Source organism: Serratia sp. S4 (assembly GCF_000347995.1).
Lineage (GTDB): Bacteria > Pseudomonadota > Gammaproteobacteria > Enterobacterales > Enterobacteriaceae > Serratia > Serratia quinivorans.
In genome coordinates this window covers 4081096-4195365 of sequence record NZ_KB661120.1, presented here as the reverse complement: position 1 = coordinate 4195365, position 114270 = coordinate 4081096, and the positions used below count along the sequence as shown (strand labels likewise).

106 protein-coding genes, 5 tRNA genes and 3 rRNA genes (2 of these 114 cut by a window edge) are annotated in these 114270 nt (G+C 55.1%); 61 read left to right on the top strand and 53 right to left on the bottom strand.

Annotated features, from left to right (window positions below; translation table 11 throughout):
* Nucleotides 1-605: the 5' end (the start) of an amino-acid N-acetyltransferase gene (gene argA / locus SERS4_RS0120280; RefSeq protein WP_012146515.1), read on the bottom strand. Its footprint begins 721 nt before the window's first position; the window shows 605 of its 1326 coding nt (coding positions 1-605); it begins with the start codon at nt 603-605; the stop codon falls past the left edge of the window.
* 239 nt (nt 606-844) lie between these two features.
* Between argA and amiC the strand changes: the two genes are divergently transcribed.
* Nucleotides 845-2098: an N-acetylmuramoyl-L-alanine amidase AmiC gene (gene amiC / locus SERS4_RS0120275; RefSeq protein ID WP_012146514.1), complete on the top strand. Its 1254-nt coding sequence runs from the start codon at nt 845-847 to the stop codon at nt 2096-2098.
* A 100-nt stretch (nt 2099-2198) separates the two neighbouring features.
* Here amiC and SERS4_RS0120270 read toward each other — a convergent pair.
* The 3 genes from SERS4_RS0120270 to SERS4_RS0120260 all read right to left on the bottom strand — a co-directional run bounded on the left by SERS4_RS0120270 (nt 2199) and on the right by SERS4_RS0120260 (nt 2560).
* A tRNA-Met gene (locus SERS4_RS0120270) sits at nt 2199-2275 on the bottom strand.
* Nucleotides 2276-2339: 64 nt separating this feature from the next.
* Nucleotides 2340-2416: transfer RNA gene (locus SERS4_RS0120265), tRNA-Met, on the bottom strand.
* 67 nt (nt 2417-2483) lie between these two features.
* Nucleotides 2484-2560, bottom strand: a tRNA-Met gene (locus SERS4_RS0120260).
* 213 nt (nt 2561-2773) lie between these two features.
* On the opposite strand from SERS4_RS0120260, the gene mltA reads away from it, so the two are divergent.
* Complete coding sequence (gene mltA, locus SERS4_RS0120255) at nt 2774-3916, top strand: murein transglycosylase A (protein ID WP_017893804.1); 1143 nt, start codon at nt 2774-2776, stop codon at nt 3914-3916.
* Nucleotides 3917-3988: 72 nt separating this feature from the next.
* The gene (gene tcdA, locus SERS4_RS0120250) at nt 3989-4795 is read left to right on the top strand and encodes a tRNA cyclic N6-threonylcarbamoyladenosine(37) synthase TcdA (protein ID WP_017893803.1); all 807 of its coding nucleotides are present in this window, start codon (nt 3989-3991) and stop codon (nt 4793-4795) included.
* Here tcdA and csdE read toward each other — a convergent pair.
* Together csdE and csdA are read right to left on the bottom strand one after the other, a co-directional pair.
* Nucleotides 4786-5220: a cysteine desulfurase sulfur acceptor subunit CsdE gene (gene csdE, locus SERS4_RS0120245; protein ID WP_012146511.1), complete on the bottom strand. Its 435-nt coding sequence runs from the start codon at nt 5218-5220 to the stop codon at nt 4786-4788. The two genes, tcdA and csdE, sit on opposite strands and share 10 nt — an antisense overlap.
* Before the next feature lie 18 nt (nt 5221-5238).
* Nucleotides 5239-6444, bottom strand: a complete 1206-nt coding sequence (gene csdA, locus SERS4_RS0120240) for a cysteine desulfurase CsdA (RefSeq protein WP_026142510.1) — start codon at nt 6442-6444, stop codon at nt 5239-5241.
* Nucleotides 6445-6638: 194 nt separating this feature from the next.
* On the opposite strand from csdA, the gene SERS4_RS0120235 reads away from it, so the two are divergent.
* From SERS4_RS0120235 to rlmM, 5 genes are read left to right on the top strand one after another with little or no spacing between them, the layout of a single operon-like run.
* Nucleotides 6639-6863: a YgdI/YgdR family lipoprotein gene (locus SERS4_RS0120235; protein WP_012146509.1), complete on the top strand. Its 225-nt coding sequence runs from the start codon at nt 6639-6641 to the stop codon at nt 6861-6863.
* Nucleotides 6847-7194: a hypothetical protein gene (locus SERS4_RS27185; protein WP_172641819.1), complete on the top strand. Its 348-nt coding sequence runs from the start codon at nt 6847-6849 to the stop codon at nt 7192-7194. Before SERS4_RS0120235 ends, SERS4_RS27185 begins: the two co-directional genes overlap by 17 nt.
* A 50-nt stretch (nt 7195-7244) precedes the next feature.
* A complete protein-coding gene (locus tag SERS4_RS0120230) occupies nt 7245-8162 on the top strand; it encodes a transcriptional regulator GcvA (RefSeq protein ID WP_012146508.1) in 918 nt (305 codons plus the stop codon).
* A 52-nt stretch (nt 8163-8214) separates the two neighbouring features.
* Nucleotides 8215-8610, top strand: coding sequence for a DUF423 domain-containing protein (locus SERS4_RS0120225; RefSeq protein WP_012146507.1), 396 nt, complete (start codon nt 8215-8217; stop codon nt 8608-8610).
* On the top strand, nt 8603-9706 hold the full coding sequence (rlmM, locus tag SERS4_RS0120220) for a 23S rRNA (cytidine(2498)-2'-O)-methyltransferase RlmM (RefSeq protein ID WP_012146506.1): 1104 nt from the start codon (nt 8603-8605) through the stop codon (nt 9704-9706). Before SERS4_RS0120225 ends, rlmM begins: the two co-directional genes overlap by 8 nt.
* A 30-nt stretch (nt 9707-9736) precedes the next feature.
* Here rlmM and xni read toward each other — a convergent pair whose 3' ends face one another.
* The 3 genes from xni to queF all read right to left on the bottom strand — a co-directional run bounded on the left by xni (nt 9737) and on the right by queF (nt 12958).
* Nucleotides 9737-10492 carry a flap endonuclease Xni gene (xni, locus tag SERS4_RS0120215; protein WP_026142509.1) on the bottom strand — a complete coding sequence of 252 codons (756 nt, stop codon included), beginning with the start codon at nt 10490-10492 and terminating at the stop codon, nt 9737-9739.
* Between the two features lie 56 nt (nt 10493-10548).
* The gene (ppnN, locus tag SERS4_RS0120210; RefSeq protein ID WP_012146504.1) at nt 10549-11913 is read right to left on the bottom strand and encodes a nucleotide 5'-monophosphate nucleosidase PpnN; all 1365 of its coding nucleotides are present in this window, start codon (nt 11911-11913) and stop codon (nt 10549-10551) included.
* Nucleotides 11914-12112: 199 nt separating this feature from the next.
* Nucleotides 12113-12958: an NADPH-dependent 7-cyano-7-deazaguanine reductase QueF gene (queF, locus tag SERS4_RS0120205; RefSeq protein ID WP_017893800.1), complete on the bottom strand. Its 846-nt coding sequence runs from the start codon at nt 12956-12958 to the stop codon at nt 12113-12115.
* A gap of 63 nt (nt 12959-13021) precedes the next feature.
* Between queF and syd the strand changes: the two genes are divergently transcribed.
* A complete protein-coding gene (gene syd / locus SERS4_RS0120200) occupies nt 13022-13573 on the top strand; it encodes a SecY-interacting protein (protein ID WP_017893799.1) in 552 nt (183 codons plus the stop codon).
* 620 nt (nt 13574-14193) lie between these two features.
* Here syd and SERS4_RS0120195 read toward each other — a convergent pair.
* Nucleotides 14194-15432: an MFS transporter gene (locus SERS4_RS0120195; protein ID WP_017893797.1), complete on the bottom strand. Its 1239-nt coding sequence runs from the start codon at nt 15430-15432 to the stop codon at nt 14194-14196.
* Between the two features lie 183 nt (nt 15433-15615).
* On the opposite strand from SERS4_RS0120195, the gene SERS4_RS0120190 reads away from it, so the two are divergent.
* The 3 genes from SERS4_RS0120190 to SERS4_RS0120180 are packed head-to-tail and all read left to right on the top strand — an operon-like array spanning nt 15616 to nt 17198.
* Nucleotides 15616-15945 carry a YqcC family protein gene (locus SERS4_RS0120190; protein WP_012146500.1) on the top strand — a complete coding sequence of 110 codons (330 nt, stop codon included), beginning with the start codon at nt 15616-15618 and terminating at the stop codon, nt 15943-15945.
* Nucleotides 15945-16715 (top strand): tRNA pseudouridine(65) synthase TruC, encoded by a 771-nt coding sequence (gene truC, locus SERS4_RS0120185; protein WP_012146499.1) that lies wholly within the window; start codon nt 15945-15947, stop codon nt 16713-16715. Before SERS4_RS0120190 ends, truC begins: the two co-directional genes overlap by 1 nt.
* Before the next feature lie 33 nt (nt 16716-16748).
* On the top strand, nt 16749-17198 hold the full coding sequence (locus tag SERS4_RS0120180) for a flavodoxin (RefSeq protein WP_017893795.1): 450 nt from the start codon (nt 16749-16751) through the stop codon (nt 17196-17198).
* 98 nt (nt 17199-17296) lie between these two features.
* Here the strand turns inward: SERS4_RS0120180 and SERS4_RS0120175 are convergent, their stop codons facing one another.
* From SERS4_RS0120175 to map, 4 genes are all read right to left on the bottom strand, one after another.
* Nucleotides 17297-17686, bottom strand: coding sequence for a DUF3461 family protein (locus SERS4_RS0120175; RefSeq protein WP_006318690.1), 390 nt, complete (start codon nt 17684-17686; stop codon nt 17297-17299).
* Nucleotides 17687-17815: 129 nt separating this feature from the next.
* Nucleotides 17816-18640: a 2,3,4,5-tetrahydropyridine-2,6-dicarboxylate N-succinyltransferase gene (dapD, locus tag SERS4_RS0120170; RefSeq protein WP_012146497.1), complete on the bottom strand. Its 825-nt coding sequence runs from the start codon at nt 18638-18640 to the stop codon at nt 17816-17818.
* Nucleotides 18641-18683: 43 nt separating this feature from the next.
* Nucleotides 18684-21362 (bottom strand): bifunctional uridylyltransferase/uridylyl-removing protein GlnD, encoded by a 2679-nt coding sequence (gene glnD / locus SERS4_RS0120165; protein WP_017893794.1) that lies wholly within the window; start codon nt 21360-21362, stop codon nt 18684-18686.
* A gap of 74 nt (nt 21363-21436) precedes the next feature.
* Nucleotides 21437-22231 (bottom strand): type I methionyl aminopeptidase, encoded by a 795-nt coding sequence (gene map / locus SERS4_RS0120160; protein ID WP_012146495.1) that lies wholly within the window; start codon nt 22229-22231, stop codon nt 21437-21439.
* A 356-nt stretch (nt 22232-22587) separates the two neighbouring features.
* On the opposite strand from map, the gene rpsB reads away from it, so the two are divergent.
* The 18 genes from rpsB (at nt 22588) to SERS4_RS0120065 (ending at nt 44570) form a co-directional block, all read left to right on the top strand.
* Entirely contained in the window at nt 22588-23313 is a 726-nt protein-coding gene (rpsB, locus tag SERS4_RS0120150) for a 30S ribosomal protein S2 (protein ID WP_012146494.1), read from the top strand.
* Nucleotides 23314-23441: 128 nt separating this feature from the next.
* The gene (gene tsf, locus SERS4_RS0120145; RefSeq protein ID WP_012146493.1) at nt 23442-24293 is read left to right on the top strand and encodes a translation elongation factor Ts; all 852 of its coding nucleotides are present in this window, start codon (nt 23442-23444) and stop codon (nt 24291-24293) included.
* Nucleotides 24294-24441: 148 nt separating this feature from the next.
* Nucleotides 24442-25167, top strand: coding sequence for a UMP kinase (gene pyrH, locus SERS4_RS0120140; RefSeq protein WP_004952223.1), 726 nt, complete (start codon nt 24442-24444; stop codon nt 25165-25167).
* A gap of 123 nt (nt 25168-25290) precedes the next feature.
* On the top strand, nt 25291-25848 hold the full coding sequence (gene frr, locus SERS4_RS0120135; RefSeq protein ID WP_012146492.1) for a ribosome recycling factor: 558 nt from the start codon (nt 25291-25293) through the stop codon (nt 25846-25848).
* Between the two features lie 157 nt (nt 25849-26005).
* Nucleotides 26006-27202, top strand: coding sequence for a 1-deoxy-D-xylulose-5-phosphate reductoisomerase (ispC, locus tag SERS4_RS0120130; protein ID WP_017893792.1), 1197 nt, complete (start codon nt 26006-26008; stop codon nt 27200-27202).
* 278 nt (nt 27203-27480) lie between these two features.
* The gene (gene ispU / locus SERS4_RS0120125; protein ID WP_012146490.1) at nt 27481-28239 is read left to right on the top strand and encodes a (2E,6E)-farnesyl-diphosphate-specific ditrans,polycis-undecaprenyl-diphosphate synthase; all 759 of its coding nucleotides are present in this window, start codon (nt 27481-27483) and stop codon (nt 28237-28239) included.
* A 9-nt stretch (nt 28240-28248) separates the two neighbouring features.
* Nucleotides 28249-29097 (top strand): phosphatidate cytidylyltransferase, encoded by an 849-nt coding sequence (gene cdsA, locus SERS4_RS0120120; protein ID WP_012146489.1) that lies wholly within the window; start codon nt 28249-28251, stop codon nt 29095-29097.
* Between the two features lie 28 nt (nt 29098-29125).
* The gene (rseP, locus tag SERS4_RS0120115) at nt 29126-30481 is read left to right on the top strand and encodes a sigma E protease regulator RseP (protein ID WP_012146488.1); all 1356 of its coding nucleotides are present in this window, start codon (nt 29126-29128) and stop codon (nt 30479-30481) included.
* Nucleotides 30482-30516: 35 nt separating this feature from the next.
* Nucleotides 30517-32922, top strand: a complete 2406-nt coding sequence (gene bamA / locus SERS4_RS0120110; protein WP_012146487.1) for an outer membrane protein assembly factor BamA — start codon at nt 30517-30519, stop codon at nt 32920-32922.
* A gap of 159 nt (nt 32923-33081) precedes the next feature.
* Complete coding sequence (skp, locus tag SERS4_RS0120105; protein ID WP_017893791.1) at nt 33082-33579, top strand: molecular chaperone Skp; 498 nt, start codon at nt 33082-33084, stop codon at nt 33577-33579.
* Nucleotides 33580-33583: 4 nt separating this feature from the next.
* Nucleotides 33584-34606 (top strand): UDP-3-O-(3-hydroxymyristoyl)glucosamine N-acyltransferase, encoded by a 1023-nt coding sequence (gene lpxD, locus SERS4_RS0120100; protein WP_017893790.1) that lies wholly within the window; start codon nt 33584-33586, stop codon nt 34604-34606.
* 161 nt (nt 34607-34767) lie between these two features.
* On the top strand, nt 34768-35223 hold the full coding sequence (gene fabZ / locus SERS4_RS0120095) for a 3-hydroxyacyl-ACP dehydratase FabZ (RefSeq protein WP_017893789.1): 456 nt from the start codon (nt 34768-34770) through the stop codon (nt 35221-35223).
* 3 nt (nt 35224-35226) lie between these two features.
* On the top strand, nt 35227-36015 hold the full coding sequence (gene lpxA, locus SERS4_RS0120090) for an acyl-ACP--UDP-N-acetylglucosamine O-acyltransferase (protein ID WP_012146483.1): 789 nt from the start codon (nt 35227-35229) through the stop codon (nt 36013-36015).
* 3 nt (nt 36016-36018) lie between these two features.
* Nucleotides 36019-37167, top strand: a complete 1149-nt coding sequence (lpxB, locus tag SERS4_RS0120085) for a lipid-A-disaccharide synthase (RefSeq protein WP_017893788.1) — start codon at nt 36019-36021, stop codon at nt 37165-37167.
* On the top strand, nt 37164-37757 hold the full coding sequence (rnhB, locus tag SERS4_RS0120080; RefSeq protein WP_012146481.1) for a ribonuclease HII: 594 nt from the start codon (nt 37164-37166) through the stop codon (nt 37755-37757). The genes lpxB and rnhB overlap by 4 nt, the downstream gene beginning before the upstream one ends.
* Before the next feature lie 69 nt (nt 37758-37826).
* Entirely contained in the window at nt 37827-41315 is a 3489-nt protein-coding gene (gene dnaE / locus SERS4_RS0120075) for a DNA polymerase III subunit alpha (RefSeq protein WP_017893787.1), read from the top strand.
* A gap of 12 nt (nt 41316-41327) precedes the next feature.
* Complete coding sequence (accA, locus tag SERS4_RS0120070; protein WP_012146479.1) at nt 41328-42287, top strand: acetyl-CoA carboxylase carboxyl transferase subunit alpha; 960 nt, start codon at nt 41328-41330, stop codon at nt 42285-42287.
* Nucleotides 42288-42425: 138 nt separating this feature from the next.
* A complete protein-coding gene (locus tag SERS4_RS0120065; protein ID WP_012146478.1) occupies nt 42426-44570 on the top strand; it encodes a lysine decarboxylase LdcC in 2145 nt (714 codons plus the stop codon).
* Here SERS4_RS0120065 and SERS4_RS0120060 read toward each other — a convergent pair.
* Complete coding sequence (locus SERS4_RS0120060) at nt 44567-45112, bottom strand: MarR family winged helix-turn-helix transcriptional regulator (RefSeq protein WP_017893786.1); 546 nt, start codon at nt 45110-45112, stop codon at nt 44567-44569. The two genes, SERS4_RS0120065 and SERS4_RS0120060, sit on opposite strands and share 4 nt — an antisense overlap.
* Nucleotides 45113-45262: 150 nt before the next feature.
* Here SERS4_RS0120060 and SERS4_RS0120055 point away from each other — a divergent pair, with 150 nt between their 5' ends.
* The 8 genes from SERS4_RS0120055 (at nt 45263) to SERS4_RS0120020 (ending at nt 54810) form a co-directional block, all read left to right on the top strand.
* Complete coding sequence (locus tag SERS4_RS0120055; RefSeq protein WP_012146476.1) at nt 45263-45496, top strand: thioredoxin family protein; 234 nt, start codon at nt 45263-45265, stop codon at nt 45494-45496.
* A gap of 120 nt (nt 45497-45616) precedes the next feature.
* Nucleotides 45617-46006 (top strand): VOC family protein, encoded by a 390-nt coding sequence (locus SERS4_RS0120050; RefSeq protein ID WP_017893785.1) that lies wholly within the window; start codon nt 45617-45619, stop codon nt 46004-46006.
* 88 nt (nt 46007-46094) lie between these two features.
* Complete coding sequence (gene cadC / locus SERS4_RS0120045) at nt 46095-47651, top strand: lysine decarboxylation/transport transcriptional activator CadC (protein ID WP_017893784.1); 1557 nt, start codon at nt 46095-46097, stop codon at nt 47649-47651.
* A gap of 358 nt (nt 47652-48009) precedes the next feature.
* Nucleotides 48010-49359: a cadaverine/lysine antiporter gene (gene cadB, locus SERS4_RS0120040; RefSeq protein ID WP_012146473.1), complete on the top strand. Its 1350-nt coding sequence runs from the start codon at nt 48010-48012 to the stop codon at nt 49357-49359.
* A gap of 91 nt (nt 49360-49450) precedes the next feature.
* Complete coding sequence (gene cadA / locus SERS4_RS0120035; RefSeq protein WP_012146472.1) at nt 49451-51592, top strand: lysine decarboxylase CadA; 2142 nt, start codon at nt 49451-49453, stop codon at nt 51590-51592.
* Nucleotides 51593-51658: 66 nt separating this feature from the next.
* Entirely contained in the window at nt 51659-53107 is a 1449-nt protein-coding gene (gene dtpD, locus SERS4_RS0120030; protein ID WP_017893783.1) for a dipeptide permease DtpD, read from the top strand.
* 56 nt (nt 53108-53163) lie between these two features.
* Nucleotides 53164-54474: a tRNA lysidine(34) synthetase TilS gene (tilS, locus tag SERS4_RS0120025; RefSeq protein WP_017893782.1), complete on the top strand. Its 1311-nt coding sequence runs from the start codon at nt 53164-53166 to the stop codon at nt 54472-54474.
* Nucleotides 54475-54492: 18 nt separating this feature from the next.
* Entirely contained in the window at nt 54493-54810 is a 318-nt protein-coding gene (locus tag SERS4_RS0120020; RefSeq protein ID WP_026142508.1) for a cytochrome c, read from the top strand.
* Between the two features lie 68 nt (nt 54811-54878).
* On the opposite strand, the gene rof is transcribed toward SERS4_RS0120020, so the two are convergent.
* Both rof and SERS4_RS0120010 read right to left on the bottom strand, forming a co-directional pair.
* Nucleotides 54879-55136: a Rho-binding antiterminator gene (gene rof, locus SERS4_RS0120015; protein WP_368040125.1), complete on the bottom strand. Its 258-nt coding sequence runs from the start codon at nt 55134-55136 to the stop codon at nt 54879-54881.
* Nucleotides 55129-55329, bottom strand: coding sequence for a YaeP family protein (locus SERS4_RS0120010; protein ID WP_012146467.1), 201 nt, complete (start codon nt 55327-55329; stop codon nt 55129-55131). Before SERS4_RS0120010 ends, rof begins: the two co-directional genes overlap by 8 nt.
* Nucleotides 55330-55542: 213 nt before the next feature.
* Here SERS4_RS0120010 and SERS4_RS0120005 point away from each other — a divergent pair, with 213 nt between their 5' ends.
* From SERS4_RS0120005 to nlpE, 3 genes are read left to right on the top strand one after another with little or no spacing between them, the layout of a single operon-like run.
* Complete coding sequence (locus SERS4_RS0120005) at nt 55543-56091, top strand: YaeQ family protein (protein ID WP_012146466.1); 549 nt, start codon at nt 55543-55545, stop codon at nt 56089-56091.
* A 3-nt stretch (nt 56092-56094) separates the two neighbouring features.
* Nucleotides 56095-56508, top strand: coding sequence for an alternative ribosome rescue aminoacyl-tRNA hydrolase ArfB (gene arfB / locus SERS4_RS0120000; RefSeq protein ID WP_012146465.1), 414 nt, complete (start codon nt 56095-56097; stop codon nt 56506-56508).
* 29 nt (nt 56509-56537) lie between these two features.
* The gene (gene nlpE, locus SERS4_RS0119995; protein WP_017893779.1) at nt 56538-57221 is read left to right on the top strand and encodes an envelope stress response activation lipoprotein NlpE; all 684 of its coding nucleotides are present in this window, start codon (nt 56538-56540) and stop codon (nt 57219-57221) included.
* 51 nt (nt 57222-57272) lie between these two features.
* On the opposite strand, the gene proS is transcribed toward nlpE, so the two are convergent.
* From proS to metN, 6 genes are all read right to left on the bottom strand, one after another.
* Nucleotides 57273-58991 carry a proline--tRNA ligase gene (proS, locus tag SERS4_RS0119990; protein WP_012146463.1) on the bottom strand — a complete coding sequence of 573 codons (1719 nt, stop codon included), beginning with the start codon at nt 58989-58991 and terminating at the stop codon, nt 57273-57275.
* A gap of 123 nt (nt 58992-59114) precedes the next feature.
* A complete protein-coding gene (gene tsaA, locus SERS4_RS0119985) occupies nt 59115-59822 on the bottom strand; it encodes a tRNA (N6-threonylcarbamoyladenosine(37)-N6)-methyltransferase TrmO (RefSeq protein WP_012146462.1) in 708 nt (235 codons plus the stop codon).
* Complete coding sequence (gene rcsF / locus SERS4_RS0119980; protein ID WP_012146461.1) at nt 59819-60223, bottom strand: Rcs stress response system protein RcsF; 405 nt, start codon at nt 60221-60223, stop codon at nt 59819-59821. The genes tsaA and rcsF overlap by 4 nt, the downstream gene beginning before the upstream one ends.
* Before the next feature lie 267 nt (nt 60224-60490).
* A complete protein-coding gene (locus SERS4_RS0119975; RefSeq protein WP_004952177.1) occupies nt 60491-61306 on the bottom strand; it encodes a MetQ/NlpA family lipoprotein in 816 nt (271 codons plus the stop codon).
* A 60-nt stretch (nt 61307-61366) separates the two neighbouring features.
* On the bottom strand, nt 61367-62020 hold the full coding sequence (locus SERS4_RS0119970; protein WP_012146460.1) for a methionine ABC transporter permease MetI: 654 nt from the start codon (nt 62018-62020) through the stop codon (nt 61367-61369).
* Nucleotides 62013-63044, bottom strand: coding sequence for a methionine ABC transporter ATP-binding protein MetN (metN, locus tag SERS4_RS0119965; protein ID WP_012146459.1), 1032 nt, complete (start codon nt 63042-63044; stop codon nt 62013-62015). The genes SERS4_RS0119970 and metN overlap by 8 nt, the downstream gene beginning before the upstream one ends.
* A gap of 187 nt (nt 63045-63231) precedes the next feature.
* On the opposite strand from metN, the gene gmhB reads away from it, so the two are divergent.
* From gmhB to SERS4_RS0119930, 7 genes are all read left to right on the top strand, one after another.
* Complete coding sequence (gene gmhB / locus SERS4_RS0119960; protein ID WP_017893778.1) at nt 63232-63795, top strand: D-glycero-beta-D-manno-heptose 1,7-bisphosphate 7-phosphatase; 564 nt, start codon at nt 63232-63234, stop codon at nt 63793-63795.
* A gap of 438 nt (nt 63796-64233) precedes the next feature.
* Nucleotides 64234-65776 (top strand): 16S ribosomal RNA (locus SERS4_RS0119955).
* A gap of 73 nt (nt 65777-65849) precedes the next feature.
* Nucleotides 65850-65926, top strand: a tRNA-Ile gene (locus SERS4_RS0119950).
* A gap of 37 nt (nt 65927-65963) precedes the next feature.
* Nucleotides 65964-66039: transfer RNA gene (locus tag SERS4_RS0119945), tRNA-Ala, on the top strand.
* Between the two features lie 205 nt (nt 66040-66244).
* Nucleotides 66245-69153, top strand: a 23S ribosomal RNA gene (locus SERS4_RS0119940).
* 97 nt (nt 69154-69250) lie between these two features.
* Nucleotides 69251-69366: ribosomal RNA gene (rrf, locus tag SERS4_RS0119935) — 5S ribosomal RNA — on the top strand.
* The 16S, 23S and 5S rRNA genes sit together here with 2 tRNA genes alongside, the layout of an rRNA operon.
* 231 nt (nt 69367-69597) lie before the next feature.
* Nucleotides 69598-70908: an MFS transporter gene (locus tag SERS4_RS0119930; protein ID WP_017893777.1), complete on the top strand. Its 1311-nt coding sequence runs from the start codon at nt 69598-69600 to the stop codon at nt 70906-70908.
* Between the two features lies 1 nt (nt 70909).
* Here the strand turns inward: SERS4_RS0119930 and SERS4_RS0119925 are convergent, their stop codons facing one another.
* From SERS4_RS0119925 to trxC, 5 genes are all read right to left on the bottom strand, one after another.
* Nucleotides 70910-71242, bottom strand: a complete 333-nt coding sequence (locus tag SERS4_RS0119925) for a YfiM family lipoprotein (RefSeq protein WP_012146456.1) — start codon at nt 71240-71242, stop codon at nt 70910-70912.
* A gap of 79 nt (nt 71243-71321) precedes the next feature.
* Nucleotides 71322-72677, bottom strand: a complete 1356-nt coding sequence (pssA, locus tag SERS4_RS0119920; RefSeq protein WP_017893776.1) for a CDP-diacylglycerol--serine O-phosphatidyltransferase — start codon at nt 72675-72677, stop codon at nt 71322-71324.
* Nucleotides 72678-72830: 153 nt separating this feature from the next.
* Complete coding sequence (locus tag SERS4_RS0119915) at nt 72831-75479, bottom strand: bifunctional acetate--CoA ligase family protein/GNAT family N-acetyltransferase (protein ID WP_017893775.1); 2649 nt, start codon at nt 75477-75479, stop codon at nt 72831-72833.
* Between the two features lie 33 nt (nt 75480-75512).
* Entirely contained in the window at nt 75513-76217 is a 705-nt protein-coding gene (locus tag SERS4_RS0119910) for a tRNA-uridine aminocarboxypropyltransferase (protein ID WP_017893774.1), read from the bottom strand.
* A gap of 137 nt (nt 76218-76354) precedes the next feature.
* Nucleotides 76355-76774 carry a thioredoxin TrxC gene (gene trxC, locus SERS4_RS0119905; RefSeq protein WP_012146452.1) on the bottom strand — a complete coding sequence of 140 codons (420 nt, stop codon included), beginning with the start codon at nt 76772-76774 and terminating at the stop codon, nt 76355-76357.
* A gap of 208 nt (nt 76775-76982) precedes the next feature.
* Between trxC and SERS4_RS0119900 the strand changes: the two genes are divergently transcribed.
* A complete protein-coding gene (locus SERS4_RS0119900) occupies nt 76983-78083 on the top strand; it encodes a tRNA/rRNA methyltransferase (protein WP_012146451.1) in 1101 nt (366 codons plus the stop codon).
* Between the two features lie 255 nt (nt 78084-78338).
* Here SERS4_RS0119900 and emrB read toward each other — a convergent pair whose 3' ends face one another.
* The 7 genes from emrB to SERS4_RS0119865 all read right to left on the bottom strand — a co-directional run bounded on the left by emrB (nt 78339) and on the right by SERS4_RS0119865 (nt 85653).
* Nucleotides 78339-79874 (bottom strand): multidrug efflux MFS transporter permease subunit EmrB, encoded by a 1536-nt coding sequence (gene emrB / locus SERS4_RS0119895; RefSeq protein WP_012146450.1) that lies wholly within the window; start codon nt 79872-79874, stop codon nt 78339-78341.
* A gap of 17 nt (nt 79875-79891) precedes the next feature.
* Nucleotides 79892-81064 carry a multidrug efflux MFS transporter periplasmic adaptor subunit EmrA gene (gene emrA, locus SERS4_RS0119890; RefSeq protein ID WP_012146449.1) on the bottom strand — a complete coding sequence of 391 codons (1173 nt, stop codon included), beginning with the start codon at nt 81062-81064 and terminating at the stop codon, nt 79892-79894.
* Between the two features lie 25 nt (nt 81065-81089).
* Nucleotides 81090-82541 (bottom strand): efflux transporter outer membrane subunit, encoded by a 1452-nt coding sequence (locus SERS4_RS0119885; protein ID WP_012146448.1) that lies wholly within the window; start codon nt 82539-82541, stop codon nt 81090-81092.
* Between the two features lie 21 nt (nt 82542-82562).
* Nucleotides 82563-83084, bottom strand: a complete 522-nt coding sequence (gene mprA / locus SERS4_RS0119880) for a transcriptional repressor MprA (RefSeq protein WP_012146447.1) — start codon at nt 83082-83084, stop codon at nt 82563-82565.
* 159 nt (nt 83085-83243) lie between these two features.
* Complete coding sequence (gene ygaH / locus SERS4_RS0119875; RefSeq protein ID WP_012146446.1) at nt 83244-83597, bottom strand: L-valine transporter subunit YgaH; 354 nt, start codon at nt 83595-83597, stop codon at nt 83244-83246.
* On the bottom strand, nt 83587-84333 hold the full coding sequence (locus tag SERS4_RS0119870; protein WP_017893772.1) for an AzlC family ABC transporter permease: 747 nt from the start codon (nt 84331-84333) through the stop codon (nt 83587-83589). The genes ygaH and SERS4_RS0119870 overlap by 11 nt, the downstream gene beginning before the upstream one ends.
* A gap of 120 nt (nt 84334-84453) precedes the next feature.
* Nucleotides 84454-85653 (bottom strand): MFS transporter, encoded by a 1200-nt coding sequence (locus SERS4_RS0119865; protein WP_017893771.1) that lies wholly within the window; start codon nt 85651-85653, stop codon nt 84454-84456.
* 104 nt (nt 85654-85757) lie between these two features.
* Between SERS4_RS0119865 and SERS4_RS0119860 the strand changes: the two genes are divergently transcribed.
* Complete coding sequence (locus SERS4_RS0119860) at nt 85758-86636, top strand: LysR family transcriptional regulator (protein ID WP_012146443.1); 879 nt, start codon at nt 85758-85760, stop codon at nt 86634-86636.
* Between the two features lie 39 nt (nt 86637-86675).
* Here the strand turns inward: SERS4_RS0119860 and proX (SERS4_RS0119855) are convergent, their stop codons facing one another.
* The 6 genes from proX (SERS4_RS0119855) to SERS4_RS0119830 all read right to left on the bottom strand — a co-directional run bounded on the left by proX (SERS4_RS0119855) (nt 86676) and on the right by SERS4_RS0119830 (nt 93810).
* The gene (proX, locus tag SERS4_RS0119855; protein ID WP_012146442.1) at nt 86676-87677 is read right to left on the bottom strand and encodes a glycine betaine/L-proline ABC transporter substrate-binding protein ProX; all 1002 of its coding nucleotides are present in this window, start codon (nt 87675-87677) and stop codon (nt 86676-86678) included.
* A 51-nt stretch (nt 87678-87728) separates the two neighbouring features.
* Nucleotides 87729-88724 carry a glycine betaine/L-proline ABC transporter substrate-binding protein ProX gene (gene proX, locus SERS4_RS0119850; RefSeq protein WP_026142507.1) on the bottom strand — a complete coding sequence of 332 codons (996 nt, stop codon included), beginning with the start codon at nt 88722-88724 and terminating at the stop codon, nt 87729-87731.
* Between the two features lie 53 nt (nt 88725-88777).
* Entirely contained in the window at nt 88778-89902 is a 1125-nt protein-coding gene (gene proW, locus SERS4_RS0119845) for a glycine betaine/L-proline ABC transporter permease ProW (protein ID WP_012146440.1), read from the bottom strand.
* Nucleotides 89895-91097, bottom strand: a complete 1203-nt coding sequence (proV, locus tag SERS4_RS0119840; protein ID WP_012146439.1) for a glycine betaine/L-proline ABC transporter ATP-binding protein ProV — start codon at nt 91095-91097, stop codon at nt 89895-89897. Before proV ends, proW begins: the two co-directional genes overlap by 8 nt.
* A gap of 406 nt (nt 91098-91503) precedes the next feature.
* Complete coding sequence (locus SERS4_RS0119835) at nt 91504-92190, bottom strand: response regulator (protein WP_017893769.1); 687 nt, start codon at nt 92188-92190, stop codon at nt 91504-91506.
* Nucleotides 92191-92211: 21 nt separating this feature from the next.
* Nucleotides 92212-93810: a sensor histidine kinase gene (locus SERS4_RS0119830; protein ID WP_017893768.1), complete on the bottom strand. Its 1599-nt coding sequence runs from the start codon at nt 93808-93810 to the stop codon at nt 92212-92214.
* A gap of 326 nt (nt 93811-94136) precedes the next feature.
* Here SERS4_RS0119830 and SERS4_RS0119825 point away from each other — a divergent pair, with 326 nt between their 5' ends.
* Together SERS4_RS0119825 and SERS4_RS0119820 are read left to right on the top strand one after the other, a co-directional pair.
* Complete coding sequence (locus SERS4_RS0119825; RefSeq protein WP_017893767.1) at nt 94137-95492, top strand: 2-hydroxycarboxylate transporter family protein; 1356 nt, start codon at nt 94137-94139, stop codon at nt 95490-95492.
* Between the two features lie 134 nt (nt 95493-95626).
* Complete coding sequence (locus tag SERS4_RS0119820; protein WP_017893766.1) at nt 95627-96571, top strand: MBL fold metallo-hydrolase; 945 nt, start codon at nt 95627-95629, stop codon at nt 96569-96571.
* A 140-nt stretch (nt 96572-96711) separates the two neighbouring features.
* Here the strand turns inward: SERS4_RS0119820 and SERS4_RS0119815 are convergent, their stop codons facing one another.
* On the bottom strand, nt 96712-97605 hold the full coding sequence (locus SERS4_RS0119815) for a LysR family transcriptional regulator (RefSeq protein WP_026142506.1): 894 nt from the start codon (nt 97603-97605) through the stop codon (nt 96712-96714).
* 123 nt (nt 97606-97728) lie between these two features.
* On the opposite strand from SERS4_RS0119815, the gene SERS4_RS0119810 reads away from it, so the two are divergent.
* Nucleotides 97729-98469 (top strand): SDR family oxidoreductase, encoded by a 741-nt coding sequence (locus SERS4_RS0119810; protein WP_017893764.1) that lies wholly within the window; start codon nt 97729-97731, stop codon nt 98467-98469.
* 72 nt (nt 98470-98541) lie between these two features.
* A complete protein-coding gene (locus SERS4_RS26560; RefSeq protein ID WP_071593041.1) occupies nt 98542-98754 on the top strand; it encodes a DUF1289 domain-containing protein in 213 nt (70 codons plus the stop codon).
* Between the two features lie 77 nt (nt 98755-98831).
* On the opposite strand, the gene nrdF is transcribed toward SERS4_RS26560, so the two are convergent.
* From nrdF to SERS4_RS0119780, 5 genes are all read right to left on the bottom strand, one after another.
* Complete coding sequence (nrdF, locus tag SERS4_RS0119800; RefSeq protein WP_012146430.1) at nt 98832-99803, bottom strand: class 1b ribonucleoside-diphosphate reductase subunit beta; 972 nt, start codon at nt 99801-99803, stop codon at nt 98832-98834.
* An 8-nt stretch (nt 99804-99811) separates the two neighbouring features.
* Nucleotides 99812-101956 carry a class 1b ribonucleoside-diphosphate reductase subunit alpha gene (nrdE, locus tag SERS4_RS0119795; protein ID WP_017893762.1) on the bottom strand — a complete coding sequence of 715 codons (2145 nt, stop codon included), beginning with the start codon at nt 101954-101956 and terminating at the stop codon, nt 99812-99814.
* Nucleotides 101938-102342, bottom strand: coding sequence for a class Ib ribonucleoside-diphosphate reductase assembly flavoprotein NrdI (nrdI, locus tag SERS4_RS0119790; RefSeq protein ID WP_017893761.1), 405 nt, complete (start codon nt 102340-102342; stop codon nt 101938-101940). Before nrdI ends, nrdE begins: the two co-directional genes overlap by 19 nt.
* 8 nt (nt 102343-102350) lie before the next feature.
* Entirely contained in the window at nt 102351-102587 is a 237-nt protein-coding gene (gene nrdH / locus SERS4_RS0119785) for a glutaredoxin-like protein NrdH (RefSeq protein ID WP_012146427.1), read from the bottom strand.
* Between the two features lie 281 nt (nt 102588-102868).
* Nucleotides 102869-103300, bottom strand: a complete 432-nt coding sequence (locus SERS4_RS0119780; RefSeq protein WP_012146426.1) for a carboxymuconolactone decarboxylase family protein — start codon at nt 103298-103300, stop codon at nt 102869-102871.
* Nucleotides 103301-103396: 96 nt separating this feature from the next.
* Here SERS4_RS0119780 and SERS4_RS0119775 point away from each other — a divergent pair, with 96 nt between their 5' ends.
* Nucleotides 103397-104830, top strand: coding sequence for a PLP-dependent aminotransferase family protein (locus tag SERS4_RS0119775; protein WP_026142505.1), 1434 nt, complete (start codon nt 103397-103399; stop codon nt 104828-104830).
* 63 nt (nt 104831-104893) lie between these two features.
* Here the strand turns inward: SERS4_RS0119775 and SERS4_RS0119770 are convergent, their stop codons facing one another.
* Nucleotides 104894-105202: a YqjD family protein gene (locus SERS4_RS0119770; protein ID WP_012146424.1), complete on the bottom strand. Its 309-nt coding sequence runs from the start codon at nt 105200-105202 to the stop codon at nt 104894-104896.
* 219 nt (nt 105203-105421) lie between these two features.
* Here SERS4_RS0119770 and asr point away from each other — a divergent pair, with 219 nt between their 5' ends.
* Nucleotides 105422-105838, top strand: a complete 417-nt coding sequence (asr, locus tag SERS4_RS0119765; RefSeq protein WP_012146423.1) for an acid resistance repetitive basic protein Asr — start codon at nt 105422-105424, stop codon at nt 105836-105838.
* 182 nt (nt 105839-106020) lie between these two features.
* On the opposite strand, the gene SERS4_RS0119755 is transcribed toward asr, so the two are convergent.
* Nucleotides 106021-106401 carry a hypothetical protein gene (locus SERS4_RS0119755; RefSeq protein ID WP_017893759.1) on the bottom strand — a complete coding sequence of 127 codons (381 nt, stop codon included), beginning with the start codon at nt 106399-106401 and terminating at the stop codon, nt 106021-106023.
* Entirely contained in the window at nt 106401-107780 is a 1380-nt protein-coding gene (locus SERS4_RS0119750; RefSeq protein WP_017893758.1) for an MFS transporter, read from the bottom strand. The genes SERS4_RS0119755 and SERS4_RS0119750 overlap by 1 nt, the downstream gene beginning before the upstream one ends.
* 106 nt (nt 107781-107886) lie before the next feature.
* On the opposite strand from SERS4_RS0119750, the gene SERS4_RS0119745 reads away from it, so the two are divergent.
* Nucleotides 107887-108783 (top strand): LysR family transcriptional regulator, encoded by an 897-nt coding sequence (locus tag SERS4_RS0119745; protein ID WP_017893757.1) that lies wholly within the window; start codon nt 107887-107889, stop codon nt 108781-108783.
* Here the strand turns inward: SERS4_RS0119745 and SERS4_RS0119740 are convergent.
* Nucleotides 108743-109783 (bottom strand): prolyl oligopeptidase family serine peptidase, encoded by a 1041-nt coding sequence (locus SERS4_RS0119740; protein WP_017893756.1) that lies wholly within the window; start codon nt 109781-109783, stop codon nt 108743-108745. The two genes, SERS4_RS0119745 and SERS4_RS0119740, sit on opposite strands and share 41 nt — an antisense overlap.
* A gap of 129 nt (nt 109784-109912) precedes the next feature.
* Between SERS4_RS0119740 and SERS4_RS0119735 the strand changes: the two genes are divergently transcribed.
* The 3 genes from SERS4_RS0119735 (at nt 109913) to SERS4_RS0119725 (ending at nt 112652) form a co-directional block, all read left to right on the top strand.
* Complete coding sequence (locus SERS4_RS0119735; protein WP_026142504.1) at nt 109913-110926, top strand: AraC family transcriptional regulator; 1014 nt, start codon at nt 109913-109915, stop codon at nt 110924-110926.
* A gap of 94 nt (nt 110927-111020) precedes the next feature.
* Nucleotides 111021-112211, top strand: a complete 1191-nt coding sequence (locus SERS4_RS0119730) for an MFS transporter (protein ID WP_017893754.1) — start codon at nt 111021-111023, stop codon at nt 112209-112211.
* A gap of 102 nt (nt 112212-112313) precedes the next feature.
* The gene (locus SERS4_RS0119725) at nt 112314-112652 is read left to right on the top strand and encodes a DUF2002 family protein (RefSeq protein WP_012146416.1); all 339 of its coding nucleotides are present in this window, start codon (nt 112314-112316) and stop codon (nt 112650-112652) included.
* 29 nt (nt 112653-112681) lie between these two features.
* On the opposite strand, the gene SERS4_RS0119720 is transcribed toward SERS4_RS0119725, so the two are convergent.
* Nucleotides 112682-113128: a DUF1198 family protein gene (locus SERS4_RS0119720; RefSeq protein WP_012146415.1), complete on the bottom strand. Its 447-nt coding sequence runs from the start codon at nt 113126-113128 to the stop codon at nt 112682-112684.
* A gap of 66 nt (nt 113129-113194) precedes the next feature.
* Complete coding sequence (locus tag SERS4_RS0119715) at nt 113195-113533, bottom strand: MbeD/MobD family mobilization/exclusion protein (protein WP_012146414.1); 339 nt, start codon at nt 113531-113533, stop codon at nt 113195-113197.
* Nucleotides 113534-113705: 172 nt separating this feature from the next.
* On the opposite strand from SERS4_RS0119715, the gene smrA reads away from it, so the two are divergent.
* On the top strand, nt 113706-114270 hold the 5' portion of the coding sequence (smrA, locus tag SERS4_RS0119710) for a DNA endonuclease SmrA (RefSeq protein WP_017893753.1). It continues 8 nt past the right edge of the window; the window shows 565 of its 573 coding nt (coding positions 1-565); its start codon is at nt 113706-113708; its stop codon lies beyond the right edge, outside the window.

Here is a 114270-nt window from a genome sequence, read left to right as displayed (position 1 = left end):
TCGGCTTTCAGCTTGACGGCCAACTGGGTTGCCACTTCTTCCGAGGTCAGGTTAAAGCTTTCGCCGGTGACGGAAACGGCCACCGGGCCAATCAGCACGATGGCGTTGCTATCGAGCTGACGGTGAATGGCTTCTTCATCAATACGGCGGATGCGGCCGCTGTGGCAGTAGTCCACACCGTCATCAATCCCCAGTGGCTGGGCGATAATAAAATTACCGCTGACCACGTTGATATGCGCGCCCTGCAATGGCGTGTTGTTGAGGCTCATTGACAGCCGGGCGGTGATATCCAGTTGCAGCAGACCCGCCGCCTGTTTAACCAGCTCCAGCGTATGGGCGTCGGTGACGCGGGTGTGCTTGTGATAAATCGGTTCGAGATTATGCTGCGCCAGATTGACGTCAATCTGCGGCCGGGCACCATAGACCACGACTAAACGAATACCCAGACTATGCAGCAGCCCGATGTCGTTAACGATGTTGGCAAAGTTCTCATGTTCTATGGCTTCGCCACCCAGCATAACGACAAACGTCTTGCCACGGTGGGCGTTGATATAGGGAACTGAGTGACGGAATCCTTGGACCAGCTCTGTACTACGTTCCTTCACGGCCAAACCTCATTTGCATATTTATACGATATTTTTGTATTTTTATTCTTTTATTGCCCTGATGGCAAGTGAGAATTTATCTCTATTTCTTTGCCGGGGGCGCTGAGTCGTTAATAAATTGAAAAACCATAAAAAGATTTTCTGATGACAGCGCCGGAATGATTGGTTAAAGTTTTCGGCATTCCTGTTAACTGGTGTTTTTTTCATCTGTTTTAATCTGTTACCACTGCTGGAGCCGCATGCCAAACTCAAATCACAATCTGGGCCGCCGTCGTTTATTACAGGGGGTTGCCGCAAGCTGGTTGCTGAGTGTGAGTCGCACAGGTTTCGCTGCTTCATCGCACGTCATTGCCGTACGCGTCTGGCCATCCTCCACCTATACCCGGGTGACGCTCGAATCCAACGTTGAACTGAAATATAAGCAGTTTGCGCTGACCAATCCCGATCGCGTGGTGGTGGATATTGAAGGCGTGCAGCTCAACAGCGTGCTCAAGGGGATTGTTGGCCAGGTTCGTGCCGACGATCCCTACCTGAAACAGGCGCGCGTCGGTCAGTTTGATCAAAACACCGTCCGGTTGGTGCTGGAGCTTAAGCGCAGCGTCAGCCCGCACATGTTTACTCTGGCGCCGGTGCCGGAATACCGCAATCGTCTGGTGATGGATCTGTACCCGAGCAAGGGCGGCAGCGGTGAAGACTATGATCCGCTGTTGGCGTTACTGGAAGATTACAACAAGGGCGATCTTGAGCGCACATTGCCGGCGGAAGCGCCACAGGCCGGTAAGGCGGGGCGTGACCGACCGATTGTCATCATGCTGGATCCCGGTCACGGCGGCGAAGATCCCGGAGCGATTGGTAAATTCAAAACGCGTGAAAAAGATATCGTATTGCAGATTGCGCGTCGGCTAAGCACGTTAATCAAGCGCGAGCCGAATATGAAGGTGTTTATGACGCGCAATGAAGACGTCTTCATTCCGTTGAAGGTGAGGGTGGCGAAGGCGCGTAAGCAGCGTGCCGACCTGTTTGTGTCCATCCACGCCGATGCCTTTACCAGCCGGGCCGCGCGTGGGTCATCGGTGTTTGCGCTGTCGACCAAAGGTGCCACCAGTTCGGCGGCGAAGTTCCTGGCGCAGACCCAAAATGAATCGGACCAAATCGGCGGCGTAAGCAAAAGCGGTGACCGCTATCTTGATCACACCATGTTTGATCTGATTCAAACCGCGACCATCAATGACAGCCTGAAATTCGGTAAGGAAGTGCTGAACCGGATGGGCAAAATAAACCGTTTGCATAAGAATCGTGTCGATCAGGCCGGTTTTGCGGTATTGAAAGCGCCGGACATCCCTTCGATTCTGGTTGAGACGGCGTTTATCAGCAACATTGAAGAAGAACGCAAGCTGCGTACCACGCATTTCCAGCAGCAGGTGGCGGAATCTATTCTGGCGGGTATCAAGGCGTACTTTGCCAACGGTGGTGCGGTAGCGCGCAGAGGGTAAGGTTAATGCGGAAACGACTGGGCGGCTGCCCGGTCGATTTTTGGCGGATTTCAGATACAAAAAAACACCCGTTAAGGTGCTTATTTGTAGTCATTAAGATTGGTTGCGGAGGCCGGATTTGAACCGACGACCTTCGGGTTATGAGCCCGACGAGCTACCAGGCTGCTCCACCCCGCGTCCGTCTTAATGCTTGTATTATCGAAACCAACATTTCATGTGATACCGCTGGTACAGTATCGGTTGGTTGCGGGGGCCGGATTTGAACCGACGACCTTCGGGTTATGAGCCCGACGAGCTACCAGGCTGCTCCACCCCGCGTCCGTATAATACTTTCTTTTTCATCGAATCCAACACTTTACTTGATACTGCCTCTGGCAATATCGGTTGGTTGCGGAGGCCGGATTTGAACCGACGACCTTCGGGTTATGAGCCCGACGAGCTACCAGGCTGCTCCACCCCGCGTCCGATGGAAGCGCACTATACTCTCCGTGCATTTTGTTGCAACCCTTTTTGCACTTAATTGAACTAAAACAGTCTTTCTGCTGGATTAGTCCGCAATCTGCGTTCTTTTTCAGCGTTATTGCCCCTGGGGCTTTTTTTATTGGCGGCGATTCCTTTATCTATGGGCGTTTGTTATCGTTCGCCGGGAGATCATATATGTAGAGAGTGTGTGCGATGAAAGGACGTTGGGGCAAATACCTGCTGGGCGGGTTAATGGTAGCGGTACTGGCGGGCTGTTCTTCCAAGCCGACCGACCGGGGACAACAATATAAGGATGGTCACCTGGATCAGTCGCTGGAGTTGGTGAATCAACCCAACGCCAGGGGCGTACCGGTTAATGCCAAGGATTACTCGGATCAGCTGATGGAGATTAAATACGCCTCTCCTTCACTTTTTAATCGCAACAACACTACCTTCCAGGCGGTACAAAGCTGGATGGCGTCCGGTGCCGACACTCGTACTCTGAACCAATATGGCCTCAGCGCTTATCAAATGGAAGGCGTGGACAGTTATGGCAACGTGCAGTTCACCGGTTACTACACACCGGTGCTGCAGGCGCGTTATACCCAGCAGGGGGAGTTCCGTTACCCGCTGTACCGCATGCCACCAAAAGGTAAAGGCCGTCTGCCCGATCGCGCGGGCATTTACTCGGGCGCACTGGATGACCGATATATCGTGGCGTATACCAACTCGCTGATGGACAACTTTATGATGGAAGTCCAGGGCAGTGGCTATGTGGATTATGGCAACGGCCAGCCGTTGGTGTTCTTCGGTTACGGCGGCAAGAACGGCCATGCGTATCGCAGCATTGGTAAAGTGCTGATCGATCGCGGTGAAGTGGCCAAGGCGGATATGTCGATGCAGGCGATCCGCCAGTGGGCGGACACTCACAGCGCCGCCGAAGTGCGCGAGTTGCTGGAGCAAAACCCTTCCTTTGTCTTCTTCCGTCCTGAAGCCTTTGCGCCGGTACGCGGTGCCAGCGCCGTGCCGCTGGTGGCCAAGGCGTCGGTGGCTTCCGACCGTTCACTGATCCCGGCGGGTACCACGCTGCTGGCAGAGGTGCCGCTACTGGACAACAAGGGTAAATTCACGGGAAAATATGAGATGCGCCTGATGGTGGCTCTGGACGTGGGTGGGGCAATCAAAGGCCAGCACTTCGATATGTACCAGGGCATCGGGCCGGATGCCGGTCACTCGGCAGGTTTTTACAACCACTACGGCCGCGTTTGGGTGCTGAAAGGCGCCAACGTTAATGCACCGTTGTTCACCAGCCAGACCCGTTCCGCCTCTGGCGGCTCGCTGTTAGTCACCCGCTAACGGCAATAATTGACCGCAAGGGCCGGACATTCCGGCCCTTATTATTTGCAATGTTAAGGTAATTAAAGCGTTATGAGCATAGCCTATTCTGAAGCCTACCTGCAGCGTTTTGGCGGCACGGCACGTTTATACGGTCAGCAGGCCCTGGCGCTGTTTGCCCAGGCGCACATTTGCGTGATTGGCATCGGCGGCGTGGGCTCCTGGGCGGCAGAGGCGTTGGCGCGCACCGGTATCGGTGCCATTACGCTGATTGATATGGATGATGTCTGCGTCACCAATACCAACCGCCAAATCCACGCGCTGCGTCAGCATGTGGGCCAGTCAAAAACGGAAGTGATGGCGGAGCGCATTCTGGCGATCAACCCGGAGTGCCGGGTGACCTGCATTGACGACTTTATTACTGCGGACAACGTTGCAGAGCTGCTGAATAACAATTTTAGCTATGTCATCGATGCGATTGACAGCGTGCGACCGAAGGCCGCGCTGTTGGCCTATTGTCGTCGTTACAAGATCCCGGTGGTCACTACCGGCGGAGCAGGTGGTCAGATAGATCCGACCCAGATTGCAGTGGTCGATCTGGCCAAAACCATTCAGGATCCGCTGGCGGCCAAGCTGCGTGAGCGGTTGAAAAATGATTTCAACGTGGTGAAGAACAGCAAGGGTAAATTGGGCATCGACTGCGTATTTTCCAGCGAGCCGCTGGTTTACCCCCAGCCGGATGGCAGCGTTTGCGCATCACGCAGTACCGCGGAAGGGCCAAAACGAATGGATTGCAGCGCGGGATTTGGCGCGGCAACCATGGTTACCGCTACCTTTGGTTTTGTCGCCGTTTCCCATGCGCTGAAGAAGATGGTGGCGAAAGCCGCGCGTCAGGCGTAGCTAGCGGCCATTTCTTTCACGGCAGCAGCCAGTGCTGCCAGCCCGCTGGCGCGGGTGGCACTGAGTTGAGCACGTAACGCCAGTAGATCAAACAGCGCCAGGGGATCCATCGCCGCTATCTGCTGCGGCGTTTTTCCTTCTACCGCCGTTAGCAGTACCGCCAACAGACCGCGCACGATACGGCCTTCGCTGTCGCCATAAAAGTGCAGCGTGCCGTCCGCCAGTAACTGATGCCCCAGCCAGACCCGATTCTCACAGCCGCTCAACTCCATTTCTGCTGCGCGTAATGCCTCTGGCAATGGCGGCAATTGTTTCGCCAGCATGATCAGTTGGCGATAACGATCTTCCCATTGTTTCAGCTCGGTAAATTTCTCGATCAGCGCTTCGGCGGTAATTTCATGGCCAAAGGGATGGGGGGCAAGCATAGCGTCTCCAGGGTTCATTTAATCGGCCAACAGGTCGATGGCGTTGTGCAGTGCGGTTACCAGGGTATCGACGTCTTCCTGCGTGTTGTATGGCGCAAAGGAGGCGCGTAGTGTCCCACTGACACCGAGCGCTGCCATCAGCGGTTGAGCGCAGTGCTGACCGGCTCGCAGCGCGATGCCTTGTTCTGCCAGCAGGGTGACGATATCGCTGTGATGGATACCGGCAATATCAAACGCCAGTAAGCTGGAGCCCGAACAACGGAAACTGCGGAACCCCGGCAGTTGCGCCAATTGTTTCTCGGCGAGATCGGCCAGTTCGCGGCTGTATTGCTCGGCTGCCGCCAGATCCTGAGTACCAAGCCATTCCAATGCGGCGGCCAACCCCAGCACACCAGCGATATTTGGCGTACCGGCTTCAAAACAGTGCGGTGGTTTTTGCGGCGTGAAGCCGTCGAAGGACGCCTGAGTCAACATCTTGCCGCCGCCTTGCCAGGGGGCCATCTGCGCCAGCAATTCGCTTTTCCCGTATAGCGCACCGATGCCGGTCGGGCCATATAATTTGTGGCCGGAGAAGGCGTAGAAATCAATGTCTAGCCGCTGAACGTCAGCCGGACAGTGAACGATGCCTTGTGCGCCGTCGATCATCACCAGGGCACCGGCACTATGGGCAAGCCGGATGGCCAGATCCAGATCCGGACAGCCGCCGGTGACGTTGGACATTTGGCCCAGTGCCAGCAGGCGGGTTTTATCACTCAGCAGGTTTGGTAACTGGGTCAGATCCGGCAGGCGGTCTGCACCCAGTGGCAGTTTCACCACCCGAGCGCCGGTTTGTTCCGCCACCATCAGCCAGGGGATCAGGTTGGCGTGGTGTTCGGCCTCGCTCACCAGGATTTCTTCACCGGGCTGCAACCGGGGGCGGGCATAGCTCTGCGCTACCAAATTGATCGCTTCGGTGGTGCCGCGGGTCCAGATAATGTCGTCGGCTGAAGGAGCATTGACCAGCGTCGCGACCTGTTGGCGAGCCTGCTCGAAGCGTGCAGTCAGATCCTGCGCCGCCCGGTGCTGGCTGCGGTGCACGGTGGCGGCATCGTCGCGGTAAAACTGCTGCGTGGCATTGATGACCGCCAGCGGCTTCAACGCGGTGGCGGCGCTGTCGAGATAAATGCCCGCTTGCTGCAAGGCAGGAAACTGATTACGAAAGACGATGGGATTAAAAGGTGTCATAACCTGATTGTCACTGGCTTGAGTCAATGGCCGATCCTGTCTTATTTTACCGCCAGAGACAAGCTATCCCGCATATTAGGATTCATCGTCTGGAAATTATAGGTAAGTTTGTTATGCTGTTAGGTGCGCACTAAGTCATGGCGTTAAATAACATAAAAGGTTTTTACAGCATTTAAAACTACAAGGAGTCCACAATGAAGAAAACAGCCGCAGTTATCTCTGCCCTGATGCTAACGTTTACCCTGGCCGCCTGTTCCAGCAACTACGTGATGCAGACCAATGATGGACGCACCATTGTCGCTAAAGGAAAACCCGCGTTGGATAACGACACCGGGATGATCAGCTATAAAGACGCCAACGGCGTTGAGCAGCAGATCAACCGTTCAGACGTGAAGGAAATGGTTGAAAAAGACCAATAACGTCGGGCAAAAAAAAGCACCGCAAAGATTGCGGTGCTGCATAAAATCACTATGGACAGACAGGGTAAATGTACAGGAAGTGAAAAACAGTAGCTTAGCTACCACGTCTGGATTGCCAGACAATTTGCAAACACAACATCACAACCACAAGCCAAAAGTTCATCGGCGTCCTCGACACCCACTCCCTTTTCGTTCCGGCCCGGGAAGTGCCGCCACTATAGGTATTTACTGGCGCATGCTCAACGGACAATTTATAATGGCTCGGATTAAAAAAACTAATGGTAGCGCTTTGCTGTCTGGTGCCTATCGCACGGCAGATAACGCCGCCTGATTTTTTATGCCGAATCACTCGGATTATTGTTACACAAAAGTAGCTAATAAATGTCTAAACGCTTACCACCTCTTAATGCACTGCGGGTTTTTGACGCGGCTGCCCGTCACCTGAGTTTTACCAAAGCGGCAGAAGAACTATTTGTCACCCAGGCCGCGGTGAGCCACCAGATCAAGTCACTGGAGGACTTCCTCGGCCTGAAGCTGTTTCGGCGCCGCAATCGCTCGCTGTTGCTGACGGAAGAAGGGCAAAGTTATTACCTGGATATCAAAGAAATTTTCACCTCAATCAATGAGGCCACCCGCAAGCTGCAGGCCCGCAGCGCCAAGGGGGCATTAACCGTCAGTTTGCCCCCTAGTTTTGCTATTCAGTGGCTGGTGCCGCGCCTGTCCGGCTTTAACTCAGCTTATCCGGGAATTGACGTGCGTATTCAGGCCGTGGACCGCGAAGAAGACAAGCTGGCGGATGATGTCGACGTGGCGATTTTCTATGGACGCGGCAACTGGACCGGATTGCGAGCCGAACGTTTATACGCGGAATATCTGTTGCCGGTGTGCTCACCCAGCCTGCTGACCGGGGAACATGCGTTAAAAATGACGAGCGATCTGGCTTATCACACGCTACTGCATGATACTTCACGCCGCGATTGGCTGGCCTATACCCGTCAGTTGGGGTTGCAGCACATTAATGTGCAGCAGGGGCCTATTTTCAGCCATAGCGCGATGGTGGTTCAGGCGGCGGTGCATGGGCAGGGGATTGCGCTGGTGAATAACGTGATGGCGCAGACCGAGATTGAAGCCGGGCGTTTGGTCTGTCCGTTTAACGAGGTTTTGGTCAGTAAAAATGCTTTTTATCTGGTATGTCATGACAGCCAGGCAGAACTGGGTAAAATAGCCGCCTTTCGTCAGTGGATCCTGGCTCGGGCAGCCAGCGAACAAGAAAAGTTCCGCTTTCGCTACGAACAATGAGGCCGGTCGCCGCGATGGCGCAGCCGGTTTTCTTCAATAAAGGTAAATAACGATGAGCAGTCGTTCAATGCTGATTTTTGCCGCTATCAGTGGCTTTGTATTTGTTGCTCTGGGCGCGTTTGGCGCACACGTATTAAGTGGCACCCTGGGTGCCAACGAGATGGTCTGGATCCGTACCGGACTGGACTATCAGGGGTTCCATACCCTGGCGATCCTGGCGCTGGCGGTGGCAATGCAACGCCGCGTCAGCCTGTGGTTTTACTGGAGCGGAGCGTTGTTGGCGCTCGGCACCGTACTGTTCAGCGGCAGTCTGTACTGTCTGGCGCTGTCACACCTGAAGTTCTGGGTTTATATCACGCCGATTGGCGGCGTGTGTTTCCTGATCGGTTGGGTATTGATGTTGATTGGCGCTTTGCGTCTGAGGAAAAAGGCCGAGCGCCATGAATAGACTTGCGTTGTATTGCCGTCAAGGCTTTGAAAAAGAGTGTGCGGCAGAAATTACCGCCAAGGCTGCCGAACTGGAAGTGTTCGGTTTTGCCAGAGTAAAGGATAACAGCGGCTACGTGCTGTTCGAGTGCTACCAGCCGGATGACGCCGATCGCCTGGCGAAGGAAATCCCGTTCCGGGAGCTGATTTTTGCCCGTCAGATATTGGTGGTTGGCGAGTTGCTGCGCGATTTACCACCGGAAGATCGGGTTTCTCCGATTGTCGGCATGCTGATTGGCGTGGTCGATCGTGGTGGTGAACTGCGCGTGGAAGTGCCGGATACCAACGAAAGCAAAGAACTGTTGAAGTTCTGCCGCAAGCTGACGGTACCGTTGCGTACTGCGATGCGTGAGCAGAAGGTGTTGATGGCGCGTGAGAATAAGACCCGTCCAGTGGTGCATGTGTTCTTTATCGCTCCGGGGTGTTGCTATGTGGGTTACTCCTTCAGCAACAACAACTCACCGTTCTATATGGGCATTCCGCGTCTCAAGTTCCCATCCGATGCACCGAGCCGTTCTACCCTGAAACTGGAAGAAGCGTTCCACGTGTTCATTCCTGCCGACGAGTGGGATGAACGTTTGGCCAGCGGCATGCACGCGGTCGATCTGGGCGCCTGTCCGGGTGGCTGGACCTATCAACTGGTGCAGCGCAGCATGATGGTGCACGCAGTGGATAATGGCCCAATGGCACCGAGCCTGATGGATACCGGGCAGGTGACGCATCATCGTGCCGACGGTTTCAGATATGAGCCTTCCAGCAGCAAGATTTACTGGCTGGTGTGCGATATGGTGGAAAAACCGGCGAAGGTGACCAGCCTGATGATCCAGTGGCTGGTGAAAGGCTGGTGTCGTGAGGCGATCTTCAACCTGAAATTGCCGATGAAAAAACGTTACGAAGAGGTTTCGCAGAATCTGCTGGCCATCAAGGAAGCGTTGGATACGGCGGGTATCAGTTCAGAAATTCATGCCAAGCAGCTGTATCACGATCGTGAAGAAGTCACCGTGCACGTCCGTCGTATGTGGTCGGCCGTGGCAGGCCGCCGCGACGAGCGCGATTAAATGACAGGGCGCTGTTGTCAGCGCCAGTGATTAAACCGGTAACCGCAGTTGCTGCAGGTTGCCGGTTAATGCCAGATCGGTTCGCAAGGTAGCGACTCTTTTGCTGACGTAGGCCATCTCGCGGTGCTGTTGCAGTTTTCCGCGCCATTTTTCCGGCACCTGTTCCAGACTTTGATATAACCCATCCAGCGAACCTGCCTGCTGTAACAGCAATACCGCCGTCTTCGGCCCAATCCCCGCCACGCCGGGGATTTTGCTGCTGCTTATTCCCGCCAGCCCCCAGTAATCCGACAATTGTTGTGGCGATACGCCGAACTCTTGTTGCACAAACGGCATATCCAGCCAACGTTTTTGGAAATAATCGCGGATCTGCACGCTGGGTGCCAACAGTTGGCAATAGCCTTTGTCGGTGGACACAATGGTCACCTGATGGCCGCCGCCTGCAACCTTGGCGGTCAGCGTTGCCGCCAGATCGTCGGCTTCATTGCCCGGATAGTGCCAACAGGCAACGCCAAGCGATTCGAATGCTTGCCGTAACTGCGGCATTTCCTGCTGCAAATTGTCCGGCATGGGCGAACGTCCGGCCTTGTAGTCGGGCAGGATTTGGTGGCGCCAGCTTTCGCTGCGGTCATCCTCATCGAACACCGCTACGGCGTGTGTTGGCCGACTGTGCTGAATCAACTGTTGCAGTGCGTGCTGGCAGGCATTCACACAGGGGGACCCCTGCACGGCGTGTATGCGGCGGATCAGGTTGAGGGCATCGACAATCAGTAGGTGTATCATCATGGGCTTACAAGGTCAGAAAAAAGAAGGGCGGCTGTCAGGCCGCCCCGGATTGCTCATTAAGCGACTATTTCGTAACAGGGCACATAAGCGGTGCCTGGCAGTTTCATCCGGTGCTGAGCGACAAAGCCCTGCAGCAGACTGTCCATTTGCTTCATCATCTGCGGTTCGCCGTGCAGCTTGTACGGCCCAAACTGTTCGATGGCATGAATGCCATTTTCCTTCACGTTACCGGCGACGATGCCGGAAAACGCGCGGCGCAGCGCGGCAGCCAACTGTTCGGCCGGCTGGTCGGGATACAGGTTGAGATTGGCCATATTCTCATGGCTTGGCTCAAACGGCAGCTGCAAATCCGGCGCAATGCGGATCGACCAGTTAAAGCTGTAGGCATCGCCGGTATTACGACGGTTCTCTTTCACCAGCGGCATGGCTTTTTTCATCTGACGTGCGACTTCGGCCGGATCGTCGATGATGATGGTGTAGTGACGGCGCGCTTCATCTCCCAGCGTGTTCATGATGAACTCATCCAGCACCTGGAAGTAGTTGGCGCTCTCTTTCGGCCCGGTGAGGATCAGCGGCAACACCTGTTCGCTGTTCTCCGGGTTCATCAGGATACCCAGTAGATAAAGCAGCTCTTCTGCCGTGCCGACACCGCCCGGGAAGATGATGATGCCGTGGGCGATACGGACGAAGGCCTCCAGGCGCTTTTCAATGTCCGGCATGATCACCAGCTCATTGACCAACGGGTTTGGTGGTTCTGCGGCGATGATCGACGGCTCGGTCATGCCGATAAAGCGGCTATTGTGGTAGCGCTGTTGCGCATGGCCTACGGCCGCGCCTTTCATCGGTGCCTCCATGGCACCCGGCCCGCAGCCGGTACAGATATTCAGCTCGCGCAGGCCCAGTTGGCTACCGACCTTACGTGCGTAGAGGTATTCGTTTTCGTTGATCGAGTGACCCCCCCAGCACACTACCAGATTGGGATCTTCATCGAGATGCAGCGCACGGGCGTTGCGCAGGATAGAGAACACCAGGTTGGTAATGTGGGCCGAGTTTTCCAGATTCAGATGCTGGAAACGGCCGGCGCTGTCGATCTGCCCGTGAACGAACAGGATATCGCGCAGCACGGCAAACAGGTTGGCCTGCAGCGAACGGATGATTCGCCCGTCGACAAAGGCGTCTTCCGGTGGATTCACCAGTTCAAGTTTGACCCCGCGCTCACGGCGCAGGACGTTAATGTCAAAGGTTTCGTAGCGTGACAGCAGCTGTTTGCTGTTATCGGTCTGGCTGCCGGAGTTCAGGACGGCCAGCGAACAGTTGCGGAACAAACGGTAAAGATCGCTGCTGGCGGTACGCTTCAGCATGTCTACTTCCAGCTGCGACAGCAAATCCATAGAGCCAAGCGGGCTGATGTGTGTAATCAAGGTAACTCCTTTGCACCCGGAAAGGGGCAGTAGTAATCCATACGCAGCAGAACAGCATCTCGTTATAGTTAGCGCACGGCGGCAACATCATCGTTTGCCAGCCGGAATGCCCAGCGCTCCTGATTTAACCTTACCGCCGTCCCCTGTTTTTTACCAATACAAACCGCTCGTTAGCTCAGTTGTTGAGCACTGTTTCGCACTATTGGCGTGCCAGACGGCCATGTGACGGGACAAAGTCAGTGTTGCTGCGCCATGGATTGATGTCCAACCCGCCGCGACGGGTGTAGCGCGCATATACCGTCAGGCTTTGCGGCTGACAGTAACGCATCAGGTCGTTAAAGATGCGTTCGACACATTGTTCATGGAATTCATTGTGATGACGGAAAGACACCAGATAACGCAGCAGCGCTTCGCGATCGATCTGCGCACCACGATAAGCAATTTGCACCGAGCCCCAGTCCGGCTGGTTGGTGATCAGGCAATTGGACTTCAACAGATGACTGACCAACTGCTCTTCCACCTGCAGGAGGCCGGTGGCATTTTGCAGATAATCGGCATTGAACTCGTAGTTATCGATACGAATGTCCTGGTTATCGATGCATTCGCCGTCTAACCGGGCGATCGGGCTGCCTTCCAGCTGATCTACGCGGAACAATGAGACGCTGACCTCGCCCTGAGCGCAGGCAGACAGATCGCGTTGCAAGGTATTGCGCACCGTCTCCCAGTCGCTGAAAGGCGTTTGGTTAAAGCTGTTGAGATAAAGTTTGAAGCTCTTGGACTCAATCAGGTTGATGCTGTCGGCAGTCAGGCTTATTTCTCCAACAGCCACCTGCGGCAAGCCGTTGTCGTTCAGCCAGGAAAGTTCGTACAGCGTCCAGATATCGGCCCCGTGGAACGGCAGGCTGTCCGGATACAAGCCCAGCGGCTCGCGGTTCATACTGCGCGGTACCGCCTGCAACAGCGTGGCGTCGTAATGGTCGCGATACGCGGTGGCTTTGCCCAGCGTCAGTGCCGACAGGGCGTGATGGTCTTGGTAGGAGGACATCTGCTGTCACCTTGGTAATAGATAGGTACAATGGTTGCCAGTTTACCGTATGCGAGAAAAAATATGGACCATGATGTACCGCACGCCCTGCGTGAATTTACCCAGCGCTATGTTGATCTTTGGCAGCAAGAGCGTGGTCATGCCCCAGCCAGCCAGGATCTGTACGGTGTGCCGTCGCCTTGCCTGGTAGAAAATCGTGATGATGAAGTGCTGTGGTTGCCCCAGCCGTTTACCCCGGCGGCGACGCTGGAAAAGGTAGAGACCGCGCTCGAGCTGCGCTTGCAGCCGGATATCAATCTGTTTTATACCCAGCAGTATGCGGGTGACATGAGCGCCCAGTTTGGTGAGCATCACGTGACTCTGTTGCAGGTATGGAGCGAGGACGACTTTATTCGTCTGCAGGAAAACCTGATCGGTCATCTGGTGACGCAAAAGCGCCTGAAACTGTCGCCAACGCTGTTCCTGGCAACGACCGAATCAGAAATGACCATGGTCTCGCTGTGTAACGTTAGCGGCAATGTGGTTTTGGAGCAGTTTGGCAGTGATAAACGCACTTTGCTGGCGGCTTCGTTGGGCAATTTCCTCGATGCATTGCGCCCGACGTTGGGTGTTTGAGCCTTTTTGTTCCGAAGCCCGTGTGCGAGATCTCGCACACGGGCTGTGAGAGATCGCTTTTAATTTTTCCCTCGCACTAGCTTAGGTGGGATTTATTGTTATCCAGATCAATTGGTTAGATTTTCTTTAGGATAACTCTTAGTGTTAATTTCCTGTCAGCCGTCCAGTAAGCCCTTGTGAACCCGGGATAATTAAGCGATCTTATGTTCACCGGAAGGGATACGGTGGAGCTGGAAAGCATCAGGATGATGCAGCTTCAGGATGAAGAAGTGGATGCGCTCAGTGAAGAGCGAAGGACGGCGTCAGGAGATGCTCAGGATGTTTCAGGATTGAAACCAGGGACACCTCCAGGATGGAGATTGAGAGCCGGCACAGGATGGTTGGCGGGTCATGAAGACTGAGGAACCGCGTCAGGACGATGCTACAGGACAGAGCCAGGATGGTTTTGGTCAGGATGGCCGCAGGAAAAGTTTTCAAGGATTGAGCAGGGAGCACACTGTGTAGCGGGACTGCTATAAAACGAACCGAGGGCACTGTTAGCGCAGTGCCCTCAACTTTTTATACGGGTTCATGCTTTAAGTATCAATAATACTTAACCCTGCTTACATTCATCTCAGTTATTAACCAATCGCACCCAGCGTATCGCCATCGCTCTGTTTTTTCGGTAACAGGAACAGCGTGGCGTAGATATCCAGCAAATAAATAGCCGCCAGCAGGCTGATCGCCGCAGTGAAGGATACCTGTGTCACCAGCGCGCCGATGACCAATGGCCCCAGTCCACCGACGCCTCGCCCCAGGTTAAACAGAATATTTTGTGCAGTGGCACGCGCCTGAACCGGGTAGGTATCGGAGATCAATGCGCCGTAGCCCCCAATCATGCCATTAACGAATAACCCCATCAGCGCTCCGGCAAACAGCATCAACGTTGGGTCACTAAGCTGTGCGTAGACAACCACCATGACCACCGCACCAATCTGATAGCAGATAAAAATCTTCCAGCGGCTGAAGCGATCGGCCAACACGCCAAATAGCCAGATGCCAAATGCCATGCCGATCACCGTGACGGCTGTCCACAGGCCGGATTTGGTCAGTGAGAAACCAAAGTTTTTTGCCAGGTAGGTCGGCATCCAAATCATCAGCCCGTAATAACCGAAGTTCTGCACCGAGCACAGAATGAAAATGCCGATGCTGGCCTTGCTGGTGGCCCGGTCTTTGAATAGCAGGCTCAGACGTTGGGTGAAAGACAGTTGCTGGCCGCTGTTTTGCTGACGGACGAACTCTTCCGGTTCACCCAGAGTGCGGCGGATCAGGAACGACACCAGCGCCGGTAACAGCCCAACCAGGAACATTCCACGCCAGCCGATATGGGGCAGCAGCAGTGGGGTGAGGAACGCCGCCGCCAGGACGCCAAGCTGCCAGCCCATACCCACATAGGCCGAGGCGCGATTACGTTTTTCTGCCGGCCAGGCTTCGGCGATCAGCGCCATGCCGATACCGAACTCGCCGCCGAGCCCAATGCCCGCCAGCGTGCGGTAGGCGAGTAAATCCCAGTAGCCTTGCGCCAGCGCGCACAGACCGGTAAACAGTGAGAACATCAAAATTGTAATGGTCAGCACCCGGATACGGCCAAAGCGATCGCTGAGGTGGCCGAAGATCACGCCGCCCAGTACCGCGCCGATCAGCGTCCAGGTGACCAGTGAACCGGCAGCGGAGGAGCTTAACCCCATTTCGATACTGATGGCAGGCAGCATAAAGCCGAGGATCAGCAGGTCAAAGCCGTCCATGGCGTAGCCGGTGACTGAAGCCACCATGGCTTTGCCGGGCGTGGCGTGATTTTTTTTCGGTGTGATTGCGGGCATCTGTCTAATCTGTGTGGTTTATTCGGTGAACACATTGTGCCGTGTGGCCGTGCCGCCCACCAGTCCAAATCCATTTCTGCCATCAACTCAGCTGAATTTGGGCTATAAAAAGTAAAATGCTATGCTTTGCCGCCTTTCAGCCGCGCCGCTGAATATCATGGTTTAAACAGATCGGGAATGCAGATGAGTATACAAAATCAGGTTCGCCTTAGTTTGCAGGCGATTGAACAGTCAATGCGAGAGTTGGCGCTGTGGCAAGCTACGCCGCCCGAGCCTGAAGCCTTCGCCAGCCCCGAGCCGTTTTGCGTTGACAGCATGTCGGCCGAAGCCTGGTTGCAATGGGTCTTTCTGCCACGCATGTACGCGTTGCTGGATGCGGGAGCGCCGCTGCCGACGCGTTTTGCCATCACGCCTTATTTCGAAGAGGCGTTGAAAGATAACGACCCCAACTGCATGCCGCTGTTGGTGCTGTTGCAGCGCCTGGATAACATGCTGAATAAAGAGCTGCAATAATGCTTGAGATTCTATATCAGGATGAGCATTTGGTGGCGGTGAACAAGCCTTCCGGGTGGTTGGTACACCGCAGTTGGCTGGATCGCCATGAAACCCGGTTTGTGATGCAAACCGTGCGCGATCAGATTGGCCAGCATGTGTTTACCGTGCATCGCCTCGATCGGCCCACCTCAGGGGTACTGTTGATGGCGCTGTCCAGTGAGGTGGCACGGTTGCTGTCGCAGCAGTTTGAACAGCATCAGATGCAGAAAACCTATCACGCGGTGGTGCGTGGTTACGTGCTGGAGGGTGCGACCATCGACTATCCGCTGACGGAAGAACTGGACAAAATCGCCGACAAGTTTGCCTCTAAAGATAAAGGCCCGCAGCCGGCGGTCACTCATTACCGGCCGCTGGCGCGGGTAGAAATGCCGGTAGCGATTGGCCGTTACGAAAGCGCGCGCTACAGCCTGGTTGAACTGAAGCCGGAAAATGGCCGCAAGCACCAGTTGCGCCGCCATATGGTGCATATCCGCCATCCGATTATTGGTGACAGCAAACACGGCGACCTGAACCAGAATCGGGGTATGGCCCAGCATTTTGGCTGTCCACGCCTGATGCTGCATGCCAGTCATCTGCAACTTAATCATCCGGTGACCGGTGAGCCGCTGCATCTTTCCGCGCGCTGGGATGAACCCTGGCAGGGAGTCATGTCACAGTTTGGCTGGACAGAGAATCTCCCTGAGCTTGCCAGGGTTGAGTTTCCCCCGGCTAGCGGTCAGGATAACTGATCATTTTCAAAGATATTTAAGGGAGTAGGGGCAATGGCTCAGGTTGGAATCTTCGTGGGAACGGTCTACGGCAACGCATTATTGGTGGCGGAAGAGGCTGAAACTATCCTCAGTGAGCAGGGCCATGAGGTCAAACTGTTTGAAGAAGGCACGCTTGAGGCCTGGCAGTTTTACCGTCAGCACTACGCGCTGGTGATCACTTCAACGACCGGCCAGGGTGATTTGCCGGACAGCATTGCGCCGTTGTTTCACGCTATCCGTGACCAGGTCGGCTACCAGCCGGAGCTGCGCTATGGGCTGATCGCACTGGGTGACAGCAGCTACGACAATTTCTGCGGTGCCGGGCGTGCTTTTGATGCGTTGCTGCAGGAACAAGGCGCCACCCGCGTGGGTGAAGTGTTGGAAATCGATGCGATGGAACAGCCGGAACCGGAAGTGGTTTCTTGCCCGTGGGTTGAGAAGTGGGGAACGCTGCTGAAATAGAATTACCCGCCGCCTGTAGGGGCGAATATATTCGCCCCGATTAATACGGGCGCAGCATGCTGCGCCCCTACAATCTGTAGTCTCAGTTCGCTGAACCCTTACTTACCGCGAGTCAGTTTTTCCAGATCGGATTCAATCTCGGCAATTTTGTGGGAGACCACGCCTTCCAGATGACGCAAGTCATCAAGAATTTTGCGCTTCAGATCGACTTCCACCTGATCGCGCTGACATAGCTGATCCAGTTCATCAATGACGTAGCGAAGGTTCGGGTTAATTTCGTGGATTTCTTTGTAACCCTGGCCGGCATTGTCAGCGACGACCGTTTTGCGTTGGCGCGGATATTTGAATTTCACGCTCTTGGCAAAGAATTCGCCTTTATCCTTGCGGAAATAAATCTTAAGAATGTCGTTATTGGCCTCCTGACGCAGGCTATAGCGATCGACATCTTCCGGTTGATTGATTCCTAAGCTTTTCAGGTTGTCATACATAATAGCGCCACCTTATAAATAGACTATATTCCACGGTCTGGGATTATGGCGAATAACCGCGCCAGAGACTGTGACTGCTCACGTAATGAAGATAAAAAAATGGCGGGTGATTAACCCGCCATGTCTATTTTAGTCGATGGTACGTAATAACTCATTAATGCCGACTTTACCACGCGTCTTGGCATCGACCTTCTTGACGATGACAGCGCAATACAGGCTGTAAGAGCCATCTTTGGACGGCAGGTTACCGGAAACCACTACCGAACCGGCCGGTACGCGGCCGTAGTGCACTTCGCCGGTTTCACGGTCGTAAATGCGGGTGCTCTGGCCCAGGTACACGCCCATGGAGATCACTGAACCTTCTTCCACGATCACGCCTTCAACCACTTCTGAACGCGCACCGATAAAGCAGTTGTCTTCAATGATGGTCGGGTTGGCCTGCAGTGGCTCCAGTACGCCACCGATGCCGACGCCGCCGGACAGGTGAACGTTTTTGCCGATCTGCGCGCAAGAGCCGACGGTTGCCCAGGTATCCACCATGCTGCCTTCGTCAACGTAGGCACCGATGTTAACGTAGGATGGCATCAGTACGGTATTGCGGGCGATGAACGCGCCCTGGCGAACGGTGGCTGGTGGCACCACGCGGAAGCCTTCTTTCTGGAAGCGCGCTTCGTCGTAATCGGCGAATTTCATTGGCACTTTGTCGTAATAACGGGTTTCGGCACCGTCCATCACTTTGTTGTCATTGATGCGGAAAGAAAGCAGCACGGCCTTTTTCAGCCACTGATGCGTTACCCACTGACCGTCAATCTTCTCGGCAACGCGCAGGGCGCCGCTGTCCAGCAGGGCGATCACCTGGTTTACCGCTTCGCGCGTTACGGTGTCTGCGTTCGCCGGGGTGATTTCCGCACGGCGTTCGAAGGCGTTTTCAATAACGTTTTGTAATTGCTGCATGCTGTTCTCTGTCCTGATGTTGTCTACGAAAAAGTTACTTGTATCACATTTTATCGTTTGGATTGAGGGCCTCTGTCAACCGTTGTTCCAACTTTCTGCGTGTTTCCTGATTAAGGGCACGTCGATCGCTGTCGGCAAGAATAAATAAATCCTCAACCCGCTCGCCGATAGTGGAGATGCGTGCGCCGTGCAGCGACAGACCGAGATCGGCGAACACTTCGCCCACACGAGCCAACAGACCTGGCTGGTCGAGTGCGGTCAGTTCCAGATAGCTGCGACGGTCGGTATGAGTCGGCAGGAAACTGACTTCGGTCGGCACGCTAAAATGACGCAGCTTGGAAGACGGCCGGCGCACGCGCGGTGGCTGATACTCCCGCTGGGTAATGGCCTGCACCAGTGCGTGGCGGATCGCCGTGTGGCGGTCCTGGGCCAGCGGGCTGCCGTCCGGCTCCAGTACGATAAAGGTATCCATTGCCATGCCGTCACGATTAGTGAAGATCTGCGCGTCATGTACGCTCAGGTTACGGCGATCCATCTCCCCGGCCACGGCGGCAAACAGGTAAGGGCGGTCAGGGCTCCAGATGAAAATTTCGGTGCCGCCGCGCGTGGCCTGCCGGCTGACCAGCACCAGCGGTTTGGTGGAGTCATGGGCCAGCAAATGGCGCGCATGCCAGGCCAACTGGTTGGGTGAATGACGCAGGAAGTAATCGGCGCGACAGCGGCTCCAGATGCGGTGCAGCGCCTCCTCGTCGATATTGTCCATGCGCAGCAACGCCAAAGCCTGCAGGCGATGATGACGTACGCGTTCGCGCAGGTCCGGGCTGTTTTGCATGCCGCGGCGCAGCTGTTTTTCGGTGGCAAAATACAGCTCGCGCAACAGGCTCTGTTTCCAACTGTTCCACAGGGTTTCGTTGGTGGCGCAGATATCCGCCACCGTCAGGCAGACCAGATAACGCAGACGGGTTTCGCTCTGCACTTCGGCGCTGAACTGCTGAATAACGGTCGGGTCCTGAATGTCGCGGCGTTGGGCGGTCACCGACATCAGCAGATGACAACGCACCAGCCAGGCGACCAGTTGGGCCTCGCGGGAATTCAGCCCATGGACTTCGGCGAACTCCAGCACGTCCTGCGCACCGAGGATCGAATGGTCGCCGCCGCGCCCTTTGGCGATATCGTGGAACAGGGCGGCCAGCAGTAGCAGTTCTGGATTCGGCAGGCGTGGATACAGCTCGACACACAGCGGATGGCGCGGTCGCGTTTCGGCATCGGCAAAGCTTTCCAGCTTTTGCAGGACGCGAATGGTGTGTTCGTCGACGGTGTAGGCGTGGAACAGATCGAACTGCATTTGCCCGACGATTTTGCCCCACTGTGGCATATAGGCCCACAGCACGCTGTGGCGGTGCATCGGCACCAACGCTCGGGAGACCGCGCCGGGGTGGCGCAGAATGGCCATAAACAGTTCGCGTGCCTCAGGAATGGTGCAGAGCGGCTGCTTCAAATGGCGGCGCGCATGACGCAGCTGGCGTACTGTGGTGGAATAAATGCCTTTGATCTCGCGGTTGCGTACCATCAGGTAGAACATCCGCATGATGGATTCCGGCTGGCGGATAAACAGCGTTTCATCACGCAGGTCGATCAGATCGCCACGCAGTTGGAAATCGTCGTTCAGCGGACGCGGTTTTTCCGTCGCGTCCAGCGCCAGAATTGCCTCGTCGAACAGCTGCAGCAGCATGTGATTCAGTTCGCCGACGCGGCGCGTCATGCGATAAAAATCCTTCATCATGCGTTCAACCGGTTCGTTGCCTTCCCCCTCATAACGCAGTAACTGTGCCACGTTGAGCTGGCGATCGAACAGTAAACGGTTGTCGTAGCGCGGCAGCACCAGGTGCAGTGCGAAGCGGATGCGCCACAGGAAGCTCTGGCATTCGTTCAGCTCGTTGCGCTCGGCCTGAGTGAGAAAGCCGAAGCCGACCATTTCGTCCAGTGATGTAGCGCCAAAGTGACGACGCGCCACCCACAGCAAAGTGTGAATATCGCGCAGGCCACCGGGGCTGCTCTTGATATCCGGTTCCAGGTTGTAGCTGGTACCGTGGTATCGCTGATGGCGTTCCTGCTGCTCAACCACCTTGGCGTGGAAAAATTGCGGGGAGGGCCAGAAGCCATCGCTGAAGATATGTTTTTGCATTTGCAGAAACAGTGCGACATCGCCGCAGATCATCCGCGATTCAATCAGGTTGGTGGCGACGGTCAGGTCCGCCAGCCCTTCCAGCAGGCATTCTTCCAGGGTTCGCACACTGTGGCCGACTTCCAGCTTCAGATCCCACAGCAGGATGATAAATTCCCCCACGCGTTGGGATTGCTGTTCATTCAGGCGGCGCTGGCTGAGCACCAGCACGTCAATGTCCGAGAGCGGGTGCAGCTCGCCACGGCCATAGCCGCCAACGGCAACCAGCGCGGTTTCCGGAATATCCTCGAACCCGTAGAAGACCCACAGACGGCGCAGCAGGCGGTCGATAAAGTCGCTGCGGGCCGCTACCAGGCTTTCGGCGCTGGAACCGGCGTTGAACGCTGCCGCCAGCCATAATTGGAACTGCTCCAGGCGTTGTTTCAGCGCGATGCAGTTAATCTCCTCATCGCCATAGGCGTTGGGATATTCAGGCTGCACCGGTACGGCCTGTGGCGAAATGACCGAGGTGTCTTGTTGGCGAAAGTTTTCAGACATAATACGCAGCCCATAAAAAAGGCCGGCAAAAGCCGGCCTGTGACATCATGCATCGCGGCAAAACGCCGCGGCGCTTACATCTCGTGCGTAATGATGTTGGGGATGGTGTCATCCTTGCGCAACGTCATTATCTCGCAGCCGTTATCCGTGACCACAATAGTATGCTCATACTGCGCCGACAAGCTGCGATCTTTGGTTTTTACCGTCCAGCCGTCTTTCATGGTGCGAATGCGGTAATCACCGGCATTGACCATCGGCTCGATGGTGAAGGCCATACCAGCCTGCAGCACCACGCCGCCGTCGTCAGCGTCATAGTGCAGCACCTGCGGTTCCTCGTGGAACACCTCGCCAATGCCGTGGCCGCAGTACTCGCGAACCACCGAGAAATTCTCGGCCTCGACGAATTTCTGGATCTCTTTGCCCAGCGTGCGCAGGCGGATACCCGGCTTCACCATTTTCAGCGACAGATACAGGCTTTCCTGAGTGATGCGGCACAGGCGCTCGCCCAGAATGGTCGGTTTACCGGCGATGAACATTTTAGAAGTATCACCGTGGAAACCGTCTTTGATGACGGTAACGTCGATATTAACGATGTCGCCGTCTTTCAGGACCTTGTCATCGCTCGGGATGCCGTGGCAGACCACTTCATTCACCGAGATACACACGGATTTCGGGAAACCGTGGTAGCCCAGACAGGCAGAGATCGCCTGCTGCTGGTTGGTGATGTGATCGTGACAGATACGATCGAGTTCGCCGGTGGTCACGCCAGGTTTGACGTGCGGCTCAATGATTTCCAGCACTTCGGCAGCCAGTCGGCCGGCCACGCGCATTTTTTGGATGTCATCAGGTGTTTTAATTGAGATTGCCATGAAATTCGTCCGCAGGTGTCGTGCTCGCCGACAACAGAAAGAAATAAGAAGCAGTCTCTTATGGTATCAGCCCGGCCTGAGGCTGCCAAATTTGATTTCTCGCCGGCCTGCGCCTGGCAACAAAAGTTGGTGTCCGGGGTGGGTTTATGGTATAAAGCGCGCCGGCAGATCCGCACATCTTCCTTGTGATAATGGCGGAATAGGCCGAAAATACTTTAACTGCACTCACTTTGTGTAAATAACACACACGTATCGGCACATCCGCCGGGGTGCCCTGAGGTGATTTATCACCGCCAGGGTCGGCGTTATGGGATACGTGGAGGCATAACCCCAACTAACTCTATAGAGGTTTAATCATGGCAACTGTTTCCATGCGCGACATGCTCCAGGCCGGTGTACACTTTGGTCACCAGACCCGTTACTGGAACCCGAAAATGAAGCCTTTCATCTTCGGCGCACGTAACAAGGTTCACATCATCAACCTGGAAAAAACCGTACCAATGGCCAACGCAGCACTGGCTGAACTGACCAAGATCTCTTCCCGTAAAGGTAAGATCCTGTTCGTTGGTACCAAGCGCGCAGCAAGCGAAGCGGTAAAAGAATATGCTACCGGCTGCGACCAGTTCTTCGTGAACCATCGCTGGTTGGGCGGCATGCTGACTAACTGGAAAACCGTTCGTCAGTCAATCAAGCGTTTGAAAGATCTGGAAATCCAGTCTCAAGATGGCACCTTTGACAAGCTGACCAAGAAAGAGGCGCTGATGCGTACTCGCGAACTGGCCAAGCTGGAAAACTCCCTGGGTGGTATCAAAGACATGGGTGGTCTGCCTGACGCTCTGTTCGTAATCGATGCTGATCACGAACACATCGCGATCAAAGAAGCCAACAACCTGGGTATCCCGGTATTCTCTATCGTTGATACCAACTCCGATCCAGACGGCGTTGACTTCATCATCCCTGGTAACGACGATGCAATCCGTGCAATCAAATTGTACCTGACTGCCGTTGCTGCCGCCGTCCGTGAAGGTCGTTCTCAAGATCTGGCCGTTCAAGCGGAAGAAAGCTTCGTAGAAGCTGAATAATAAGGCAAGCTCGTCACTGAGCCCTTATTAACCAGGTATTGAATATGTTGGTTAGGGGGGCCTTTATAGGCCCCCTTTGCTTATCTGAATGAGAACTGTCTCCACGTGAGATAACCGAGGAAAAAGAAATGGCTGATATTACCGCTGCTCTGGTAAAAGAACTGCGTGAGCGTACTGGCGCTGGCATGATGGATTGTAAAAAAGCTCTGGTTGAGTCTAACGGCGACATCGAGCTGGCAATCGAAAACATGCGTAAATCTGGTGCGATCAAAGCGGCGAAAAAAGCAGGCAACGTAGCTGCTGACGGCGTGATCAAAACCAAGATTGAAGGCAACTACGGTCTGATCCTGGAAGTTAACTGCCAGACTGACTTCGTAGCTAAAGATGCTGGTTTCCAGGCATTCGCTGACAAAGTGCTGGATGCTGCTTTTGCCGGCAAAATCACTGACGTTGAAGTGTTGAAAGCACAGTTCGAAGAAGAACGTGTAGCGCTGGTTGCGAAAATCGGTGAAAACATCAACATCCGTCGCGTTGCTTCCCTGGAAGGCGAAGTGCTGGGTAGCTACCTGCACGGTGCGCGTATCGGCGTTCTGATCGCAGCTACCGGTGCTGACGAAGAGCTGGTTAAGCAAATTGCCATGCACGTTGCGGCAAGCAAGCCTGAATTCGTTAAGCCTGAAGACGTGTCTGCTGAAGTGGTAGAAAAAGAGTACCAGGTTCAGTTGGACATCGCCATGCAGTCTGGCAAGCCGAAAGAAATCGCTGAGAAAATGGTTGAAGGCCGCATGAAGAAATTCACCGGCGAAGTTTCCCTGACCGGTCAGCCTTTCGTTATCGAACCAAGCAAAACCGTTGGCCAGGTGCTGAAAGAGCACAACGCTGACGTGGTTAACTTCATCCGCTTCGAAGTGGGCGAAGGCATCGCTAAAGTTGAGAACGACTTTGCTGCTGAAGTTGCAGCAATGAGCAAGCAGTCTTAATGACTGTTAATGGGGCCGCCGTCTGGCGGTTCCATTTTATCCAGCCAGAATTACACCGGTGGCAAGCCCTGTGGCATGATACACAGCACAGGCGCGTTTCATCGGCTGAAATCCCCAATACTAATACTGCTTCTTAGGACAGATCACCATGGCAACCAATGCAAAACCCGTATATCAGCGTATTCTGCTTAAACTGAGTGGCGAAGCCCTGCAAGGTGCAGAAGGTTTTGGTATCGACGCTAGCGTTTTGGATCGCATGGCTCAGGAAGTTAAAGAGCTGGTCGAACTGGGAATTCAGGTCGGTGTAGTTATTGGCGGCGGTAACCTGTTCCGCGGCGCGGGCCTGGCACAAGCCGGCATGAACCGCGTAGTGGGCGACCACATGGGAATGCTGGCTACCGTGATGAACGGCCTGGCTATGCGTGATGCACTGCACCGTGCCTATGTGAACGCTCGCCTGATGTCGGCAATTCCGTTGAACGGCGTGTGCGACAACTACAGCTGGGCCGAGGCGATCAGCCTGCTGCGTAATAATCGCGTGGTGATCTTCTCCGCCGGTACCGGCAACCCGTTCTTCACTACCGATTCTGCGGCGTGCCTGCGCGGGATCGAGATTGAAGCGGATGTGGTATTGAAAGCGACTAAAGTGGATGGTGTATACTCCGCTGACCCGGTTAAAAATCCGGATGCCACACTGTACGAACATATAACCTATCAGGACGTGTTGGAACGTGAGCTGAAAGTGATGGATCTGGCGGCATTTACGCTGGCTCGCGATCACGGTCTGCCAATCCGCGTATTCAACATGAACAAACCGGGTGCTCTGCGCCGGGTAGTGATGGGTGAAAACGAAGGCACGCTGATCAGCAAATAAGGCGGGTCTGCCAAATTTAGCGGGAGCGGCTAACGCCAGGCGTAGCGCGCTTTCCTTGAGTAAAATTCACGGGCTATACTGTGGTATGGCCTGCCAAGTATCCAGCTTTCAAGGGTTCGCAACGTGATTAATGAAATCAGAAAAGATGCTGATTCACGCATGGAAAAAAGCGTAGAAGCATTCAAAAACCAAATCAGTAAAATCCGTACCGGCCGCGCTTCTCCGAGCATCCTGGACGGCATCATGGTTGAATATTACGGCGCATCTACGCCGCTACGTCAGCTGGCTAGCGTGACGGTAGAAGATTCTCGTACGCTGAAAATTAACGTATTTGACCGCTCTATCAGTGCCGCTGTTGAAAAGGCAATCATGAGCTCCGATCTGGGTCTGAACCCATCTTCAGCCGGTAGCGACATCCGTGTTCCGCTTCCTGCATTGACCGAAGAGCGCCGTAAAGATCTGATCAAGATCGTGCGTAATGAAGCTGAGCAGGGCCGTGTAGCGGTTCGTAACGTGCGCCGTGATGCCAACGACAAGGTTAAAGCGCTGCTGAAAGACAAAGAAATCAGCGAAGATGAGGATCGTCGTTCACAGGACGACGTTCAGAAGCTGACCGATGCCTATATCAAACTTCTGGATGCCGCTTTGGCGGATAAAGAAAAAGAGCTGATGGAATTCTAATCAGCATCGCGCAGAAAAAAAGCGTCGCCTGGGCGGCGCTTTGTTTTTTGTGGCGCAGATCCCGTTTCATCGTACTGATTGATCATGGACAAGTGGTGGCCAAGGTTACACACTGGAGCACCTCCGATCTCATCAGACAGTTATTCAGAGTGAGCTCATGAAGCAACTGACTATTCTTGGTTCCACCGGCTCAGTGGGGACCAGTACCCTGGCCGTGGTCAGGGAAAATCCCGACCGTTTTGCGATTAAAGCGCTGGTTGCCGGCCGCAATGTAGCGGTCATGGCGCAACAGTGCATTGAGTTTCGCCCTGCCTATGCCGCGATGGCGGACGAAGGCGCTGCGCGTGAACTGCGTACTCTGCTGGCGGAAAACGGTATTGCCACCGAGGTGATGGCGGGCGAGCAGGCGGCCTGTGAGTTGGCGGCATTGGACGACGTCGACCAGGTCACGGCAGCCATTGTGGGCGCTGCCGGACTGCTGCCAACGCTGGCGGCAATTCGTGCCGGCAAGCAGGTGCTGCTGGCGAACAAAGAGTCGCTGGTCACCTGCGGGCGTCTGTTTATGGACGCGGTGCAACAGAGCAAGACGCAGTTACTGCCGCTCGACAGCGAACATAACGCCATTTTTCAGAGTTTGCCTGAGAGCATTCAGCGTCAGTTGGGATACTCTTCATTAGAGAGTCATGGTGTGTCGCGCATCGTGCTTACCGGTTCTGGTGGCCCGTTCCGCACTACGCCGCTGGAGCAGTTCACCACGATGACGCCGGATCAGGCCTGTGCCCATCCCAATTGGTCGATGGGGCGCAAGATCTCCGTGGACTCCGCCACCATGATGAACAAAGGACTGGAATATATTGAGGCCCGCTGGCTGTTTAACGCCTCGGCCGAACAAATGGAAGTGATTCTGCATCCGCAGTCGGTGATCCACTCGATGGTTCGTTACACCGATGGCAGCGTACTGGCCCAGTTGGGCACGCCGGATATGCGTACGCCGATCGCCCATGCGATGGCTTATCCTCAGCGCGTTAATTCTGGTGTGGAAGCGCTGGATTTCTGCCGCATCGGCTCGCTGACCTTTGCCGAGCCTGAACGGGAGCGCTATCCCTGCCTGTATCTGGCCATTGAGGCCTTTGATGCCGGTCAGGCGGCGACTACCGCGCTGAATGCGGCCAACGAAGTGGCCGTGGCGGCTTTCCTGCAGGAGCAGATTCGCTTTACCGATATTGCGGCAGTGAACCAAAAAGTAGTCGAACGGCTGTCACTGCAGGAACCGTCCTGCATTGATGCGGTCTTAGAAATAGATCGCCAGGCGCGTGAGGTTGCGGTTGGATTGGTTAAATCACTGCATAACTGATACCGGCAATTATCCTATTTTGTTCGCAAATTACGCGTGCCGCAGTGGGGCCGTTTGTTCAGGCCTTGCTGAGGTGGTATAGTCTGCGCCACCTTTCAGCGGTTATACCGTTGAATTATGGCCTGATTGACATCTCGAATGCCGATAGCACAGCGCAGATTACCGGCTGTCGCAAGGCAGTCTGAAAAGCCGTGTCGGGCACACGGCTTTTTTTGCGCGTAAGGGCCTGATGTTCCGGAAGGGCAGTTGTATTTCTATTGAGGAAATAAGTACGAGTTATGTCGTCCGCAAATCAACAAGAGGCTAATCTGTCCACTCTGGGGCCACGACATGTCGCCATTATTATGGACGGCAACGGGCGCTGGGCTAAACGTCAGGGTAAGTTACGTGTCTTCGGTCATAAAGCAGGGGTGAAATCGGTGCGTCGCGCGGTCAGTTTTGCCGCCAACAACCATTTAGATGCGCTCACGCTTTATGCCTTCAGCAGCGAGAACTGGAATCGTCCAGTGCAGGAAGTTTCCGCTTTGATGGAGCTTTTCGTCCGCGCCTTGGACAGTGAAGTAAAAAGCCTGCATAAACATAACGTCAGACTGCGAGTGATCGGTGATATCAGCCGTTTCAGCACGCGCTTGCAGGAGCGGATCCGTCGCTCCGAGCAACTGACAGAAAATAACGATGGCCTGACGCTCAACATTGCTGCCAACTATGGCGGCCGTTGGGATATTATTCAGGGAGTAAGGGAACTGGCTGAGCAGGTGAAGGACGGTTCACTGCGTCCGGATCAAATCAGCGAAGAGTTACTGGGTGAGCGGATCTGCATGAACGATCTGTCGCCGGTGGATTTGGTGATCCGTACCGGTGGCGAACATCGCATCAGTAACTTCTTGCTGTGGCAAATTGCTTATGCCGAACTTTACTTTACTGATGTACTCTGGCCTGATTTTGATGAACTTGTCTTTGAAGGTGCGCTGAATGCATTTGCACAACGCGAGCGTCGCTTCGGGGGAACAACACCTATCGGCGCCAATGCGTCCTAGGGGGAACTTTTGCTGAAGTATCGCCTCATAACTGCTCTGATCTTAATTCCGATTGTTATCGCGGCGCTGTTTTTGCTGCCGCCGGTGGGCTTTGCCCTGGTAACACTCGTGGTGTGCATGTTAGCGGCCTGGGAGTGGGGCCAGCTGGCCGGATTTACCTCCCGCTCTCAGCGCATCTGGTTGGCGATATTGTGCGGCTTCCTGCTGGCGTTGATGATGCTCAGTATTCCGGCCTATCATCAGTCGGTCCATTTACTTCAGGTAGGCGGCTCGCTGTGGCTGTCAATGGCCTGGTGGCTGGTGGCGCTGTTGCTGGTGCTGTTCTATCCCGGCTCGGCCGCACTGTGGCGTAACTCACGCCCGATACGTCTGGTTTTCGGTCTGCTGACCATAGTGCCGTTCTTCTGGGGTATGCTATCGCTGCGTCAGTTCGGCTACGAACAAAACCACTTCACCGGCGCCTGGTGGCTGCTGTATGTGATGTTGCTGGTTTGGGGCGCGGATTCCGGTGCCTACATGTTCGGCAAACTGTTCGGCAAGCATAAGCTGGCACCCAAAGTTTCTCCGGGGAAAACCTGGGAAGGGCTGGTCGGTGGCCTGATTACTTCGGCCCTGATATCCTGGCTGTTTGGTCGTTATGCCCCGCTCAATGTGGTGCCGACAACCTTACTGATTTGTTCGGTGATTGCCGTGCTGGCCTCCGTGCTGGGCGATCTTACCGAGAGCATGTTCAAACGCGAAGCGGGTATCAAAGACAGCGGTCATTTGATACCGGGTCATGGCGGCATACTGGATCGTATCGATAGCCTGACCGCAGCAGTGCCTGTATTTGCCTGCCTGATGCTGTTAGTGTTTTAATCCGTCAACGGCGGGGAGTGAAGGGATTATGGTTAGCGTGCTCTGGAACTTAGTCGCATTTCTTGTTGCGCTCGGTGTATTGATCACCGTGCATGAGTTCGGGCACTTTTGGGTCGCCCGTCGCTGCGGCGTCCGTGTAGAACGCTTCTCCATTGGCTTCGGCCGCGCCTTGTGGCGTCGTACCGACCGTCAGGGTACGGAGTACGTGATTGCCCTGATCCCGCTTGGCGGCTACGTGAAGATGCTCGATGAGCGGGTTGATTCGGTCGCACCGGAACTCCGTCATCAGGCGTTTAACAACAAAACCGTTTGGCAGCGTGCCGCTATCATCAGTGCCGGTCCTATCGCCAATTTCCTGTTTGCTATCCTTGCTTACTGGCTGGTATTCATTATCGGCGTGCCCAGTTTCCGTCCGGTAATCGGTGAAATCGCTCCCCAATCGATTGCAGCCCACGCTGAAATTTCGCCTGGAATGGAACTTAAGTCCGTAGATGGCATCGAAACGCCTGATTGGGAATCAGTTCGTCTGGCACTGGTGGCGAAGATTGGCGACGCAGAAACCGAAGTGGGTATCGCGCCGTTTGGTTCTTCCAGTGTGGTGACCAAAACCCTGGATTTGCGCCAGTGGAATTTTGAGCCGGACAAACAGGATCCCGTGGTGGCGTTGGGTATCATTCCGCGCGGCCCACAGATAGAATCTGTCCTTGCCGAAGTGCAGCCGGGGTCGGCAGCGCAAAAGGCGGGTTTACAAGCGGGGGACAGGATCGTTAAAGTCGATGGTCAGTTATTGGGGCGTTGGCAAACGTTGGTGAAACGGATACACAACGGTCCAGGGCAACCGCTGGCTTTAGAGATCGAAAGAAACGGCGCCCCCTTGTCTTTGACGCTGATACCGGATACAAAGCCGGTGGGAAAAGACAAATCGGTGGGTTTTGCCGGCATCATTCCGAAAGTGTTGCCGCTGCCGGACGAGTATAAGACGATTCGCCAGTATGGACCTTTCCCGGCGCTGTATCAGGCCGGGGACAAGACCTGGCAGCTTATGAGCCTTACGGTCAAAATGCTGGGTAAATTAATAACCGGTGATGTAAAGCTGAACAACCTGAGTGGCCCGATTTCGATTGCACAGGGAGCAGGGGCGTCAGCTGGGGTCGGGTTTGTGTATTATCTGATGTTTCTGGCGTTGATCAGTGTCAACCTGGGTATCATCAACCTGTTCCCATTACCGGTGTTAGATGGTGGGCATCTCCTCTTCCTGGCGATAGAAAAGCTGAAGGGTGGGCCGGTTTCCGAGCGAGTACAGGACTACAGTTACCGCATAGGTTCGATCGTGTTGGTGCTTTTAATGGGTCTTGCACTTTTCAATGATTTTTCTCGTCTTTAGGGGCGGGGATAGGTTAGGAAGAACGCATAACAACGATGGCGATGAAAAAGTTGCTCATAGCGTCGCTGCTGTTTGGCAGCGCCACCGTATACGGTGCAGACGGGTTCGTAGTGAAGGATATTCATTTCGAAGGCCTGCAGCGAGTCGCCGTCGGTGCGGCGTTACTCAACATGCCGGTTCGCGTAGGCGATACCGTCACTGACGATGATATCAGTAATACCATCCGTGCCTTGTTTGCCACTGGCAACTTCGAGGACGTTCGCGTGCTGCGCGATGGTAATACGCTGATTGTTCAGGTTAAGGAACGCCCTACCATTGCCAGCATCACTTTCTCCGGCAACAAGTCGGTGAAAGATGACATGCTCAAGCAAAACCTGGAAGCCTCTGGCGTCCGGGTTGGCGAAGCGCTCGACCGCACCACGATATCCAGCATTGAAAAAGGGCTGGAAGACTTCTACTACAGCGTCGGTAAATACAGTGCCTCGGTGAAAGCCGTGGTCACGCCATTGCCGCGTAACCGTGTTGACCTGAAACTGGTGTTCACGGAAGGGGTTTCCGCCAAGATTCAACAAATCAACATTGTCGGCAATCATGCCTTCACCAATGATGAACTGATTTCACGCTTCCAACTGCGTGATGAAGTGCCGTGGTGGAACGTGGTTGGCGATCGCAAATACCAGAAGCAAAAGCTGGCGGGTGACCTCGAAACCCTGCGCAGTTTCTATCTGGACCGCGGCTACGCGCGCTTTAATATTGATTCGACTCAGGTCAGCCTGACGCCGGACAAAAAAGGTATCTACATCACCATCAATATCACTGAAGGCGAGCAGTACAAGCTCACCGACGTGGTGGTGAACGGTAATCTGGCCGGCCACTCGGCGGAAGTTGCCCAGTTGACCAAGATTGAGCCAGGTGAGCTGTATAACGGCAGTAAAGTGACCAAAATGGAAGACAACATCAAAACGATGTTGGGCCGTTACGGTTACGCTTACCCGCGTGTTTCTACCCAGCCTGAAATCAATGACGCGGATAAAACCGTGAAGCTGCACGTGAATATTGATGCGGGTAACCGTTTCTATGTCCGTCGCATCAAGTTTGAAGGCAACGACACCAGTAAAGATTCCGTACTGCGCCGTGAAATGCGTCAGATGGAAGGTGCGTGGTTGGGCAATGCACAGGTAGAGCAGGGCAAAGAACGTCTGAACCGTTTGGGCTATTTTGAAACGGTAGATGTGGAAACCCAGCGCGTGCCAGGTACTGCAGATCAGGTTGATGTCACCTATAAGGTGAAAGAGCGTAACACCGGTACCTTCAACTTCGGCGTTGGCTACGGCACCGAGAGCGGCGTGAGCTTCCAGGCGGGCGTTCAGCAGGACAACTGGCTGGGGACCGGCTATTCCGTCGGCATCAGCGGTACCAAGAACGATTACCAGACCTACACCGAGCTGTCGGTAACCAACCCGTACTTCACCGTTGACGGTGTGAGTTTGGGTGGCCGTATCTTCTACAACGACTTTAAAGCCGATGACGCGGACCTGTCCGACTATACCAACAAGAGTTACGGTATAGACGGTACCCTGGGCTTCCCGATCAACGAAAACAACTCGTTGCGTACCGGCCTGGGTTACGTGCATAACGGCTTGTCCAACATGCAGCCGCAGATTGCCATGTGGCGTTATCTGGACTCGATGGGTCTGAACCCTAACACCACCGATCGCGCCAGCTATTCTGCCGATGACTTCACGCTGAACCTGGGTTGGACCTACAACAACCTTGACCGTGGCTATTTCCCAACCTCGGGTAACCGCACTACGCTCAATGGTAAAGTCACCATTCCAGGCTCGGATAACGAATACTACAAGTTGACGTTAGACAGCGTGCAGTATGTTCCGATCAATGATGACCGCACCTGGGTGCTGTTGGGTCGTGGCCGTCTGGGTTATGCAGATGGTCTGGGCGGCAAAGAAATGCCGTTCTACGAAAACTTCTATGCCGGTGGTTCCAGCACCGTGCGTGGTTTCGGCTCCAACACCATTGGTCCAAAAGCGGCATACTACAACTCCAATTCGTATGGCTGTAGTAACGGTACCCCGATTTGTAATTCGGACGACGCAGTGGGCGGTAACGCCATGGCTGTCGCCAGTATGGAGCTGATCACACCAACGCCATTCATCAGTGAGAAATACGCCAACTCGGTGCGTACTTCACTGTTCATGGATGCGGGTACCGTGTGGGATACCAACTGGCAGAATACTGCACAGACCAGCATGTATGATATTCCGGACTACAGTAAGGCGAGCAATATCCGCGTTTCTGCCGGTATCGCCTTGCAGTGGATGTCACCTTTGGGTCCGTTGGTGTTCTCTTATGCCAACCCGATCAAGAAATACGAAGGCGACAAGTCCGAACAGTTCCAGTTTAACATTGGCAAGACCTGGTAACAGGTCCGGCTTCTGGGCATAGCAGTTATTAAGAATCGCAAATGCCAGGCGCCCGTCCGAGCACAGAGAGATGATTCTCATTGTTTTGCGGGATAAGTCTGGCAGATTGTGTACTTCAAGTGTCATATGACACAAATGGGTGATGGTAAGGAGTTTATAGTGAAAAAGTGGTTGTGTGCCGCAGGCCTCGGTTTAGCAATGGCTGCTTCAGCTGGCGTTCAGGCAGCAGATAAGATCGCTGTAGTTAACGTCTCCAGCATTTTCCAACAGTTGCCGGCTCGTGAAACCGTAGCTAAACAGCTGGAAAACGAGTTTAAAGGCCGTGCGGGTGAGCTTCAGACTATGGAGCGTAGCCTTCAGACCAAAATGCAACGTTTGCAGCGTGATGGCGCTACCATGAAAGCCAGCGATCGCAGCAAGTTGGAAAAAGACGTAATGGCACAGCGCGAGCAGTTCTCTCAGAAAGCACAGGCTTTTGAGCAGGACAACCGTCGCCGTCAGATGGAAGAGCGTAACAAAATCCTGAGCCGTATTCAGGACGCTGTGAAATCTGTTGCCAGCAAAGAAGGCTACGACGTAGTTATCGATGCTAACGCTGTTGCCTACGCAGGGACTTCTAAAGACATCACTGCTGACGTGCTGAAACAGGTTAAATAACAACATGCCTTCAATTCGACTGGCTGATCTAGCGCAGCAGTTGGATGCACAATTGCACGGTGATGGCGATCTCGTCATCACCGGCATTGCTTCTATGCATTCGGCACAGGCTGGCCAAATCACGTTTTTGTCAAACAGCCGCTATCAAGAGCAGCTGGCTTCCTGCCAGGCAAGCGCAGTAGTGCTTACCGAGGCGGATTTACCACACTGTCGTTCTGCGGCGCTGGTGGTTAAAAATCCTTACCTGACTTACGCGCGCATGGCGCAACTGATGGATACCACGCCGTCCCCGGCTCAGGATATCGCGCCAAGCGCGGTTATCTCACCTGAAGCCACTCTGGGTCAGCATGTTGCCATTGGTGCCAATGCGGTGATCGAGTCGGGCGCAGTGCTTGGCGATAACGTGGTTATCGGCCCTGGCTGCTTCATCGGCAAACGTGCACGCATTGGCGCGGGTACGCGTCTGTGGGCGAACGTAACGATTTATCATGAAGTCGAGATCGGCCAACGCTGCCTGATCCAATCAAGTACTGTGATTGGTGCTGATGGTTTCGGCTATGCCAACGAACGTGGTGAGTGGATAAAAATTCCTCAGTTGGGCACGGTAATTATCGGCGATCGCGTCGAGATTGGCGCTTGCACCACCATTGACCGCGGCGCGCTGGATAACACCCAGATCGGGAATGGTGTTATCATCGACAACCAATGCCAGATTGCACATAACGTGGTGATTGGCGACAATACTGCCGTTGCCGGCGGTGTTATCATGGCGGGCAGCCTGAAAATCGGCCGCTACTGCCAGATCGGCGGAGCCAGCGTGATCAACGGTCACATGGAGATCGCCGACAAGGTTGTTGTCACCGGAATGGGAATGGTTATGCGACCAATCACCGAACCTGGGGTATACTCTTCGGGCATTCCGTTACAACCCAACAAAGTTTGGCGTAAAACCGCTGCGTTGGTGATGAATATCGATGAGATTAGCAAGCGCTTAAAAGCTGTCGAACGAAAAGTCGGAAAAGACTAATCACTACCGCCCGCCTCGCTGGGTACAAAACGAAACGCGTTGGTCATGAGACCAAAAGCGCAAAGAGTTGTTAATTTGCGGCCTGCATGACTTCCTCCTTATTGGGGGCAGCGCAGGCCGTGTTGTTGATGCCATCAGTTTTTAGAGACAGGAAGAGTATTTTGACTACTGACACTCATACTCTGGATATTGCAGAAATTTTAGAGTTGCTTCCTCACCGTTACCCGTTCTTGCTGGTTGATCGCGTCCTCGAGTTTGAGGAGCACAAATTCCTGCGTGCGGTGAAGAACGTATCTGTAAATGAGCCGTTTTTCCAGGGACACTTCCCTGGTAAGCCGATTTTTCCAGGCGTATTGATTCTGGAAGCCATGGCGCAGGCCACCGGTATTCTGGCGTTTAAAAGCGTCGGCAAACTGGAGCCGGGCGAGTTGTATTACTTTGCCGGTATCGACGAAGCTCGCTTCAAACGCCCGGTAGTGCCTGGTGATCAAATGATCATGGAAGTCACCTTTGAGAAAACTCGTCGTGGTTTGACGCGCTTTAAAGGCGTGGCGACCGTCGACGGCAAAATTGTCTGCGAAGCAACCATGATGTGTGCGCGCAGCCGGGAGGCCTAATCCGTGATCGACAAAACCGCCTTTATCCATCCTAGCGCGATTATTGAAGAAGGCGCCGTTATCGGCGCTGGTGCGCACATCGGTCCCTTCTGCTACGTCGGCTCCCAGGTGGAAATCGGCGAAGGCACGGTACTGAAGTCCCACATTGTGGTGAATGGCTTGACCAAAATCGGCCGCGATAATCAGATCTATCAGTTCGCCTCTATTGGCGAAGTGAATCAGGATCTGAAATACGCGGGTGAACCGACGCGTGTCGAGATTGGCGATCGCAACCGCATCCGCGAAAGCGTCACCATTCATCGCGGTACGGCGCAGGGCACCGGTTTGACCAAAGTAGGTAATGACAACCTGCTGATGGTTAACGTGCATGTCGCGCACGACTGCGTGGTGGGTAACTCCTGTATCCTGGCAAACAACGCCACGCTGGCCGGCCATGTGGAAATTGACGATCATGCCATTATCGGTGGTATGACGGCTATTCATCAGTTCTGCATTATCGGGACTCACGTGATGGTTGGCGGTTGTTCCGGCGTTGCCCAGGACGTGCCACCTTTTGTCATTGCGCAGGGTAACCACGCCACGCCATTTGGTGTTAACGCCGTTGGCCTGAAGCGTCGTGGTTTTGATAAAGATGAAATGCAGGCTATTCGTAACGCCTACAAAATTCTTTATCGCAGCGAGAAAACGCTGGATGAAGCGAAAACAGAAATCGAAGCCCTGGCGAAAGAACAGCCAGTGGTGCAGCAGTTCCTTGATTTCTTCGGTCGTTCCACCCGCGGTATTATTCGCTGACCTATGCAAAATCGCCCATTGACCATCGGATTGGTCGCCGGAGAAACTTCCGGTGATATTCTTGGCGCTGGTTTAATCCGCGCGCTCAAGGCGCAGATCCCCGACGCGCATTTTGTTGGCGTCGCCGGCCCGCTGATGCAGGCCGAAGGCTGCGAAACCTGGTACGAAATGGAAGAGCTGGCGGTAATGGGCGTGGTCGAGGTGCTTGAGCGCCTGCCACGCCTGTTAAAGATCCGCAAGGATCTTACCCGCCGGTTCAGCGATCTCGCGCCTGACGTGTTTGTGGGTATCGACGCGCCGGACTTCAATATCACCCTGGAAGGTCGCCTGAAACAGCGCGGCATCCGCACTATTCACTATGTCAGCCCCTCCGTTTGGGCCTGGCGTCAAAAGCGCGTTTTCAAAATAGGCAAAGCCACCGATCTGGTGTTGGCGTTTCTCCCTTTCGAAAAAGCGTTTTACGATCGTTTCAACGTTCCCTGTCGGTTTATCGGCCATACCATGGCCGACGCCATGCCGCTGCAACCGGACAAACTGGCTGCGCGCGCTAAACTGGGCATTGCCGCTGATGCGCGTTGTCTGGCCCTGCTACCGGGCAGCCGCGGTGCGGAAGTCGAGATGCTGAGCGCTGATTTTCTGAAGACGGCCCAGTTGCTGCGTACCCGCTATCCGGAGCTGGAACTGGTGGTGCCGTTGGTTAACGCCAAGCGACGCGAGCAGTTCGAACGCATCAAGGCGGAAGTGGCACCTGAGTTAAGGGTCCATTTGCTCAATGGCCAGGGCCGTGAGGCGATGATCGCCAGCGACGCAGCTTTACTGGCCTCAGGGACGGCGGCGCTGGAGTGCATGCTGGCCAAATGCCCGATGGTGGTGGGTTACCGCATGAAGCCCTTTACCTTCTGGATAGCGCAGAGGTTGGTGAAGACTCCCTATGTCTCACTGCCCAACCTGTTGGCCGGTCGAGAGATCGTCACCGAACTGTTGCAGCACGACTGCGTGCCGGACAAGTTGGCGGCATCGGTCATGCCGTTGCTGGAAGACAGTCCGCAAACCGACGAACTGAAACAGACTTTCCTTACCCTGCACCAAAGCATCCGTTGTGGTGCCGATGAACAGGCCGCTCAGGCTGTGTTGGAGCTGGCAAAAGCATGATTGAACCCTTCATTTATCCTGTCGCCACGCTGATTGCCGGCGTGGACGAAGTCGGCCGTGGCCCTTTGGTCGGGGCGGTAGTGACCGCCGCAGTGATCCTCGATCCTGCGCGGCCAATCGTTGGGCTGGCGGACTCGAAAAAACTCAGTGAAAAGCGCCGCCTGGCGCTGTATGACGAAATCGTCGAAAAGGCACTTTCCTGGAGTCTGGGGCGAGCCGAGCCGGACGAGATCGATCAACTGAATATTCTGCATGCCACCATGCTGGCGATGCAGCGAGCGGTTGCCGGATTGCATATCGCGCCGGACATGGTATTGATCGACGGTAACCGTTGTCCTAAATTACCGATGCGTTCGCAGGCGGTGGTGAAGGGCGATAGCCGCGTGGCAGAAATCAGCGCCGCGTCCATTCTGGCGAAGGTAACGCGTGATCGCGAAATGACCGAGTTGGATCGGGAATTCCCGGACTACGGCTTTGCGCAGCATAAAGGCTACCCAACCGCTTTCCATCTGGAGCGGCTGGCCGCGCTGGGTGCGACCGAGCATCATCGCCGCAGCTTTGCCCCGGTTAGAAGGGTGCTGGCGCTGTAATCTGCCGGCCCTAGCGATAGAGTTAACCCGGGTTCAGTTCGCTGAACCCCTAGATTCAGGTATCTGGATATGGCCGAACCTCGTTTTATTCACCTGCGCGTTCATAGCGACTACTCCATGATTGATGGATTAGCCAAGATCGGACCGTTGGTGAAAAGAGCCGCCGCGTTAGCCATGCCCGCTTTGGCAATTACCGACTTTACCAACCTGTGTGGCCTGGTGAAGTTTTATGGCAGCGCGCACGGCGCCGGGATCAAACCGATCATCGGCGCGGATTTTCATGTGCAAAGTGAAGTGCTGGGCGACGAGCTGGCGCAGCTCACCGTACTGGCCGCCAATAATGAAGGTTACCAAAACCTGACGCTGCTGATTTCCCGCGCCTATCAGCGTGGTTACGGCGCTGCCGGCCCGATCATCGATCGCGACTGGCTGATTGAGCACCGTGAAGGGCTTATCCTGCTCTCTGGCGCCCGTCAGGGCGACGTCGGCAAGTTTCTGCTGCGCGGCAACCAGCCGCAGGTGGAGCAGTGCCTGGAGTTCTATCAGCAGTACTTCCCCGACAGTTACTATCTCGAACTGATCCGTACCGGTCGGCCGGACGAAGAAAACTACCTGCATGCGGCGGTAGCCCTGGCGACCGAACGTGGGCTGCCGGTAGTGGCCACCAACGATGTGCGTTTTCTGGTCGCAGATGACTTTGACGCCCACGAGATCCGCGTTGCCATCCACGACGGTTTCACGCTCGATGATCCCAAGCGCCCGCGTAACTACACCTCGCAGCAATACATGCGTGACGAAGACGAGATGTGTGAGCTGTTTGCCGATATCCCGGAGGCGTTGCTCAACAGCGTAGAGATCGCCAAGCGTTGTAACGTGACTATTCGCCTTGGCGAATACTTCCTGCCGCAGTTCCCAACCGGTGATATGACTACCGAGGACTTCCTGGTCCTTAAGTCGAAGGAAGGGCTGGAAGATCGACTGGAGTTCCTGTTCCCGGATCCGGAGGTGCGTGCCCAGCGCCGCCCTGAATACGACGAACGTCTGGATATTGAGCTGAAAGTAATCAACCAGATGGGCTTCCCGGGCTACTTCCTGATCGTGATGGAGTTTATCCAGTGGTCGAAAGACAACAACGTGCCGGTCGGGCCAGGCCGTGGTTCTGGTGCCGGTTCACTGGTGGCTTACGCGCTGAAAATCACCGATCTTGATCCGCTGGAATTTGACCTGCTTTTCGAACGTTTCCTTAATCCGGAACGTGTTTCGATGCCCGACTTCGACGTCGACTTCTGCATGGAAAAACGCGATCTGGTGATTGATCACGTGGCGGAGATGTACGGCCGTGAGGCGGTATCCCAGATCATTACCTTCGGTACCATGGCTGCGAAAGCGGTTATTCGCGACGTGGGCCGCGTGCTGGGTCATCCGTACGGCTTCGTCGATCGTATCTCCAAGCTGGTGCCACCCGATCCGGGTATGACGCTGGAGAAAGCCTTTGCCGCCGAGCCGCAGTTACCGGAAATTTACGAGGCTGATGAGGAAGTCAAAGCGCTGATCGACATGGCGCGCAAGCTGGAAGGGGTGACGCGTAACGCCGGTAAGCACGCCGGTGGTGTGGTGATCGCACCGACCAAAATCACTGACTTCGCCCCCTTGTACTGCGATGCGGAAGGCCAGCATCCGGTAACCCAGTTTGACAAGAACGATGTGGAATACGCCGGGCTGGTGAAGTTCGACTTCCTCGGTCTGCGTACCCTGACCATCATCGACTGGGCGTTGGCGATGATCAACGCCCGCCGCGCGAAGACCGGGCTGGAACCGATCGATATCGCCGCTATCCCGCTCGAAGACAAGAAAAGCTTCGACATGCTGCAGCGTTCGGAGACCACTGCGGTCTTCCAGCTTGAATCGCGCGGCATGAAAGACTTGATCAAACGTCTGAAGCCCGACTGCTTCGAAGATATGATCGCACTGGTGGCGCTGTTCCGCCCTGGGCCGTTGCAGTCCGGCATGGTAGATAACTTTATCGACCGTAAGCACGGTCGTGAAGAGATCTCTTACCCGGATATTCAGTGGCAGCATGAGTCGCTCAAGCCGGTGCTGGAACCTACCTACGGCATCATCCTGTACCAGGAACAGGTAATGCAGATTGCCCAGGTGCTGGCCGGCTATTCGCTGGGCGGCGCGGACATGTTGCGTCGTGCGATGGGTAAAAAGAACCCGGTCGAGATGGCCAAGCAGCGTGGCGGTTTCGAAGATGGGGCAAAATCACGCGGTATCGACGGTGAACTGTCGGTAAAAATCTTTGACCTGGTGGAGAAATTCGCCGGTTACGGCTTCAACAAATCGCACTCCGCTGCCTATGCGCTGGTGTCATACCAGACATTGTGGCTGAAGGCGCACTATCCAGCCGAGTTTATGGCGGCGGTAATGACCGCCGATATGGACAACACCGATAAGGTGGTCGGGTTGGTGGATGAATGTTGGCGTATGGGCCTGAAAATCCTGCCGCCGGACATCAACAGCGGTCAGTACCATTTCCACGTTAACGATGAAGGCGAGATCGTTTACGGCATCGGCGCTATCAAGGGCGTCGGGGAAGGGCCGATTGAAGCCATTCTTGAAGCGCGCAACAGTGGTGAGCAGGGCTACTTCAAAGACTTGTTCGATCTGTGTGCTCGCTCTGATATCAAAAAACTGAACCGCCGCATTCTGGAAAAGCTGATCATGTCCGGGGCATTCGACCGCCTTGGGCCGCACCGCGCCGCGCTGATGAACTCATTACCCGATGCGTTGAAAGCGGCCGATCAGCATGCCAAAGCCGAAGCGATCGGCCAGGTGGACATGTTTGGCGTACTGGCCGAAGCGCCGGAGCAGGTGGAGCAATCCTACGCCAACGTGCCCCTCTGGCAGGAGCAGGTGGTGCTGGACGGTGAACGGGAAACGCTGGGGTTGTACCTTACTGGCCACCCGATCACCCAGTACCTGAAGGAAATCGAACGCTATGCCGGTGGCCAGCGTTTGAAAGATATGCACCCGACGGATCGGGGCAAGATGACGACCGCCGTTGGGCTGGTGATCGCCTCACGGGTTATGGTCACCAAGCGGGGTAATCGCATCGGAATTTGTACGCTGGATGACCGTTCAGGCCGTCTGGAAGTGATGTTATTCACCGATGCGTTAGAAAAATACCAGCATTTATTGGAAAAAGACCGTATCCTGATCGCCAGTGGACAGGTCAGCTTTGATGACTTTAGCGGTGGGCTTAAAATGACCGCCCGCGAGCTAATGGACATCAGCGAAGCCCGTGAAAAATACGCTCGCGGACTTGCTATCTCGCTGACGGACAGGCAAATTGATGACCAGCTTTTGAACCGTCTCCGTCAGTCTTTGGAACCCCATCGCTCGGGGACGATTCCAGTGCATCTTTACTATCAACGGGAAGATGCGCGGGCCAAGCTGCGTTTTGGCGCAACCTGGCGCGTGACGCCCACCGACCGCTTATTGATAGATTTGCGGACTTTGGTAGGTAATGAGCAGGTGGAACTGGAATTTGACTAAAATAGGAATGCTATGAGTCTGAATTTTCTTGATTTTGAACAGCCGATTGCAGAGCTGGAAGCGAAAATTGACTCGCTGACTGCAGTCAGCCGTCAAGACGAAAAATTAGATATTAATCTGGACGAAGAGGTTCAGCGCCTTCGTGAAAAGAGCGTTGAGCTGACGCGCAAGATTTTTTCCGATCTTGGGGCTTGGCAAGTTGCTCAATTGGCACGCCACCCACGCCGTCCTTATACCCTGGATTATATCAAACACATCTTCACCGACTTCGAAGAACTGGCTGGCGATCGCGCCTATGCCGATGATAAAGCGATTGTCGGTGGTATTGCGCGTCTGGATGGTCGCCCGGTGATGATCATCGGTCACCAGAAAGGCCGCGAAACCAAAGAGAAAATCCGCCGTAACTTCGGCATGCCGGCACCGGAAGGCTATCGCAAAGCGCTGCGCCTGATGGAAATGGCTTCTCGCTTCAAGCTGCCGTTGATCACTTTCATCGACACCCCAGGGGCATACCCGGGCGTGGGCGCGGAAGAACGCGGCCAGTCAGAAGCGATTGCCCATAACCTGCGTGAAATGTCTCGCCTGAATATCCCGGTTGTCTGCACCGTGATCGGCGAAGGCGGTTCTGGCGGTGCATTGGCCATCGGCGTTGGCGACAAAGTGAATATGCTGCAGTACAGCACCTATTCGGTGATTTCACCGGAAGGCTGTGCATCCATTCTGTGGAAGAGTGCTGATAAGGCACCTCTGGCTGCAGAAGCGATGGGCATTACTGCACCGCGTCTGAAAGAGCTTAAGCTGATCGATTCGGTGATCCCGGAGCCTTTGGGCTCTGCTCACCGTGACGTTCCTGCGATGGCTGCGACGCTGAAAGCACAGTTGCTGGCTGACCTGAAAGACCTCGATGGCCTGAACAACGAAGAGTTGCGCAACCGTCGTTACCAGCGCCTGATGAACTACGGCTACTGCTGAGTTTTGTTATGCGTTACAAGAAACCGCCTTCATTTGGGCGGTTTTTTTTTGGCTGATGAAAAGGGGGGCTTTGGGGTACACAGCACGGTTTTTTCATGTTGTTATAGACGTTTGGTGGTTAACTGACAGGAGCAGCCGTTGAATATCATCGCGATCATGAGCCCAGCGGGCGTTTATTACAAAGACGAGCCGATCCGCGAACTTCACACCGCACTGGCTGCAATGGATTTCCAACTGGTCTATCCGAAAAACAGCGGCGATCTGTTAAAACTGGTCGAAGCCAACGCGCGCATTTGTGGGGTGATTTTTGACTGGGACGACTACAGTCTGGAGCTGTGCAGCGATATCAATGAGTTGAATGAATATCTGCCGTTGTATGCCTTCATCAACACGCATTCCACCTTCGACGTCAGCCTGCATGAAATGCGCATGGCGCTGTATTTCTTTGAGTATGCTCTGAATGCGGCGGATGATATTGCACAGCGTATTCAGCAGTACACCGCCGAATACATAGATACCATTACGCCTCCTTTGACCAAGGCGCTGTTCAACTATGTGCGCGAAGGGAAATACACTTTCTGTACTCCAGGCCATATGGCCGGCACTGCCTTTCAGAAAAGCCCGGTCGGCTGTCTGTTTTACGACTTTTTTGGTGCCAACACGCTAAAAGCAGATGTCTCGATCTCTGTGACAGAACTGGGATCGCTGCTGGATCACACCGGCCCACATCTGGAAGCCGAGGAGTATATTGCCCGTACCTTTAACGCCGAGCAGAGTTATCTGGTGACCAACGGCACCTCCACCGCCAACAAGATAGTCGGAATGTATTCGGCGCCGACCGGTAGCACGGTATTGATTGACCGCAACTGCCATAAATCCTTATGCCATTTGCTGATGATGAGCGATATCGTGCCTATCTACCTGCGTCCGCTGCGTAATGCCTATGGCATTCTCGGCGGTATTCCGCAGCATGAATTTACTCGCGAGAGCATTGCCGGCCGGGTCGCGGCAACGGCTAACGCCAGTTGGCCGGTACATGCGGTGATCACCAACTCCACTTATGACGGTTTGTTGTACAACACCGACTACATCAAACAGACGCTGGACGTACCCTCAATTCACTTTGATTCGGCCTGGGTGCCCTATACCAACTTCCATCCCATTTACGACGGCAAGAGCGGTATGAGCGGCGAGCGCACGCCCGGCAAGGTTATCTACGAAACCCAGTCTACGCACAAGCTGCTGGCGGCGTTTTCGCAGGCCTCAATGATTCACATTAAGGGTGACTACGACGAAAGCACCTTTAACGAAGCCTATATGATGCACACCACCACCTCGCCGAATTACGGCATCGTAGCATCGATGGAGACTGCCGCAGCCATGCTGCGCGGCAATCCGGGGCGGCGATTGATAAATCGCTCGGTGGAGCGCGCACTGCATTTCCGCCGTGAGGTGCAGCGGCTGCGAGAGGAGAGCGATAGCTGGTTCTTCGACATCTGGCAGCCGGAGGAGATCGACGAGGCGCAGTGTTGGCCGCTGAACCCGGATGATAATTGGCACGGTTTCGGCAACACCGACAGCAACCACATGTACCTCGATCCGATCAAGGTCACTATCCTGACGCCGGGCATGAATGAACTGGGCATGCTGGAAGAGAGCGGGATACCGGCGGCGCTGGTGGCGAAGTATCTGGACGAACGCGGTATCGTAGTGGAAAAAACCGGGCCTTATAACCTGTTATTCCTGTTCAGCATCGGCATCGATAAAACCAAGGCGATGAGTCTGCTGCGCGGTTTGACCGATTTTAAACGCGCTTACGATCTCAACCTGCGGGTGAAGAACATGCTGCCGGATCTGTTCGCGGAAGATCCGGATTTCTACCGCAATATGCGCATTCAGGATCTGGCGGCCGGGATCCACAGTTTAATCTGTCGGCACGACCTGCCGGGGCTGATGCAACGGGCGTTTGACGTGCTGCCTGAAATGAAACTGACGCCGCACCAGATGTTCCAGCAACAGGTGCGCGGCAACGTAGAAACCTGCGAGTTGGATCAGTTGGTCGGCAAGGTGGCGGCTAACATGATCCTGCCTTATCCGCCAGGGGTTCCGCTGGTGATGCCGGGCGAGATGATCACCGAAGAGAGCCGTGCAGTGCTGGATTTCCTGCTGATGCTGTGCTCGATCGGCGAGCGTTACCCGGGCTTTGAAACCGATATCCACGGCGCGAAACTGACCGAAGACGGGCGTTATCTGGTGAAGGTGCTGAAAATGCCGCTGGCTTAAGCAAATTCCCGGCAAATCAGGTTCACGCTGCTTGCCGGCAACGGTTCCTGCGTCAGGCCGCAAAATGGTTGGCCATCCTGCCGTTGGTGATAGCGGCAGCGATGGCATTCGCCGAATAACGCCACGTTATCATCCTGCTTTTGCAACTGGCGCAACAACTGCGTCAGCAGTTCCACTAGCTGTCCGCCGTCTCGCTGCATGGCATCCTGCGCATCCTGTAAATAGGCCGGTGGGAACAGGGCATCCATCAATACGCGTGATTTGTCGGTCAGCTTTAGCCTGACGCTGCGGCGGTCCTTCTCGTCCGCAGTGCGGGCAATCATTCCGTTACTTTCCAGCTTTTTCAGCGATTGCGATACCGTGCCCTTGGTCAGGCCAAGATATTCCGCCACCGCCATTGGCGTGTTGGAGTAATGGTTGCAGCGCGCCAGATAGTACAACGCACTCAATTGCACCGGGGGCAGGCTTTCCAGCTCTTCATGGCTACGCAGCCAGCTGCGTTGCAGGCTATTCAGCCGTTCCAGTAAATCAAAAAGTCTCAATATGGGATCCTCGCTAGCGTGGGAAAATAGTATCGATTAAAAACTATATTGACAAGGCGTGACGGAGGATTTATTGTGCATTTAGTTTCGAATCGAAACTAAATGTGCGAATTAATTTCGCCCACACAGTCAGAACCAAGGAGAATTATCATGACTAAGGCCGTTTTCTATCATGCCGGTTGCCCGGTTTGCGTGAGCGCAGAGCAGCAGTTGTTGGGCCTGTTGAGCCAGGATGTGCAAGTGGATGTCGTTCATCTGGGTGAAAAACCGGCGCGTATCGCCGAAGCAGAAAAAGCCGGGGTACAGAGCGTACCGGCGCTGGTGGTGGATGGGCAGGTACTGCACATCAACTACGGTGCTGCGCTGGCGGATCTTAAAGCCTGATCTGCCGTTGCGTTGCTGATTTCTGAATGACGGCCCCGTCTTATATGCGGGGCTTTTTGTCGTTGACGTCGCCACTGCTGCCGGATAACGTGCCTCATCACATCGATAATGAGACACACTATGTTGGCACTCCGTCAGATACACCACATTGCCGTCATTGGTTCAGACTATGCGGCCAGTAAGCATTTTTATTGCGATATTCTGGGTTTCACCTTACTCGGCGAGTTTTACCGCGAAGAACGTGACTCCTGGAAGGCCGATTTGGCACTCAACGGCCAATACAGCATCGAACTGTTTTCCTTCCCGTCCCCCCCGGCTCGTGTCAGTCGTCCGGAAGCCTGTGGCCTGCGCCATCTGGCATTCAGCGTCGAGGACATCGAGCAGGCCATCCAGCATTTGCAGGCTGCCGGCGTAGTTTGCGAGCCGGTACGCATCGATCCTTATACCCAGTCACGCTTCACTTTTTTCAGCGATCCCGATGGCTTGCCTCTAGAATTATATGAGGTATGAATGCTTAATCGGGGCATATCGACGCAGGTCGGGCGCTCATATGGTATTATCCCGCGCTTGCCGCACCCCCTTTTGAGTTATTTTCACTATGCAAGAACCCGTTTTTCGCGTTGGTGAGTGGTTGGTTACTCCCGCAGACAACAAAATAAGCCGTGATGGGCGCCAACTGGCGTTGGAGCCGCGCTTAATCGATATGCTGCAATATTTCGCCCGGCACCCGGATGTGGTGCTGAGTCGCGATGAGCTGATCGATAACGTTTGGAAGCGCAACATTGTCACCAACCATGTGGTGACTCAGAGTATTTCCGAACTGCGCAAATACCTGAAGGACGGTGACAGCAACAGCCCGGAATATATCATTACCGTGCCCAAGCGCGGCTATAAGCTGGCTGCGCCAGTGATGTGGTGTGAAGGGGAAGAGACAAGCATACCTGCGCTACCGCGGGTGGCGGTCATCACCCATGAGCCGGAAGATGGCAGTGAAGACGATGACGTTGATTATCAACCGCCAAAACCCAGCCAGGCAAAAACATCGCCGGCAAAGTCGAAGGTGGCTTTTTATCGACAATCGCCGTTCTGGGTGTGGCTGGCTTTCCTGGCGGCATTGAGCGCCTGCGTGGTGTTTGTGGCCATTGCAACTTTGTCGCGTCGCATACCGGAATCCACCATGCCGGTGCTGATGAACCCGCGGGATATTGATATCCGCATTCAGGGGGGCAACAGCTGCAGTAACTGGACGCCGCAACTTTCCTATGTCGTCGGCCTGAGCGAAGTAGTCACGGACTCGCTAAACACCTATTCCACTTTCCTGGTGCACGATCAAACCAACTATAACTACACCGGGCCAAGCAGTTCGGGTAAATCGCTGACCATTGAGTTCGTCAACCAGCGCCATTATCGTGCGCAGCAATGTTTCCTGTCGGTACGGCTGGTGGACAATGCGGACAGCTCGATCATGCTGGATAAGCGCTACTTCGTTACTACAGACAATCAACTGAAAATTCAGGAGGACTTCCTGAGTAGCCTGTCTTTGGCCCTCAATCAGCCGTGGCCGGCCCCTTTGCAGCAACGGTTGATGAAACTCTTGCCAAACTCAGGCCCGGAACTGCAGCAGTATTACCAGGCACATCAGTTATTGATCCAGGGGGATATCGATTCTTTGACCCATGCCAGTAGCATGTTGGGTGATATGGTGAAATCGTCTCCGGACTTTATTTATATTGCGGCCGAAAAAGCGCTGGCAGACTTACTGCGTAATTCTTATCAACCTTTTGATACTGTGCAGTTGGCGCAACTGGATACGGAGATAGCTCGCCTGGATGCGCTGCCCACTTTAAAAGACAGCCCCATAATTCAGCAAATTCATACAATACGGGCACTGGGAGAGGGGAAAACCGATGAGGCTTATCAGGCGATAAATAAAGGCATCGAGCTGCAGATGTCATGGATGAATTATGTGTTGCTCGGCAAAGTTTATGAAATGCAGGGCTACAATCGCTTGGCTGCAGATTCCTATATCACGGCATTTAACCTGCGTCCGGGCGAGAATACCTTGCACTGGATCCGCAATGCTGTCTTCCATACCTCAATAAACACCGTAGTTCCCTACCTCGAAAACTACAATCCGGATAAACAACCCAATTAAGCCACGCCGCCGAGTCAGATAGTTGACCGGCGGTGTTATTTATTGTGTTTTATTTGTTAAGCCCCATTAACTTATTAGTTGATTTGTTTCTCTCTTCTATTTTCATTTGTTAGTGAAAATAACAACGCTACCTTAATGTTTTTATTGATTGTTTATCTTTTCTTGAGCACGTGTTTATCTCTTGATGTGTTAATGAAAAACCTCAATTTATCATTTGTATGATCATGAGCGTAATATCACTTTATCTTTAGGACTTTATTCCCGCCAATCATTAGCATCCTGACTATCAAGTCCGGTCATAAGCAAATTTGCATAACGGCCAAGACTTATAAGAAATCAAAATCAGGAGAAACTGACCATGGGTTCATCCAAGAAAATAGGGCTTATTGCCTGCACCGGTGTGGTTGCCGGTAATATGATGGGGAGCGGTATTGCCTTATTACCCGCGAACCTGGCAAGCCTCGGTTCTATCGCCATCTGGGGATGGGTAATCTCTATTATTGGCGCGATGTCACTGGCTTATGTCTATGCGCGTCTGGCCACCAAAAACCCTCAGCAGGGTGGTCCTATTGCTTACGCGGGTGAAATTTCCCCGGCGTTTGGTTTCCAGACCGGTGTGCTTTATTACCATGCGAACTGGATCGGTAATTTGGCCATCGGCATTACCGCAGTTTCTTATCTCTCTACCTTCTTCCCTGCATTGAATAATCCGGTACCGGCAGGTATTGCCTGTATCGCCATCGTCTGGATATTCACCTTTGTTAACCTGCTTGGCGGGACCTGGGTCAGCCGCTTGACCACCCTCGGCCTGGTGCTGGTGCTAATCCCGGTGATTGTCACCGCGACTGCGGGCTGGCATTGGTTCGACGCTGCAACCTACCACGCTAACTGGAACACTTCCGGTACCACCGACAGCCATGCGGTAATCAAAAGTATTCTGCTGTGCCTGTGGGCGTTCATCGGCGTAGAGTCTGCTGCCGTGAGCACCGGCATGGTGAAAAACCCGAAACGTACCGTACCGCTGGCAACCATGCTGGGTACCGCGCTGGCCGGGATTATCTACATTGCGGCCACTCAGGTGATGAGCGGTATGTTCCCGGCTAGCCAAATGGCTGCCAGCGGTGCACCGTTCGCCGTCAGCGCCTCCGCCATTATGGGTAACTGGGCTGCACCACTGGTCTCTGCCTTCACCGCCTTTGCCTGCCTGACTTCACTGGGTTCGTGGATGATGCTGGTTGGCCAGGCCGGGGTTCGTGCCGCCAACGACGGTAACTTCCCGAAAGTTTATGGTGAAGTCGATAAAAACGGCGTGCCGAAAAAAGGCCTGCTGCTGGCAAGCTGCAAAATGACCGCGCTGATGGTGCTGATTACCGCCATGAGCTCCGGCGGCGGTAAAGCTTCCGACCTGTTCGGCATGCTGACCGGTATTGCGGTGCTGCTGACCATGTTGCCTTACTTCTACTCTTGCGTAGACCTGATCCGCTTCGAAGGCGTCAATATCCGTAACCTGTTGAGCCTGATTGCCTCGGTTCTGGGTTGTGGCTTCTGCTTCATCGCACTGATGGGTGCCGAATCGTTCGAACTGGCCGGTACCTTCATCATCAGCCTGATCATCCTGATGTTCTACGCCCGCAAAATGAATACCCGTCAGACAGCGAAAGCCAATGCTGTAGCCATCGACGACAGCTCGACGGCCAAAGCGCACTAAGCACGTACTGACCCACTTCTTAATTCAGCCCCTTGCAACAACGATTGTCATCCGTGATGGCAAGGGGCTCGCATTACCTGGAGAAATGATTATGAACGTTATTGCTATCATGAACCACATGGGTGTCTACTTCAAAGAAGAGCCCATCCGCGAACTGCACAACGCGTTGGAAAAACTGAACTTCCGCATTGTTTACCCGAACGACCGCGAAGACCTGCTCAAATTGATCGAGAATAATGCCCGTCTGTGCGGCGTGATCTTCGACTGGGATAAATACAACCTTGAGCTGTGCCAGGAAATCAGCGAGTTGAATGAGTACATGCCGCTGTATGCCTTTGCCAATACCTATTCAACCCTGGACGTTAGCCTGAACGATCTGCGTATGCAGGTGCGTTTCTTTGAATATGCGCTCGGTGCGGCCAACGACATTGCCGACAAGATCAAACAGAACACCGATGAGTACGTAGACACCATCCTGCCACCGCTGACCAAAGCGCTGTTCAAATATGTACGTGAAGGCAAATACACCTTCTGTACTCCTGGCCACATGGGCGGTACTGCCTTCCAGAAAAGCCCGGTCGGTAGCCTGTTCTACGATTTCTTTGGCCCTAATGCGATGAAATCCGACGTGTCAATTTCGGTCTCTGAGCTGGGTTCACTGCTGGATCACTCCGGCCCGCACAAAGAAGCTGAAGAATACATTGCCCGCGTGTTCAACGCTGAACGCAGCTATATGGTGACTAACGGCACTTCTACCGCCAACAAAATTGTCGGTATGTACTCCGCACCTGCCGGCAGCACGGTGCTGATTGACCGTAACTGCCACAAATCGCTGACCCATCTGATGATGATGAGCGACATTACGCCAATTTATTTCCGCCCGACGCGTAACGCTTACGGCATCCTCGGTGGTATTCCACAGAGCGAGTTTGCCCGCGCCACCATCGCCAAACGCGTGAAAGAGACGCCGAACGCCACCTGGCCGGTACACGCGGTGATCACCAACTCGACCTACGACGGTCTGCTGTATAACACCGATTTCATCAAGAGCACGCTGGATGTGAAATCCATCCACTTTGACTCTGCCTGGGTGCCTTACACCAATTTCCACCCGATCTACAAAGGCAAGTGCGGCATGAGCGGTGGCCGCGTGGAAGGGAAAGTGATCTATGAAACCCAATCCACCCATAAACTGCTGGCGGCGTTCTCACAGGCTTCGATGATCCACGTGAAAGGCGACATCAATGAAGAAACCTTCAGTGAAGCCTACATGATGCACACCACCACTTCACCGCACTACGGTATCGTGGCATCTACCGAAACCGCAGCGGCGATGATGAAAGGCAATGCCGGTAAGCGTCTGATTAACGGTTCAATTGAGCGAGCTATCAAGTTCCGTAAAGAAATCAAACGTCTGAATGTCGAATCTGAAGGTTGGTTCTTTGACGTTTGGCAGCCGGAACATATTGATGAAGCAGAATGTTGGCCGCTGCGTTCCGACAGTGCATGGCATGGTTTCAAAGGTATTGATAACGAACATATGTACCTTGACCCAATCAAGGTCACCATGTTGACACCGGGGATGAGCAAAGATGGCGAAATGGAGTCGTTTGGTATCCCGGCCAGCCTGGTTGCTAAATACCTGGACGAGCATGGCATCATCGTTGAGAAAACCGGCCCGTATAACCTGCTGTTCCTGTTCAGCATCGGCATCGATAAAACCAAGGCTCTCAGCCTGCTGCGCGGTCTGACTGACTTTAAACGCTCGTTCGATCTGAACCTGCGGGTGAAAAACATGCTGCCTTCGCTGTATAAAGAGGCACCAGAGTTTTATGAAGACATGCGGATCCAGGAGCTGGCTCAGAATATCCACAACCTGGTGAAACACCATAATCTGCCTGACCTGATGTACCGCGCCTTTGAAGTGCTGCCGGCGATGGTAATGAACCCGTTCCAGGCCTTCCAGAAAGAACTGCACGGTGAAGTGGAAGAGGTTTATTTGGAAGACATGGTGGGCAAAGTGAATGCCAACATGATCCTGCCATATCCTCCGGGTGTTCCGCTGGTCATGCCGGGTGAAATGCTCACCGAGGAAAGCCGTCCGGTTCTGGAGTTCCTGCAAATGCTGTGCGAGATCGGCGCGCATTATCCAGGCTTCGAAACTGATATCCATGGCGCTTATCGCCAGGCGGATGGACGTTACACCGTGAAGGTGTTGAAAAACGATAAATAAGTGAACTAACAAGGGGAGGCGCTTGCGCTTCCCCTTTTGTCGTTCCCCGACTGATGGGAGAAAACCATGAAAACACCCTCACAGCCGCGCGCAATCTACTATGTCGTAGCCATACAAATTTGGGAATATTTCAGCTTTTACGGCATGCGTGCGTTACTTATTCTCTATCTTACCCACCAACTTGGTTATTCCGATAGCCGCGCCATTAGCCTCTATAGCGCTTACGCTTCTCTGGTCTATGTCACGCCGATCCTCGGCGGCCTGCTTGCCGATCGCCTGCTGGGCAACCGCGTAGCGGTCATTGCCGGAGCGGTATTGATGACGCTGGGCCATATCGTTCTCGGCCTGAGCGCCGTATCGACACAATCACTCTATCTCTCGCTGTCGATCATCATCTGTGGCTACGGCCTGTTTAAATCCAATATCAGCTGCCTGCTGGGCGAGTTGTATCAACCGCAGGACTCGCGCCGGGAAGGGGGCTTTTCACTGCTGTATGCCGCCGGTAACGTGGGCTCGATCCTGGCGCCGATTGCCTGTGGGCTGGCGGCAGAACGTTACGGCTGGCACGTCGGCTTTGCGCTGGCGGGTATCGGCATGCTGGCCGGGTTGACGATCTTCCTGTTCGGCAGCCGTCATTTCAGCCATACGCGCGGTGTGGATCGGGCGCAGATATGCGTCACCACGCTGCGAGTACCTAACTGGGTATGGCTTGGTGCCATGCTGCTGTTGGCCCCTCTGTTCTTCACTTCACTGTTCATTTACGACCTGGCCGGCCAATTACTGATGCTGGTGTGTGCCGCCGCCGTCGTGATGGTGATCCGTATAATGGCCCGGGCTACAACAGTGCAGCGCCGTGGGCTGTGGCAGATAGTGATGTTGATGTTGTTGGGCACCTTGTTCTGGGCCTTTGCCCAGCAGGGCGGTAGTTCGATCAGCCTGTTTATCGATCACTTTGTCGACCGCCAATGGTTTTCCTGGACGGTGCCGACCGCATTGTTCCAGTCGGTTAACGCTTTTGCCGTGATGTTTGGCGGTGTGATGCTGGCCTGGCTGGTGCGGGGTAACGGCAATGGCAACCCCACTCTGCGGATTTGGGGAAAGTTCGCCTTTGGTTTACTGCTGATTGGCGTGGGGTTTACCCTGATGGCGCTTAACGCCCGTTACGGCCAGGGCTCGATGAGCCTGATGATCGCCGGGCTGTCGGTGATGGGGCTTGCCGAACTGTTTATCGATCCGGTCGCCATGGCACAGATTACCCGACTGAATATCCCTGGCGCTACCGGGGTGCTGACCGGCATCTATATGTTGACCACCGGCTCGATAGCCAATTATCTGGCCGGTATTATTGCCGGCCAGACCGCTGAAGACCCGGCAACAGGCGCGACGGCGCAGGCCTATGTTCACCTGTTTGCTCAAATTGGCTGGTGGGCGATGGGCTGTACGGCGGCAGTGGTGGCGGTGTTGGCCATGTGGTGGTTGCTGTCCGGCCGTCATATCCGTGCGGTTAATGCTTGATTGATGGTATGACGGGGGTTAACGTGCAGCTATCTGGACGTCATTAAGCCTAATCAATGAATAACAATCAATTATCCGCACAGCTAGCCCGCCAATTGGGTGCACACCGGCACTTGCTGGTGGCATTCAGTGGCGGGCTGGACTCCAGCGTGCTATTGCATCTGCTGGTAGGGTTACGGCAGCAATTGCCGGACTTGCAGCTTCGCGCGGTGCACGTGCATCACGGCCTGAGTGCTTTTGCCGACCAGTGGGTAACACACTGTCGGCAACAATGCGTTGCCTGGCAGCTCCCCCTGGTGGTTCAGCGCGTGCAGGTTGATAGCCAGCAGGGCGGTATCGAAGCCGCAGCCCGGGCGGCACGTTACTCGGCTTTTGCCAGTACGCTGGCGGCTGATGAAACCTTGCTTACCGCGCAACACCTTGACGACCAATGTGAAACCTTCCTGCTGGCGCTAAAACGTGGCAGTGGTCCGGCGGGCCTGTCGGCCATGGCTGCACAGACGTCGCTGGAGAATAATCATTTGCTGCGTCCACTGTTGGGTCACTCTCGCCAGCAGTTGGAGGCCTATGCGCAGCAACATCAGCTCAGTTGGATTGAAGACGACAGCAATCAGGACCCACGCTTCGACCGCAACTTTTTGCGCCTGCAGGTGTTGCCGCTACTGAATCAGCGCTGGCCGCACTTTGCTGCAGCGACGGCACGTAGTGCCAGCCTGTGCGCCGAGCAAGAGCAATTGCTGGATGAGTTGCTGGCAGAGCAACTGCATATGCTGCTCGATGAAGACCGTGCGCTGGCGATTGATGGTTTGCTGGGATGCTCAGCGGCCCGACGTTTCGCCTTGTTACGCCGTTGGATCGCGCTATTTGGCGTTACCATGCCTTCTCGCGAACAGTTGCAGCGGTTATGGGAAGAAGTGGCGCTTAGCCGCGAAGACGCCGAACCCCAGCTGCAATTGGGACAATATCAGTTTCGCCGCTTCCGCCGCCGCTTGTATCTGCTGCCGCTGATGGCCGATCTGCGTGAAATCAGTCTAAGCTGGTCATTGGATGATTCGCTGATGCTGCCGGATGGGTTGGGTGAACTGGTCAGTGGGGAAGGAGACATCTGTTTGCGTGCGCCGCAATCACAGCAAAAAGTGAGCATTCGTTTTAGCGCTCAGGGCAAACACCGCATCCTGGGGCGCGCGCATTCTCGTCCGATCAAAAAATTGTGGCAGGAGTTGGGTATTCCTCCGTGGCAGCGTGAGCGTATCCCGTTGATCTATTATGATGACCAGCTGATTGCGGCGCTGGGGGTTTTTGTCAGCGAGGCCGGACAAACGCCTGAAGGGCAGCAGCCCTGGCGGCTGCATTGGCGTAAAAAATAATAATTAGACTGAGGAACCATGATGAAATTTGTGAGCGCAATGGCGGTGATGTTGGGTCTGTTCAGCCTGCCTGTAATGGCGGCGGGCGATGCGGCTGCGGGTAAGGACAAGTCCGCCAGTTGTATGGCGTGCCATGGGGCTGAAGGGAAGGTGTCGATGCCCATGTACCCGAATCTGGCTGGGCAAAACGCCATGTATCTGGAGCATGCGTTGCAGGCTTATAAGAAGGGTGAGCGTAACGGAGGACAGGCGGAAGTGATGAAAGCCTACGTTTCCCCGCTGTCTGATGCGGATATTGCCGATCTGGCGGCCTACTATTCCAGTCTCAAACCCTAGCCAGCCTCAAACCATAAATGACGAGGGCAGCCGTTGGGCTGCCCTGTTGGGATGGCGTTACCGCTAAATCAATCAGACAGGCTGACGACCACGGTACCGATTTCCGGATGACTGAAACTGAGGATGTGATCCAGACGCAAGCTGAGAGCGTCGCCGGCCCGATCGATAATCAGGTACTCAACGCCCTTGGTAAACTTCAGCTCGGTGGCTTTGCCTTCGAATTTTTCTCCGTCGCGTAACTCCAGCTTCAGAATGTAGTTATGCTGACAGGCGAGTTCCAGGCTTTCATAGTCATCGCAATTGATGGATTGGTACTCATCATTCATCAACATAGTCGCTCACCAATAAGTTAGCGGCGGCAAAGGCCGCCTGTTCCCTAACGGAGGACGGTAGCGTGCTATTCGCAGCAACTTCGTCCAATGCCTTTAATACACATGCTAACGCATCAGGCACGTAGCCGAGATCACCACTGCCGATCTCAGCGTAAAAACGGCGTACTAACTCACAGTATTGTTGCACAGTTTCCTCCCTTAAGAACCTCTGCGTCATCGAAGCCTTATAGCGATGAGGCGCAGGCACTCGGAGCTTGACTCTATCCTAGACGACTATAGCACAGCTATTGTGGAGTTATTAGCACCTCAGCGCGGCTTTCGCACCGGGCTTTGCCCGGCGGTGCTGGCCGCGGTTGGGCCAAATCTAGTACACTGTCGCCTGATAATAATGAGGTCACCCATGGCGCTGAAAGCTACTATTTATAAAGCCACGGTCAATATCGCTGATATGGATCGTCACTTCTACCACGACGCCACGCTTACCCTGGCCCAGCATCCTTCCGAAACTGAACAGCGCATGATGCTGCGTTTGCTGGCCTGGATCTGTCATGCCGATGAGCGTCTGGTGTTTACCAAAGGCCTGAGCGCCGATGATGAGCCGGAAATCTGGCGGCGAAACGATCATAACGGGCTGGAAATGTGGATTGAAATGGGCCTGCCGGATGAAAAACGCATCAAGAAGGCCTGCAACCAGTCACCGCGAGTGGTGCTGTATGCTTACGGCGAGCGTGCCGGCCACGTGTGGTGGCAATCGATGCAAGGCAAGGTGGCAAACCACAAAAACCTAAGCATCCGTTTCCTGGATGATGAACAATTAGCCAAACTGGCGGCGTTGGCCAGCCGCAATATGACGCTGCAGGCCACGCTGCAAGAGGGAACTATCTGGCTTTCCGATGCTCAGAATAGTCTGGAAATCCAGTTTGCCGAGTGGCAACAGGCGCAGGTGTGACCGGTGCTTGAACTGTCAAGAAATGTAGCCATACCGGATAACGAAGTGGAATTGACGGCGATCCGCGCGCAGGGCGCGGGTGGCCAGCACGTGAACAAAACCTCAACGGCTATCCATTTGCGCTTTGACATCCGGGCATCCAGCCTGCCAGAGTATTATAAGGAAAGGCTGCTGGCCCTGAATAATCATTTAATTACCGCCGATGGCGTGGTGATTATCAAAGCGCAGGAATATCGCAGTCAGGAATTAAACCGCGAGGCGGCGTTGGCCAGACTGGTCACTTTGATCCAGCAGGCGATGGTGGTAGAAAAAACTCGCCGGGCGACCAAGCCCACCAAAGGGGCAAAATTACGTCGTCTGGAAGGCAAGGTACGGAAAGGCGCGACTAAAGCGCTGCGCGGCAAGATCCGCACTTAAGGACACATGAACACAGTAGGAGAATAACTGTGAAGAAAATAACACTGGCCCTGTTTTTAGCGGCAGGGGCACTTTCGTTACTGGGATGTAATAACCACTTTCAGCCGAAAGAACAACCGCTTCAGGCGATGCAACAAAGTTATCAGGGCGTGCTGCCTTGCGCTGACTGCGGTGGTCTGGATACCGCATTATTCCTGGATAAAGACGGTACTTTCGTCCTGCAGGAAACCTATCGCGGCACCAAAGACGGCGATCAAACCTTTGCCGACTACGGTAAATGGGCGCGTACCGCCGATAAGCTGGTGCTGACCGACAGCCGTGGTGACAAGCGTTATTTCCGCCCGGTGGGTAAAAGTTTGGAAATGCTGGATCAAACCGGCATGCCGATTGAGTCGCAGTTGAATTACCGTCTTGATCCGGTAGAGAAAGCCTTGCCTAAAACGCCGATGGCGCTGAAAGGCAGCTACACCTACATGGCGGATGCGGCAGTGTTCAAAGATTGCGCCACCGGTAAAACGTTCCCGGTCGACAATACAATCGCGCTGGAGCAGGGGTATGCCAAGGCGTACAAAACGCCGGGCGAACCGGTGTTCCTGACGCTGAACGGCCACTTTAGCGTTCAGCCGTCAATGGAAGAGGGGTTAACCGAGAAGGCGCTGGTGCCGGACGATAAAATAGCCTTCGACCGCAGTAAAAATTGCGACAGCAAATAACCGCTACAAAAAAACCCGCCTAGGCGGGTTTTTAGTTTCTGCGAAAGTGGATTAGCGCTTGATCTGTCCCAGCAAGAAATCAATGACTTCGCCGGTTTTAATCATTTGCTTCTCGCCGACACGGCGGTTTTTGTACTCAATCTCTTCGCTGTCGAGGTTACGGTCGCCGATCACGATAGAGTGCGGTACGCCAATCAGTTCCATATCCGCGAACATCACGCCCGGACGTTCTTTACGGTCGTCGAGGATCACGTCGATACCGTGGGAACGCAGAGTGTTGTACAACTCCTCCGCCAGCGCCTGCACGCGGAAGGATTTGTGCATGTTCATTGGCAGAATAGCCACCTGGAATGGCGCGATAGCGTCAGGCCAGATGATACCGCGTTCGTCATGGTTCTGTTCGATAGCGGCAGCGACCACGCGGGTGACCCCGATACCGTAACAACCCATGGTCAGCACCTGATTACGGCCATCTTCACCCTGAACGGTGGCTTTCATCGCTTCCGAGTATTTGGTGCCGAGCTGGAAGATATGGCCCACTTCAATACCGCGTTTGATCAGCAGTGTGCCTTTACCGTCCGGGCTGGCATCGCCTTCAACGACGTTACGGATATCGGCAACCTGTGGCAGCGGCAGATCGCGCTCCCAGTTGATGCCGAAGTAGTGTTTGCCGTCGATGTTGGCACCGGCGCCAAAATCACTCATCGCCGCTACGCTGCGATCGGCAACCACGGGAACCTGCAAATTGACCGGGCCGAGTGAACCAGGGCCTGCACCTACGATAGCGCGGATCTCTTCTTCGGTAGCAAAGACCAACGGAGCAGCAACCTGCGGCAGCTTCTCGGCTTTGATTTCGTTCAGTTCGTGATCGCCACGCACCAACAGGGCAACCAACTTGTGGCCGCTCTCTTCTTTAGCACGCACCAGCAGCGTCTTGACGGTTTTCGTCACCGGCAGCTGGAATTGTTCTACCAGTTCAGCAATGGTCTTGGCGTTCGGGGTATCCACAATGCGCAGTTCTTCACTGGCTGCCGCACGCGGCTCAGCCGGTGCAACCGCTTCTGCCAGTTCGATATTGGCGGCAAAGTCGGAGCCGGTAGAAAACACGATATCGTCTTCACCGCTGTCGGCCAGTACCTGGAACTCGTGTGATGCACTACCGCCGATCGAGCCGGTATCGGCATGTACCGGACGGAAGTCCAGCCCCATGCGGCTGAAGATTTTGCTGTAGGCTTCGTACATCGCTTCGTAGGTTGCCTGCAGCGATTCCTGCGAGGTATGGAACGAGTAAGCATCCTTCATCAGGAATTCACGCGAGCGCATGACGCCGAAACGTGGGCGGACTTCATCACGGAACTTGGTCTGAATCTGGAAGAAGTTCAGCGGCAGCTGCTTGTAAGAGCTGATCTCGTTACGGATCAGATCGGTGATCACTTCTTCGTGGGTTGGACCCAGCACGAATGGACGATCGCCGCGATCGACAAAGCGCAGCAGCTCAGGGCCGTACTGTTCCCAACGGCCGCTTTCCTGCCACAGATCGGCAGGCTGTACCACCGGCATGCAAACTTCGATCGCGTTAGCATTGTTCATTTCTTCGCGAACGATGTTTTCAACCTTTTTCAGAACGCGCAGGCCGGTTGGCAGCCAGGTATAAAGACCGGAGGCCAGCTTGCGAATCATCCCGGCGCGCAGCATCAGCTGGTGGCTGATCACTTCGGCATCGGCAGGTGTCTCCTTCAGGGTGGAGAGCAGATATTGGCTAGTACGCATGGTGTTTTGGTTCCGTTAGAACTGCAAATTGCAACCGGCTGCCAGTAGTAGGGCAGCCAAAATTTTCGAAAGTGATTTAGTTTACCAGTGCGAGCGGGTTGTCAAAAGAGAGATGGTGGAATTTTAACGCAGGTCGAGAGACAGCACCTCGGTTTGTTGACCCACCACTCGCCAGCGCACGTTGAAATCCAGTAGCCAGACGGCATAATCCCGTTCTGCTGCTTGCCCCTTGCGGTAGGCTGGACGCGGATCCTGAGCCAGCACCTGACTGATAAAGCGCCGCAGGTGCGGATAACGCCGCTGATGTTGCAGCAACTGTTGTTCCGCTTCTGGTGCAAAGCATACCGGCATATCACCGGCAGGCGCTGCCTGAGCAAACCCGGCGCGGGCTTGCGGCTGGCTTTCGGCAAATGGCAGATAGGGTTTGATATCCACCACCGGCGTGCCGTCAACCAGATCGAGACTGCCCAACTCCAGCACCACTTCTCCGCCCTGCACACGTATGCCTTTTAATTCGATCAGCGACATGCCGAGCGGATTGGGGCGGAAGGTTGAGCGGGTGGCAAAAACTCCCATCCTGGCATTACCGCCGAGGCGCGGTGGCCGGACAGTGGGGCGCCAGCCACCTTCCATGGTTTGATGGAAAATAAACATCACCCACAGATGGCTGAACTCACTGAGTCCGCGTACCGCTTCCGCCTGATTATAGGGCGGCAGCAGCACCAACTCACCGCCACCGTCTTCGACTAACCCCGGTTGGCGGGGGACGGCGAACTTTTCTTTATACGGTGAACGGATGGTACCGATCTGGTTGAAAACAAATTCGGTCATTTGGACGAAACGTTAAGCGCTGAACCCTGGCAAATGGCCTGTTGGTAACAGCCGGCAACACCGCTGACAATCTGGCAGTCATGCAACAGCACGGCATTAGCCTTCATATAAGAGGCGCGGATTTGCATGCGCTTACGAGCGGTCGCCAGATTCGGTGGTGAGTCCTGAACGGTTGTCTGGCAGGATTCGCCAGAGACTTCACCCAGATCGCGGAATGGTTTACCCACTAATTCTTCTGCACTTTTGTACAGTTTAACCGGTGCCGGACGCGCTGCTGGTGTGGGTTTGGTCGGAGTGGTTACTGCCGGTTTGCTGGTGCTGCTTGTGGACGGGGGTGCGAAACGCTGCGACGAACACCCTGCCAGCGCAAGCGCTAACAAACAGAGAGGTAAAGCACGCATTGAGATTCCTCTGCCTTGATGGAATTAGTTAAGTGGCGCTATTGAAGCAATCTATGGTGGAAATAACAAGACGGGCCGTAGCCCGTCTAGATATAAGACAAACACCCGAAAAACGTGGTTTTCGGGTGTTTGGGGTAATTCAGAAGATCTAATTCTTTGTTTTCATTAGGAATAAATCATTATTTTTAGCCGCAAAGAACTATGCCAACTCTCTCGACGGGCCGTAGCCCGTCTTGCAATTATAGGAATAAATTCGGTAATTAATGATTACCAGCCTTTAACTGCGCCACCGTTAAAGATCTTGTTGGCCGCTTCATTAACTTCGTCAGACTGATAAGCCTGAACGAACTTCTTCACGTTTTCCGCGTCTTTGTTATCTTCGCGGGCAACCAGCAGGTTAACGTACGGTGAGTCTTTATCTTCAACAAACAGGCCGTCTTTTGCCGGCGTCAGGCCAATCTGGCTGGCGTAAGTGGTGTTGATCACCGCCAGAGCGATTTGTTGGTCGTCCAGGGAGCGTGGCAGCTGTGGTGCTTCCAGTTCAACCAGCTTCAGGTTTTTCGGGTTTTCAGTCACGTCCAATACGGTCGGCAGCAGGCCAACACCGTCTTTCAGTTTGATCAGGTTAACCTTCTGCAGCAGCAGCAGGGAGCGGCCCAGATTGGTTGGGTCGTTAGGCAGCGCAACCTGAGAGCCGTCTTTCAGTTCGTCCAGCGATTTGATTTTCTTGGAGTAACCGGCAATCGGGTAAACGAAGGAGTTGCCGACCGACACCAGCTTGTAGCCGCGATCCTTGATCTGCTGATCCAGGTAAGGTTTGTGCTGGAAGGCGTTCAGATCGATATCGCCTTTGCTCAGCGCTTCGTTTGGCAGCACGTAGTCATTGAAGGTCACCAGTTCGACGTCCAGACCGTATTTCTCTTTTGCTACTTTTTGCGCGATTTCAGCGACCTGCTGTTCAGCACCGACAATGACGCCGACTTTGATATGGTTCGGATCTTTTTCTTCCTGACCGCAGCCTGCCAGAGCCAGAGTACCGATCAGTGCGCCGATTGCCGCGATGGATTTAAATTTTAACGACATATCCCTTCCTCATTAGACTCGCATTTGAAATACGCTGTGTGAGCGCAGTTGCTGTAAAAACTACTTATGGGTGACGGCCTTGACGATCCGATCACCGAAGAACTGAATCAGATAGACCAGCACCACCAGTAATACTAATACGGTATTCATTACTGTGGCGTTATAACCGATATAACCGTACTGATAGCCAATCTGTCCCAGACCACCTGCGCCGACTGCGCCACCCATGGCGGAATAACCCACCAAAGTGATCAAGGTGATAGTGGCGGCGTTAACCAGGCCCGGCAGGGCTTCCGGCAGCAGCACCTTCTTGATGATTTGCATCGGGGTTGCCCCCATAGCGCGGGCGGCCTCCACCAGACCGGATGGGATCTCCAGCAGGGCGTTCTCCACCATACGGGCAATAAACGGCGCCGCGCCCACGGTCAGCGGTACGATAGCTGCCTGCAGGCCGATCGAGGTACCAACGATCAAACGAGTAAATGGAATCATCCACACCAACAGAATAATGAACGGAATGGAACGGAAAACGTTCACCAGCCCGGACAGCGTTCTATATAGCGTGTTGTTAGCGGCGATTTGCCCCGGGCGGGTCACATACAGCAGCACGCCAACCGGCAGGCCGAGTACGAAACCGAAAAAGCCGGAGACAAAGGTCATCATGACGGTTTCCCACACGCCACGAGCCATTAACCACATCATTGCCTCAGACATAACCCAGAACCTCTACTTTTACCTGATTTTCCTGCAGGAACTTAATCGTTGCCAGCGCGTCTTCATCACTGCCATGCAGCTCTGCCAGCATCACGCCGAATTTAACGCCGCCGGCATAATCCATCTGCGCACTGATAATGTTGTTGTTAACGTTGAAACGACGGGCGGCTTCTGACAGCAGCGGCGCATCAACGGATTGGCCGGTGAACTCCAGACGCAAAAGGGGCTGACGGCCGCCACTGCGTTCCGGTGCCAGGCGTTTTGCGTAGTCGTCCGGGATATCCAAATGCAGCGTGGCTTGAATAAACTGCTGGGCCAGCGGAGTTTTCGGGTGCGAGAACACTTCGCTGACGCTGTCTTTTTCAATCAATTGACCCTGGCTGATAACCGCAACCTGATCGCAGATGCGTTTCACCACATCCATTTCATGGGTGATCAACAGGATGGTCAGACCGAGACGACGGTTAATGTCTTTCAGCAGTTCCAGAATTGAACGGGTGGTGGCCGGGTCCAGCGCGCTGGTGGCTTCATCACACAGCAGGACTTTAGGTTGGCTTGCCAGCGCACGGGCAATCGCCACGCGTTGCTTCTGGCCGCCCGACAGGTTGGCCGGGTAGGCGTCATGCTTGTCTGACAGTCCGACCAGTTCCAGCAATTCGGTTACGCGTTTTTTGATTTCAGCGCGTGGGGTGTTGTCCAGCTCAAGCGGCAATGAAACGTTGCCAAACACCGTGCGGGAAGACAACAGGTTAAAGTGCTGGAATATCATACCGATCTGACGGCGAGCGCGCGTCAGTTCGCCTTCAGACAGCGAGGTCAGATCCTGTCCGTCAACCAGTACCTGGCCGGAGGTAGGACGCTCAAGCATGTTGGCGCAGCGGATTAAGGTACTTTTACCGGCGCCTGATGCACCGATAACGCCATAAATTTGCCCGGCAGGGACGTGAAGAGTCACGTCAGAGAGCGCGGTAATGGTGCGCGAACCCTGCTGGAACACTTTGGTGATGTTAGAAAGTTTAATCATATTCTTCTTATTTTAGCGTGGTTGCCCGTGGCTAGATAAAAGTAAACCCTGGCGTGGACCAAGGTATGAGTCAGATGTTAAGGCGTCTAGACGTCCAAGTCAACGATCAACGCTGTTCTCTGCCGTTCTCAGTGCCGGGTAAAACATGCGATACTGTCGGCGTTTTCAGGCCCTCAGGAGCAAACCGGTGACACAAAGCGTTCCAGCAATTTTCCTCGATCGTGATGGCACGATTAATGTCGATCATGGCTACGTTCATGAAATCGATAATTTCCACTTTATAGATGGCGTGATTGACGCCTGTCGCGAACTCAAAAAGATGGGCTTTGCTCTGGTACTGGTGACCAACCAGTCCGGCATCGCGCGCGGCATGTTCAGCGAAGACCAATTTATGTACCTGACCGAGTGGATGGACTGGTCGCTGGCCGATCGCGATGTTGACCTGGACGGTATCTATTTCTGTCCACATCATCCTGATGCAGTAGTAGAAGAGTTCCGTCAGGTGTGCGACTGCCGTAAACCTCAGCCGGGCATGTTGTTGCAGGCGCAGCAGGAATTGAACATTGATATGGCTGCTTCTTATATGGTTGGCGATAAACCGGAAGATATGCAGGCAGCAATAGCGGCAGGCGTCGGGACTAAAGTGCTGGTGCGTACCGGCAAACCTGTCACTGAGCAAGGTGAGAAACTGGCGGATTGGGTGATAAACAGCCTGGCAGACCTGCCGGAAGCCATCAAAAAGCGGGTTTAGTAGGCGTTGTGCATGAATAGTGAGCGGTCAGATAAAAAGTGAATATAAACCCTTGTCATTCTGAACCAGCTCCCTATAATGCGCCTCCATCGACACGGAACATGTGAACAACTTCACAGAGTCTCCGGGGTTCGAAGAGAAAAAATCCTGAAATTTAGGGGTTGACTCTGAAAGAGGAAAGCGTAATATACGCCACCTCGAGATAGCAAGCTACGGCGGCTAACTCACTGCTCTTTAACAATTTATCAGACAATCTGTGTGGGCACTCCACAAGACGATATCCAGAACCTTCGGGTTCGAAAAAATATCAAGTCTTGAAGAGTGACCAAGCAATAAGTTGTTTTGTTGGCTTGTCCAACTGAACGACTATTACGAAAGTTATTTTCGAGCATCGCTTGCCTGTTCTTGTAAAAGACAGGTTGAAGCAAATCAAGCTTTTAATTGAAGAGTTTGATCATGGCTCAGATTGAACGCTGGCGGCAGGCCTAACACATGCAAGTCGAGCGGTAGCACAGGAGAGCTTGCTCTCTGGGTGACGAGCGGCGGACGGGTGAGTAATGTCTGGGAAACTGCCTGATGGAGGGGGATAACTACTGGAAACGGTAGCTAATACCGCATAACGTCTTCGGACCAAAGTGGGGGACCTTCGGGCCTCACGCCATCAGATGTGCCCAGATGGGATTAGCTAGTAGGTGGGGTAATGGCTCACCTAGGCGACGATCCCTAGCTGGTCTGAGAGGATGACCAGCCACACTGGAACTGAGACACGGTCCAGACTCCTACGGGAGGCAGCAGTGGGGAATATTGCACAATGGGCGCAAGCCTGATGCAGCCATGCCGCGTGTGTGAAGAAGGCCTTCGGGTTGTAAAGCACTTTCAGCGAGGAGGAAGGGTAGTGTGTTAATAGCACATTACATTGACGTTACTCGCAGAAGAAGCACCGGCTAACTCCGTGCCAGCAGCCGCGGTAATACGGAGGGTGCAAGCGTTAATCGGAATTACTGGGCGTAAAGCGCACGCAGGCGGTTTGTTAAGTCAGATGTGAAATCCCCGCGCTTAACGTGGGAACTGCATTTGAAACTGGCAAGCTAGAGTCTTGTAGAGGGGGGTAGAATTCCAGGTGTAGCGGTGAAATGCGTAGAGATCTGGAGGAATACCGGTGGCGAAGGCGGCCCCCTGGACAAAGACTGACGCTCAGGTGCGAAAGCGTGGGGAGCAAACAGGATTAGATACCCTGGTAGTCCACGCTGTAAACGATGTCGACTTGGAGGTTGTGCCCTTGAGGCGTGGCTTCCGGAGCTAACGCGTTAAGTCGACCGCCTGGGGAGTACGGCCGCAAGGTTAAAACTCAAATGAATTGACGGGGGCCCGCACAAGCGGTGGAGCATGTGGTTTAATTCGATGCAACGCGAAGAACCTTACCTACTCTTGACATCCAGAGAATTCGCTAGAGATAGCTTAGTGCCTTCGGGAACTCTGAGACAGGTGCTGCATGGCTGTCGTCAGCTCGTGTTGTGAAATGTTGGGTTAAGTCCCGCAACGAGCGCAACCCTTATCCTTTGTTGCCAGCACGTAATGGTGGGAACTCAAAGGAGACTGCCGGTGATAAACCGGAGGAAGGTGGGGATGACGTCAAGTCATCATGGCCCTTACGAGTAGGGCTACACACGTGCTACAATGGCGTATACAAAGAGAAGCGAACTCGCGAGAGCCAGCGGACCTCATAAAGTACGTCGTAGTCCGGATCGGAGTCTGCAACTCGACTCCGTGAAGTCGGAATCGCTAGTAATCGTAGATCAGAATGCTACGGTGAATACGTTCCCGGGCCTTGTACACACCGCCCGTCACACCATGGGAGTGGGTTGCAAAAGAAGTAGGTAGCTTAACCTTCGGGAGGGCGCTTACCACTTTGTGATTCATGACTGGGGTGAAGTCGTAACAAGGTAACCGTAGGGGAACCTGCGGTTGGATCACCTCCTTACCTAATGATATTGATTGCGTGAAGTGCTCACACAGATTGTCTGATAGAAAGTAACGAGCAGAAATACCTTTATAGGCTTGTAGCTCAGGTGGTTAGAGCGCACCCCTGATAAGGGTGAGGTCGGTGGTTCAAGTCCACTCAGGCCTACCACTTCTTGAAGTGGAAAAGGTACTGCACGTGACTGTATGGGGCTATAGCTCAGCTGGGAGAGCGCCTGCCTTGCACGCAGGAGGTCAGCGGTTCGATCCCGCTTAGCTCCACCATATAGTCCTGTATTTCAATACTTCAGAGTGTACTGGCGACAGTATGCTGCGAAGTATTTTGCTCTTTAACAATCTGGAACAAGCTGAAAATTGAAACATGACAGCTGAAACTTACTCCTCCGTAGAAGTACTGGAGTAAGGAGTACCCTGTCATAGAGTCTCTCAAATGTAGCAGCACAATTGTGGAAACACTTTTGGGTTGTGAGGTTAAGTGACTAAGCGTACACGGTGGATGCCTAGGCAGTCAGAGGCGATGAAGGGCGTGTTAATCTGCGATAAGCGTCGGTAAGGTGATATAAACCGTTATAACCGGCGATACCCGAATGGGGAAACCCAGTGCAATTCGTTGCACTATCATACGATGAATACATAGTCGTATGAGGCGAACCGGGGGAACTGAAACATCTAAGTACCCCGAGGAAAAGAAATCAACCGAGATTCCCCCAGTAGCGGCGAGCGAACGGGGAGGAGCCCAGAACCTGAATCAGTTCTTGTGTTAGTGGAAGCGTCTGGAAAGTCGCACAGTAAAGGGTGATAGTCCCGTACACTAAAATGCATTAATTGTGAGTTCGATGAGTAGGGCGGGACACGTGACATCCTGTCTGAATATGGGGGGACCATCCTCCAAGGCTAAATACTCCTGACTGACCGATAGTGAACCAGTACCGTGAGGGAAAGGCGAAAAGAACCCCGGCGAGGGGAGTGAAATAGAACCTGAAACCGTGTACGTACAAGCAGTGGGAGCCTACTAGTTGGGTGACTGCGTACCTTTTGTATAATGGGTCAGCGACTTATATTTTGTAGCAAGGTTAACCGTATAGGGGAGCCGTAGGGAAACCGAGTCTTAACTGGGCGAATAGTTGCAAGGTATAGACCCGAAACCCGGTGATCTAGCCATGGGCAGGTTGAAGGTTGGGTAACACTAACTGGAGGACCGAACCGACTAATGTTGAAAAATTAGCGGATGACTTGTGGCTGGGGGTGAAAGGCCAATCAAACCGGGAGATAGCTGGTTCTCCCCGAAAGCTATTTAGGTAGCGCCTCGTGAACTCATCTTCGGGGGTAGAGCACTGTTTCGGCTAGGGGGCCATCCCGGCTTACCAAACCGATGCAAACTCCGAATACCGAAGAATGTTATCACGGGAGACACACGGCGGGTGCTAACGTCCGTCGTGAAGAGGGAAACAACCCAGACCGCCAGCTAAGGTCCCAAAGTCATGGTTAAGTGGGAAACGATGTGGGAAGGCATAGACAGCCAGGATGTTGGCTTAGAAGCAGCCATCATTTAAAGAAAGCGTAATAGCTCACTGGTCGAGTCGGCCTGCGCGGAAGATGTAACGGGGCTAAACCATGCACCGAAGCTGCGGCAGCGACGCTTAGGCGTTGTTGGGTAGGGGAGCGTTCTGTAAGCCGTTGAAGGTGGCCTGTGAGGGTTGCTGGAGGTATCAGAAGTGCGAATGCTGACATAAGTAACGATAAAGCGGGTGAAAAACCCGCTCGCCGGAAGACCAAGGGTTCCTGTCCAACGTTAATCGGGGCAGGGTGAGTCGACCCCTAAGGCGAGGCCGAAAGGCGTAGTCGATGGGAAACAGGTTAATATTCCTGTACTCGGTGTTACTGCGAAGGGGGGACGGAGAAGGCTAGGCTAGCCGGGCGACGGTTGTCCCGGTTTAAGCGTGTAGGGGGAGTGACCTGGTAAATCCGGTTGCTTATTCAACCCTGAGGCGTGATGACGATGCACTACGGTGCAGAAGTAGTTGATGCCAAGCTTCCAGGAAAAGCCTCTAAGCATCAGGTAACACAGAATCGTACCCCAAACCGACACAGGTGGTCAGGTAGAGAATACCAAGGCGCTTGAGAGAACTCGGGTGAAGGAACTAGGCAAAATGGTGCCGTAACTTCGGGAGAAGGCACGCTGGCGCGTAGGTGAAGAGACTTGCTCTCGGAGCCGAAGCCAGTCGCAGATACCAGCTGGCTGCAACTGTTTAATAAAAACACAGCACTGTGCAAACACGAAAGTGGACGTATACGGTGTGACGCCTGCCCGGTGCTGGAAGGTTAATTGATGGGGTCAGCCGCAAGGCGAAGCTCTTGATCGAAGCCCCAGTAAACGGCGGCCGTAACTATAACGGTCCTAAGGTAGCGAAATTCCTTGTCGGGTAAGTTCCGACCTGCACGAATGGCGTAATGATGGCCAGGCTGTCTCCACCCGAGACTCAGTGAAATTGAACTCGCTGTGAAGATGCAGTGTACCCGCGGCAAGACGGAAAGACCCCGTGAACCTTTACTATAGCTTGACACTGAACATTGAGCCTTGATGTGTAGGATAGGTGGGAGGCTTTGAAGCGTGGACGCCAGTCTGCGTGGAGCCAACCTTGAAATACCACCCTTTAATGTTTGATGTTCTAACTCGGCCCCGTAATCCGGGGTGAGGACAGTGTCTGGTGGGTAGTTTGACTGGGGCGGTCTCCTCCCAAAGAGTAACGGAGGAGCACGAAGGTTAGCTAATCACGGTCGGACATCGTGAGGTTAGTGCAAAGGCATAAGCTAGCTTGACTGCGAGAGTGACGGCTCGAGCAGGTACGAAAGTAGGTCTTAGTGATCCGGTGGTTCTGAATGGAAGGGCCATCGCTCAACGGATAAAAGGTACTCCGGGGATAACAGGCTGATACCGCCCAAGAGTTCATATCGACGGCGGTGTTTGGCACCTCGATGTCGGCTCATCACATCCTGGGGCTGAAGTAGGTCCCAAGGGTATGGCTGTTCGCCATTTAAAGTGGTACGCGAGCTGGGTTTAGAACGTCGTGAGACAGTTCGGTCCCTATCTGCCGTGGGCGTTGGAAGATTGAGAGGGGTTGCTCCTAGTACGAGAGGACCGGAGTGAACGCACCACTGGTGTTCGGGTTGTCATGCCAATGGCATTGCCCGGTAGCTAAGTGCGGAAAAGATAAGCGCTGAAAGCATCTAAGCGCGAAACTTGCCTCGAGATGAGTCTTCCCTGGGAACTTGATTCCCCTGAAGGAACGTTTAAGACTAAGACGTTGATAGGCTGGGTGTGTAAGTGCAGCGATGCATTGAGCTAACCAGTACTAATGATCCGTGAGACTTAACCTTACAACACCAAAAGTGTTTTGATTTGAGAGATTTTCAGCGCGTTCCGAGATTGGTTCTGGTGGTCATGGAAATGACGGCTGGAATGAAACAGAATTTGCCTGGCGGCAATAGCGCGGTGGTCCCACCTGATCCCATGCCGAACTCAGAAGTGAAACGCCGTAGCGCCGATGGTAGTGTGGGGTATCCCCATGCGAGAGTAGGACACTGCCAGGCATCAATTAAGCCAAGAGGCCATCCGCAAGGATGGCCTTTTTGCTTTGCCTGCTATAAATAAATGACCGTTATCCCACCAATTTTCATATCACTCTTCAATACACATCACATAAATCACGCTATATTCTTCGCCCGCTATTTGTTTTAATCGTTAACTAAACACTAACAATTGAATCACATTTAAACGGCAGGACGCCGACTTCACTGTTTATCTGGCTCGGAGAATATAAAATGACAGAAACAACCTCGGCCATTGAGGATGAAGGGACCGCCGATCTGGCTGTTCAGGACAAAAAGAAACGTATTTTCGCGATTGTTGGGGCCTCATCAGGGAATCTGGTGGAGTGGTTTGATTTTTACGTCTATTCCTTCTGTTCTATCTACTTTGCCGCCTCGTTTTTCCCCGCCGGCAACAGCACTACCCAACTGCTGCAAACGGCCGGTGTGTTTGCAGCAGGTTTCTTTATGCGCCCAATTGGCGGTTGGTTGTTCGGTTATATTGCTGACAAGCATGGCCGTAAAAACTCGATGCTGATTTCTGTTTGCATGATGTGCGCCGGATCGCTGGTGATCGCTTGCTTACCGACCTACGAGTCGATCGGCAGTTGGGCACCGGTGCTGCTGCTGGTTGCACGCCTGTTCCAGGGGCTGTCGGTCGGCGGTGAATATGGCACCAGTGCGACCTATATGAGTGAGGTGGCCATAAAGGGGCGACGCGGGTTCTATGCCTCTTTCCAATATGTCACGCTGATTGGCGGCCAACTGTTGGCATTGCTGGTTTTGGTGGCGCTACAACAAATCCTGTCCACGGAAGAGCTCAAAGCCTGGGGCTGGCGTATTCCCTTCGCGATAGGAGCGGTATTGGCCGTAGTGGCGTTATATCTGCGTCGTTCGCTAAATGAAACATCCGATGCCAAAACCCGTAGCCATAAGGATGCAGGTTCGCTGAAAGGGTTGTGGAAGAACCGTAAAGCTTTTCTGATGGTGCTGGGCTTTACCGCCGGTGGCTCGCTAAGTTTTTATACTTTTACCACCTACATGCAAAAGTATCTGGTCAATACCTCAGGGATGGACGCCAAGCTGGCTAGCGGTATTATGACTGCAGCCTTGTTTATCTATATGCTGCTGCAACCGTTGGTTGGGGCATTGTCGGACAAGATTGGTCGCCGTAGCTCAATGCTGATCTTTGCTTCTTTCGCCACCTTACTCACAGTACCTATTCTGTTAACCTTGAAAAATGTCAGCAATCCCTATGCGGCATTCGGTCTGATCGTGCTGGCACTGTTTATTGTCAGTTTTTATACTTCGATCAGTGGGTTGCTGAAAGCCGAAATGTTCCCGCCGGAAGTGCGGGCGCTAGGCGTTGGTCTGTCTTATGCGGTGGCTAACGCGATGTTTGGCGGGTCTGCAGAATATGTTGCTCTGTCGCTGAAGTCATATGGCATAGAGAATGCCTTCTTCTGGTACGTTTCCGGCATGTGTCTGTTGGCGCTGATCGTTTCACTTCGCTTGCATCGCAAGGGGAAAGAGATCCAACTGTGAATCAACGGGTGGCGTGGTACAGGCTATACCCCGTAGCCGCCCCCGCCACATCCCAGGCAAAATCCTTCCAGCTCCAGCCGGTGCCGCCTTCGCGACTGTCATACAGCTCTTTGGCGGCACCCAGCCCGATCGAAAACATCAGGCCAAAGCTCCGGCTGCGAGCCTCACTCCAGTTTTGATGATCGCCATAAGCGGCACCCGCGGCGGCAAAGGCAGCAGAAGAGACAAAATGCTGCGCCTTGTCTTTTCCGGTCCAGCTGTCATTTGCCCAATGTGTGCAACCGCTGGTGAACAGGACAAAGGGCAGCACAAACAGACAGCGGAGTGGGCGCATAATGAAAACATCCTGTTGTCACGGCTCATAAAAAACCCCGGCATGGGCCGGGGTCTGCGATAGCTGAATTATAGCGCGCTTACAGTATACGGCTAATCAATCGGTCGATACGGATACGGCGCAGACGGCGGATCAGCTTACGCACTTTGATCGGATACTCCTGGATACTTTGCAATTCCAGATAGTGTCCCACCACGGTGGTATGGGTACGGATGCATTCCAGCTCTTTATGCCGCTGCTCACGCATTTCCTGTTTGGGATCGTGGATCAGAATGGCATTTTCCAGATCCAACCGCCAGGCGCGTGGATTGAGGTTATTACCGGTAATCAACTGCCATTCGTCATCTACCCACATGCCTTTCAGGTGATAGCTGTTATCGCCGTCTTTCCACAGGCGAACAATCAGCTGACCGGTATCGATATAACGCTGCAGACGGCTGAGAAAGCGTCGCAGGTTGATTTCGTACAGGTAAGGCAGCGCGCCGATAATTTTGAATGGCTGATCTTCCGGAATATAGAAGTCATTAGCGGTTTTATCACCGACAATGATTTCCACCTGCTTGCCCTGGCGCAACAGATAAATAATATTGCGCACCAGCAGCGCCGGCAGGTTGAAATAGGGGGTACACAGCGTCAGTTTTTGATCGGCGCTGGACATCAGATGGTGAATGGTTTTATTCAGTATGCTTTGTTTGCCCAGCCCAACCAGCGGTGTTACCGCCAGCTCATCGTTGCTGGCGTTGTTGCGAAACTGATAGCCGGCACGGCGCAGGCCGAAGCGGAACAGGCGAGTTTCGTTTTTGATCTCGGGGCTTTTCGGGCGATCGTCACGATCCAAACGTTGTACGGCACCGGCGGTCAGCAGATGCTGTTTGATGTAATCGACCAGGGTGTTGGCCAATTCACCGTTAGCGATCAGTTGGTAGCGATCGTAACGGTATTTTTCATGCTGATGCAGGTAAACGTCATTGATACTGGCACCGCTGTAAATCACGGTATCGTCGACAACAAAACCTTTCAGGTGCAACACGCCCAAGGCTTCACGGGTGTTGACCGGCACGCCGTATATCGGCACCGGCAGCCCCGGATGCTGGTCTGCCATTGAGCAGTACCAGTCGGCGTTGGTATTGGCGGCCGCGGCGCCGATGCGCCCACGCTGGGCACGATGCCAGTCGACCAAAATGCAAATCTCCAGCTCCGGACACCGCTGCTTCGCTTGATAAAGTGCGTTGAGAATATCGCGCCCGGCGTCGTCATGCTCCAGATACAGAGCGACCAGATAAATGCGTTGGGTGGCGTTAGCGATTAATTCCAGCAGGGTGGCACGGTAATCAGACGGCGTGTACAAAGTACGTACATCAGCTACCGTCTGAGGGAGTTTGGGCAGTTGTGCAAGGTGTTGTTGATGTTTGCTACGTTTAAATTTTGACAACATCACAGTGCGCTTCTTCTCTCATGATTAGATGGCCTGAACGCCAAATACGGAAAAACAACAAATCGAATAATCGGGCGATAATACCACTAGTTGCCTCGATTGTGCGTATGTTTTGGCGTTAAGTGGTGGATTCGTAGCGCATTGCGACACAGGTCACTGCGCTTCCTCTGCCTGCAGCGGCAGGGTCAAATTGACGATACCGTCCTCGATCTGCACATCAATGCCAAAACCCAACCGCTGTGCCAGCCCGATCATTCCACGGTTGTTCGGCATGGTGATGCCGGTCAGACGGGTCAACCCATGGGCTCGGGCATAGGCGATCATTTTTTCCAGCAGTTGGCGTCCCAAACCGAGTCCTTTCAGATCGGAACGCACCAGCACGGCAAATTCTGCATCGGTATTGTCCGGGTCGGATAGCGCGCGGGTTACGCCTATAATCTGTTCATCACGCACTGCTACAAAAGCCATTTCTCGATCGTAGTCGATCTGCGTCATGTTAGCCAAATCGTCATGGGTAAACTCGTTGATCTCACTGAAGTAGCGATAGTAGAGGTCTTCCTTGGTCACGCGATCGATAAAGTGTTTCAACGCTGGTTCATCTTCCGGCAGGATCGGCCGGAACAGGCATTGCGAACCGTCTTTCAACCCAATGGTTTCTTCCAGCTCATGGGGATAAGGACGGATCGCCAGCCTTGCCTGCGGGTCACCCACAAAGGGGGCAAGCTGCATGGAAACATCCAGCAGGGTGAACTCGCTGCCCGAGGCCAGTACCGGGTGGATGTCCAGCCGGGTGATTTCCGGACAGTCGAGGATCAGATTGGAGACTTGTACCAACAGGCGGCTCAGCCCGGGAATATCCAGCGGCCTCAGGGCACTGCGCCCGCGGATTTTTCCTCCTTTTACCGCCTGCAATACCAGATAGCGCGCCAGCGCCATATTCAGCGGCGGCAGCGCCACCGCGACCTGATTTTCCTGCCGCCATTCGATCCCCCCTTCGCCCAGCATGATCAATGGGCCAAAAATGGCATCTTGTTCCACGGCAATACGCAGCTCTTGCGCTCCGGCGCGGTTGGCCATGCTCTGCACCAGCAAGCCGTGGATACGTGCCTGCGGATAGGTGCGTTTCACCCGGTCAAGGATCGCATCTGCGGCTCGCTGCACTTCGGTCGCGGTGCGCAAGTAGAGCATAACGCCCTGGACTTCAGACTTGTGGGGGATATCCGGCGAACGCAATTTCAGGGCTACCGGGTAGCCAATTTGCTCGGCGATATGCACCGCTTCGGCGCTGTCTTCGGCAATCCAGGTTGGCAGCGTGGTCAGATCATAGGCCTGCAGAATCGATTGCACCTCGTGGGTATCGAGCTGCGTAGCGCCTTCGGCCAGCGCCTGTTGAATTAATCGGTGGGCATCGGCGGTGTTGGCGGTCAGGCCGACCGGGAGCGCCGGGGTTTCTTTTAGCTGTTTCTGATTACGGCGGTATTCCACCATATGCATAAACGCGGTCACCGCGCCTTCCGGGGTGCGATAGGTGGGTATGCCGGCCTCGGTAAACAGCCGTCGGGCTTCCTGCGAGGAATATTCACCGCACCAATTGGTGAGTAGCGTAATGCGTTTGCCACGCGGGTGTTGACGCACCGCTTCGATAATACGTTCGGCAGTAATGGTGCCCGGGGCCGCCGCGCTTGGAGCGTGGATCAGCAGCAAGGCGTCGTAGTCATGACTGTCGAGCAGCGTTTTAACCGCCGCCAGATAACGTTGCGGTGTCGCGTCATCACGCAGGTCAATCGGGTTGCCGGCGAGGATAAACTCGGGCAAAGCCTCGCCAAGCTGCGTCAGCATCTCGTCGCCCAACTGCGCCAGCTTGCCATTACGGCCCAACAGCTCGTCCAGAGCCATAGCGGCCGGTGCCGCACCGTTGCTGACGATCATCAGCCGCTCGCCGCGCAGCGGGTGCATATGGCTCAGGGTCTCTACTGCGGAGAACAGCTCATGGGTATCCTGCACGCGCAACAAACCGGCGCGCTGGATAGCGGCATCGTAGGCGGCATCCAACCCCTGTTGGCTGTTAAGCAACAGCTGGGCCTGCTGGCTGCGGCCGCTTTTGACCACCAGAATCGGTTTGTTGCGTGAGGCGCTGCGCGAGGCGGATAAAAAGCGCCGTGCATCGCTGATGTTTTCCAGATACAGCAAAATGGCGCTGGTTTTACTGTCGCGCGCCAGAAAATCCAGCAGGTCGTCGACGTCAATATCCAGGCTATCGCCCAGCGCGATAAAATAGGAAAAGCCAACCTCACGCTGTTGCGCCCAGTCGAGAATGGTGTTGGCCACGGCGGCGGACTGGGAAATAAACGCCAGCTTGCCTTTGAGAATGGGGACCGGTGAGAAACTGGCGTTAATGCCTTGCCAGGGCGCCAGCAGGCCGAGGCTGTTTGGCCCCAGCAGGCGCATCGAATAACGCTGCGCGCAGGCTTTCAGCTCGGCGAACTGTTCCGGCGGGGAGGAGAGCACAATGGCAGTTTTGCAGCCGCGCTTGCCCAGTTCTTCAATCAATGCCAGGTTGCGCTGCGCATGGGTACAAAGTATCGCCAAATCGGGGCTGATGGGCAGGCTGGCGACGTCCGGGTAGGCCATGACGCCACACACTGCCTTGTAGCGCGGTGTGACCGGCATCACCGGCCCGTTGAAACCGCCGGCCAGCAGGTTGCTCATCATCAGGTTACCGGCGCGGCCGGGCTGTTGTGAAGCGCCGAGAACGGCAATCGATTTAGGACGTAAAAGCGCTTCTAACCCTCGCTGGCTCATGCACGACTCCTTTAGGCAACGTTACGCCTGATTCTAGGCGTTTTGCGACGGCTTTGCTGTGACCGGTGCCTCCGGGCGGGTAGGTTTCCCGGCCAGATACTGTTGACGGAAATAGTGAAAATGCTCGGCCAGCCCGTTGGCGGCGGCCACGTCACCGGCTTGCTGCAACAGCGCTGCTGCCACTTCGGCCGTGCAGTGTTGCTCGATGCGGCTGGCTTCGCGCAGTTGGTAATTCGAAGCGGCGGTCACGTTGAGTGAGAATACCGGGAACTGATTAAGGTACGGGCTTTTACGGAACATTTTGCTCGCCTCGGTCCAGGTGCCATCGAGCATAATAAACAACGGAGGTTTGCCACCAGCGGGCAATTCGCTGAACACCGGCCGCTCGGGGGCGGCATAGGAGGCGGGAAACACCACGTAAGGCTGGCGTTCGGGATCGTTAATCGCCGCCAACAGGGCAGGGTCAACCTCGGTACGCGACCAAAGAAATGCCTGGGTTTCCGGCAAAATATCGGCGATCAGTCGGCCTGTATTGCTCGGTTTCAGCGGTTCTGCACCAAACATGATCAGGCAAAAACGGCTGGCGGCAGGCTGTGGCCGGATACTGTCACACAGGCAGTTTTTATGGGGTAGCAGGCAGCCCTGACAACGCGGTACGCGGTTGCCACGCGCCAGAAAAGGGCGAGTAGAGCGTTCCAGGCGAAATTGGCGCAGGCGAAGGACGGCGTTGTCGGTCATAAAGATCTCGGGGAAAACCGCTATTGTAACGCAGAAAAAAGCCCGACGGGAGCGTTCGGGCTGGATTGAGTCACGGCGGTGTCACGGGCAATGGACAACACCGCCTATTGAAAGGCGACGGGTAGAGACTTTCTGCGTTAAACTAGTTCATTGAGCCAGTTATCGAACGGCGTTTTCGGCATGGCACCGTTGAGCATGTCGACCATTTTCCCTTCGCGGAACAGCATAATGGTTGGAATGCTGCGGATGCGGAAGCGGGCGCTCAGTTCGGGTTCTGCCTCTGTGTTGACTTTAACGAAGCGAACTTTGCCGGCGCGCTCCTCGGCGACGTCTTCAAAGATCGGGGCAAAACTGACGCAAGGGCCGCACCACGGCGCCCAAAAATCGACCACCACCGGCAGGCCATCCTGCAACAACGAGTCCAGTGTGGCGGCGGTGGCGTTGATCACCTCGCCGTCAAAGAGCGCATGGCCGCAACGGCCGCATTTCGCGCCGTCAGCCACTCGTTCTTCAGGCACGCGGTTGGTGGCATTACAAGCAGGACAAACTGTATTCATGATGACCTCGGATACTGAGAATGCACGACATGCCGCACTCGGGTTGCGGATATGTATCTTTAATGCTGCTTATTATCGTTAAAAGTAGGGTAATGGACAAAGAGGTTTGTTCGATGAATACGATAGTTGTTAGCTTTTAGCGCAAGTAGGTGGCTTAGCACCCCAACATCAGGTAATCTTCGCGCCCTGCGCGTTGGTGGAGAAGAAAATGAACGATTCATTTAGTGGCAAGAACGGTAAAGTTAAAGTGATGTACGTCCGCAGTGACGACGACAACAACAGCGACGACCGTAACAAGAATAAGCGTCCGGCCGGCAAAGGCCGTCCGGCAGACGGTGCGCGCTCTTCGGGCCGTACCGGTCAGGACAAGCCGCGCGGTAATAACGATCGCCGTGGCTCTGGCTCTGATTCCCGCCGCAGTGAAAGCGATCGTCCTCGCCGTCCAGCGCACAATGAAGACCGTGGCGGTTATGATTCGCCGTGGAAAACCGTGTCACGTGGCCCGGAAGAAGAGCCGGCATTTGATCACGGCGGCATCAGCGGCAAGAGTTTTATCGATCCAGAACAGTTACGCCGTCAGCGTGCGGAAGAAACCCGCGTTTACGGTGAAAACGCCTGTCAGGCCCTGTTTGCCAGCCGTCCGGACGCTATCGTCCGCGCCTGGTTCGTACAGTCGGTCACGCCACGTTTTCGTGAAGCACTGCGCTGGATGGCGGCAAACCGCAAAGCCTATCACGTGGTGGATGAAGAAGAGCTGGCCAAAGCGTCCGGCACCGAACACCACGGCGGCGTCTGCTTCCTGATTAAAAAGCGTCAGGGTCTGGATGCGCAAACCTATCTGAAAGAAGCCCCGGCGAAAGACTGCGTGCTGGCACTGGAAGAAGTAGGCAACCCGCACAACCTGGGTGCTATCGTACGTTCTTGCGCTCACTTTGGCGTGAACGGCGTGTTGCTGCAGGATCCGGCGGTGCTGGAATCAGGTGCTGCGGTGCGTACGGCTGAAGGCGGCGCGGAACACATCAAGGCAATTAATGCCGATGACTTCCTGTCGGTGCTGGATACCTTCCGCAAAGCGGGATACGCCATCGTCACCACCTCGAGCCACAAAGGGACTCCGTTGGCGCAGGCTAAGCTGCCGGCCAAAATGGTACTGGTACTCGGCCAGGAACGTGACGGCCTGAGCGACAGTGCCTGGCAGCAGGGCGACATGAACGTGTCTATCGGCGGTACCGGCAAGGTGGAAAGCCTGAACGTATCGGTCGCGACCGGCATTTTGCTGGCTGATTGGTGGCGTCAAAACCAGGCCTAATATACCCGTCGCCTTTCAAGCCGCAGCGTTGTTACCCGCACTCAGTTATGTGGCCCGTCCATGGGCCACACCCCTTTGGGGCCGCTGCTAGCAGCGTTCAAATCTGCTCCTGGCAGATTTGTCACCCCAGTTACTTACTAGAGTAACTGGGGATGAGTGAGTTGGTCGCCTAGCTACAACTTGAAATTCATAGGGTATACATAATATTTTATAAAAAAACGGGCACCCTGGGGTGCCCGTTTTGCTTTCTACTGTTTAGTGAGCGCCGCCGCCCCCACCGCCGGAGCTGAATGGCGGTTTCGCCACCCAGACCAGCGCCAGCAGGACCAGGAACACCCCAGCGGACAGCCAGAATATCTCGTTAGCCGAGATAATCAGCCCCTGCGCGGTGATCTCGTTGGCGATATAGGCCGACGCCTGCTGCTTGCTCATGCCAATCTGTTCCAGTTGCCGGTACATGTCCTGCGACTGCGGGCTGTAAGGATTCACAAACTCCGCCAGCTGCGAGTGGTGTTGCGACTCGCGCTGAGTCCACAGCGTGGTGGTGATCGACGTCCCGATCGACCCCGCCAGCGTACGGGTAAAGTTCGACAGGCTCGACGCCGCCGCCATACGTTCCGGCGGCAGGCCGGACAGCGTAATGGTGGTCAATGGCATAAAGAAGCAGGCAATGGCGAAGCCCTGGACAAACTGCGGCCAGGCCGAGGCGCCAAAGTCCATTCCCGGTTCAAACGTATAGGCGCGCCAGTAAAAGCACACGGCATACATAATGAAGCTGAAGGTCACCAGTCGTCGCATGTCGAGTCGGTTACCGAACTTGCCGATGATCGGCGACAGCAATACCGGTATTAACCCGATTGGCGCCGAAGCCAGCCCCGCCCAGGTGGCGGTATAGCCATACACCTCCTGCAGCAGCTGCGGCAATAGCACGATAGCGCCGAAGTACAGCATATAGGCCAGGCTGATACACAGGCAGCCGACGGTAAAGTTGCGCGACTTGAACAGCGACAGATCCACCACCGGGTGGTCGTCCGTCAGTTCCCAGATGATCAGGAACACCAGCGCCACCACCGCCACCACCGTTAGCACTATTATCTCGGTGGAGTTGAACCAGTCCAGCTCCTTGCCCTGATCGAGCATCACCTGCAGCGAACCAATACCGACGATCAACAGCACCAGACCGATGGTGTCGATCGGTTTGATCTCGGTTTTGGTTTCCCTGCCTTTCAACGTCGACATCGCCACCAGGATCACTACGGCGCCAATTGGAATATTGATGAAGAAGATCCAGCCCCAGTGATAGTTATCACTGATATAACCGCCGAGGATAGGCCCGAATATTGGCGCGACGATCACCGTCATCGACCATAGCGCCAGGGCCATCGCTCGCTTGGCGGGCGGATAGTTGTTCAGCAACAGACTTTGCGACAGCGGGATCAGTGGCCCCGCGACCACACCCTGGATCACGCGGAAGAAGATCAGCATGCCCAGGCTGTTGGAGATGCCGCACAGCCAGGAAGCGAGTACGAACAGTGCGGTGGACCAAAGGAACAGCCGCACTTCACCGACGCGCTTCGCCAGCCAGCCGGTGATCGGGATCGAGATAGCGTTCGCCACGCCAAACGAGGTGATCACCCAGGTACCCTGCGAGTTGGAAGACCCGAGGTTACCCGCGATGGTCGGGATCGCCACGTTGGCAATGGTGGAGTCCAGCACCTGCATAAAGGTCGCCATGGCGAGCGCGACCGTCATCCAGGCGAGCTGGGCACCTTCAAGCGGTTTCTGTGCCAAGGTAGCCTCCCACGCGCTTAGCCGGCATTCGCATGGATCACGTCGGCGATCATCTGGTTAACCGGTGCCAGATTCAATGCCAGCGCGTCGGTCTGATACAACGGCTTGTCACGCACCACGTCAGACAGCACGCGGCCGTCCAGGTTGGTGGTGTCAACTTTCACCAGCGTCGACAGACCGATACGCAGCGGATGATCGGCGATTTGCTTGGCATCCAGTTCAATACGTACCGGCAGGCGCTGAACCACCTTGATCCAGTTACCGGTAGCATTCTGCGCAGGCAGCAGTGAGAAGGCGCTGCCGGTGCCCATATCGATACCGACCACTTTACCGCTGTACACCACGTCGTCACCGTAAATATCACTGACCACGGTGGCCGATTGACCGATGCGCATATTGGCGATCTGGGTTTCTTTGAAGTTGGCGTCCACCCAGATGTGATCGGCAGGCACCACCGCCATCAGCGGGGAACCGGCGGCGATTTGCGCGCCAACCTGTACGCTGCGACGGGACACATAGCCGGTGATCGGGCTGATGATTTTGGTACGTTGCAAGGCCAGCCAGGCGTCACGCATTTGCGCCGCGGACTGTTGGATAGCCGGCTGTTGCTCCAGCGGGGTGTTCAGCACCATCGCCTGGTTGGCGTTGTATTGCTGAACCGCCACTTCCAGTGCCGCTTTGGCGCTGTCGACCGCATCACGCGCATGTTGCAGTTCTTCACGGCCGATGGCGTCAAGGCTGCCCAGTACCACGCGGCGCTTCAGATCGTTCTCCGCCTTGCTCAGGTCAGACTTGCGCAGGGCAATGTTGGCCTGATACTGCTTGCTGTTGATGATCAGCTGGTGGGTCTGACGCACGCTGTTGGCCAGGCCGGTTTTGGCGCGTTCAAGCGCCTGTTCGGCATCGGTCGGATCCAGCGTAAGCAGCACATCCCCCTGCTTCACGTAGTCGGTATTGTCGAAGTTGACGCTGTTAACGCTACCGTTCACCTGGGCCATGATCTGCACCTGGTTACCGGACACATAGGCGTCGTCCGTTTCCTGATGATGACGCAACACCAGGAACCAATACACTAAATATGCCACCCCAATAACAACGAAAATAACCGTCATCAACAGCAGCCAAAACTTGCGCTGCTTCTTTTTGCCGACAGGTTGTGGCGGGGTCTGAGTCTCCGCGCTTGCGCTCATGGTGTTCTCCAAGCTCTCTATTTTATTATGCTTTTGAATCCGCAGCGACCGGGGCCTGATAGCCACCGCCCAGCGCACGGATCAGTCCTATCTTCGCCTGCAGCAAGTTGCTGTTGGCATTCAGTTCCGCCTGTTGCTGCTGCAAGAGCTGCGTCTGGCTGGTTAACAACTGGTCGCGCCCGATAATCCCTGCCTGGTATCGAGCGTTAGCGACGCGGTACACCTGTTGCATCGATTGGGACGCAGATGCCGCCTGCAGCTGCTGTTGCGCAGTGCTTTGTTGGACGGTGATGGCATCGGCGGTTTCCTGCACGGCATTCAGGATGGTTTGGTTATAGGACTCCACCGCCTGGTCATACAGCGCGGACTCCTCACCCAGTTTGCTGCGCAGCGCACCGGCGTGGAAGATCGGCAATGAAATCGCCGGCATCACGTTCCAGGCCTGGCTGGCCGCTTCAAACAGATTCGGGCTGGTCCCACTGGTGTTGGTGGTAGTCAGGCCGGCAAAGGCTGAAATGGTCAGGCTGGGGTAAAATTCCTTGCGGGCGGCGCTGACGCGTTGGTTGTAAGACTCGACCAACTGACGCTGTGCGGCGATATCCGGGCGTTTGCCCAGCAGATCGGCGGTCAGTTCACCTTTTGGCGCCATCAGATTACTGGCGGGCAGAGCCACCGGACGCAGATGCTGCATCGCGCTTGGGCCCTGGCCGGCCAGCGCGGCCAACTGGTGTCTTAGTTGTTCAATCTGCGACTGCAGTTGCAGGATCTGCTGCTTGGCACCGTCGGCCTGCGCCTGGCTTTGTTGCGGAACATCAACACCAGTGATGCCGGCTTTATATTGTTGTTGGCGCAAATCCGTCAGGCGTTGGTTGTTGTCGACTTCCTGTTGCAGCAGTTTTTCCAGCGCGAAATTGCTCTGCAGCTGGAAATAGGCGGAGGCCACCGAGCTGGTTAGCGTCAGCGCAGCCTGTTCCTGCTCGGCGCGGGCCGCATCGACCTGCGCCTTGGCGGCGTTAACCTGATTGCGGTATTTACCCCACCAGTCAAATTCATAGGCCAGATTCAGCCCCAGCGAGTTGGAGCTCTCGTAGATCGGCTTATGTGGATAGCCCAATCCCATGTTGACGTTTTGCGGGACTTTCTGGCGGTTGCTGCTGGCGTTCAGATCCAGATTCGGGCCGTTGGCTGCACTGGCTTCACCCATCACGCTTTGCGCTTCGCGCACGCGCCCGGCGGCTTGTCTCAGCGTCGGTGAGCTTTGCAGCGTCTGGGTCATCAGGCTGTCGAGCTGCGGATCGTTAAGCGAGCGCCACCACTGTGGGCTAACGTTCAGCGAGCTGACTTTCGGCTGTGACAATTGCAGGCTCTGCGGGTCCATCAAGGTGGACTGCGGGGCAATATTGTCGGTAGAAGCGCACCCGGCCAGCAGCAATACGGCGAACAGCGGGGTGAATCTCCAGTTAAACGGGGATCGCATAGTAGGTTACCTGAACAGAAATTATTGGGATAACTGTCCTGAAACTTCCATCTGGTCCAGACGCGTTAACAGCTTGCGTGTCAGCTGTTCAAGCTGTTGCTGTTCATCATCGTTCAGCGTGGACCACAGGAAATGCAGACATTTGTGCTGCGGTGGCAGCAGTTGGTTGAGAAACTCTTCTCCCTGCGGCGTCATGTGCAGATGCAGGCAACGACGGTCATGGTCGCTTTCCCGGCGTTCAATCCAGCCGCGTTTTTCCAGTTCATCGGCAATCCGCGTGGCATTGGTGCGTGACGAGCCCAGAGCAGAGCTTAGCTCAGAAGGCTGGATGCTGTGATTCTCCTGCGCATCCAGAGTAATCAGCGCCATAAACAGTGTTTCGTTAATCCCTTGTGCCTTGAGCATTTTATTGCGGTTTTCCAGCAGCTTGCTTTGCATGTGCATGCACAGCCGGGTCAGCAGAATTTCCTGATAAGGAAAATCTTTCTGACGTTTTGCGCGGAAATTAAGCATTTGTTCAATGGGAGTAAACGAGCTTTCCATAATTTGGGGCCTCATTAATTTCGTTCGAGATAGTAACGATAGTGATTAATAATGTAAATCTTCAGCCGTGCGAATAATTTAGCAATTCGTGTCATTTGTAAGTTATTTGTCAACGGCCCATTCACGAGCGACAGCTCAGAATGGGGATGACGGATAAAATCAAAGGCTGGCAGGACCGAAAATCATAAATATCTTTAACGTGATGCCAAAGGCGAGCGCACCGATCAAGGTAGACAGAATGATGCTTTTGCTACGGTAAAAGCACAGCCCCAGGGCGGCGAAGCCGACCAGCGTCGGCCACAGCTTGTCCGGTTCGCGCATCACCACCGGCGTGCTGGATACCACCAACAGTGCGCAAATGGAGGCGATACCAATGCTGTCGAGCAACAGCGCGGTTTTACCGCGTTTAATGCCCGGTTGGGCACGCGCCGGAGCCAGGCGTAAGGGTAAGTAACGGAACAGATAATTTGCGCAACCGACCACCAGGCCAATCACCACCACATCAGTGTTCATCGATGGCCTCCGTTGCGGTGGGTTGGAACAGGGCGGCAATACAGCCGGCGCTGATGCCGGCTAAAATGGCGACGGGAATGGAAAACAGCACCACGCCAAGCAGCGCGCCAGCCAGTGCGGCGACGATGGTCAGGCTTTGTGGACGCCTGAAGGCGGCCAGCAGGAAGCTGAGGAACAGCGCCGGCAGCATAAAGGACAACGAGGCTTCAACCACCGGGTATTGCTCCAGCGGTCCGTTACCGAACAGCGCTCCGATGGCGGTGCCCGCTACCCACGACAGCCAGGAGCACAGTGAAATGCCGAGCATCCAGTTCTCGCTCCAGCTGCGGTTATTGCGCATCAGTTTGGCGGTAGCAGCAGCGAACACTTCGTCGGTCAGGCCGAACGCCCAGAGTGCGGTTTTACCGGCCGACATGCGTGAGACGATGCGGTGGCGCAGAGCGGGGCCATACAGCAGATGCCGTATGTCCATGGCCATCACGGTCAGCGCGGAAACCCACAGCGACATGCCGGCGCTCAGCAGGGCGGTGATCACGAACTGGCTGGCGCCTGCATAGATAATGCAGGAAAAGAAGATGCTCTCCAGTGGGGAGAACCCCAACTTAACGGCGCTCAGGCCAAAGGCAAAGGCCACCGGCACATAGCCGATGACGATCGGTAAACTGTCGACGATGCCGTGGGTGAAGGTAGAACTGACGGCTGGGGGATTGAGGTTTTCTGCAGCTTGGCTTTGCATTTTTATTAGTGTCGCAGGATATAGAGATCAATAGTTCATCTGCAGAACATTACCAGAGAGTGAGTAATGTTTATACCCTGTGGCGCTAATAAATTCCTGATATGACTATTCGCTTGCTAATCAGATTGTCGCCGGTCCTTGCGGATCGTGAGGCCTGCCGTGCCACCAGGTCAGCAGGTTGAGCAGGCATAAAACGCCCCCGGCCGCGGCAACGCCAGTCCAACCCGCATGTTGATAGGCCGAGGCAGACAGCAGTGAGCCGAGTGCACCCCCGATGAAATAGCTGGTCATGTAGCCGGCGGTCAGGCGGTTGCGCGCTTCCGGCATAATGCGGTAAATCACGCTCTGGTTAGTGACGTGTACGGCCTGCACGGCCAGGTCGAGGATCAGGATACCGGCGATCAACGCCCACAGGGATTGTTTAGCGAAAGCGATGGGTATCCAGGACAGCAGCAGCAGGACCAGGCCCACGCTGGTGGTTAAACTGGCCTTACCCTGATCCGCCAAATGCCCGGCGCGTGAAGCCGCCAATGCGCCGGCAGCACCGACCAGGCCAAACAGACCAATCACCCCTTCGGAATAACCAAACGGCGGAGCCGCCAGTAAAAAGGCCATCGAAGTCCACAGCACGCTGAAGTTGGCGAACGACAGCGCCCCGAGTATCGCGCGGGTACGCAGCAGCGGGGTCCCGCAAAACAGGGTGAAGATCGATTTCAGCAACTGCGGGTAATTCAGCCCCGAATGCTGCTTGTAACGCGGCAGTGCGCGCCACAGGATCAATGCCATCAGGATCATCAACACGCTGGCGACCCAGTAGATGGTGCGCCAGCCGCCGAGTGACGCCAGCGCTCCGGCTACGGTGCGCGCCAACAGAATGCCGAGCAGCAGGCCGCTCATGATAATGCCGACGGTTTTGCCGCGTTTTTCCGGATGGGCCAGGGTGGCCGCCAGTGGCACCAGAATTTGCGCCACCACCGAGAACAGCCCGGTGAGCGCGGTCCCGAGGATCATCATCGGCAAGGTCGTGGAGCTGGCGGTGATCAGCATGCCGCCCGCCGCCAGCAGCGTCATAAAGACGATCAGACCGCGGCGTTCAAACATATCGCCGAGTGGCACCAGCAACAGCAGGCCAACGGCGTAGCCCAACTGGGCGGCAGTGACGATAAAGCCGGCCTGATTGACCGATAAATCGAAGTTCTGGGCGATGGTTTCCAGCAGCGGCTGGGCGTAATAGTTACTGGCGACCGCCAGACCGGTGGCGATGGCGATCAGCACGATCAGCGCCGGGCTGAGACCCGGCTGTGAATGTTGTTGGCTCATAAGATATTAATCACAGGGAAAAGTTAGCCGAAGTATCGGGCACGACAGCCGGTGAATCCAATGTATAATTTTCATTTTATCAATCTCATTTTGCGATAGATGCCATGAACCTGAAACAGATACGCTTTGCGTTGGCGGTAGCCGAAGAGCAGAGCTTTACCCGGGCGGCGCAGCGCTGCCACACGGTGCAGTCTGCCCTTAGCCACCAGATCGCCAAACTGGAAGAGGAGCTGGGCTGTACATTGTTCGAACGCACCTCGCGGCGGGTCAGGCTGACCACCGCCGGGCAGGCGTTTATTCAACCGGCGCAACGGCTGCTGGCGGCGAAACAGGCGCTGGTGGAAGAGGTAGTTGCCGCCAGCGGCACGGTATCCGGCACCCTGACCATTGGCACTATCTCAACCATAAACGCGATTGATCTGACCGAAAAGCTGGGCAACTTTCATCGCCATTATCCGGCGGTGAATATCCGGCTGTACGTGGGCATGAGCGAAGCATTGCTGGAAGACGTCCGCCAACAAAAGACGGACGTGGCGTTTGTCGGTCTCTGGCCGGGGGATATTGATATGCTGCCGGTGTCGCATCGGCAGCTAACCGATGAGCCGCTGGTTGCGCTGGTGGCGACGCAGCATCCGCTGGCCAGTCGTCAACGGGTCAATCTGCAAACCCTGTCAGAAGTGCCGCTGGTGGACTTTTACAGCGGGACCGGTGCCCGGCGGCAGACCGACCGTGCGTTTCAGGCGGCAGGTATTAAGCGGCATGTCAGTTTTGAAATTGACCATATCGAATGGCTGGAAAATCTGGTGCGGCGTGGGTTGGCGGCAGGCATTGTGCCCATCTCGACGGCGCAGCGTTTGAGTTCGCTGGTGTCGATCCCGATCGAGGATGGTCCGCGGCGACAGGTGTATTGCGTATGGCCGCAGCCGCTGTCCAGAACCGCCGAGCGGTTTTTGCAGTTTAGTGGGATAGCTATTGCTGAATGAATAGAACGGGGCGCAGTGGTGAACTGCGCCCCGGTGTTATTACTTCTTCGCGGCTTCGGCGGCGGTTTTCACCCAGCCGTCAAAGGTGGCCTGATGCGCCTTGATCCAGCCATTAACGTGGCCCTGGATATCGGCTTCTGACGCCTGACCTTCATGCATCCGCAGGTTCTGCGCATTCACGTCGCTAATCGGCAGTTTCATGATGGCGAACAGCTTGGCGGCTGCCGGGTTGGCTTCGGCCCATTTCTTGTTGGCGGCGATGCGCATGGTGTTCACCGGGAACCCATAGTTGGCACCGTTTGGCAGCTTGGTATCCATATCTTTCATTTCGCCCGGCATGGCGGAAAACGGCACCTGCAACCAGACGACATCACGGCCCGGTACCAGCACGTCGCTCACCCAGTATGGCGTCCAGGTGTAATACAGCACCGGTTTGCCTTCTTTGTAGCGAGTAATGGTATCGGCAATCATCGCCGCGTAGTTGCCCTGGTTATGCTCGACGGTCTTATCCAGGCCGTAGGCCTTGATGTGGTGGTTAATCGCCGCCTCACAGCCCCAGCCCGGCGTACAACCGGTCAGATCGGCCTTGCCGTCACCGTTGGTGTCAAACAACTTGGCGATCTTCGGGTCTTTCAACTGCTCAACGTTGGTGATGTGGTATTTATCGGCGGTTTTTTTGTCGATCAGGTAACCCTGCGCTGCGCCGTTGACATAAACCCCTTCACGGTAAAACTTGGCGTCGCCGCCGGCGGCCTTGTATTGATCGGCGTGCAGCGGATCCCAGTTCACCGCCAGGAAGGTTGCGTCGCCAGAGGCGATCGACGTGTAGGCGACGTTATAGTCCACTTCACGGGTGTCCTTGACGTCATAGCCCAACTTTTCCAGCGCCTTGCTGACCAGCAGCGTCTGGAAGGTTTCTTCAGATATGGTGCTTTGCACCGGCTGAACGCTAATGCCTTTACCCGGCAAGTCCGCGGCGGAAACCGCCTGTGAGCTAATCAATGTGGTGAGGGCAACCGCCCAGATTCCTGTAGTGCGCATAGTGAAATACCTTTTTTATGTTATGAAGCCGGGATTTCCGGCACGTCGGGATTATTTCGCTGCCGCCGCAGCGGTGCTGACCCAGCCGTCAAAGGTGGCCTGGTGGGCTTTAATCCAGCCATCTACGTGGCGTTGTATATCGTCGGCGCTGTTCTCGCCCTTGTGCATACGAAGGTTCTGCGCGTTAACGTCCGCCAACGGCAGTTTCATGATGGCGAACAGCTTGGCCGCCGCCGGGTTGGCCTGCGCCCATTGCTTGTTGGCGACGATATGCTCGTTATTGACGAAGAAGCCGTAATTTTTGCCGTTCGGCAACGCGGTATCCTTGTCTTTCAACGAACCCGGGCTGGCGGAGAACGGCACGGTCAGCCAGACCACATCGCGGCCGGGCACCAGTTCGTCGCTGACCCAATACGGCGTCCAGGTGAAATACAGCACCGGTTTACCCTGTTTGTAGCGGGTCAGGGTGTCGGCGATGATGGCGGAGTAGTTACCCTGGTTCTGAGTAACCGTGTTGCTCAGGCCATAGGCTTTGATATGCGTGTTGATCGCGCTGCCGCACACCCAGCCAGGCTCACAACCCGCCAGATCGGCCTTGCCGTCACCGTCGGCGTCAAACAGTCTGGCTAGCTTGGGATCTTTCAACTGCGAAATATCGCTGATGTGGTATTTATCGGCGGTTTTCTTGTCAATCAGATAACCCTGCGCCGCATTAGTGATGTAGGCACCCTGGCGATAAAACTTTTTGTCGCCGCCGGCGCTTTGGTACATGTCGGTTTGCAGCGGATCCCAGTTCACCGCCATATAGGTGCCATCACCGGAGGCGATAGAGGTATAGGCGATGTTGTATTCCACCTCACCGGTCGGCTGGACGTTATAACCCAGCTTGGTAAGGGCACGGTTGACCAGTTCGGTCTGGAAGCTTTCTTCGGCGAGGGTGCTTTGCAAGGGTTTAACCGTGACGCCTTTGCCGGGAAGTTCGACGGCGAACGCCTGTGTGCCAAGCAATGAAGTCAGGGCCAAAGCCCAAATTCCTGTCGAGCGCATAGTGGTTCCTTCGATTTTATCGGTGCCCCCGACGCTGGCCGGGGGCAGGGCAATTAAGGCTTTTTGATGAAGGGCCGGGTGACCAGGCCGATGGGGCCGTGTGCGTACCAACGCCCCATGCCTTTACTGCGGCGATCGCGCCCCAGCGACTGGGTGAGACGGTCGAGAATAATCGCCAGGATCACGATACCGACCCCGCCGACGGCGGCCAGCCCCATATCGAGGCGACCGATACCGCGCAGCACCATCTGGCCCAGACCGCCGACGGCGATCATCGAGGCGATCACCACCATCGACAGTGCCAGCATCAGCGTTTGGTTTACCCCGGCCATAATGGTCGGCATCGCCAATGGCAACTGCACTTTAAACAGCAGTTGGCGCGGGCTGGCACCAAAGGATTCCGCGGCTTCGATCAGATCTTCCGGCACCTGCTTAATGCCCAGAATGGTCAGACGCACGATGGGCGGCAGGGCGAAGATAATGGTGACCACCACCCCCGGCACGTTACCGATACCGAACAGCATGACGATCGGCACCAGATAGACGAAGGCCGGCGTGGTTTGCATGGCGTCCAATAACGGCCGTATGACCTTGCCTGCGTGCTTGCTGCGCGCCAGCCAGATGCCGAGCGGCAAGCCGATGACGATACAGAAGAACAGGGCGGTCAATACCAGCGCCAGCGTCACCATGGCCTGCGACCAGGCACCAATAGCGCCAATGGCAATCAGTGAGACCAGCGTGGCGGCACCCATACCGAGGCTGGAGAGCTGCCAGGCAATCAGCGAGAACAGCAAAATGGCGATCGGTGCCGGCATGCCCAGCAGCAGTTGTTGAAAACCGCTGAGGATAAAGTCGACCGGTACGCGGATCCCCTGGAACAGCGGGCGAAAGTGCAGCACCAGCCAATCAATGCCGTGGGTGACCCAGGAGTCAAACGGTACCCAGGTCTTGTGGAACGGATCGAGCAGGTTGAAATGCTCCGGCTGAGCCGGTGCGCTATTCAGCCAGTCGGCGCCCTGAGCGGCCTGATTAGCGGCGTCATGGCTTGCCGGTGGCGGAGCGCTCGACCAGGCATCGCCGGCGGGAGCCGCTGAATTTGCAGCGTCAGTGGCCGGTGCGGCACTGGCACCGGCGTCGGCAGGCGCAGTGGCCCATGGATCCTGTGTAGTATCACTCATTCGTTGGGCCCTCTTTATCCAGGGCCTGCAACAGCATGGCCTTGGAAATAATTCCGATATAGTTGTTTTCTTCGCAGACCACAGGTACCGCGCAAGGCGCCAGAGCGACCAATGAAATCAGTTCGCTTAGCGGCATGTCGGCCGGTACCGGGGCGGGAGCTTCCAGCAGGGCGTCATCCAGCGTCAGATTGGCCGCCAGCGCCTGCTTGAGTGAATCTACCGACACCACGCCGATAAATTTCTTTCCGCGTTCAACAACATAACCATAATCGCGGTCTTCATCCCGCAGCAGCTGTAACGCTGAGCGCGGACCAAAACCGGGGGTTTTACGAATAAGCGCGACCGGACGACGCTTGGCGATATCCTTGGCGCTGAAAACATGGCTGACATCTACGCCACGGAAGAAGGTGCGTACATAATCGTTGGCCGGATTATTTAATATTTCCTCCGGCGTACCGACCTGAATCACCTCACCGCCCTGCATAATGGCAATACGATCGCCAATACGCATAGCTTCGTCCAAATCATGGGAAATAAAGACGATGGTACGCTGATGTTGGGCCTGTAATTTGACCAGTTCATCCTGCATTTCGGTACGGATTAATGGATCAAGTGCTGAGAAGGCTTCATCCATCAATAATATATCCGGATTATTAGCCATGGCTCGGGCTAATCCCACACGCTGACGCATCCCACCTGAAAGTTCATCGGGATAAGAATGAGCATAATTCTCCAGTCCGACCTGACGCAGGGCCTCGAGGGCTTTTTCCTGACGTTCCTGCGGCGGAATACCGGCTAATTCCATACCGAATGCGGTGTTATTCAACACATTCATATGCGGCATTAAAGCGAATGATTGAAACACCATGCTGATCTTATTACGACGTACGGTGCGCAGTGCGCTGTCGGATATTTTCGATATATCTTCACCGTCAATCAGCACCTGGCCGCGGGTGGGTTCTATCAGACGATTGAGAAGGCGTACCAGGGTGGATTTTCCTGAACCGGAAAGCCCCATGATGACGAATATCTCGCCTTCTTCAATGGCCAGAGAGGCGTCTTTTACGCCTAGTGATAACCCGGTTTTTTCAAGCAGTTGATCTTTTGTCAGACCTTTCTCAATCAGTTTGAATGCGCGATCCGGATGTTCGCCAAATATCTTATACAGGTTCTTTACTTCGAGTTTAATTGCCATGCAATTTGCTGTTTCCTCTGATGAATTATCAAACGATAAAAAATGTCCCAATAGAAAATAATAGTCGCCTATACCCTAACACAGTGAATATCTGAGACAACCCTCAATGTCCGATGAATGGGATATTAGCGATTTACATCAACATTTCGATTGGCTATGGTAGTGGGGTGGATATTCAATTATTTGAATCTGATATTCGCCTTAAACTCTTGGTTTTAGGTAAAAATAATCCTGCTGCAATAATCTTGTTATTTCCCCGTTCGGCACTGAATTCAGACAATAAAAAACCCGACCATAGGCCGGGTAAAAGTCATCAGTATTTCATTAATTTCAACGACAGGTGCCGATATCGAGGGGATATCGTCGCAGTCATATTATCCGCTTAATATGACAGCCAGATGTCAGATTAGGCCTTGCGATACAGGCGGCGTGGATGACCGATATTGCCGTACATCATCTCTACGCGCACGAACTGGGTAGCGACGCAATATTCCAGATAACGCCGGGCGGTGGTTTTGCTGATACCCACCTGTTTGACCACGTCTTCCACCGCGTGCGCCGCCTCCGGTTGTTCGATAAACAGCGCCTGCACCAACTCCAGCGTATTGGTTTCAATGCCCTTGGCACTGGGTTCGCTGGAGAACTGTTTGGATTGCAGGTTATACAGCGCGTCGACGTTGCTTTGGTCGATCACCTTAAAGGTGCGCTGGGTTTGAACAAACTGCATAAAACGCTCCAGCGAGTTACGCAGCCGCTTATAGGATACCGGTTTGATGATGTAGTCGAAGGCACCGTTGCGGATCGCCTGGCTGCAGGTGTTCATATCGCTGGCGGCGGTAATAAAGATCACCGAACAGCCGGGGTTTTTCACCGCGGCTTCTTCCATCAGTTCGATGCCCTGGCCGTCCGGCAAAAAGTTATCCAGCAGGATCAGACGTGGCTGGTGGGCGTTGACTTTGACTATGGCCTCGGCCAGCGTGGCGGCATAAGCCACCACCCGCAGAGCAAAGTTTTGCTCGATAAACTCGGCGTGCAGCGTGGCCAACTGCGGCTCATCTTCAACGATCAAAACGTCCAGTGCTTCTGGTTGCATCATTCGGGTGCTCGAAACGGGTTATAAGGTTTTAGGGATAAATAAAGAAAAAATGGCCCCGTGCGGCTCGTTGTCCGACACTTCTATACTGCCATGCGCCTGCGCTACGTGGCTGGCGACCAAATGCAGGCCGATGCCGTGGTCACCTTTATCTTCTTTGGTGGTGACGCCTTGCTCGAACAGCGTATCACGCACCTCGGGCGCAATGCCGATACCGCGATCGGCCACTTCAATCACCAGCTCATTGCTGATATCGCTAATATAGAGTTCTACCGCCTCGTGTGGCTCGGCGCAATGCAGCGTAGCGTCTACCGCATTATCCAGCAAATTGCCGATGATCGACATCAGTTCGGTTTCATTCAGCGCCGCCGGAATTTGTCGTAGCTGGCAGGCGGGATCGAAGCGCAGCTCAACGCCTTTTTCCCTGGCGCTGGAGTACTTGCCCAATAGCAAACCACAGAGTGCCGCCGAGCTGAAACGCTGCGAAATAAAGTCGAGAATTTCTTGCGCGCCTTCCGATTGAGCCTCCACATAGCGGATCGCCTCGTCGTAGCGCTGCATATGCAACAGCCCGGCCAGGGTGGCAGTCCAGTTAAGCTGCTCATGGCGCATGATGCGCAGGTTGTCAGCGTAGCGTTTGACCTGACTGAGCTGGCTGCTCAGGGTATTGATGTCGTTCTTGTCGCGGAAGCTGATCACCCAACCCTGCAGCTCTTGCTCCTGCATAATACGCACCCGGCTGGCGATAACCCGCACGTGGTTAAAGCGGCAAACCTCGTCGTGGGTGTCGTGCCCCAACTGGGAAGCGCCGAAAAAATCCGGCTGTGACTGGATAATCTCGCCGATATTGCGGCCCATCAGCGCGGCGGCAGGCTGGCGCAGCTCCAGCAGTTCACGCGCCGCGTGGTTGATGGTGATGATCCGCAGTTGCGGGTCGACGGCGATGACGCCTTCATAGATGGCCTCCAGCAAGGCTTTTTGCTGACGCACCAGTAGCGCAATTTCTTTGGGTTCCAGCCAGAACATCTGGCGTTTTAAATTCTTCGACAATAGCCAGGAAAAAACAAACAGGGCGATTAATAACAACACAATGGATCCGACGATTTGCGTCAGGGTTCTGGCATTCAGGTTATCGATATGGGATTTCAGATAGCCGACCGAAACGATGCCGATAACGTTATTATGCTCATCCATAATGGGCGCTTTACTGCGCAATGAAATGCCGATGCCACCTTTGCGGATGGAAATAATACTTTTCCCTTCCAGAACCTCTTTATTATCGCCCCCGACCATTGGGGTACCAACACGGTTGGTATATTCAGAATGGTAAAGATGCCGGGTTTGTTTATCGCCGATCACGATATAGCTGGCATCGCTGCTGGCTCGTATTTTTTTCATCAGCTCGGCGATTTTTACCGGGTCGTTTTTTTCCACCGCGCTGACCAGCGAGGGGATCAGGGCAATCTCTCGCGCCTGTACTTGCGCCCGCGCGCCGAGATCGCGGTGCAACTGGGCATCGAGCTGATAGTAGGTATAGGCGCCAATAAAGCTCAGCAGCAGGCAGGAGAAAGCGACCAGGCACAGGAATAGCTTAATTTGAAATGAGAGTTTTATGCGCATAGTCTGGGAGGTACCCTGAGAAATCCTGAGCGCTTACCCTATCATGAGTCGGGGTTCATGTAATATTGCGCCCGATCAACTTGTGATCGCCGCCACGGGTTTATTCTTGATGGGTCGCTGCATTCACGACCGCAATAAAATTGATAACTTTTAAAGTTAAAATAACATTAACACCATTAAAACCACGCTGTATTTTACATAACCTTAATTAACACCATAGAAACCATAACCACCATTAAAAACCCTTTTTTATTTTGAACAAAATCACAGCAGATAATCCGTGCGTTTCTCTATGATGGCTGAACAAACTAATAAGAGGCCAGATTATGAGCACAACAGATGATTCTTACCTCGTCGCCAAAGATAAAGCCGCTGAAATACCGTTGCGTGAAAAATGGTGGCACATACTGGATAACTACAAAGTAGGGATTATTCCGTTGCCGTTCTTTGTTCTGGCCGGCGTACTTATTTTACTTGATTGCCTGGAAGGGAAATTACCCAGCGATATCGTAGTGATGGTCGCAACGCTGGCCTTCTTTGGCTTTGCCTGCGGTGAGTTCGGTAAACGCCTGCCGCTGATCGGCAAAATGGGTGCCGCGGCGATCTGCGCCACCTTTATTCCTTCCGCACTGGTGCATTACGGCCTGCTGCCGGATGTAGTGGTGGAGTCGACCACCAAATTCTATAAGTCGACCAATATTCTGTACCTGTATATCTGCTGCATTATCGTCGGCAGCATTATGAGTATGAATCGTCAGGTGCTGATCCAGGGCTTCCTGCGCATCTTCGTACCGATGCTGTGCGGCGAGATTGCCGGCATGCTGGTGGGCATGGCCGTTGGTATGGCTCTTGGGCTGGAACCCTTCCAGATCTTCTTCTTCCTGATCTTGCCAATCATGGCCGGGGGCGTCGGTGAGGGCGCGATCCCGCTGTCGATGGGCTACGCGGCAATTTTGCATATGGAGCAGGGGGTGGCGTTAGGCCGTATTTTGCCAATCGTGATGCTCGGCAGTCTGACCGCCATTGTGCTTGCCGGCTTGCTGAATCAACTTGGTAAACGCTACCCGCACCTGACCGGTGAGGGCAGCCTGATGCCGAGCAAGCAGGGTGACAGCGAAATGAGCGCGGTGGATAAAATCAGCGGTAAGGTGGATGTCAGTACCATTGCCTGTGGCGCTCTGCTGGCCATTTTGCTGTACATGGTCGGGATGCTGCTGCACCGCATGATTGGCCTGCCTGCACCGGTTGGCATGCTGTTCGCGGCGGTAGCGGTGAAGCTGGCGCACGGTGTTTCCCCACGCATTCAGGAAGGTTCGCAGGTGGTGTATAAGTTCTTCCGCACGGCGGTGACCTACCCAATCCTGTTTGCCGTTGGCGTAGCCATCACCCCATGGCAGGAACTGGTTAACGCCTTCACTCTCCAAAACCTGGTGGTGATTGTCAGCACCGTTTCCACCCTGGTGGCGACCGGTTTCTTCGTTGGTAAAAAAATTGGCATGCACCCGATAGACGTGGCGATTGTCTCCTGCTGCCAAAGCGGGCAGGGCGGTACCGGTGATGTGGCCATCCTGACTGCCGGTAACCGCATGTCGCTGATGCCGTTTGCCCAGATCGCCACCCGTATCGGCGGTGCGATCAACGTCTCACTCTCTTTGTTAGTCCTGGCCAAATTCTTCGTATAACAAAAAAACCTCAGTTTTCTTTGCCTTTCCCCGCCCCCGCGGGGATTTTTTTTGCCTGTGTCATCGCTCTTGCGGGCAGGCTCTGGGTTTTGCGTCAATACTTAGCGCTGCCAAATTTACAATAAGGAGTCGTTATGTTCTGGAAACGTTACCTGCTGGGGGCGGCGCTGGCCGTCATGTCACTGCAAACTCTGGCCGCTGCGCCACAGGTGAAAACCCCCGCGCCGGGTTTTTATCGCATTATGCTGGGCAGCTATGAAGTCACCGTATTGTCCGATGGCATCATCCGTTTGCCGGTGGATAAATTGCTGCTTAACAGCTCGCCAAAGCAGATTGAAAACGCCCTGGCCGAGCGCCATCAGAAACTGCCGGTGGTCACCTCGGTCAATGCCTATCTGATCAACACCGGCACTAAGCTGATCCTGATTGATACCGGTGCCGGCAAGTTGCTGGGGGACGGGTTGGGCAAGCTGGTGGCCAACCTGAAGGCCGCCGGCTATCAGCCGCAGCAGGTGGACGAAATTTATCTGACCCATCTGCATCCGGATCATCTCGGCGGCCTGTCGCAACACGGCAGGGCGATATTCCCGAATGCGGTGGTGCGCGCCAGTCAGCAGGATGCCGATTTTTGGCTGAGCGAGAGCCGATTGAAGCAGGCGAAAAGCGAAGACAGAGCCTCGTTTGAAAGGGCAATGGCGGCGATCAAACCTTATCAGGCTGCCGGACATTTTAAATCTTTCGCCAGTGACGGTGAGTTGTCGCCAGGGATCAGCGCGTTCGCGACTCACGGCCATACGCCGGGGCACAGCATTTATCTGGTCGAGAGCGAAGGTAAAAAGCTGCTGGTGATTGGCGATCTGATCCATGTGGCGGCAGTGCAGCTTCCCGATCCGCGTGTTGCCATAAGTTTCGACAGCGATGCCAAAGCGGCGGTGGCTCAGCGCCTGCGAGTCTTTGGTGATAGCGCCCGGCAGAGTGTGCTGGTGGGCGCTGCGCATCTGTCATTCCCGGGATTGGGTTATCTCAATCAGCAGGGTGAAGGCTACAACTGGGTCCCGCTGGACTACGGCACAATGTAAGCCATTGACCGCCCCGATGGGTAATGCTTGTTATTGTTCCCTCTCCCTCTGGAGAGGGGGACGCCCACTTAAACAACGTCGTACATTCTGATTCAGAACTTTGCTTAACTGACCGGCATTACGCCCTTATGGGCGGTTTTTTAGTGGTTGCCTGCGGCGAACACCTTGCTGAACCAGTCGATAAATACCCGTACCCGGGGGGAAAGTTGGCGGCTGCGGGGATACAACAGCGATACCGGCATTGGCGTGGAAGGGAATTGTGGTAACAGCGGCAGCAGACTGCCGCTGGCCAAATCGTCGCGCAGGTGATAGCGCGGCACCTGAATAATCCCCAATCCCATACGAGCCGCAGCCACCAGGCTTTCCGCCGCGCTGACCGACACCGTGCAGGGCAATATTAGCTGCTGCGGCTGGCCTGCGACGTTAAACTCCAGTGGCATTATGCTGCCGCTGGCCGAGGAGCGAAAACCCACCATGCGGTGCCCTTCAAGTTCATCGATGTCAAGCGGCGTGCCGAAGCGTTGCAGATAGTCCGGTGCCGCGCAGGTCACTTCTTCCAGCTCACCCAGCCGACGCGCCACCATATCGCTGTCTTTCAGTTTACCTACGCGGATCACGCAGTCGATGCCTTCCCGCACCGGATCCACCAGCCGATCGCCTTCGCTCATAAACAATTCGATATCCGGATATTGCGCCAGAAAGTCGGGCAACCCCGGCAGCAGAAAGTGCCGTGCCAGCGTGCCATGCACATCAATGCGCAACAACCCACGCGGTTTTGCACCGGCAAAGGCCATTTCGGCATCTTCGATATCCGCCAGAATAGTCAGGCAGCGCTGATAGTAAGCCTCGCCATCCAGCGTTGGGCTGACGTGGCGAGTGGTGCGCTGCAGCAGCCGCACCTGCAACCTGGCCTCCAGTTGTTTGATGGCATCGGTCACCGTCGAACGTGGCAGAGCCAGATCCTGCGCGGCCTGGGTAAAGCTGCGTTGTTCCACCACGCGGGTGAACAGACGCATGGCATCAATTCTGTCCATGTGATTGTTCGCTTGATTCGAATAGTGATAACGAAGATTAGGGGATTATCCGCCATTGCGAAAGGTGCATGATGATCTCACGCCAGCAAGTCTGCCGGCGCAGCGCCGACGAGGAGAGATCAGATGAACACCACCACCCAACAAGTTGCCATCGTAACCGGTGCATCACGCGGCATCGGTGCCGCCATCGCCGAACGGCTGGCCGCCGACGGAATGACCGTGATCGTCAATTATTCAGGTAATCAGGCTTTGGCCGATCAACTGGTGCGCAAAATCGAGCAAAATGGCGGCCGCGCGCTGAGCGCCAAAGCGGACGTCAGCGATGCCGCAGCGGTGGCAAAAATGTTTGACCACGCCGAACAGGCCTTCGGCGGCGTGGATATTTTGGTCAACAACGCCGGGGTAATTGCATTGGCCCCGGTGGCGGAAATGAGCGATGCCGATGCCGATCGGCTGATCGACATCAACCTGAAAGGCACCTTTAATACTCTGCGTGAAGCGGCGAAACGTCTGCGCGACAATGGCCGCATCATCAACTTTTCTTCCAGCGTGGTTGGGCTGTTGCAGCCGAGCTACGGCATGTACGCCGCCAGTAAGGCCGCCGTTGAGGCGCTGACCAGCGTGCTGGCGAAAGAACTGCGCGGGCGTAATATCACCGTCAATGCGATAGCGCCGGGCCCGACCGCCACCGGATTGTTCCTGGACGGTAAAACGCCGGAGCTTGTCGAACGTCTGGCGAAAATGGCACCGCTGGAGCGTCTGGGCCAGCCGCAGGATATCGCCGCGGCGGTATCATTCCTGGCCGGTGCCGACGGTGCCTGGATCAACGGCCAAACCTTGCGTGCCAATGGTGGCATTATCTGATGCTTGCGGCCGGTTTTTCCGCTGCGGGATCGGGTATCCTGTGGCAGAAAATCCACCGCGAGGAAGCGTTTAATGGTAGGCCGCAGTAGAAGAAGGAAGACGGGCAGTCAGATCGATGATGGCGTCCGTTCGCCCTGCAATAATGTTTGCCAGATCGACACCGAAAAATCGTGGTGCCGTGGCTGTTGGCGCACGCTGGATGAAATCGCCGCCTGGTCGAGCGCCGATGACGATGAAAAGCGAGCCATCTGGCAACGCATCCGCCAGCGTGCAGGAAATATCTAAACCGTAGGGGCGCTGCATGCTGCGCCCGTTCACCGGTTATCGTTATAAGGCGAAGTTATTCGCCCCTGCTATTAACCTCAGAAATCCCAGTCATCATCCTCGGTATTGACCGCTTTACCAATCACGTAAGACGAGCCGGAGCCGGAGAAGAAGTCGTGGTTCTCATCGGCGTTCGGCGACAGCGCAGACAGAATCGCCGGATTGACCTCCGCCATCGACGGTGGGAACAGCGCTTCGTACCCCAGATTCATCAGCGCCTTGTTGGCGTTATAATGCAGGAAGGTTTTCACGTCCTCGGTCCAACCCACCCCGTCGTACAGCTCTTCAGTGTACCGCACCTCGTTGTCATACAGATCCTGCAGCAGGTCGAAGGCGAAGTTTTTCACCTGTTGCCGGCGGGCGGCATCTACCTTCTCCAACCCTTTCTGGAATTTATAGCCAATGTAATAGCCGTGTACCGCCTCGTCGCGGATGATCAGGCGGATCAGATCGGCGGTGTTGGTCAGTTTGGCACGGCTCGACCAGTACATCGGCAGGTAAAAGCCCGAATAGAACAGGAACGACTCGAGGAACACGCTGGCGACCTTCTTCATCAGCGGATCGTCACTGCGGTAGTGGGCCAAAATGATGCTGGCCTTTTTCTGCAGCGCACGGTTTTCCTCGCTCCAGCGGTAGGCGTCGTCGACGTCCGGCGTTTGGCACAGCGTGGAGAAAATCGAGCTGTAGGAGCGGGCGTGTACCGCCTCCATAAAGCTGATATTGGAGTACACCGCCTCCTCGTGCGGCGTAATGGCATCGGCGATCAGCGCGGGTGCCCCGACGGTATTTTGAATGGTATCGAGCAGCGTCAGGCCGGTGAACACCCGGATGGTCAGTTGCTGTTCCTTCGGTGTCAGCGTGGCCCACGAGGGAATATCGTTCGACAGCGGCACCTTCTCCGGCAGCCAGAAGTTGGAGGTCAGACGGTTCCACACCTCCAGATCCTTGTCGTCTTCGATGATGTTCCAGTTGACTGCGCGCACCAGCTGCGCCGGTTTAATGCTATTCATAATTTGCCTCACAGTGCGCAGGACACGCAGCCCTGCACCTCGGTGCCTTCCAACGCCATCTGGCGCAGGCGGATGTAATAAATGGTTTTGATGCCTTTACGCCAGGCGTAAATTTGCGCGCGGTTGATGTCGCGCGTAGTGGCGGTATCGCGGAAGAACAACGTCAGCGACAATCCCTGATCGACGTGCTGGCTGGCGGCGGCATAGGTATCAATGATCTTTTCCGGCCCGATGTCATAGGCATCCTGGTAGTACTCCAGGTTGTCGTTGGTCATATAGGGCGCCGGATAATACACGCGACCAATCTTGCCCTCTTTGCGGATCTCGATGCGTGACACAATCGGATGAATGCTGGAGGTCGAATTATTGATGTAAGAAATGGAACCGGTTGGTGGCACCGCCTGCAGGTTCTGGTTGTACAGCCCGTGCATCATCACTGACTGGCGCAGCGCCAGCCACTCTTCACGGCCTGGAATGGCGATATTGGCGTCGGCGAACAGTGTGCGAACTCGCTCGGTCTGTGGCAGCCAATCCCGCTCGGTGTATTTGCTGAAATACTCACCGGAGGCGTAGGTGGAATCCTCAAAGCCGCCGAAGGCGCTGCCGCGTTCAATCGCCAATTGGTTAGAAGCGCGAATGGCGTGGTAAGCAACGGCGTAGAAATAGATGTTGGTGAAATCAATCCCTTCCTCCGAGCCATAAAAGATGCGCTCGCGTGCCAGATAGCCGTGCAGGTTCATCTGGCCCAGACCGATGGCGTGCGAGCTGCGATTGCCTTCGGCGATCGACGGCACCGAACGAATGTCGCTCATATCTGCTACAGCCGTCAGCGCACGGATCGCGGTGTCGACGGCTTTGCCGAAGTCCGGCGCATCCATGGTTTTGGCGATATTCAGCGAGCCGAGGTTGCAGGAGATATCCTTGCCCACCTGGTCATAGCTCAGGTCATCGTGGTAAGTGCTGGCGCGGTTAACCTGCAAAATCTCCGAGCACAGGTTACTCATATTGATGCGCCCGGCGATCGGGTTCTCACGATTGACGGTATCTTCAAACATCATGTACGGGTAACCAGATTCGAACTGGATCTCCGCCAGCACCTGGAAAAACTCGCGCGCATTGATGCGTGATTTGCGGATGCGCTTGTCATCCACCATTTCGCGATATTTCTCGCTGACGCTGATTTCCGAGAAGGGCACGCCATACACCTGCTCGACGTCATACGGCGAGAACAGGTACATCTCTTCGTTGTTTTTCGCCAGCTCGAAGGTGATATCCGGGATCACCACTCCGAGCGACAGGGTTTTGATGCGGATCTTCTCGTCGGCGTTTTCGCGTTTGGTATCGAGAAAACGCAGGATATCCGGGTGGTGAGCATTGAGATAGACCGCTCCTGCCCCCTGGCGTGCGCCCAGTTGGTTGGCGTATGAGAAGGCGTCTTCGAGCATTTTCATGATCGGAATAACGCCGGAGGATTGGTTCTCAATGCGTTTGATCGGCGCACCGACTTCACGGATGTTGGTCAGCAAAAATGCCACGCCGCCGCCGCGTTTCGACAGTTGCAGCGCAGAATTCACCGCCCGGCCAATCGACTCCATGTTGTCTTCAATGCGCAGCAGGAAGCAGGAAACCAGTTCGCCGCGCTGCTGTTTGCCGCAGTTGAGGAAGGTGGGCGTCGCCGGCTGGAAGCGACCGGAGATCATTTCTTCTACCAAATCCTGCGCCAGTGCGGTATCACCCGCTGCCAGCGTCATGGCGACCATGCACACCCGGTCCTCGTAGCGTTCCAGATAGCGTTTGCCGTCAAAGGTTTTCAGCGTGTAGCTGGTGTAGTACTTAAAGGCACCGAGGAAGGTCTCGAAGCGGAATTTTTTCGCGTAGGCCTGCTGGAACAACTGCTTGATAAAGGCGAAGTCGTATTGCGCCAGTACGCTTTGCTCGTAATAACCTTCTTCCACCAGATAGCGCAGCTTTTCTTCCAGGTTGTGGAAGAACACGGTGTTTTGATTCACGTGCTGCAGGAAGTAGTGCCGCGCCGCCAGTCGATCCTTATCAAACTGGATGCGGCCTTCGGCATCATAAAGATTGAGCATCGCGTTGAGCGAATGATAATCCAGCGCGCTGGTGGTGGGCCTGGTCAGTTCTGTCGTTGCCAAAATGCGGTTACTCCCTGTCGAACGTTTGCAACGTCTTGTGTGGTGCCGAGCAGCTCAAAACGGTAAAGAAAAGGCACCTGACATTTTTTGGCGATGATATCGCCGGCAATGCCGTACGCTGCGCCAAAGTTGGTATTCCCGGCGGCGATGACGCCGCGCAGGAAGGCGCGATTCTGTGGATCGTTGAGAAAGCGGATCACCTGGATCGGCACGGCTCCCACGGCGCTGCCGCCGCCATAGCTGGGCACGATCAAAATATAGGGTGTTTCCATCAACAGTTTGCTGCGGGCACCGGCGATCGGTATGCGCATCGCCGGCAAGCCCAACTTTTCAACGAACCTGTGGGTGTTCTCCGAGCTGCTGGAGAAATAGACCAGCGGGTTCATGGTCGGCCTCAAGGCACCAGGGCGTGAGCCAGTGCGCCAATTTTGTCCGGGCGGAAACCGGACCAGTGATCGTCACCGGCGATAATCACCGGAACCTGCTGATAGCCAAGGGATTTGACATGGCTCAGCGCCTGTTGATCCTGGGTGAGGTCGATCACCTGATAACCAATCCCTTGTTTATCGAATGCGCGATAGGTGGCGTTGCACTGGACACAGTCCGGTTTACTGTAAATAATAATGCTCATGATTCGCATTTACCTTTTAAGCTGAAGGAAAGGCGGAAAGGTCAGATAACGGAGCATTGAACGGCGTTTCTGACGGCGTTACCGACCGCGACATATTCCCTGCGGTTGATGACTTAAATACTATATGTAGATATTTTATTTATCAACCACGCTATATATGGTGTTTTGTTGAGTTTTTCGCGCAGGGTGCAGCGGGGCTGGAAAAGCGGTGGGTAAATTTTTTTTGCAGAGGGTTATTGACGGAAAACCCCTCTCGCCGCGAGAGGGGAAGTGCGGTTTTATCACTGACGCATGCTGATGGCCAGGCGGTTAAAGGCATTCATGATGCTGATGGCGAAGGTCAAATCGGCAATTTCCACGTCGCTGAAGTGCGCCTGCAGTGCTTCAAACGCGCTGTCCGGTGCGCCAGTCGTGGCGATCAGAGTGACGGACTCTGCCCATTCCAGTGCTGCACGCTCGCGCTCACTGAATTCATGGCTAACGCGCCAGCCTGCCAACTGGTCCAGTTTGGCGTTATTGACGCCGCTTTCGCGTAGCGTTTTGCCGTGCATATCCAGGCAGAAGGCACAGCCGTTGATCTGCGAAACACGCATGAACATCAGTTCAATCGTCGCTTTGTCCAGCGCGCCTTTCTCCAGTGCCATCAGGGCGCTCACCATGCTTTTGTACGGTGCGGGGGAGAGTGCGGAATAGTTCAAACGTTGCTTAATCATGGTCAACCTCGGTGTGCGAATAACAGGAACATGACGCTACTTTAACGGTGATATGGACTATACTATAGGGCCATAAAATGATTATTTAACCGGGCCATAATGCGTCAGTTTCTTTCCTCCCTAACGCTGGACAGTCGGCTTGCCGACCCGCTGTACCGGCAGATTTATCTGCGAATTAAAGATGCCATTGCGCAGGGAACTCTGCAGGCGGGCAGTCGGCTGCCTTCGGTTCGTGGACTGGCGAGCGATCTGGGCGTGGCGCGCGCGACGGTAGAAAGTGCCTACGCTCAGCTGATTGCCGAAGGTTTTCTGCAAAGTCGGGGGCAGGCGGGAACCTATGTTTCCCCGCAGTTGCAAAACCTGCCGGTGCGTGCGGCGCTGGCGGTGGAGCCTATGCCAACGGTGACGGCGAATGCGCTGCATCCGAACGGCGCCACACAGCCGTTTCAACTGGGGCTACCGGCGTTGGATGCCTTTCCTCGCGCACTGTGGCAGCGGATTGTCGGCCGCCAGTTGCGCACCAGCCCACTGGCCGCTCTGGCCCATCCTTCAACTCAGGGATTGCCCGAGCTGCGTGCGGCGATCGTCAATTATTTACAGCTTTCGCGCGGCATCAGCTGCCGACCGGAACAGGTGTTTATCTGCGCAGGGTATCAGGCGCTGCTGGATCTGGTGATCGGTACCCTGCTCAAGCCGGACGATCAGGTATGGCTGGAGGATCCGGGCTATCCGGTGACGCTGCCGCTGTTTCAAGCCGCCGGCATGCGGCCGGTGGCGGTGCCGGTTGATGAACAGGGCATGAACATTGCCAGCGGTATGGCCAGGGCGCCTCAGGCACGGATGGCGGTGCTGACGCCGACTCACCAAAGTCCATTGGGGGTTTCGCTTAGCCTGGCGCGGCGCATGGCATTGCTGGAGTGGGCGCAACAGCAGGCGGCATGGGTGATTGAAGATGACTACGACAGTGAGGTTCGTTACCACGGCAGGCCGTTGCCACCGCTGAAAAGTCTCGATCGTCAGGGGCGGGTGCTTTACGCCGGAACCTTCAGCAAAACGTTGTTCCCGGCATTGCGCATGGCGTATTTAGTGGTACCGGCAGGGCAGGTGGAAGCCTTTGGGCGCAGCAGTCGGCTGCGCGGCTGCGGTTGCCCGCCGTTGTTACAGGCCAGCGTGGCGGACTTTATAGAACAGGGGCATTTCTACCGTCACCTGAAACGTATGCGGCCAATCTACCGTCAGCGCAGAGCGTGGCTGGCGCAAGCGCTGGAACAACAGTTGGCGAAATATTTGACGGTGGCGTCGCAGGACGGCGGCATTCAGCTATTGGCTCGTTTTAAACAGGATGGAGAGGATCGGCGCTTGGCGCAGGATGCCTGGCGGTGCGGTCTGTCGGTGCAGGCGCTATCGGACTGGCGAATCACAGAGCCTACAGGTACTGGCTTGCTGATGGGGTTTGCCAACTTTACTCAGCAGAACGAGACGGAGCGTGCGGTGGCCAGATTGGCTGAGTTGTTCAAAGGCAGAAATTAAACGGCCCACGGTTTCCCGTGGGCCAGACGCACATCTGTTTTATCTTTATGACTGCAAGGGGTGTTAACGCCGGGCCAGCAGTACGCCAAGGACGATGCCGACAGCGGCCCCGATCCCAACGCCCTGCCAAGGTTTGTCGCGCACGTAGCTGTCGGCTTGTCCGACGACATCGCGGGCGTGCTGTGTCAAATTGCTGGAGCCATTGAAGCGCGCACGGGCATCGCGTAAAACGCCTTTTGCCTTGCTGTGCAGCTCTTTCAGTTCCTCCTTGGTCTTGTCACCGGATTCGCGTAGCACCTCATCCAGCGTATCCGCCAGCAGGGTGACGTCTTGATCGATGTCGCGTTCTACTTTTTCTGATCTCTTAAACATTCGATTCTCCGTTTCGACACATGTCTTTTAAGTGTAGACCATTATTTAAAATGTGTTGGCGATCACGGAAAAAAACGGCCTGTCCGATGGTCATACTGTCGCTGTACATTTGGTTACTCGGCGAAACCAATCACTCACGGAAGCGGCTCATCGATTCCTCTAGTATCTGCTTCAACGGCCCAACGGGGCTTACTGAAAAAACACTCTGAGGAATTAAAGATGAAAAAAGTATTAGCCCTGATCGTTGCTGCTACCATGGGTCTGTCTTCTGTTGCCTTCGCTGCCGATGCAGTAGCTCCGGCGGCTGCGGCTCCAGCTGCAACCACTACCGCTGCACCAGCCGCTGCTGCTACCAAGGCACCAGCTAAAGCCACTCACCATAAGAAAGCGCACAAGAAAGCCCCAGCTCAGAAAGCTCAGGCCGCTAAAAAGCACCACAAAGCGACCAAGAAAGCCCCAGCACAGAAAGCCCAGGCCGCCAAAAAGCACCACAAAGCGACCAAAGCCGCTCCAGCACAGAAAGCCCAGGCCGCTAAAAAGCACCACAAAGCGACCAAGCCAGCTGCAGCTCAAAAAGCCCAGGCTGCTAAAAAACACCACAAAGCCACCAAAAAAGCAGCTCCAGCCGCTAAATAAGTGAAGTCTGCGGTACCGCAGCATCCAGACAGTATTTAAACACCCGGTTTTGCCGGGTGTTTTCTTTTGAGGGCTAGCTCATGATGATCAATCGTTATTTATTCGAAGTGATTTTCAGCGCCGTCACCCTGTGTGGGCTGATTGTCGCCTGGGAGCTGTTCCTGGCCGACGGTTTTCTCTGATTACTGCGCCAGCGTGGTTTCATGCAGGTGCCGCCAACCCAGCCCGGTTTGGGTCTGTTCGAACACCACGGTGGAGTTGCGTAGCGTTGCCGCCTGTCCCGGCAACATTTGCTTTTCACGGTAGCTGACCACCGCACCGGTCGGCCATTCGGCCACCAAAGTCATCTCTTCTATAGTGATTTCCAGCCCCGGTTTAGCGGCGCGATGCGCGTGGAAAAAGGCGCTCAGTGCGGCGAAATCCAGCCGACTGCCGTTTAGCGCGATCATGCTGAACGCCGGGTCAAAACGTGCCAATAAGGCCTGTTCTTCCCCTGCACCTTTCTCCAGCCAGTTTTCAATGGCGACATGAGCGTCGATCACTTCGGTAAAATAGCGGTTCATCAGTTTTCCTGTTGAGTATTGAGATGGCGCACGATGGCGCGGTTAGCGATGCGCAGACACAGCAGCAGTGGGATCAGCGTGCTGGCGGCGGCCAGGTAAAAACAGCTTTGGTAAGCGACGGCGGGGGAAAAATGTTCAAGCAGCAGATTCAGCAGCAGGCTGAGCAGGGCGACCCCCAGGCAAAAACTGAGCTGTCGATTGATATTCCACAGTGCGCTGGCATCCGCCAGTTGCTCATCGGCAATCTGCAGGAAAGCGCTGCTTTGCGCGGTGCTGCTGCACAGGCTGCCGCCAAAGCCCATCAGGGCGAAGGCCGCCAGCTGCAACCCATGATCCCCGGCATGGGTAATTTGCGACAGCGCCAGAATGCCCAGCCCCTGCAGCAGGCAACCGGCGATAAACAGCGGTCGTGGGCCAAGGCGGTTAAACTTCTTGCCGGTCAGCGTGATGGCCAAAAACGAGGCCAGCGACCAGGGCACCATCAGGCTGCCGACCTGTGCGGCGTGCATGCCCAATTGATTTTGCAGATATAGCATGGCGACCAGGCTGACGCCGATAAACAGGCCGGGAATGCATTGATAAATCATCATTGAAGTGCGCAGTAACGGATCCTGCATCAGCCGCAAATTCAGCAGCGGTTGGGCAATGCGCAGACTGCGTCGCAGGTAATAGGCCAGCATCAGTGCCCCGGCAGCCAATAACACCATGCCCTGCGCCAGGCCATCGGCTTCACCCAGCCGGGTCAGACCCAGCAGGATTAGCGTCAGCGCAGCGCAGGCGCTGAGCAGCCCATTGAGATCGAGCGGCCTGCGCTGCGGATCGGCCGCCTGCGGGCGTAACCATAGCGCGGCCAGCAGCAACGCCAGCGCCGCCAGCGGTAGGTTGGCGAAGAACACCCAACGCCAGTCAAGGCTGTCGACAATCAACCCGCCCAGCGCCGGTGACAGCGCCGGTGCCAGCAGGCCGACCAGCATAATGGCGGCGGAAAGCCCGGCGCGTTCGTGGCTGCGATACAGTTGATAGGTCAGCGTTTGGCCGATAGGGATCAGCAAACCGCCGCCCATACCTTGCAGTACCCGCCAACCAATCAACTCGCCAATGGAGCTGGCGTAGCCCGCCGCGGTTGTCGCCAGCATAAACAGCGTCAGCGACAACAAAAATACCCGTCGTCCGCCGATGCGCTGTGCCAGCCAGGCGCTGAGCGGGATCACCAGCGTCAGGCCGAGAATATAACCGTTACTGACCCAGGCCAGTTCACCGACCGAAGCCTGCAGCGCATGGCCGATCGACGGATAAGCGACATTGGCGATAAACATGTTGATCAGATCGACAAAAAATCCGAGCAGATAGACGATTGCGACTTTGATGCGATAGGGCATGAGGCCTCCGGTTGAAGGCCCGCAGTGTAGCGGGTGGGAAACTGCGGATAAATCGGCTGCGAACGATTACACTGTCAAAATAATTTTGACAGTAACGGACAACACTATGCTTAACCTGCAGCGTTTGGCGATCTTTGTGGCGGTGGTGGATGCGGGCAGCTTCACCGCCGCAGCGGTGGCATTGGGGCAAACCAAGGCGGTGGTCAGTTTCAATGTCAAACAGTTGGAAAGCGAGTTGGGCGTCTCGTTGCTGGTGCGCAGCACCCGGCGGTTGGCGTTGACCGATGCCGGTGAACGCTTTTATCAACGCTGCCTGCGGCTACTGCAAGACGCGGAGAATGTGCTGGATGACGTGCGCCGCGATCACCACGGCCTGAGCGGGGTATTGCGTATCACCACCACGCCGGAGTACGGCGCACAGGTGGTGGTACCGGCGCTGGCGGCATTTTCCCAGTTGCATCCGCGCTTGCGCATTCAGCACGTTTCTTCTTCTTATCATGCCGATTTGATTTCGGAGCGCTTCGACGTGGCGATCCGGCTGGGGCAACTGGCGGACTCCAGTCATCACGCAGCGCGGCTCGACAGCTTTGCCATCCTGCCGGTCGCCTCACCGGCGTATCTGGCCCGCCATCCTGTTGGCTCGCTGGCGCAACTGGCGCAGGCGCAGTGGATTGCCCACAGCCGCCTTAGTTCACCGTTGAGCTGGCAGGTGATTACCCCGGAACGGCAGGCGGTGCTGTTCAAGGTTGAAGACGCCGCCACACTGATGGGGGACAGCGCCGCTGCACTGCTGGCTTTTGCCCTGCACGGTGCCGGGGTGGCATTGCTGCCAGAATGGCTGGTGCGACCCGCCATTGCCGAAGGCAAGCTGTGCCCGCTGCTGGCAGACCATCAATTCCCGACACAAAGCATTTATGCACTGTATCCAAACACGCGTCACGTGCCGGAAAAGGTGCGGGCGTTTATTGATTTTCTGCGGGCGCGGGTAGCCACGGGCGAATAAACGTCATTATGGCTGCCACTGTCTTCTGGTGTACCCACTCACGCTGCGTATTGGAGGAAGCGCATAACACCGCCGCATCTTTCTCCTCTGCTGCCAGAATTTGACGGCCATTCGGCTGACAAAGCGGAATAAAATCGAAATGGTTACCGTTCGACAGCCGTAGTGCATCAATCGGTTGCTGCCCTGCGTCTTTGGCCAGTGCGGCACCGCCAAGGCCGGGTATCCGGCTGTCTGGTTCGAAACCTTGAGGTTCGATGACCAATAAAGGGGCATTGAGCCGACGCAGGCTGGCAGGCAACAGATAAGGCACCATGCCGGGATCGAGGGCAACGGCAAAGCGGATGCGCGGGTCGGTATAATCCGCATCAAATTGCCGGGCGGAAAGCGCAGCCAAATCAACCTTGGCCTGGGTATAAAACTGGCAGTTGGGTGACTGTGGGGCCTGTCGGCAGCCGCTGATGAAATCGGCCAGCCGAACTCGTCCGCCGATGGCGGCAATGGCACTGTAACCGCCCTTGGAGTGGCCGATAACGCCAATCATCTGGCGATTAATGACTTTATCCCACTGGGGAGCGGCGGTGATGGCGCTGATCAAGGCGGAAATATCTTCGGCCTGTAACCACAATTCGGCGGAGAGCGCCGGGACAGAGTTACCGGTGGTGCTGCCGGGGTGATTGGCCGCCACCACGATCACTCCCTGTTGGGCTAATGCCGCCGCCAGCCAGCCCTGACTGCTGTTATTACCGCCGCTGCCATGGCTGATAACGATCAGCGGGAAACGTCCACTGGCCACAACGGCATCCGGTTGGCTGTTGATACCGGTAAAGACCGGATTCGCCCCGATGGCCCTTTGTTGAGCGGTCTCGGTGGTGGGGTAGTAAATTCGGCTGTTCAACGAACGTGAACCGGCCTGGAAGACTTGATCGTGGGTGGCGACCTGATAAGGGGTAGCGCTGGCAACGCCGCACAGCAATATCCACAACAACAACGCTCTGTTCATTTTCACTCCTCAAGATGTTGACCTTGCGAGGGTGGCATTGGCGGCGCTATCCGGCGACCTCGATCGCGATCCGGGTCGTTAAATGATTGTTTTGACAGTACACTGCCGGTTCTGTGTGAACACAACAAGATGCCGATAATGCCACTTATTCCGCTTACTTTTCTGTTTGGTTTGCTGTGCCTGGGGCTGTTGTACCGCCTGGGACGACCGCGGGCGCAGCTTTGGGTTTTCCAGCTATTGCTGCTGTTATGCGCCTGGCAAAGTCTGCTGGTGGGTGTCCGCTACGGCTATGGCGTGACGCAACTTAACCGGTTGCAACCGTTCGGCGCGGTGGCGATCCCTGCGTTGACCTATCTGGCCTTTCTGGTCAGTACCCAGGGTCGGCTTCGCTGGCGTGAGGTTGGGCACCTGACGCCGCTGGGCCTGACGCTGTTAGCCAGTCTGATCGCGCCTTTTTGGCTGGATACCTTGATTGTTAGCGCTTATCTGGGTTACGGCCTGGCACTGCTGTACGCGTTGCGGCGCGGCGAGAACGGCTTACAGCAGGTGGCGCTGGCGGAAAGTTGGCTCAGTTACCGGTTGTGGCGCGGTCTGGGCATGCTGTTAATAGCCATCGCGCTGGCCGAACTGGTGATTGCACTCGATTTCTCACTGTTCGATGGCCGGCACGCTGCTGTGCTGGCGACCCTCGTTAACGTGCTGGTGGCCTTGAGCCTTTATCTGGTGCTGTCCCGTAGCCGTCCCCTGGACAACCCGGTGGAGCCGCTGCCGGAGCCGACGCCGGAGGCCACCGAGGACGAAGAGCAACTGGCTGAGTGGTTTGACCGGGTACAACAGCGGTTGCTGCAGGATGATCTTTATCTGGAGCCTGAGCTGAACCTGGCCCGATTGGCGCGCAAAGTGGGCTTGCCGGCGCGTCGGGTGTCACAAGCCATCAATCGGCATGCGGGCATGAATGTGTCGCAATATGTGAATCAGCTGCGTGTCCACCAGGCGGCGCAATGGCTGCTTGCCAGTGATGATCCGGTGACCGATATCATGCAGGCGGCAGGCTTTACCACCAAGTCGAACTTTAACCGTGAATTTTTGCGTATTTATAGTGTTAATCCGAGCGAATGGCGCAGGCAACAAACGCGTAGTTAAATAATAATTCGTTATAACTCTCACATTTATCATCGGATCCCATCGGGGTATGCTGAGCACTGTTGCTTACCCCGTTCGATGCGAGCCACCTTCGATGACCGCAATCAGTTCCAAAGAAAACCATCTCCAACTGAATAAACGTATTTTGTCGGTCGTGATGTTCACCTTCGTTTGTTACCTGACCATCGGCCTGCCGTTGGCGGTGCTGCCTGGGTTTGTGCATAACGATCTGGGCTACAACTCGGTACTGGCCGGTTTGATTATCAGCGCCCAGTATTTCGCTACCTTGTTTAGCCGCCCGCATGCCGGACGCTATGCCGATCAGCTCGGGCCGAAAAAGGTGGTGCTGTTCGGCCTGGCCTGCTGCGGTGCAAGCGGCCTGTTTTACGCTGCGGCTTTTTGGTTCAGCGGCCTGCCGTTGCTGAGTTTAATCCTGCTATGCGTCGGGCGGGTGTTTCTTGGCGTCGGTGAAAGCTTTGCCAGTACTGGTTCCACGCTGTGGGGCATTGGTCTGGTGGGGCCGCTGCATACCGCCCGGGTGATCTCGTGGAATGGGGTAGCGACATACGGTGCCATGGCGGCCGGAGCGCCACTGGGCGTTTATCTCAACCAGCATTGGGGATTGGCCGGGGTGGCGGCGCTGATTGTGCTGGCGGTCGCGATTTCGTTGTGGCTGGCGAGCGGTAAGCCCAATGTGACGATCGCCGCCGGTCAGCGCATTGCCTTTAGCGCCGTGTTTGGCCGCATCTGGGCTTACGGCCTGGGGTTGGCGATGGGCACCGTGGGTTTTGGCGTGATCGCCACTTTCATTACCCTCTACTATGCTGATAAGGGCTGGAGCGGGGCCGCGTTCTCACTGACGCTGTTCAGCGTTGCCTTTGTCGGTATCCGCCTGATATTTAGCCAGACGATTAATCGCCACGGCGGCTTGAAAGTTACGCTGGTGTCGTTCCTGATTGAGATTATCGGGTTGTTGATGATTTGGCAGGCTGGCGATCCGCTGATGGTGCAGGCCGGGGCTTTGTTGGCCGGTGCCGGTTTCTCGCTGGTGTTCCCGGCGCTGGGCGTGGAGGCGGTGAAACAGGTGCCGCAGCAGAATCAGGGTACCGCGCTGGGCACCTACTCGGCGTTTCTCGATCTGGCGCTGGGGATCACCGGGCCGTTGGCCGGTTTGCTGATGAGCCGCATGGGCGTGCCATCAATCTATCTGGCGGCGGCTCTGATAGTGTTTCTGGGCGTGCTGTTGACGCTGCGCTTGCTGCTGCAAAACCGGCAAAATCTATAGTTAAGGATTATTCCTAAACCCACATCCATACCGAAAAATTTATTGTTTCATCTCATGATTACGGTAAGGTCGCTCAGCGGTCCAGAACGAGAGGAGAAATCGATGTATTTACGGCCGGATGAAGTGGCTAGAGTGTTGGAGAATACTGGCTTTGAGCGTGATTATGTCACCGACCAGTCTTATGGTTACCGCAAGGGTGAGCACTACGTTTATGTGAATCGTGAGGCGCGGATGGGCAGAACCGCGTTGGTGATCCACCCGGCGCTGAAAGAGAAAAGCGTGCATTTTGCCACGCCGACCTCGCCGGTGCGCATCAGCAATCAGTACCTTGAGTTTCCCCTGGATTTAAGCAGCGATGCCCCGAGTGCGCGTTACGGCATTCCCCACGGCTTCAGCTCGCGTGATGCGCTTTCGCGCTATATCTACAGCATGTTCCAGTAATGCCTCCCCCGCCAGCGGGGGACACAATTTTACCAATTCGCAATCGCTTCCTGATTAAAACGCTCATTGTAAGCGCGGCGAAACTGCGCCAGTTCGAAAGCGTCGATATCCAGATCGGCAAAGTAAAACAGCGCGGCCTCGGTGTGTTCGGCATGCAGCTCCGGCGACAGCCCGGCGCGTATCAGCGTTTCCCGCCACAGAGCTATCTGGTGGTCATCCGCCTGTTTGATAAAGGTCAGATAGATAAACAGCAAATAGGCCGCCTGGTGCATCTCTTCGGTGTAACCGTTGTTCAGCACGCGGATAAACGTCTGGCTATTGCGGCTGCCCATCTCCTGAATCATGGATTCAATCAGCATCGGTTTTACTTTCAGCAGGTGGGCCAGAGAGTCAATGGCTTTGCGAGTATCGGAAGTCAGAATGCGGTAACCAATAATAAATACAACGATCAGGGCAGCGATGATGATCCAGGTCATTTATGATTTATTACACTCTCATTGCGCCAGTATTTGGCAGGAGGCGCTGCGTGACAGCGCCCGGTATCAACGCTGTTCGCCGCTGAAATTGTCGGCTGCCCGCTGTTGATGACGCAGGTGGTGGTTGAAGGTGGCTGCATCCTTGGCCAGCGCGTCCAGATGGGCGCCCAGCATTTTGATTTGCTTCACTAACGCGTGCTGCTCCGGCACTGAACTGGCGGTGCTCAGCTTGCGCACCAGCTGCTCATTTTGCATACGCAATGCGACTTCACGCTGTTTAGCCTCTTCCAGCAACTGCTGCAGTGCCTGATAGCTGTGCTGCCATTCACGGTGCTGCTTTTCGAAGCTGGCCTGCAACTCGCTCATGGCATTTTGAAACTGGGTTTCCAGCTCGCGCATTTTCATGGGATCGATCCTTTGCGGCACTCAATAATGGTTTAGCAGTATAACGAAAACTGCACAGAACCTCACCCGTTGACGACAATTGCGGAAAATTCCCGGCTTGCAACCGCGGCAAGCCGTCTTACAATCAGGTTCATCCCCGGCATTAAAGGCCCAGTCTGAGAGTGGCAGAATGATGAGCAACCAGGACAAAGACTTTTTTGAACAGGCGATGGCGGATGTCATCCCGTTATCCAGCGCCCCCGAGACCCTGTACCTTAAACCGCAGGAAACTATGGATAAAAGTGCCCGGCGTGAGGCGCAGGCGCTGCGGCAGGAAAACTTTCTCAGCACCGGCTTTCTCGAACTGATCCCTTGCGAAGTCCCGCTGGAATACAAAGGCGAGGGTATTCAGCAGGGGGTACTGGACAAACTGAGCCATGGCCGCTATCCGCCGCAGGCCAGCCTGAACCTGCTGAAACAATCGGTGGAGGCTGCGCGGCAGGCGCTGTTTCGCTTTATTTTGCAGGCAGAAAAGCAAAACCTGCGTTCGCTGCTGATTGTCCACGGCCGTGGGCGTGAAGAAGAGAGCCATGCCAATATCATTCGCAGCTATCTCGCCAAGTGGCTGGCACAGTTTGAACAGGTGCAGGCTTTTTGCCGGGCGCAGCCGCGTGACGGCGGTGAAGGTGCCTGCTATGTCACGCTGCGCAAATCGGCGCAGGCCAGGGCGGATAATTTCGAGCGCCACGCCAAGCGCA

What these genes read in the sequence shown, in the direction of transcription:
- amiC (WP_012146514.1), top strand. Translation starts at nt 845, where the DNA reads ATGCCAAACTCAAATCACAATCTGGGCCGCCGTCGTTTATTACAGGGG.
- mltA (WP_017893804.1), top strand. Translation starts at nt 2,774, where the DNA reads ATGAAAGGACGTTGGGGCAAATACCTGCTGGGCGGGTTAATGGTAGCG.
- tcdA (WP_017893803.1), top strand. Translation starts at nt 3,989, where the DNA reads ATGAGCATAGCCTATTCTGAAGCCTACCTGCAGCGTTTTGGCGGCACG.
- csdE (WP_012146511.1), bottom strand. Translation starts at nt 5,220, where the DNA reads ATGCTTGCCCCCCATCCCTTTGGCCATGAAATTACCGCCGAAGCGCTG.
- csdA (WP_026142510.1), bottom strand. Translation starts at nt 6,444, where the DNA reads ATGACACCTTTTAATCCCATCGTCTTTCGTAATCAGTTTCCTGCCTTG.
- SERS4_RS0120235 (WP_012146509.1), top strand. Translation starts at nt 6,639, where the DNA reads ATGAAGAAAACAGCCGCAGTTATCTCTGCCCTGATGCTAACGTTTACC.
- SERS4_RS0120230 (WP_012146508.1), top strand. Translation starts at nt 7,245, where the DNA reads ATGTCTAAACGCTTACCACCTCTTAATGCACTGCGGGTTTTTGACGCG.
- SERS4_RS0120225 (WP_012146507.1), top strand. Translation starts at nt 8,215, where the DNA reads ATGAGCAGTCGTTCAATGCTGATTTTTGCCGCTATCAGTGGCTTTGTA.
- rlmM (WP_012146506.1), top strand. Translation starts at nt 8,603, where the DNA reads ATGAATAGACTTGCGTTGTATTGCCGTCAAGGCTTTGAAAAAGAGTGT.
- xni (WP_026142509.1), bottom strand. Translation starts at nt 10,492, where the DNA reads ATGATGATACACCTACTGATTGTCGATGCCCTCAACCTGATCCGCCGC.
- queF (WP_017893800.1), bottom strand. Translation starts at nt 12,958, where the DNA reads ATGTCCTCCTACCAAGACCATCACGCCCTGTCGGCACTGACGCTGGGC.
- syd (WP_017893799.1), top strand. Translation starts at nt 13,022, where the DNA reads ATGGACCATGATGTACCGCACGCCCTGCGTGAATTTACCCAGCGCTAT.
- SERS4_RS0120195 (WP_017893797.1), bottom strand. Translation starts at nt 15,432, where the DNA reads ATGCCCGCAATCACACCGAAAAAAAATCACGCCACGCCCGGCAAAGCC.
- SERS4_RS0120190 (WP_012146500.1), top strand. Translation starts at nt 15,616, where the DNA reads ATGAGTATACAAAATCAGGTTCGCCTTAGTTTGCAGGCGATTGAACAG.
- truC (WP_012146499.1), top strand. Translation starts at nt 15,945, where the DNA reads ATGCTTGAGATTCTATATCAGGATGAGCATTTGGTGGCGGTGAACAAG.
- SERS4_RS0120180 (WP_017893795.1), top strand. Translation starts at nt 16,749, where the DNA reads ATGGCTCAGGTTGGAATCTTCGTGGGAACGGTCTACGGCAACGCATTA.
- SERS4_RS0120175 (WP_006318690.1), bottom strand. Translation starts at nt 17,686, where the DNA reads ATGTATGACAACCTGAAAAGCTTAGGAATCAATCAACCGGAAGATGTC.
- dapD (WP_012146497.1), bottom strand. Translation starts at nt 18,640, where the DNA reads ATGCAGCAATTACAAAACGTTATTGAAAACGCCTTCGAACGCCGTGCG.
- glnD (WP_017893794.1), bottom strand. Translation starts at nt 21,362, where the DNA reads ATGTCTGAAAACTTTCGCCAACAAGACACCTCGGTCATTTCGCCACAG.
- map (WP_012146495.1), bottom strand. Translation starts at nt 22,231, where the DNA reads ATGGCAATCTCAATTAAAACACCTGATGACATCCAAAAAATGCGCGTG.
- rpsB (WP_012146494.1), top strand. Translation starts at nt 22,588, where the DNA reads ATGGCAACTGTTTCCATGCGCGACATGCTCCAGGCCGGTGTACACTTT.
- tsf (WP_012146493.1), top strand. Translation starts at nt 23,442, where the DNA reads ATGGCTGATATTACCGCTGCTCTGGTAAAAGAACTGCGTGAGCGTACT.
- pyrH (WP_004952223.1), top strand. Translation starts at nt 24,442, where the DNA reads ATGGCAACCAATGCAAAACCCGTATATCAGCGTATTCTGCTTAAACTG.
- ispC (WP_017893792.1), top strand. Translation starts at nt 26,006, where the DNA reads ATGAAGCAACTGACTATTCTTGGTTCCACCGGCTCAGTGGGGACCAGT.
- ispU (WP_012146490.1), top strand. Translation starts at nt 27,481, where the DNA reads ATGTCGTCCGCAAATCAACAAGAGGCTAATCTGTCCACTCTGGGGCCA.
- rseP (WP_012146488.1), top strand. Translation starts at nt 29,126, where the DNA reads ATGGTTAGCGTGCTCTGGAACTTAGTCGCATTTCTTGTTGCGCTCGGT.
- bamA (WP_012146487.1), top strand. Translation starts at nt 30,517, where the DNA reads ATGGCGATGAAAAAGTTGCTCATAGCGTCGCTGCTGTTTGGCAGCGCC.
- lpxD (WP_017893790.1), top strand. Translation starts at nt 33,584, where the DNA reads ATGCCTTCAATTCGACTGGCTGATCTAGCGCAGCAGTTGGATGCACAA.
- lpxB (WP_017893788.1), top strand. Translation starts at nt 36,019, where the DNA reads ATGCAAAATCGCCCATTGACCATCGGATTGGTCGCCGGAGAAACTTCC.
- rnhB (WP_012146481.1), top strand. Translation starts at nt 37,164, where the DNA reads ATGATTGAACCCTTCATTTATCCTGTCGCCACGCTGATTGCCGGCGTG.
- dnaE (WP_017893787.1), top strand. Translation starts at nt 37,827, where the DNA reads ATGGCCGAACCTCGTTTTATTCACCTGCGCGTTCATAGCGACTACTCC.
- accA (WP_012146479.1), top strand. Translation starts at nt 41,328, where the DNA reads ATGAGTCTGAATTTTCTTGATTTTGAACAGCCGATTGCAGAGCTGGAA.
- SERS4_RS0120055 (WP_012146476.1), top strand. Translation starts at nt 45,263, where the DNA reads ATGACTAAGGCCGTTTTCTATCATGCCGGTTGCCCGGTTTGCGTGAGC.
- SERS4_RS0120050 (WP_017893785.1), top strand. Translation starts at nt 45,617, where the DNA reads ATGTTGGCACTCCGTCAGATACACCACATTGCCGTCATTGGTTCAGAC.
- cadC (WP_017893784.1), top strand. Translation starts at nt 46,095, where the DNA reads ATGCAAGAACCCGTTTTTCGCGTTGGTGAGTGGTTGGTTACTCCCGCA.
- cadB (WP_012146473.1), top strand. Translation starts at nt 48,010, where the DNA reads ATGGGTTCATCCAAGAAAATAGGGCTTATTGCCTGCACCGGTGTGGTT.
- cadA (WP_012146472.1), top strand. Translation starts at nt 49,451, where the DNA reads ATGAACGTTATTGCTATCATGAACCACATGGGTGTCTACTTCAAAGAA.
- dtpD (WP_017893783.1), top strand. Translation starts at nt 51,659, where the DNA reads ATGAAAACACCCTCACAGCCGCGCGCAATCTACTATGTCGTAGCCATA.
- tilS (WP_017893782.1), top strand. Translation starts at nt 53,164, where the DNA reads ATGAATAACAATCAATTATCCGCACAGCTAGCCCGCCAATTGGGTGCA.
- SERS4_RS0120020 (WP_026142508.1), top strand. Translation starts at nt 54,493, where the DNA reads ATGATGAAATTTGTGAGCGCAATGGCGGTGATGTTGGGTCTGTTCAGC.
- rof (WP_368040125.1), bottom strand. Translation starts at nt 55,136, where the DNA reads ATGAATGATGAGTACCAATCCATCAATTGCGATGACTATGAAAGCCTG.
- SERS4_RS0120005 (WP_012146466.1), top strand. Translation starts at nt 55,543, where the DNA reads ATGGCGCTGAAAGCTACTATTTATAAAGCCACGGTCAATATCGCTGAT.
- proS (WP_012146463.1), bottom strand. Translation starts at nt 58,991, where the DNA reads ATGCGTACTAGCCAATATCTGCTCTCCACCCTGAAGGAGACACCTGCC.
- tsaA (WP_012146462.1), bottom strand. Translation starts at nt 59,822, where the DNA reads ATGACCGAATTTGTTTTCAACCAGATCGGTACCATCCGTTCACCGTAT.
- rcsF (WP_012146461.1), bottom strand. Translation starts at nt 60,223, where the DNA reads ATGCGTGCTTTACCTCTCTGTTTGTTAGCGCTTGCGCTGGCAGGGTGT.
- SERS4_RS0119975 (WP_004952177.1), bottom strand. Translation starts at nt 61,306, where the DNA reads ATGTCGTTAAAATTTAAATCCATCGCGGCAATCGGCGCACTGATCGGT.
- SERS4_RS0119970 (WP_012146460.1), bottom strand. Translation starts at nt 62,020, where the DNA reads ATGTCTGAGGCAATGATGTGGTTAATGGCTCGTGGCGTGTGGGAAACC.
- metN (WP_012146459.1), bottom strand. Translation starts at nt 63,044, where the DNA reads ATGATTAAACTTTCTAACATCACCAAAGTGTTCCAGCAGGGTTCGCGC.
- SERS4_RS0119930 (WP_017893777.1), top strand. Translation starts at nt 69,598, where the DNA reads ATGACAGAAACAACCTCGGCCATTGAGGATGAAGGGACCGCCGATCTG.
- SERS4_RS0119925 (WP_012146456.1), bottom strand. Translation starts at nt 71,242, where the DNA reads ATGCGCCCACTCCGCTGTCTGTTTGTGCTGCCCTTTGTCCTGTTCACC.
- pssA (WP_017893776.1), bottom strand. Translation starts at nt 72,677, where the DNA reads ATGTTGTCAAAATTTAAACGTAGCAAACATCAACAACACCTTGCACAA.
- SERS4_RS0119915 (WP_017893775.1), bottom strand. Translation starts at nt 75,479, where the DNA reads ATGAGCCAGCGAGGGTTAGAAGCGCTTTTACGTCCTAAATCGATTGCC.
- SERS4_RS0119910 (WP_017893774.1), bottom strand. Translation starts at nt 76,217, where the DNA reads ATGACCGACAACGCCGTCCTTCGCCTGCGCCAATTTCGCCTGGAACGC.
- trxC (WP_012146452.1), bottom strand. Translation starts at nt 76,774, where the DNA reads ATGAATACAGTTTGTCCTGCTTGTAATGCCACCAACCGCGTGCCTGAA.
- SERS4_RS0119900 (WP_012146451.1), top strand. Translation starts at nt 76,983, where the DNA reads ATGAACGATTCATTTAGTGGCAAGAACGGTAAAGTTAAAGTGATGTAC.
- emrA (WP_012146449.1), bottom strand. Translation starts at nt 81,064, where the DNA reads ATGAGCGCAAGCGCGGAGACTCAGACCCCGCCACAACCTGTCGGCAAA.
- SERS4_RS0119885 (WP_012146448.1), bottom strand. Translation starts at nt 82,541, where the DNA reads ATGCGATCCCCGTTTAACTGGAGATTCACCCCGCTGTTCGCCGTATTG.
- mprA (WP_012146447.1), bottom strand. Translation starts at nt 83,084, where the DNA reads ATGGAAAGCTCGTTTACTCCCATTGAACAAATGCTTAATTTCCGCGCA.
- ygaH (WP_012146446.1), bottom strand. Translation starts at nt 83,597, where the DNA reads ATGAACACTGATGTGGTGGTGATTGGCCTGGTGGTCGGTTGCGCAAAT.
- SERS4_RS0119870 (WP_017893772.1), bottom strand. Translation starts at nt 84,333, where the DNA reads ATGCAAAGCCAAGCTGCAGAAAACCTCAATCCCCCAGCCGTCAGTTCT.
- SERS4_RS0119865 (WP_017893771.1), bottom strand. Translation starts at nt 85,653, where the DNA reads ATGAGCCAACAACATTCACAGCCGGGTCTCAGCCCGGCGCTGATCGTG.
- SERS4_RS0119860 (WP_012146443.1), top strand. Translation starts at nt 85,758, where the DNA reads ATGAACCTGAAACAGATACGCTTTGCGTTGGCGGTAGCCGAAGAGCAG.
- proX (WP_012146442.1), bottom strand. Translation starts at nt 87,677, where the DNA reads ATGCGCACTACAGGAATCTGGGCGGTTGCCCTCACCACATTGATTAGC.
- proX (WP_026142507.1), bottom strand. Translation starts at nt 88,724, where the DNA reads ATGCGCTCGACAGGAATTTGGGCTTTGGCCCTGACTTCATTGCTTGGC.
- proW (WP_012146440.1), bottom strand. Translation starts at nt 89,902, where the DNA reads ATGAGTGATACTACACAGGATCCATGGGCCACTGCGCCTGCCGACGCC.
- proV (WP_012146439.1), bottom strand. Translation starts at nt 91,097, where the DNA reads ATGGCAATTAAACTCGAAGTAAAGAACCTGTATAAGATATTTGGCGAA.
- SERS4_RS0119835 (WP_017893769.1), bottom strand. Translation starts at nt 92,190, where the DNA reads ATGCAACCAGAAGCACTGGACGTTTTGATCGTTGAAGATGAGCCGCAG.
- SERS4_RS0119830 (WP_017893768.1), bottom strand. Translation starts at nt 93,810, where the DNA reads ATGCGCATAAAACTCTCATTTCAAATTAAGCTATTCCTGTGCCTGGTC.
- SERS4_RS0119825 (WP_017893767.1), top strand. Translation starts at nt 94,137, where the DNA reads ATGAGCACAACAGATGATTCTTACCTCGTCGCCAAAGATAAAGCCGCT.
- SERS4_RS0119820 (WP_017893766.1), top strand. Translation starts at nt 95,627, where the DNA reads ATGTTCTGGAAACGTTACCTGCTGGGGGCGGCGCTGGCCGTCATGTCA.
- SERS4_RS0119815 (WP_026142506.1), bottom strand. Translation starts at nt 97,605, where the DNA reads ATGGACAGAATTGATGCCATGCGTCTGTTCACCCGCGTGGTGGAACAA.
- SERS4_RS0119810 (WP_017893764.1), top strand. Translation starts at nt 97,729, where the DNA reads ATGAACACCACCACCCAACAAGTTGCCATCGTAACCGGTGCATCACGC.
- SERS4_RS26560 (WP_071593041.1), top strand. Translation starts at nt 98,542, where the DNA reads ATGGTAGGCCGCAGTAGAAGAAGGAAGACGGGCAGTCAGATCGATGAT.
- nrdF (WP_012146430.1), bottom strand. Translation starts at nt 99,803, where the DNA reads ATGAATAGCATTAAACCGGCGCAGCTGGTGCGCGCAGTCAACTGGAAC.
- nrdI (WP_017893761.1), bottom strand. Translation starts at nt 102,342, where the DNA reads ATGAACCCGCTGGTCTATTTCTCCAGCAGCTCGGAGAACACCCACAGG.
- nrdH (WP_012146427.1), bottom strand. Translation starts at nt 102,587, where the DNA reads ATGAGCATTATTATTTACAGTAAACCGGACTGTGTCCAGTGCAACGCC.
- SERS4_RS0119780 (WP_012146426.1), bottom strand. Translation starts at nt 103,300, where the DNA reads ATGATTAAGCAACGTTTGAACTATTCCGCACTCTCCCCCGCACCGTAC.
- SERS4_RS0119770 (WP_012146424.1), bottom strand. Translation starts at nt 105,202, where the DNA reads ATGTTTAAGAGATCAGAAAAAGTAGAACGCGACATCGATCAAGACGTC.
- asr (WP_012146423.1), top strand. Translation starts at nt 105,422, where the DNA reads ATGAAAAAAGTATTAGCCCTGATCGTTGCTGCTACCATGGGTCTGTCT.
- SERS4_RS0119755 (WP_017893759.1), bottom strand. Translation starts at nt 106,401, where the DNA reads ATGAACCGCTATTTTACCGAAGTGATCGACGCTCATGTCGCCATTGAA.
- SERS4_RS0119750 (WP_017893758.1), bottom strand. Translation starts at nt 107,780, where the DNA reads ATGCCCTATCGCATCAAAGTCGCAATCGTCTATCTGCTCGGATTTTTT.
- SERS4_RS0119745 (WP_017893757.1), top strand. Translation starts at nt 107,887, where the DNA reads ATGCTTAACCTGCAGCGTTTGGCGATCTTTGTGGCGGTGGTGGATGCG.
- SERS4_RS0119740 (WP_017893756.1), bottom strand. Translation starts at nt 109,783, where the DNA reads ATGAACAGAGCGTTGTTGTTGTGGATATTGCTGTGCGGCGTTGCCAGC.
- SERS4_RS0119735 (WP_026142504.1), top strand. Translation starts at nt 109,913, where the DNA reads ATGCCGATAATGCCACTTATTCCGCTTACTTTTCTGTTTGGTTTGCTG.
- SERS4_RS0119730 (WP_017893754.1), top strand. Translation starts at nt 111,021, where the DNA reads ATGACCGCAATCAGTTCCAAAGAAAACCATCTCCAACTGAATAAACGT.
- SERS4_RS0119725 (WP_012146416.1), top strand. Translation starts at nt 112,314, where the DNA reads ATGTATTTACGGCCGGATGAAGTGGCTAGAGTGTTGGAGAATACTGGC.
- SERS4_RS0119720 (WP_012146415.1), bottom strand. Translation starts at nt 113,128, where the DNA reads ATGACCTGGATCATCATCGCTGCCCTGATCGTTGTATTTATTATTGGT.
- SERS4_RS0119715 (WP_012146414.1), bottom strand. Translation starts at nt 113,533, where the DNA reads ATGAAAATGCGCGAGCTGGAAACCCAGTTTCAAAATGCCATGAGCGAG.